At 56.8% G+C, this 115,343-nt stretch carries 101 protein-coding genes (1 of these 101 running past the window's edge); 45 read left to right on the top strand and 56 right to left on the bottom strand.

Going from position 1 to position 115,343, the window contains the following annotated elements; all coding sequences use genetic code 11:
• Window positions 1-831: the 3' portion of an aminoglycoside phosphotransferase family protein gene (locus H5P17_RS08660; protein ID WP_044550686.1), read on the top strand. The gene continues 24 nt to the left of window position 1, outside the view; only the last 831 of its 855 coding nucleotides appear in the window; its start codon lies beyond the left edge, outside the window; the stop codon is at window positions 829-831.
• On the opposite strand, the gene H5P17_RS08655 is transcribed toward H5P17_RS08660, so the two are convergent.
• Window positions 796-1,299 (bottom strand): cupin domain-containing protein, encoded by a 504-nt coding sequence (locus H5P17_RS08655; RefSeq protein WP_044550689.1) that lies wholly within the window; start codon window positions 1,297-1,299, stop codon window positions 796-798. The two genes, H5P17_RS08660 and H5P17_RS08655, sit on opposite strands and share 36 nt — an antisense overlap.
• A gap of 138 nt (window positions 1,300-1,437) precedes the next feature.
• Window positions 1,438-2,631: a benzoate/H(+) symporter BenE family transporter gene (locus tag H5P17_RS08650; protein ID WP_182822385.1), complete on the bottom strand. Its 1,194-nt coding sequence runs from the start codon at window positions 2,629-2,631 to the stop codon at window positions 1,438-1,440.
• 111 nt (window positions 2,632-2,742) lie between these two features.
• Here H5P17_RS08650 and H5P17_RS08645 point away from each other — a divergent pair, with 111 nt between their 5' ends.
• On the top strand, window positions 2,743-3,306 hold the full coding sequence (locus tag H5P17_RS08645) for a helix-turn-helix domain-containing protein (protein WP_182822383.1): 564 nt from the start codon (window positions 2,743-2,745) through the stop codon (window positions 3,304-3,306).
• Between the two features lie 158 nt (window positions 3,307-3,464).
• On the top strand, window positions 3,465-5,555 hold the full coding sequence (locus tag H5P17_RS08640; RefSeq protein ID WP_182822382.1) for a prolyl oligopeptidase family protein: 2,091 nt from the start codon (window positions 3,465-3,467) through the stop codon (window positions 5,553-5,555).
• 80 nt (window positions 5,556-5,635) lie between these two features.
• Here H5P17_RS08640 and dtpA read toward each other — a convergent pair whose 3' ends face one another.
• From dtpA to rsxD, 5 genes are all read right to left on the bottom strand, one after another.
• Window positions 5,636-7,156, bottom strand: a complete 1,521-nt coding sequence (gene dtpA, locus H5P17_RS08635) for a dipeptide/tripeptide permease DtpA (protein WP_044550701.1) — start codon at window positions 7,154-7,156, stop codon at window positions 5,636-5,638.
• Between the two features lie 604 nt (window positions 7,157-7,760).
• Window positions 7,761-8,402, bottom strand: coding sequence for an endonuclease III (gene nth, locus H5P17_RS08630; RefSeq protein ID WP_020826710.1), 642 nt, complete (start codon window positions 8,400-8,402; stop codon window positions 7,761-7,763).
• On the bottom strand, window positions 8,402-9,100 hold the full coding sequence (locus H5P17_RS08625; RefSeq protein ID WP_020826711.1) for an electron transport complex subunit E: 699 nt from the start codon (window positions 9,098-9,100) through the stop codon (window positions 8,402-8,404). The genes nth and H5P17_RS08625 overlap by 1 nt, the downstream gene beginning before the upstream one ends.
• Window positions 9,097-9,726, bottom strand: a complete 630-nt coding sequence (gene rsxG / locus H5P17_RS08620) for an electron transport complex subunit RsxG (protein WP_044550707.1) — start codon at window positions 9,724-9,726, stop codon at window positions 9,097-9,099. Before rsxG ends, H5P17_RS08625 begins: the two co-directional genes overlap by 4 nt.
• A gap of 9 nt (window positions 9,727-9,735) precedes the next feature.
• Window positions 9,736-10,821, bottom strand: a complete 1,086-nt coding sequence (gene rsxD, locus H5P17_RS08615; protein WP_044550710.1) for an electron transport complex subunit RsxD — start codon at window positions 10,819-10,821, stop codon at window positions 9,736-9,738.
• A 380-nt stretch (window positions 10,822-11,201) separates the two neighbouring features.
• Between rsxD and H5P17_RS08610 the strand changes: the two genes are divergently transcribed.
• A complete protein-coding gene (locus H5P17_RS08610) occupies window positions 11,202-12,095 on the top strand; it encodes a helix-turn-helix domain-containing protein (protein WP_182822380.1) in 894 nt (297 codons plus the stop codon).
• A gap of 154 nt (window positions 12,096-12,249) precedes the next feature.
• On the opposite strand, the gene rsxC is transcribed toward H5P17_RS08610, so the two are convergent.
• The 6 genes from rsxC to H5P17_RS08580 form a co-directional block, all read right to left on the bottom strand.
• Entirely contained in the window at window positions 12,250-14,595 is a 2,346-nt protein-coding gene (rsxC, locus tag H5P17_RS08605; RefSeq protein ID WP_182822378.1) for an electron transport complex subunit RsxC, read from the bottom strand.
• Window positions 14,588-15,160 carry an electron transport complex subunit RsxB gene (rsxB, locus tag H5P17_RS08600; protein WP_174574139.1) on the bottom strand — a complete coding sequence of 191 codons (573 nt, stop codon included), beginning with the start codon at window positions 15,158-15,160 and terminating at the stop codon, window positions 14,588-14,590. Before rsxB ends, rsxC begins: the two co-directional genes overlap by 8 nt.
• A complete protein-coding gene (gene rsxA, locus H5P17_RS08595; RefSeq protein ID WP_004938443.1) occupies window positions 15,160-15,741 on the bottom strand; it encodes an electron transport complex subunit RsxA in 582 nt (193 codons plus the stop codon). The genes rsxB and rsxA overlap by 1 nt, the downstream gene beginning before the upstream one ends.
• Before the next feature lie 144 nt (window positions 15,742-15,885).
• Window positions 15,886-16,326 (bottom strand): DUF2569 domain-containing protein, encoded by a 441-nt coding sequence (locus H5P17_RS08590; RefSeq protein WP_182822375.1) that lies wholly within the window; start codon window positions 16,324-16,326, stop codon window positions 15,886-15,888.
• A gap of 159 nt (window positions 16,327-16,485) precedes the next feature.
• Window positions 16,486-17,991 carry an L-arabinose isomerase gene (gene araA, locus H5P17_RS08585; RefSeq protein WP_044550732.1) on the bottom strand — a complete coding sequence of 502 codons (1,506 nt, stop codon included), beginning with the start codon at window positions 17,989-17,991 and terminating at the stop codon, window positions 16,486-16,488.
• A gap of 34 nt (window positions 17,992-18,025) precedes the next feature.
• Complete coding sequence (locus H5P17_RS08580; protein WP_182822373.1) at window positions 18,026-19,711, bottom strand: ribulokinase; 1,686 nt, start codon at window positions 19,709-19,711, stop codon at window positions 18,026-18,028.
• A 361-nt stretch (window positions 19,712-20,072) separates the two neighbouring features.
• Here H5P17_RS08580 and H5P17_RS08575 point away from each other — a divergent pair, with 361 nt between their 5' ends.
• The 6 genes from H5P17_RS08575 (at window position 20,073) to H5P17_RS08550 (ending at window position 27,031) form a co-directional block, all read left to right on the top strand.
• On the top strand, window positions 20,073-21,056 hold the full coding sequence (locus H5P17_RS08575; protein WP_182822371.1) for an arabinose ABC transporter substrate-binding protein: 984 nt from the start codon (window positions 20,073-20,075) through the stop codon (window positions 21,054-21,056).
• 60 nt (window positions 21,057-21,116) lie between these two features.
• Window positions 21,117-22,652, top strand: coding sequence for an L-arabinose ABC transporter ATP-binding protein AraG (gene araG / locus H5P17_RS08570; RefSeq protein WP_182822369.1), 1,536 nt, complete (start codon window positions 21,117-21,119; stop codon window positions 22,650-22,652).
• A gap of 17 nt (window positions 22,653-22,669) precedes the next feature.
• A complete protein-coding gene (gene araH / locus H5P17_RS08565; RefSeq protein ID WP_044550746.1) occupies window positions 22,670-23,653 on the top strand; it encodes an L-arabinose ABC transporter permease AraH in 984 nt (327 codons plus the stop codon).
• 104 nt (window positions 23,654-23,757) lie between these two features.
• Window positions 23,758-24,675, top strand: coding sequence for an arabinose operon transcriptional regulator AraC (gene araC, locus H5P17_RS08560; protein WP_020826722.1), 918 nt, complete (start codon window positions 23,758-23,760; stop codon window positions 24,673-24,675).
• 81 nt (window positions 24,676-24,756) lie between these two features.
• Window positions 24,757-25,797: an oxidoreductase gene (locus H5P17_RS08555; RefSeq protein ID WP_182822367.1), complete on the top strand. Its 1,041-nt coding sequence runs from the start codon at window positions 24,757-24,759 to the stop codon at window positions 25,795-25,797.
• 229 nt (window positions 25,798-26,026) lie between these two features.
• Entirely contained in the window at window positions 26,027-27,031 is a 1,005-nt protein-coding gene (locus H5P17_RS08550) for a bile acid:sodium symporter family protein (RefSeq protein ID WP_182822365.1), read from the top strand.
• Between the two features lie 37 nt (window positions 27,032-27,068).
• Here H5P17_RS08550 and add read toward each other — a convergent pair whose 3' ends face one another.
• The 9 genes from add to H5P17_RS08505 form a co-directional block, all read right to left on the bottom strand.
• Complete coding sequence (gene add / locus H5P17_RS08545) at window positions 27,069-28,067, bottom strand: adenosine deaminase (protein ID WP_182822363.1); 999 nt, start codon at window positions 28,065-28,067, stop codon at window positions 27,069-27,071.
• Window positions 28,068-28,244: 177 nt separating this feature from the next.
• Window positions 28,245-28,841: an AAA family ATPase gene (locus H5P17_RS08540; protein ID WP_182822361.1), complete on the bottom strand. Its 597-nt coding sequence runs from the start codon at window positions 28,839-28,841 to the stop codon at window positions 28,245-28,247.
• Window positions 28,838-29,275 carry a PTS sugar transporter subunit IIA gene (locus tag H5P17_RS08535; RefSeq protein ID WP_182822465.1) on the bottom strand — a complete coding sequence of 146 codons (438 nt, stop codon included), beginning with the start codon at window positions 29,273-29,275 and terminating at the stop codon, window positions 28,838-28,840. The genes H5P17_RS08540 and H5P17_RS08535 overlap by 4 nt, the downstream gene beginning before the upstream one ends.
• Window positions 29,276-29,284: 9 nt before the next feature.
• The gene (locus tag H5P17_RS08530) at window positions 29,285-29,551 is read right to left on the bottom strand and encodes a hypothetical protein (RefSeq protein ID WP_182822359.1); all 267 of its coding nucleotides are present in this window, start codon (window positions 29,549-29,551) and stop codon (window positions 29,285-29,287) included.
• Between the two features lie 95 nt (window positions 29,552-29,646).
• Complete coding sequence (locus H5P17_RS08525; protein WP_182822357.1) at window positions 29,647-30,489, bottom strand: class II fructose-bisphosphate aldolase; 843 nt, start codon at window positions 30,487-30,489, stop codon at window positions 29,647-29,649.
• Entirely contained in the window at window positions 30,476-31,843 is a 1,368-nt protein-coding gene (locus H5P17_RS08520; RefSeq protein WP_182822355.1) for a PTS sugar transporter subunit IIC, read from the bottom strand. The genes H5P17_RS08525 and H5P17_RS08520 overlap by 14 nt, the downstream gene beginning before the upstream one ends.
• The gene (locus H5P17_RS08515; RefSeq protein WP_020826731.1) at window positions 31,836-32,150 is read right to left on the bottom strand and encodes a PTS sugar transporter subunit IIB; all 315 of its coding nucleotides are present in this window, start codon (window positions 32,148-32,150) and stop codon (window positions 31,836-31,838) included. Before H5P17_RS08515 ends, H5P17_RS08520 begins: the two co-directional genes overlap by 8 nt.
• Window positions 32,151-32,160: 10 nt before the next feature.
• On the bottom strand, window positions 32,161-33,141 hold the full coding sequence (locus H5P17_RS08510) for a 6-phosphofructokinase (protein WP_182822353.1): 981 nt from the start codon (window positions 33,139-33,141) through the stop codon (window positions 32,161-32,163).
• A 385-nt stretch (window positions 33,142-33,526) separates the two neighbouring features.
• Entirely contained in the window at window positions 33,527-34,282 is a 756-nt protein-coding gene (locus H5P17_RS08505; protein ID WP_182822351.1) for a DeoR/GlpR family DNA-binding transcription regulator, read from the bottom strand.
• A gap of 100 nt (window positions 34,283-34,382) precedes the next feature.
• Between H5P17_RS08505 and H5P17_RS08500 the strand changes: the two genes are divergently transcribed.
• Both H5P17_RS08500 and H5P17_RS08495 read left to right on the top strand, forming a co-directional pair.
• The gene (locus H5P17_RS08500; RefSeq protein ID WP_182822349.1) at window positions 34,383-34,979 is read left to right on the top strand and encodes an NUDIX domain-containing protein; all 597 of its coding nucleotides are present in this window, start codon (window positions 34,383-34,385) and stop codon (window positions 34,977-34,979) included.
• The gene (locus H5P17_RS08495) at window positions 34,976-35,344 is read left to right on the top strand and encodes an NUDIX hydrolase (RefSeq protein WP_182822347.1); all 369 of its coding nucleotides are present in this window, start codon (window positions 34,976-34,978) and stop codon (window positions 35,342-35,344) included. Before H5P17_RS08500 ends, H5P17_RS08495 begins: the two co-directional genes overlap by 4 nt.
• Before the next feature lie 44 nt (window positions 35,345-35,388).
• Here H5P17_RS08495 and H5P17_RS08490 read toward each other — a convergent pair whose 3' ends face one another.
• Both H5P17_RS08490 and malX read right to left on the bottom strand, forming a co-directional pair.
• Window positions 35,389-36,570, bottom strand: coding sequence for a MalY/PatB family protein (locus H5P17_RS08490; RefSeq protein WP_182822345.1), 1,182 nt, complete (start codon window positions 36,568-36,570; stop codon window positions 35,389-35,391).
• Window positions 36,563-38,182, bottom strand: a complete 1,620-nt coding sequence (gene malX / locus H5P17_RS08485; protein ID WP_182822343.1) for a maltose/glucose-specific PTS transporter subunit IIBC — start codon at window positions 38,180-38,182, stop codon at window positions 36,563-36,565. Before malX ends, H5P17_RS08490 begins: the two co-directional genes overlap by 8 nt.
• A gap of 262 nt (window positions 38,183-38,444) precedes the next feature.
• On the opposite strand from malX, the gene H5P17_RS08480 reads away from it, so the two are divergent.
• The gene (locus H5P17_RS08480) at window positions 38,445-39,476 is read left to right on the top strand and encodes a Mal regulon transcriptional regulator MalI (protein ID WP_182822462.1); all 1,032 of its coding nucleotides are present in this window, start codon (window positions 38,445-38,447) and stop codon (window positions 39,474-39,476) included.
• On the opposite strand, the gene H5P17_RS08475 is transcribed toward H5P17_RS08480, so the two are convergent.
• Complete coding sequence (locus H5P17_RS08475) at window positions 39,457-40,353, bottom strand: LysR family transcriptional regulator (RefSeq protein WP_182822341.1); 897 nt, start codon at window positions 40,351-40,353, stop codon at window positions 39,457-39,459. The two genes, H5P17_RS08480 and H5P17_RS08475, sit on opposite strands and share 20 nt — an antisense overlap.
• Before the next feature lie 204 nt (window positions 40,354-40,557).
• Between H5P17_RS08475 and ampC the strand changes: the two genes are divergently transcribed.
• Window positions 40,558-41,694: a cephalosporin-hydrolyzing class C beta-lactamase gene (gene ampC, locus H5P17_RS08470; RefSeq protein WP_182822339.1), complete on the top strand. Its 1,137-nt coding sequence runs from the start codon at window positions 40,558-40,560 to the stop codon at window positions 41,692-41,694.
• A gap of 45 nt (window positions 41,695-41,739) precedes the next feature.
• On the opposite strand, the gene H5P17_RS08465 is transcribed toward ampC, so the two are convergent.
• The 3 genes from H5P17_RS08465 to H5P17_RS08455 form a co-directional block, all read right to left on the bottom strand.
• Window positions 41,740-42,894 (bottom strand): MFS transporter, encoded by a 1,155-nt coding sequence (locus tag H5P17_RS08465; RefSeq protein WP_182822338.1) that lies wholly within the window; start codon window positions 42,892-42,894, stop codon window positions 41,740-41,742.
• Between the two features lie 77 nt (window positions 42,895-42,971).
• The gene (locus H5P17_RS08460; protein WP_182822336.1) at window positions 42,972-43,574 is read right to left on the bottom strand and encodes a TetR/AcrR family transcriptional regulator; all 603 of its coding nucleotides are present in this window, start codon (window positions 43,572-43,574) and stop codon (window positions 42,972-42,974) included.
• Between the two features lie 163 nt (window positions 43,575-43,737).
• Window positions 43,738-44,667 carry a LysR family transcriptional regulator gene (locus H5P17_RS08455; protein WP_182822334.1) on the bottom strand — a complete coding sequence of 310 codons (930 nt, stop codon included), beginning with the start codon at window positions 44,665-44,667 and terminating at the stop codon, window positions 43,738-43,740.
• A gap of 101 nt (window positions 44,668-44,768) precedes the next feature.
• On the opposite strand from H5P17_RS08455, the gene H5P17_RS08450 reads away from it, so the two are divergent.
• On the top strand, window positions 44,769-45,935 hold the full coding sequence (locus H5P17_RS08450) for a serine hydrolase (RefSeq protein WP_182822332.1): 1,167 nt from the start codon (window positions 44,769-44,771) through the stop codon (window positions 45,933-45,935).
• Here the strand turns inward: H5P17_RS08450 and H5P17_RS08445 are convergent.
• Window positions 45,925-46,833, bottom strand: a complete 909-nt coding sequence (locus H5P17_RS08445; protein ID WP_182822330.1) for a LysR substrate-binding domain-containing protein — start codon at window positions 46,831-46,833, stop codon at window positions 45,925-45,927. The genes H5P17_RS08450 and H5P17_RS08445 overlap by 11 nt on opposite strands.
• Window positions 46,834-46,929: 96 nt before the next feature.
• Between H5P17_RS08445 and H5P17_RS08440 the strand changes: the two genes are divergently transcribed.
• Entirely contained in the window at window positions 46,930-47,913 is a 984-nt protein-coding gene (locus H5P17_RS08440; protein WP_182822328.1) for a DMT family transporter, read from the top strand.
• 43 nt (window positions 47,914-47,956) lie between these two features.
• Here the strand turns inward: H5P17_RS08440 and H5P17_RS08435 are convergent, their stop codons facing one another.
• Window positions 47,957-49,480, bottom strand: a complete 1,524-nt coding sequence (locus tag H5P17_RS08435) for a YdgA family protein (RefSeq protein WP_182822326.1) — start codon at window positions 49,478-49,480, stop codon at window positions 47,957-47,959.
• A gap of 142 nt (window positions 49,481-49,622) precedes the next feature.
• Window positions 49,623-50,801 (bottom strand): mannose-6-phosphate isomerase, encoded by a 1,179-nt coding sequence (gene manA, locus H5P17_RS08430; RefSeq protein ID WP_044552920.1) that lies wholly within the window; start codon window positions 50,799-50,801, stop codon window positions 49,623-49,625.
• A gap of 525 nt (window positions 50,802-51,326) precedes the next feature.
• On the opposite strand from manA, the gene H5P17_RS08425 reads away from it, so the two are divergent.
• The 4 genes from H5P17_RS08425 to H5P17_RS08410 all read left to right on the top strand — a co-directional run bounded on the left by H5P17_RS08425 (window position 51,327) and on the right by H5P17_RS08410 (window position 54,672).
• On the top strand, window positions 51,327-51,659 hold the full coding sequence (locus H5P17_RS08425; protein WP_182822324.1) for a hypothetical protein: 333 nt from the start codon (window positions 51,327-51,329) through the stop codon (window positions 51,657-51,659).
• A 260-nt stretch (window positions 51,660-51,919) separates the two neighbouring features.
• Complete coding sequence (gene fumC / locus H5P17_RS08420; protein WP_182822322.1) at window positions 51,920-53,317, top strand: class II fumarate hydratase; 1,398 nt, start codon at window positions 51,920-51,922, stop codon at window positions 53,315-53,317.
• Between the two features lie 207 nt (window positions 53,318-53,524).
• Entirely contained in the window at window positions 53,525-54,214 is a 690-nt protein-coding gene (locus H5P17_RS08415) for a YafY family protein (protein WP_182822320.1), read from the top strand.
• Window positions 54,215-54,303: 89 nt separating this feature from the next.
• Entirely contained in the window at window positions 54,304-54,672 is a 369-nt protein-coding gene (locus H5P17_RS08410; RefSeq protein ID WP_182822318.1) for a VOC family protein, read from the top strand.
• Here the strand turns inward: H5P17_RS08410 and tus are convergent.
• Together tus and H5P17_RS08400 are read right to left on the bottom strand one after the other, a co-directional pair.
• Window positions 54,662-55,600: a DNA replication terminus site-binding protein gene (tus, locus tag H5P17_RS08405; protein WP_182822316.1), complete on the bottom strand. Its 939-nt coding sequence runs from the start codon at window positions 55,598-55,600 to the stop codon at window positions 54,662-54,664. The genes H5P17_RS08410 and tus overlap by 11 nt on opposite strands.
• A 147-nt stretch (window positions 55,601-55,747) precedes the next feature.
• Window positions 55,748-57,013 (bottom strand): MFS transporter, encoded by a 1,266-nt coding sequence (locus H5P17_RS08400; RefSeq protein WP_182822461.1) that lies wholly within the window; start codon window positions 57,011-57,013, stop codon window positions 55,748-55,750.
• A 129-nt stretch (window positions 57,014-57,142) separates the two neighbouring features.
• Between H5P17_RS08400 and H5P17_RS08395 the strand changes: the two genes are divergently transcribed.
• The 3 genes from H5P17_RS08395 (at window position 57,143) to bioD (ending at window position 60,281) form a co-directional block, all read left to right on the top strand.
• A complete protein-coding gene (locus tag H5P17_RS08395; RefSeq protein WP_182822314.1) occupies window positions 57,143-58,033 on the top strand; it encodes a LysR family transcriptional regulator in 891 nt (296 codons plus the stop codon).
• A 159-nt stretch (window positions 58,034-58,192) separates the two neighbouring features.
• Window positions 58,193-59,410, top strand: coding sequence for an ROK family transcriptional regulator (locus tag H5P17_RS08390; protein WP_044550825.1), 1,218 nt, complete (start codon window positions 58,193-58,195; stop codon window positions 59,408-59,410).
• Window positions 59,411-59,609: 199 nt separating this feature from the next.
• Window positions 59,610-60,281: a dethiobiotin synthase gene (gene bioD, locus H5P17_RS08385; protein WP_020826758.1), complete on the top strand. Its 672-nt coding sequence runs from the start codon at window positions 59,610-59,612 to the stop codon at window positions 60,279-60,281.
• Here bioD and clcB read toward each other — a convergent pair.
• On the bottom strand, window positions 60,278-61,558 hold the full coding sequence (clcB, locus tag H5P17_RS08380; RefSeq protein ID WP_182822312.1) for a voltage-gated ClC-type chloride channel ClcB: 1,281 nt from the start codon (window positions 61,556-61,558) through the stop codon (window positions 60,278-60,280). The genes bioD and clcB overlap by 4 nt on opposite strands.
• A 275-nt stretch (window positions 61,559-61,833) precedes the next feature.
• On the opposite strand from clcB, the gene H5P17_RS08375 reads away from it, so the two are divergent.
• On the top strand, window positions 61,834-63,321 hold the full coding sequence (locus tag H5P17_RS08375; protein WP_182822310.1) for an MDR family MFS transporter: 1,488 nt from the start codon (window positions 61,834-61,836) through the stop codon (window positions 63,319-63,321).
• A 34-nt stretch (window positions 63,322-63,355) separates the two neighbouring features.
• On the opposite strand, the gene H5P17_RS08370 is transcribed toward H5P17_RS08375, so the two are convergent.
• Both H5P17_RS08370 and H5P17_RS08365 read right to left on the bottom strand, forming a co-directional pair.
• Entirely contained in the window at window positions 63,356-63,655 is a 300-nt protein-coding gene (locus H5P17_RS08370) for a DUF1161 domain-containing protein (RefSeq protein WP_182822308.1), read from the bottom strand.
• Between the two features lie 88 nt (window positions 63,656-63,743).
• Complete coding sequence (locus H5P17_RS08365; RefSeq protein ID WP_044550836.1) at window positions 63,744-64,112, bottom strand: DUF1283 family protein; 369 nt, start codon at window positions 64,110-64,112, stop codon at window positions 63,744-63,746.
• A 148-nt stretch (window positions 64,113-64,260) separates the two neighbouring features.
• Between H5P17_RS08365 and H5P17_RS08360 the strand changes: the two genes are divergently transcribed.
• Entirely contained in the window at window positions 64,261-64,587 is a 327-nt protein-coding gene (locus H5P17_RS08360; protein ID WP_044550839.1) for a YnfA family protein, read from the top strand.
• A 35-nt stretch (window positions 64,588-64,622) separates the two neighbouring features.
• On the opposite strand, the gene ydfG is transcribed toward H5P17_RS08360, so the two are convergent.
• The 11 genes from ydfG to H5P17_RS08305 all read right to left on the bottom strand — a co-directional run bounded on the left by ydfG (window position 64,623) and on the right by H5P17_RS08305 (window position 76,843).
• Complete coding sequence (ydfG, locus tag H5P17_RS08355) at window positions 64,623-65,372, bottom strand: bifunctional NADP-dependent 3-hydroxy acid dehydrogenase/3-hydroxypropionate dehydrogenase YdfG (RefSeq protein WP_044550842.1); 750 nt, start codon at window positions 65,370-65,372, stop codon at window positions 64,623-64,625.
• Window positions 65,373-65,549: 177 nt separating this feature from the next.
• On the bottom strand, window positions 65,550-66,071 hold the full coding sequence (locus tag H5P17_RS08350) for a GNAT family N-acetyltransferase (protein ID WP_182822306.1): 522 nt from the start codon (window positions 66,069-66,071) through the stop codon (window positions 65,550-65,552).
• A 97-nt stretch (window positions 66,072-66,168) separates the two neighbouring features.
• A complete protein-coding gene (locus H5P17_RS08345; RefSeq protein WP_182822304.1) occupies window positions 66,169-67,611 on the bottom strand; it encodes an MFS transporter in 1,443 nt (480 codons plus the stop codon).
• Between the two features lie 169 nt (window positions 67,612-67,780).
• Entirely contained in the window at window positions 67,781-70,111 is a 2,331-nt protein-coding gene (gene fecA / locus H5P17_RS08340; RefSeq protein WP_182822302.1) for a TonB-dependent Fe(3+) dicitrate receptor FecA, read from the bottom strand.
• 110 nt (window positions 70,112-70,221) lie between these two features.
• Window positions 70,222-71,178, bottom strand: coding sequence for a ferric citrate uptake sigma factor regulator FecR (gene fecR, locus H5P17_RS08335; protein WP_044550853.1), 957 nt, complete (start codon window positions 71,176-71,178; stop codon window positions 70,222-70,224).
• The gene (fecI, locus tag H5P17_RS08330) at window positions 71,178-71,699 is read right to left on the bottom strand and encodes a ferric citrate uptake sigma factor FecI (RefSeq protein ID WP_044550856.1); all 522 of its coding nucleotides are present in this window, start codon (window positions 71,697-71,699) and stop codon (window positions 71,178-71,180) included. The genes fecR and fecI overlap by 1 nt, the downstream gene beginning before the upstream one ends.
• 93 nt (window positions 71,700-71,792) lie before the next feature.
• The gene (locus tag H5P17_RS08325) at window positions 71,793-72,872 is read right to left on the bottom strand and encodes an ABC transporter ATP-binding protein (protein ID WP_182822301.1); all 1,080 of its coding nucleotides are present in this window, start codon (window positions 72,870-72,872) and stop codon (window positions 71,793-71,795) included.
• On the bottom strand, window positions 72,872-73,825 hold the full coding sequence (locus H5P17_RS08320; protein WP_182822299.1) for a carbohydrate kinase family protein: 954 nt from the start codon (window positions 73,823-73,825) through the stop codon (window positions 72,872-72,874). Before H5P17_RS08320 ends, H5P17_RS08325 begins: the two co-directional genes overlap by 1 nt.
• A gap of 20 nt (window positions 73,826-73,845) precedes the next feature.
• On the bottom strand, window positions 73,846-74,685 hold the full coding sequence (locus H5P17_RS08315; protein ID WP_182822297.1) for a carbohydrate ABC transporter permease: 840 nt from the start codon (window positions 74,683-74,685) through the stop codon (window positions 73,846-73,848).
• Window positions 74,675-75,583, bottom strand: a complete 909-nt coding sequence (locus H5P17_RS08310) for a carbohydrate ABC transporter permease (RefSeq protein WP_182822295.1) — start codon at window positions 75,581-75,583, stop codon at window positions 74,675-74,677. Before H5P17_RS08310 ends, H5P17_RS08315 begins: the two co-directional genes overlap by 11 nt.
• 9 nt (window positions 75,584-75,592) lie before the next feature.
• Window positions 75,593-76,843, bottom strand: coding sequence for an extracellular solute-binding protein (locus H5P17_RS08305; protein WP_182822293.1), 1,251 nt, complete (start codon window positions 76,841-76,843; stop codon window positions 75,593-75,595).
• 100 nt (window positions 76,844-76,943) lie between these two features.
• On the opposite strand from H5P17_RS08305, the gene H5P17_RS08300 reads away from it, so the two are divergent.
• The 7 genes from H5P17_RS08300 (at window position 76,944) to H5P17_RS08270 (ending at window position 88,037) form a co-directional block, all read left to right on the top strand.
• Window positions 76,944-78,119, top strand: coding sequence for an ROK family transcriptional regulator (locus H5P17_RS08300; protein WP_044550875.1), 1,176 nt, complete (start codon window positions 76,944-76,946; stop codon window positions 78,117-78,119).
• Window positions 78,120-78,429: 310 nt separating this feature from the next.
• On the top strand, window positions 78,430-79,761 hold the full coding sequence (guaD, locus tag H5P17_RS08295) for a guanine deaminase (protein ID WP_044550878.1): 1,332 nt from the start codon (window positions 78,430-78,432) through the stop codon (window positions 79,759-79,761).
• Window positions 79,758-81,188 carry a xanthine dehydrogenase small subunit gene (xdhA, locus tag H5P17_RS08290; RefSeq protein WP_182822291.1) on the top strand — a complete coding sequence of 477 codons (1,431 nt, stop codon included), beginning with the start codon at window positions 79,758-79,760 and terminating at the stop codon, window positions 81,186-81,188. Before guaD ends, xdhA begins: the two co-directional genes overlap by 4 nt.
• The gene (gene xdhB, locus H5P17_RS08285) at window positions 81,181-83,583 is read left to right on the top strand and encodes a xanthine dehydrogenase molybdopterin binding subunit (protein ID WP_182822289.1); all 2,403 of its coding nucleotides are present in this window, start codon (window positions 81,181-81,183) and stop codon (window positions 83,581-83,583) included. Before xdhA ends, xdhB begins: the two co-directional genes overlap by 8 nt.
• On the top strand, window positions 83,567-84,340 hold the full coding sequence (xdhC, locus tag H5P17_RS08280; protein ID WP_182822287.1) for a xanthine dehydrogenase accessory protein XdhC: 774 nt from the start codon (window positions 83,567-83,569) through the stop codon (window positions 84,338-84,340). Before xdhB ends, xdhC begins: the two co-directional genes overlap by 17 nt.
• A 167-nt stretch (window positions 84,341-84,507) precedes the next feature.
• The gene (dcp, locus tag H5P17_RS08275; protein WP_182822285.1) at window positions 84,508-86,709 is read left to right on the top strand and encodes a peptidyl-dipeptidase Dcp; all 2,202 of its coding nucleotides are present in this window, start codon (window positions 84,508-84,510) and stop codon (window positions 86,707-86,709) included.
• 122 nt (window positions 86,710-86,831) lie between these two features.
• Entirely contained in the window at window positions 86,832-88,037 is a 1,206-nt protein-coding gene (locus tag H5P17_RS08270; RefSeq protein ID WP_255477875.1) for a serine hydrolase, read from the top strand.
• Between the two features lie 95 nt (window positions 88,038-88,132).
• On the opposite strand, the gene H5P17_RS08265 is transcribed toward H5P17_RS08270, so the two are convergent.
• Window positions 88,133-89,014, bottom strand: coding sequence for a LysR substrate-binding domain-containing protein (locus H5P17_RS08265; RefSeq protein WP_182822283.1), 882 nt, complete (start codon window positions 89,012-89,014; stop codon window positions 88,133-88,135).
• Window positions 89,015-89,125: 111 nt separating this feature from the next.
• Here H5P17_RS08265 and H5P17_RS08260 point away from each other — a divergent pair, with 111 nt between their 5' ends.
• The 3 genes from H5P17_RS08260 to H5P17_RS08250 all read left to right on the top strand — a co-directional run bounded on the left by H5P17_RS08260 (window position 89,126) and on the right by H5P17_RS08250 (window position 93,743).
• Window positions 89,126-89,872 (top strand): sulfite exporter TauE/SafE family protein, encoded by a 747-nt coding sequence (locus H5P17_RS08260; RefSeq protein WP_182822282.1) that lies wholly within the window; start codon window positions 89,126-89,128, stop codon window positions 89,870-89,872.
• A gap of 464 nt (window positions 89,873-90,336) precedes the next feature.
• Complete coding sequence (locus H5P17_RS08255; protein ID WP_182822280.1) at window positions 90,337-91,605, top strand: HlyD family secretion protein; 1,269 nt, start codon at window positions 90,337-90,339, stop codon at window positions 91,603-91,605.
• Window positions 91,606-91,607: 2 nt separating this feature from the next.
• Entirely contained in the window at window positions 91,608-93,743 is a 2,136-nt protein-coding gene (locus tag H5P17_RS08250; protein WP_182822278.1) for a peptidase domain-containing ABC transporter, read from the top strand.
• A 33-nt stretch (window positions 93,744-93,776) separates the two neighbouring features.
• On the opposite strand, the gene hpxO is transcribed toward H5P17_RS08250, so the two are convergent.
• Window positions 93,777-94,934, bottom strand: a complete 1,158-nt coding sequence (hpxO, locus tag H5P17_RS08245; protein ID WP_182822276.1) for an FAD-dependent urate hydroxylase HpxO — start codon at window positions 94,932-94,934, stop codon at window positions 93,777-93,779.
• A gap of 330 nt (window positions 94,935-95,264) precedes the next feature.
• Here hpxO and H5P17_RS08240 point away from each other — a divergent pair, with 330 nt between their 5' ends.
• From H5P17_RS08240 to H5P17_RS08230, 3 genes are read left to right on the top strand one after another with little or no spacing between them, the layout of a single operon-like run.
• Complete coding sequence (locus H5P17_RS08240) at window positions 95,265-97,472, top strand: xanthine dehydrogenase family protein molybdopterin-binding subunit (RefSeq protein ID WP_182822274.1); 2,208 nt, start codon at window positions 95,265-95,267, stop codon at window positions 97,470-97,472.
• A 14-nt stretch (window positions 97,473-97,486) separates the two neighbouring features.
• Window positions 97,487-97,945: a (2Fe-2S)-binding protein gene (locus H5P17_RS08235; RefSeq protein ID WP_020826797.1), complete on the top strand. Its 459-nt coding sequence runs from the start codon at window positions 97,487-97,489 to the stop codon at window positions 97,943-97,945.
• Window positions 97,946-97,956: 11 nt separating this feature from the next.
• Complete coding sequence (locus tag H5P17_RS08230; protein ID WP_182822272.1) at window positions 97,957-99,261, top strand: cytochrome c; 1,305 nt, start codon at window positions 97,957-97,959, stop codon at window positions 99,259-99,261.
• A 33-nt stretch (window positions 99,262-99,294) separates the two neighbouring features.
• Here the strand turns inward: H5P17_RS08230 and H5P17_RS08225 are convergent, their stop codons facing one another.
• Entirely contained in the window at window positions 99,295-100,464 is a 1,170-nt protein-coding gene (locus tag H5P17_RS08225; protein ID WP_182822271.1) for a cupin domain-containing protein, read from the bottom strand.
• Between the two features lie 600 nt (window positions 100,465-101,064).
• Between H5P17_RS08225 and H5P17_RS08220 the strand changes: the two genes are divergently transcribed.
• From H5P17_RS08220 to licT, 3 genes are read left to right on the top strand one after another with little or no spacing between them, the layout of a single operon-like run.
• Complete coding sequence (locus H5P17_RS08220; RefSeq protein WP_182822269.1) at window positions 101,065-102,930, top strand: beta-glucoside-specific PTS transporter subunit IIABC; 1,866 nt, start codon at window positions 101,065-101,067, stop codon at window positions 102,928-102,930.
• Entirely contained in the window at window positions 102,927-104,339 is a 1,413-nt protein-coding gene (locus H5P17_RS08215) for a glycoside hydrolase family 1 protein (protein ID WP_182822267.1), read from the top strand. Before H5P17_RS08220 ends, H5P17_RS08215 begins: the two co-directional genes overlap by 4 nt.
• 26 nt (window positions 104,340-104,365) lie before the next feature.
• Window positions 104,366-105,205, top strand: a complete 840-nt coding sequence (gene licT / locus H5P17_RS08210; RefSeq protein ID WP_182822265.1) for a BglG family transcription antiterminator LicT — start codon at window positions 104,366-104,368, stop codon at window positions 105,203-105,205.
• Here licT and H5P17_RS08205 read toward each other — a convergent pair.
• A complete protein-coding gene (locus H5P17_RS08205; RefSeq protein WP_182822263.1) occupies window positions 105,202-106,122 on the bottom strand; it encodes a LysR family transcriptional regulator in 921 nt (306 codons plus the stop codon). The genes licT and H5P17_RS08205 overlap by 4 nt on opposite strands.
• Before the next feature lie 99 nt (window positions 106,123-106,221).
• Here H5P17_RS08205 and H5P17_RS08200 point away from each other — a divergent pair, with 99 nt between their 5' ends.
• Window positions 106,222-106,794, top strand: coding sequence for a chromate transporter (locus H5P17_RS08200; protein WP_182822261.1), 573 nt, complete (start codon window positions 106,222-106,224; stop codon window positions 106,792-106,794).
• Window positions 106,791-107,312 (top strand): chromate transporter, encoded by a 522-nt coding sequence (locus H5P17_RS08195; protein WP_182822259.1) that lies wholly within the window; start codon window positions 106,791-106,793, stop codon window positions 107,310-107,312. Before H5P17_RS08200 ends, H5P17_RS08195 begins: the two co-directional genes overlap by 4 nt.
• 38 nt (window positions 107,313-107,350) lie before the next feature.
• Here H5P17_RS08195 and H5P17_RS08190 read toward each other — a convergent pair whose 3' ends face one another.
• Entirely contained in the window at window positions 107,351-107,710 is a 360-nt protein-coding gene (locus tag H5P17_RS08190) for an AprI/Inh family metalloprotease inhibitor (protein WP_044550933.1), read from the bottom strand.
• A gap of 418 nt (window positions 107,711-108,128) precedes the next feature.
• Here H5P17_RS08190 and H5P17_RS08185 point away from each other — a divergent pair, with 418 nt between their 5' ends.
• The gene (locus H5P17_RS08185; protein WP_182822257.1) at window positions 108,129-109,739 is read left to right on the top strand and encodes a serralysin family metalloprotease; all 1,611 of its coding nucleotides are present in this window, start codon (window positions 108,129-108,131) and stop codon (window positions 109,737-109,739) included.
• Between the two features lie 56 nt (window positions 109,740-109,795).
• Here H5P17_RS08185 and H5P17_RS08180 read toward each other — a convergent pair whose 3' ends face one another.
• From H5P17_RS08180 to H5P17_RS08170, 3 genes are all read right to left on the bottom strand, one after another.
• Entirely contained in the window at window positions 109,796-110,803 is a 1,008-nt protein-coding gene (locus tag H5P17_RS08180) for an alpha/beta fold hydrolase (RefSeq protein ID WP_182822255.1), read from the bottom strand.
• An 83-nt stretch (window positions 110,804-110,886) separates the two neighbouring features.
• A complete protein-coding gene (locus tag H5P17_RS08175) occupies window positions 110,887-112,044 on the bottom strand; it encodes a phytanoyl-CoA dioxygenase family protein (RefSeq protein WP_182822253.1) in 1,158 nt (385 codons plus the stop codon).
• 10 nt (window positions 112,045-112,054) lie between these two features.
• Window positions 112,055-112,867 (bottom strand): SDR family oxidoreductase, encoded by an 813-nt coding sequence (locus H5P17_RS08170; protein WP_255477874.1) that lies wholly within the window; start codon window positions 112,865-112,867, stop codon window positions 112,055-112,057.
• A gap of 161 nt (window positions 112,868-113,028) precedes the next feature.
• On the opposite strand from H5P17_RS08170, the gene H5P17_RS08165 reads away from it, so the two are divergent.
• On the top strand, window positions 113,029-114,069 hold the full coding sequence (locus H5P17_RS08165; RefSeq protein WP_182822249.1) for a LacI family DNA-binding transcriptional regulator: 1,041 nt from the start codon (window positions 113,029-113,031) through the stop codon (window positions 114,067-114,069).
• 55 nt (window positions 114,070-114,124) lie between these two features.
• On the opposite strand, the gene H5P17_RS08160 is transcribed toward H5P17_RS08165, so the two are convergent.
• Window positions 114,125-115,294, bottom strand: coding sequence for a histidinol-phosphate transaminase (locus H5P17_RS08160; protein ID WP_182822247.1), 1,170 nt, complete (start codon window positions 115,292-115,294; stop codon window positions 114,125-114,127).
• Between the last annotated feature and the right edge of the window lie 49 nt (window positions 115,295-115,343).

Raw genomic sequence — 115,343 nt, 5'->3', positions numbered from 1 at the left:
ATGCAACGCTGGCAGTTACAGCCCGACGGCCAGGCGTTTGAAACTCACAGCAGCCTGCTGATGCCCGTTCGCTATCAGGGGGTCGCTGCCATGTTGAAAATAGCCCGCGAACAGGAAGAAAAGTTCGGCGGTTTATTGATGTGCTGGTGGCAGGGCGAAGGTGCTGCGCGGGTGCTGGCCTGGCACGACGAGGGTATTTTGCTGGAGCGCGCTCAAGGCAGCCGCTCGTTGCCGCAAATGGTGCGCGATGGCGACGATCGTCAGGCGACGGAAATTCTTTGTCAGGTCGTTGCCCGCCTGCATGCGCCACGTGCCGAACCTTTGCCGGAACTCATTCCTCTGCACCAATGGTTTAACTCACTGTGGCCGGCGGCGCAGGCGCACGGTGGCATGCTGCGCCTCAGCGCCAGAGTGGCCGCAGAGTTGCTGACCAGCCCGCGCGAACAGACCGTGTTGCACGGAGATATACACCATGACAACGTGCTGGATTTCGGTGAGCGTGGCTGGCTGGTGATCGACCCTAAACGCCTTTATGGCGAACGCGCCTTCGACTACGCCAATATCTTCTGCAACCCCAACTACGGCATAGCTACTGACCCAGATATTTTTCAACGGCGAGTCGCGCAGATCTGCCAACTGGCCGGACTGGAGCGCCAGCGTCTTCTGCAGTGGATCCTTGCCTGGGCAGGGCTCTCCGCCGCCTGGTTCATGGAGGACGGCGAAGCGGCGGATATCGATTTCCGTGTCGCCGAGCAGGCAGCGCTCGCACTTGGCCTGCCGTTACCGGAAGGAGATTCAGGGTTCATCCTGCCAATAATCGAGCGAGGCTGATGGGCGTTGCAAATAGCGCACCGTTTCACCATTTTGGTCCACGGCCATCGCCTGAAACTTGCCTGAGTCAGGATATTCCACCAGTTCGGGCTGCTCGCGGGTGCTGACAGACAGATATTTCAGCGGCGCATCCGACGTGTTGATGATCTGATGCGGGTATTGCGGCCCTGGCGGAATAAAAATCACGTCCCCACTTTTGATCGGCAGCCGCTCCCCGGCAACCCGTAAGGTGCCGGTCCCCTCCAGCACAATGAACATCTCCTCCTGCGCATAGTGGAAGTGATAGGGGCAGGAACGCATGCCCGGGGCTACCACGTCGATAGAAGCCCCCAGTTTTTTGGCTGCGGTACCTGTGCCCAAACGGGCGCCGATGCTGTCATACAGCGGGGGACGGCTGTCGTGTGATTTCTCGACCTGGTCGAAATTACGAATCAGACGCTGGGCTAACAGCGTGGCATGCTCATTCATAAACATCCTCGTGACAATGTCACTTAGTGATTGACGATGGCAATAGTAAAACCGTCCATGGTTCTCCATCAGTTAAGCAGAAGATCGCTAAAGGGGGAACATTGACGGAGGGGTTAAAGCACCTTTCAACCTGCGGACTTAATTCTCGCTGCGGTTCGCGCGGTGTGGCAGTGAAAGGATGATATGAGCGATGGCCCCCCCAATAATCCCCCAAAATGCCGAGCCAACACCGAGCAACGTCACGCCGGACGCGGTGATCAGAAAGGCGATCAGCGCGGCGTCGCGCTGTTTTTCATCTTGCAGTGCGCGTTGCAGACTCCCGGCAATGGTGCCCAGCAGCGCCAGCCCGGCAATGGTGTGGATCAAGGCGGTGGGCAATGCGCTGAACAATATGCCGATAACGCCGCCGAAGGCACCGGCCAGCAGGTAAAATACCCCGGCGGCAGCGGCGGCCATATAACGGCGCTGCGGATTCGGATGCACGTCAGGCCCCATGCAGATCGCGGCGGTAATGGCGGCGATACAAACCGAAAACCCGCCGAATGGCGCCAGCAACAGTGCGGTCAGCGCCGTCCAGCTGATCAACGGCGAGGTGGGCACGCTGTAGCCGGCGGCCTTGAGGGTAGCGATGCCGGGGGCGTTTTGTGACGCCATAGTGACCACGAAGAAAGGCACACCAATCCCCAACAGCGTAGACGCACTAAAATGGGGCGCAATAAACTCCGGCATGGCGAACGCCAACGGTTGCTGCGCAAGATGGATATTCCCTTGCAGAGCCGCAATCGCCAGGCCGGTCAACAAGGTCAGGACGATCGCATAGCGGGCCAGATAACGGCGGGAGATTAAGTACATCAGCCCCATCCCGGCACTGAGCACGAAATTCACCTGTAGCGAAGCAAAGGCATCCAGGCCAAACCGCAGCAGGATCCCCGCCAGCATCGCCGCCGAAATCGCCTGCGGGATGTAATCCATCAACCGGGCAAACAGCCCGGTCACGCCGCACAGCAGGATCAGCCCGGAGGCAAAGATGAAAACGCCAATCGCTTCGTTGAGCGGGGTTCCTGGCAGACTGGTGACCAGCAGCGCGGCGCCGGGCGTCGACCAGGCGGTCAGGATCGGCGAGCGGTAATACAGGGACAGTCCGAGGGAGGTGATACCCATCCCCAGCCCCAACATGGTCAGCCAGCCGCCAATCTGCATTGGCGTCGCGCCGGCGGCCGCGGCCGCCTGAAAGATAATGGCGGCAGAGCTGGTGTAACCCACCAAAACCGCAACGAACCCGGCCATCACGGCGGGCAGGGACAGATGACGCAAAGAGAGGGCTGGGCGCATGGCGGACTCCGACAACGGTTGTACGTTATAACGCACAGTGAAACGGCAGCATAGCATCGTGCGTTATAGCGCACAAGTGGCTATAATCAGCCGAAATCAAGGGAGAAAAACATGCAGGAACTGTCCGGTCATCTGGCACAAACGCTTCGTTCTTTGCGCGTGCAGCGCGGCTGGAGCCTGAATCAGGCGGCGGAAAACACCGGCGTCAGCAAGGCCATGCTGGGGCAGATCGAACGTGGTGAATCCAGCCCAACGGTGGCAACGCTGTGGAAAATTGCCACCGGGTTTAACGTGGCGTTCTCCGCGTTTCTCGAGATCTCACCGTTGCAACAACAGGCCACGCTACACCGCTATGGCGATGCGCCGGTATTTAATCAATACAACGCCGATATGCGTGTCGTCCCGTTATTTCCATTCGATCGCCAACTGGGGTTCGACATGTTTGTTATCGATCTGGCTCCGGGGGCGCTCAGCGAATCTTCTGCACATGAGCCGGGGGTGATTGAGCATGTGATTGTCATCAACGGCGAGCTGGAGCTGGCGGTCGACGGTCAGTGGTATCACCTGACCAGCGGCGAGGCGATGCGCTTTCAGGCCGATCGGCCACATGCTTACCGCAATGCCAGCCAACAGACGGTACGCATTCACGATCTGATCCATTACCCTAGATTTTGATTCAACGGCGTGGGCGCAGGCTTTGACTCTGCGCCACCAAACGCCTGCCTTGTTGAAAATGAGTCTTATTAACTTTCAAAGGGAGATTGAACTTGCCAGTCACCAATCGACGCCAGTTTATTAAACTCAGCGCACAAACCGCAGGAGCCGTATTCGCGATGACTTCATTACCCAACAGTATCCGCCTGGCGATGGCGGCAGAAGGGGGCACCAGCGCCGCCGACGAATTCTTGTGGCTGGAAGAGCTGCAGGGCAAAGCCGCACAGGCATGGATCAAACAGGAAAACCAGCGCACCACCGCGCGTTTTGCTCAAGGCGAAGGTTTTCGTCAGGTGGAAAAACAGGTGCTGGCCATTCTGAATAAAGAGAGCCAAATTCCGTGGGTCACCAAGCGGGGTGAGTACTATTACAACTTTTGGCAGGATCAAACCAATCCGCGTGGCCTGTGGCGACGGACCACCTTGCAGGAATATCGCAAGGAGCAACCGAGCTGGGAAACGGTGCTGGATATTGACGCGTTGGGCAAGGCCGAAGGCAAGGATTGGGTGTTCCACGGCTCGCAGTCGCTGGCTCCCGAATACCGTTATTGCCTGCTGGAGCTGTCGCCGGACGGTGGTGACGCCACCGAAATCCGCGAATTCGATCTGGTGACCAAGCAGTTTGTTAAAGACGGCTTTGTGCTGCCGGTGGCGAAAAGCCAGGCTTCGTGGATCGATAAGGATACGCTGTTTGTCGCCACAGATTTTGGCGCGGGCTCCATGACCCAGTCAGGTTATGCGCGGATTGCCAAACGCTGGCGACGCGGTACGCCGTTGAGTGCGGCTCAAACGCTGTATGAAGCACAACCGCAGGACATGGTGGTATATGCCTATCATGACCATACGCCAGGCTTTGAGCGAAACTACGTGGGCCGCAGCCTGGATTTCTATCGCCGCGAAACCTATCTGCTGACCGCACAAGATCAGAAAATCAAAATTGATATTCCCGCCGACGCCGAGTTCAGCACCCACCGCGAGTGGCTGTTGGTTAAGCCGAGCAGCGACTGGCAGGTCGGGGAGACGCTCTATCCTTCCGGTGCATTGTTGGCGACCCATTTTGACGATTATCTGGCCGGCAAGCGCGAATTTACGGTGTTATTCACACCGACCGCGCAGGTGGCGTTGAGTGGCTACAGCGCCACGCGCGATCACCTGATCCTCAGCATCATGGACAACGTGGTAAATCGGTTGGAAGTGCTGACGCCGCAGGAGAACGGCTGGCAACGCAAACCGCTGGGCAAACCGGGAGCCATCAGCACCCTGTCTGCCGGCGGTATTGATGAAGAGACCAACGATTACTTCCTGACCCTCAGCGGGTTCCTGCAGCCTACCTCTTTGTATCTGGGCAATCTCGACGGCGGGGAGGCGGAACTGCTCAAGCAAGGGCCGCAGGATTTTGACGCCAGCGGTTATCAGGTCAGCCAGCATTTCGCTAAGTCAAAAGACGGGACGCGCGTGCCGTATTTCCAAATATCGGCCAAGGACATCAAGCTGGACGGCAGCAACCCAACGTTGCTGTACGGCTATGGCGGGTTTGAGGTGTCGCTCACGCCAGGTTACATGGGAGCCAAGGCGCCGGCCTGGCTGGAGCGTGGCGGGGTGTACGTCGTGGCCAATATTCGCGGCGGTGGTGAGTATGGTCCGGCCTGGCACCAGGCGGCGCTTAAGCAAAACCGTCATCGTGCCTATGAGGACTTTGCCGCAGTGGCGGAGGATCTGATTGCGCGAAAAGTGACATCGTCACAACATCTGGGCGCCCGCGGTGGCAGCAACGGCGGCTTACTGGTAGGCAACATGCTGACGCTGTACCCGCAGCTGTTCGGTTGCATCGTCTGTGAAGTGCCGCTGCTGGATATGCAGCGCTATACCCAGCTTTCTGCCGGTGCTTCGTGGATTGCCGAATACGGCGATCCGAGCAAAGCGGAAGAGTGGGCATACATCAAGACTTTCTCGCCGTACCACAACATCAAAGCCAATGTGGCTTATCCGCCGGTGCTGTTTTACACCGCCACCAGTGATGACCGGGTCAACCCGTCGCACGCGCGTAAAATGGCGGCGCGGATGCAGCAGATGGGGTACCAGCAGGCCTATTTCTATGAGAACACCGAGGGTGGGCACAGTGCGGCGGCAGACAAGCAACAAGCCGCTTTCCATGGTGCGCTGGTCAGCGAGTTCATGTGGACTAACCTGAGCGCTAAACCGAAGGTCTGAATCTCGCAGGACGAGAGATAAAAAAAGCCGGGGCAAATGATTGCCCCGGCTTTTTATTGCGATGGAAACCTCGCGGGCGATCAGTTGGCCGCAGCGGCCGCCTGTGCTTTCTTGTTGGTATCTTCAGCGGTGTCCAGCGTCATACGGTACAGCTTCGGCGCGGTCAGCATCATCAGGATGGCGATCACGGCGGTAGCGATACCGATTTGCATAAACACGTGGCTGTAGATAGCCAGCGATGCGTGCGCGTCGTTGACGTCGCTTGGCACGGCGGTCAGACCGGCGACCTTACCGGCAATCAGCGCGGCAGCGGCGGTGGTCAGGAACCACGAGCCCATGATAAAGCCCATCAGGCGTTGTGGTACCAACTGCGCCACCATCGCCAGGCCCAGACCGGAGATCATCAGTTCGCCGATACTCTGCAGCGCATAGCTCAGGATCAGCCAGTTAACCGACACGATACCCTGTTCGTTGGCGAAGCTGGCACCCCACGGCAGTACCAGGAAGGCACCGGAACACAGGATCATACCGAAAGCGAACTTGTGCGGCATCGGCAGACGGTCACCCATCTTGTTATACAGCGCCGCCAGAATAGGGCTGGCCAGCATGATCCAGAACGGGTTCAGCGCCTGATATTGCTCGGGTTCGAAACCAATACCGAGGATGCTGTGTTCCACGTTGTGGATAGCGAAGAAGTTCAGCGAGGTCGGCATCTGGCTGTAGAGCACAAAGAAGACGACCGCTTCCAGCATCAACAGGAAGGCGACGATCATCTTGCGGCGCGCAGCACCGTGCAGCGCAAATGTTTCTTTGGCGAACACAATAACGATACCGATGGAGATAATCGCCAGTGCCCAGCGGGCAATCACCTGGTTGTGCAGCAACCAGCTGGAAATGGCTACCAGAGCGACCACGCCAACCAGCACCATCAGCAGCTTTTTCACCTGCAGGGGTTTGAAGTCAGGCTTGGAACCGTGCTGTTTAACCCACTTGTGGCACACCATAAAGTTGACCAGGGTGATCAGCATACCGACCACGCTCAGTGAGAACGCGACGCTCCAACCGTATTTCGCCGCCAGCCAGGGGGTGGCCAACATGGAAAGGAAAGAACCGATATTGACGGACATGTAGTACATGGTGAATGCACCGTCCAAACGCGGATCGTCTTTCTCATAGCAGGTTGACAGCAGGGAGGATGGGTTAGCCTTGAACAGGCCGCTACCCACGGCGATGGTCGCCATACCCAGGTACACCCAGAAAATTTCATGGCCGGAATAGGCCACCATGGCGTAGCCGACGGCCAGCACCAGCGCACCCAGCACGATCACGCGCTTGGAGCCCAGTACTTTATCTCCGAGCCAGCCACCGATGGCGACAAAGCCGTACACCAGTGCGCTGAAGGAGGAGAACAGGGTAATCGAGTCGGCTTCGCTCAGGCCAAGCATTTTGACCAGATATACCGCCATGATGCCTTGCAGGCCGTAATAGCCAAAACGTTCCCACAGCTCGATAGAGAAGATCAGGTAAAACGCCTTGGGTTGTTTGAAGGCGTTAAGACTCACGCTTTCAGGTTGTTCGCTGTTGTTGTTTGCTGTTGACACTGGTACCTCTGATTTTTCACTGCCCCGTCCCAGAGAGACGAGAAATTGCAAAAGGTGATGCAGGACTGCATCCTTCTGCGTTGTTATAGGATGGGATGACGGCGGTTAATGTTCACTATCTTTGTCAACGAGGCAAGGCGTTTGTCATATCCTGTTACATATAACGCTCGCGGAGTGAAACAACCATGTTGCAAATGTTATGCAGCATTAACGTTCGTCTTTATTTGCTTTGCCGAGTTTTTGTTTTGATTAAAAGCTATACGGAATTTAAACAGTGATATATTCTGCTGAATGGGGTTTTATTAGTCCATATCAATAGGTGGGGTGATTAATCCATTGGATTGTTGTGCATATGACGCATTTTGTAAAATTATAGAAATTTAAGAAAACGGGGCTGGCGCTTGTGACGGTAATGTGATCTTTAAAACGTGAGGTTTACCGCAATTTTTGACTAATTTTTCGCTTGAAAATAAGCGGGAATTGGGTTTTCTACTGAAATCCGCGAGAACACCAAGGTTACTGCTGCTTGATATCACATTTCCGATAAAAAATAGGTCAATGGGGGTGAGGAAGAGACGGGCGCTCGTTGCGCCCGGGGGAGCGATCAGGCGTCGGGATAAACCTTCTCGTTAAACTCACAAAGATCTTCAATGATGCAGGAGCCACAGCGAGGTTTACGCGCGATGCAAGTATAGCGGCCGTGCAGGATAAACCAGTGGTGACAATCGACCTTGAACTCGGCCGGCACCACCTTGAGCAGCTTCTCTTCGACCAGATCGACGTTCTTGCCCGGAGCGAAACGGGTGCGATTGCAAACGCGGAAGATATGGGTATCTACGGCAATGGTCGGCCAGCCAAAGGCGGTATTAAGCACCACGTTGGCGGTCTTGCGACCGACGCCAGGCAGGGCCTCCAGCGCGGCGCGATCTTCCGGCACCTCGCCACCGTGCAGCTCTAACAGCATGCGGCAGGTTTTGATCACGTTCTCGGCTTTGCTGTTAAACAGACCGATAGTCTTGATGTAATCTTTGACGCCGTCGACGCCCAGGGCCAGCAGGGCGGCCGGCGTATTGGCCACCGGATAAAGCTTGGCGGTGGCCTTGTTGACGCTGACGTCGGTCGCCTGTGCGGAGAGCAGCACGGAGATCAGCAGTTCAAACGGCGTGCTGTACACCAGTTCCGTGGTCGGCTGCGGGTTGTTGTCTCGCAGCCGGGTAAGAATTTCCAGCCGTTTTTGCTTGTTCATCAGGCTTTCTCTGTCTGTCCTTGTCCCAGCGTCGGTTCGGCCAGCAAGGCTTTGGCCGTACGCGCTTTCATCCGTTCATCAATCAGGTATTTCAACGCCAGCAGCAGGCCCAGGCCGATAAAGGCCCCCGGTGGCAGCATGGCCAACAGGAATGGGCTGTCAAAGTGAACCACCTCAATGCGCAATACCTTGGCCCAACTGCCCAACAGCATATCGGCACCGTCGAACAGGGTGCCGTTGCCCAGCAACTCACGCATCGCACCTAGCGTCACCATCACGCCGGTTGCCCCCAGACCGATTGCCAGGCCGTCCAGCGCCGACAAACCGATGGGCTTTTTAGAGGCTACCGCTTCGGCGCGGCCAACCACGATACAGTTGGTGACGATCAGGGGAATAAAGATCCCCAGCGATTGATACAGGCCAAAGGCATAGGCATTGATCAACATCTGCACGATGCTGACCGCCGCTGCAATGATCATGACGTAAATGGGAATACGCACTTCATTCGGCACCCAGCGACGCACCGCGGAAATGGAGCCGTTGGTCAGCGTCAAAACCAGGGTGGTCGCCAGCCCAAGCCCGAGGGCGTTGGTCACGGTGGAGGTCACTGCCAGCAGCGGGCACATCCCCAGCAACTGCACCAGTGCGGAGTTGTTCTTCCACAACCCCTGGACAATCAGATCTTTGGCTTCACTCATTCGCTGGCTCCACACACGGGTAAGCTATCAAGTTTAGGCGGCAGCGTTTCCATATACAATGCCGTGCGCCGAACGGCGTTGACCACCGCGCGCGGTGTGATGGTTGCGCCGGTGAATTGATCGAACATACCGCCGTCTTTCTTCACCGCCCAGCGTTTATCGTCCGGGCCTTCAATTTTCTGGCCGCTAAAGAACGAAATCCAGTTCGAGATACGCAGCTCAATTTTATCGCCCAATCCGGGCGTTTCATGGTGTTCGACCACGCGGGTGCCCAGCACGGTGCCGTTGAAATCGGCACCGACCAGCAGCTGAATGGCGCCGGAATAGCCGTCCGGCGCGGTGGTTTCTACCGCGGCTGCCGTAGGTTGACCGTTTTTACGCGCCAGATACAGGCGGTGAGGGGCGCTGTTGCCCAGCGCCGGATCGCTGATCAGGAAGCACTCGGTCTGCATGTCGTTGTCGTAGTGTTCCGGTGGCACCACCTGGTCAAGCAGGGCTTTTTGCTGCAATGCCGCCTGGTGGGCGATGGTTTTTTGCGTCAGGCTATGCACCACCGCGGTCAGACCGGTAGTCACTGCGGCAAACACTGCCAGCGTGGTGCCATGCTTTCTCATTGAATTCAGCATCATGGCTCCTTAGCGATGGCCGTACACGCGAGGCTGCGTGTAGTGGTCGATGAGCGGTACGGTAATGTTGGCCAGCAGAACGGCGAAGGCAACGCCGTCCGGGTAGCCGCCATAAACACGGATAAGCCACACCAGCACGCCAATCAATGCGCCGTAAATCAGGCGGCCTTTTGGCGTGGTGGACGCGCTGACCGGGTCGGTAGCAATAAAGAACGCTCCTAACATGCTGGCCCCGGAAAACAGATGGATCAGCGGCGATGCCTGCTGCAGCGGGTCAAGCCACCAGGCCAGCCCGGAGCACACGGCGATAGCCGCCAGCATGCTGAACGGGATCTGCCAGTGGATCAGGCGGCGAGCCAGCATAAACAGCCCGCCGGCCAGGAAACCGAGGTTGACCCATTGCCAACCGATACCGGCCAAAGCGCCGCCAAACAGCGGCTGCTGCAACACTTGTTCGACGCTATGACCACTGCGCAACCCGGTTTTGAAACCGTCCAGCGGGGTGGCCTGACTGATACCGTCGATGCCCATTTGCAGTTCATGAATGGTGGCGCCCTGCGAGGTATGGCCGCTGAAGATCGCCAGCAGGGTATCCTGGAACGACAGCGCGGTGGCTCGCAGTTCATCCGGCGGCAGCCAACTGGTCATTTGTACCGGGAAGGCGATCAACAGCACCACGTAACCGACCATCGCCGGGTTGAACGGGTTTTGCCCGAGACCACCGTACAGCTGCTTGGCGATGACGATGGCAAAGAAGGTGCCGATGACAATCATCCACCAAGGCGCCAGTGGCGGCAGGCTGATACCCAGCAGCAAGGCGGTCAGCAGGGCAGAATTATCTGCCAGACGCGTGCGAACCGGCAGCTTGCGCAAGGCGAGGATAGCGCCTTCGGCCAGCAGGGCGACCAGCATTGCCAGGGCGGTTTGAATCAGAGTGCCGTAGCCAAAGAACCACACTTGCGCCGCGACACCGGGAATACAAGCCAGCATGACCCACAGCATAATACGGCTGGTGCTCTGCTGGTTATGGGTGAAGGGGGAACTGGCGATGTGCAAGCCTTTGGCGGCTGTGGGTTGTACCGGCCTGAACTTCATAGAATAACTACACCTATCTTTGCCGTACATCGGCAGGTTCAACGCGCCTCTCAGAGGCGTCGCAGGAAAAATTATAGCGCTGCATTCTACCTGAATCACTGCGAGGGTAATACGTCTTAATTGTGCGGGTATTCGGCTTTTAGCACGGGGTGTACGCGAGGGGGAAATTTCTAATGGCGCAATTGGATTTTTTTTGCCGGCAAAAGCGGGGTAGCTTGGTCGGTCAAAAGAAAAATCGTCGGCATCACTGGCCGGCAACAGGCGATAACCACTGGATTTGCAGGGTATTTTGAGGCCATTTTTTCGCACAAAATAACAACTTTTGCATAATCTATGTGGGTTATTATCCCGTGTATTATTAAGTTAGTGAATGTACATTAATGACAAATGAAGATGTATTTTTTATTGAAGAACTGATTGAGTGGGTTGAGATACATCTGGAAAAACGGCCTAATCTGGACGAAGTCGCGCGTATTTCCGGCTATTCCAAGTGGCATCTGCAACGCAAATTTAAACGCATCACCGGTATTCAGCTCGCTACCTATATTCGCTCACGTATTCTGACGCGTGCAGCGGTGGCACTGCGTATCACCCACCGGTCTATCATCGATATTTCAGACGAGCTGGGCTTTGATTCCCAACAAACCTTTACGCGCATGTTCAAACAGCGTTTCGACACTACGCCGAACCGGTATCGTTCGATGGACACGTGGGACGTAAAGAACCTGATGCCGCGCTTTAGTTTCGATGCCAATTTTGCCGCCGATTACTACCCGGAGATCAAACGCCTGACGCTGCCGGATATGCAGCTTGTGGGGGTTTCACGCCAGCTGGATTTCGCCTCGGAAACCGAGATCGAACATTCGTCCTGTATGGCGATGAAAGATGAAATTTTCACCGATTTCTTCCGCGGATTAAGCGTGGATTGCCATCGGGTGTACAGCATCCATTCAGTGCTCAAGCGGGGGGACACCGAATATTCGGCCACCCACATCATGGCGGTGGATCCCGAGAACAAACAGGATATTTTGTCGGGCTACCAGATTGACACCATCCCTATAACCGGCCGTGAATATATTTCTATTAATCATCTGGGCACCGCGAAAGAGTGTTCGCAATTCTTTGCTTATCTGATTACCCACGTGATGCCGGGACTGCGTGATAAAGTGAAAGGAAGCGTGGAGATGGAAATTATTCAACCCAAGGCGTGGAATCAGGACTCCAAAATGCGCCAGATTGACGTTGATTATACCTATCTGATTTCTATTGATTAGGGCGCGACCCGAAGGGCGGGGCCATCTGAACGCGCCCTGTGTTACGAACCGACCGTTTGACCCACTCACACATCACGCGCTGGCGGCGCTCACGCATTCATTATTGAGTGACACAGCCAGGGCCGCCTTGCGTTTTGCAAGGCGCCGCTTTCCGCTACTCTTTATCGGTTTCCGCCGTGGCCAGGTTTTGCTCAGCCTTTTTGGCCTTGACGCGCGCAATAGCTGCCGCAACCGCCGCCTTGCGTGGATCTTCTTTCTGCGCGGCAGTTACCGGTTCTGCCGATGATTGAATGGTTTCGGCCTGCTGCGCGGCTTTCTTGGCTTTAGCGCGCGCAATGGCCGCCGCAACCGCCGCCTTACGTGGATCTTCTTCCTGCGTGGTAGTTGCTGGTTCTGTCGGCGATTGAACGGTTTCGTCCTGCTGCGCGGCTTTCTTGGCTTTAGCGCGCGCAATGGCCGCCGCAACCGCCGCCTTGCGTGGATCTTCTTCCTGCGCGGCAGTTACCGGTTCTGTCGGTGCTTCAACGGTTTCGGCCTGCTGGGCCGCTTTTTTGGCTTTGACCCGTGCCAATGCAGCGGCCACGGCTGCCTTGCGCGGATCTTCTTCCGGTGCCACAGCTATCGATTCAACAGGTGTTCCAACCGATTCGGCTTGCTGAGCAGCTTTCTTAGCTTTGACCCGTGCCAATGCAGCGGCCACGGCTGCCTTGCGTGGATCTTCTTCCTGCGCCACAGCTATTGGTTCAGCAGGCGTTTCAACCGCGCCGGCTTGCTGAGCTTCTTTCTTGGCTTTAACCCGGGCTAACGCAGCAGCAACTGCAGCTTTACGTGGATCTTCGCCCTCTACAGCAGGAGACGTCGCTGGGGCGGCGGCTGCATCTTGCTGAGCACGACGTTCACGCGCCTGGGCTTTACGGGCTTCGCGGGCTGCGATCATCTCGCTATTGTCCGGGGCATCGCCGCTAATTGTTCCGGTTGCCGGCGCAGCATTTTTACTGCGCACGCGGGCCAGGGCGGCTTGTACCGCATCCTGATCGCCGTCGGTCAATTTGACGGCCGCTTTCTTGTGACGCTCTTCGCGCGCCAGTTTTTCACGTTCCAGACGAGCCAATTTGGCTTCGTAACGCGCCTTGGCTTCGGCGGTGCGCGCGGCTTCCTGATCGATGGCTTTGATTTCGGCCTTTTCCTGGCGATAGTACTGCACCAGCGGAATATTGCTGGGGCAGACAAAGGCGCAGGCACCGCACTCAATGCAGTCGAACAGGTTATGCTTGCGGGCTTTTTCGTGTTCTTCGCCACGGCTGAACCAGTAAAGCTGCTGTGGCAACAGGCCTGCCGGGCAGGCATCAACGCATAAACCGCAGCGAATGCAGGACTGTTCAGGTTCCTGAGGCGCCATTTCAGTGACGGAAGGGGCCAGAATACAGTTGCTGATTTTTACGATCGGCACGTTCAGCGCGGGCAGGGTGAAGCCCATCAGCGGGCCGCCCATGACCACCATTTGTTGGGCCTGCGGCTGGAAGCCGGCAAAGTTCAGCAGGTGCTGCACCGGCGTGCCGATGCGCGCCCACAGATTACCCGGTTGGCTGAGCGCTTCACCGGTAAGGGTGACCACGCGTTCGATCAAGGGTTCGCCGTCGACAATGGCGCGCTTGATGGCAAAGGCTGTCCCGACGTTTTGCATCAGCACGCCGATAGCGGAGGAGTGTTTGCCGTGCGGCACTTCCTTGCCGATCAGGATCTTGGTGAGCTGCTTGGCGCCGCCGGAAGGATATTTGGTTGGGATCACCCGCAGCGAGATGCCCGGTTGATCGCGCAACGCCAGTTTTAACGCTGCAATCGCTTCGGGCTTATTGTCCTCGATGCCGATCAGCGTCACTTTCGGCTGCAGCAGGTGACGCAGGATCTGCGTGCCTTCGATCACTTGATCGGCATGCTCCTGCATCAAACGGTCATCGGCAGTGATATAAGGCTCGCATTCCGCGGCATTGAGGATCAGCGTTTCTACCCCGTTCATGCCGCCCTGCAGCTTGCTGGCAGTGGGGAAACCTGCGCCACCCAACCCGGCGATGCCGGCCTGATGAATACGCTGGATCAGTTCGCCGGTAGGCAGTTGACGGTAATCCGCCACGGGTGCGCGTTCGCACCAACGGTCTTCGCCATCCGGCTGAATAATTACGCACAGTTCTGCCAGCCCTGAAGGGTGAGCGGTAATATGCGGTTTAATGGCGCTGATGGTACCGGAGGTCGGTGCGTGCACCGGCACGGTACGGCCGCGGCCGACGGTCAGCGGCTGGCCTTTCAGCACCTGCTCGCCGACTTTGACGCACAGCTCGCCTTCCGGTCCCAAATGCTGTTGCAAGGGGATCACAAAGGTATCGGGCAGCGGGGCGGTACGCAGCGGTACGCCGCTGGACTGGGTTTTCATTTCCGGGGGATGGATCCCGCCGTCGAAATCCCAAATCCGGTCTTTTTTGAAAGCGGCGAACAAATTAAGCATGTTGCTCCACGTGGATCACTTGCACCGGGATCGTCTTCATATCCCACTTCCAGTTGGCGGTAGTGGTGGCGACCGGTTTCATTTCAATACAATCGGTAGGGCACGGTGCGACGCACAGGTCGCAGCCGGTACAAAGATCGGTAATCACGGTGTGCATGGCGCGGGTGGCGCCAACTATCGCGTCCACCGGGCAGGCCTGAATGCACTTGGTGCAGCCGATGCAGTTGGCCTCATCAATATAAGCGACCTGGCGCACCGGCTCGGCGGCGGCTTCGCTGCCCAGCGGCTGAGGCTCGACGTTGAGCAATTCGGCCAATTTCAGCATCACTTGCTCGCCGCCGGGGGCGCATTTGTTGATCATCTCACCGTTGGCCACCGCCTCGGCGTAAGGGCGACACCCTGGGTAACCGCACTGGCCGCATTGGCTCTGCGGCAGGATCTCATCGACCTGCTCGGCCACCGGATCTTCTTCCACTTCAAAGCGGCGCGCGGCGAAGCCCAGCACCAGCCCGAACAACAGGCCGAGGGCGCTGAGCGCAGCAATCGCAATCCATAACGTGGTCATTAGAATTTCACCAGCCCGGTAAAGCCCATAAAGGCCAGAGACATCAACCCGGCAGTGATCAACGCGATGGAAGAACCACGAAATGGCGCAGGCACGTCGGCAACCGCCAGACGCTCACGGATCGCGGCGAACAGCACCATCACCAGCGAGAAGCCGGCGGCGGCGCTGAAGCCATATACCGCAGACTGCAGGAAGTTGTAGCCGAGGTTGACGTTAAGCAACGCCACGCCAAGCACCGCGCAGTTGGTGGTGATCAGCGGCAGGAAGATGCCCAGCAAGCGATACAGTGCCGGGCTGGTTTTGCGTACCACCATCTCGGTAAATTGCACCACGACGGCGATCACCAAAATAAATGACAGGGTGCGCAGATACACCAGATCCAACGGAACCAGGATAAAGGTGTTGATCACCCAGGCGCTGACGGAGGCCAGCGTCATGACAAAGGTGGTGGCCATCCCCATGCCGATGGCGCTTTCCAGTTTTTTGGAAACGCCGAGAAACGGGCACAGGCCGAGGAACTTCACCAGGACGAAGTTGTTCACCAGTACGGTGCCGACAAACAGGAGCAGGTATTCGGTCATTGCGATGCCTAAAAAAATAAAAGCCGCCTATTATCGGGAATTGGCGGCCTGACCACAACACAGTGATAGCAAGGTTATTGCTCTTTTCGCCCTTTTTTGGCGAAAATTTACACAATCATACGCACAAAACGTGCCACAACGCGCCTAGCGTTCGGTAAAGGTCCCTTTGACCCGCTTGGATCGCTTCATATAAGGCACCAACAGTGCCGCCATCAGCAGGGGCCAACCCAGGCTGCGTACGGCCAACTCGTCCGGTACCGGCGCAAAAGCAAAGGCTTTGACCGCCAGTAACACGGTAATCAGCAACCACAGCAGGAAAAACTTGGGGAAGCGTTGCGAACGATGGCAGAACAGCCACAGCAGCCACAGCGTAAAGCACCACATTGCCATCGTGGTCAGCACTGAAAAATACCACTGTAGGCTAAATGCCTGAGCGTTGGTCAACAGGTATTCGCGCGATTCCGGCATGAAAATCGCCATGCAATACAGCAGCAGCATCAGGCTGGCACTCAGCAGGGTGACAATCAGGTAGGACATCGGGGCCAGCAACCAACCGCCAATACGGCTGTAATCAGCTTGAGACATAAACGGCTTCCTGGGTAAGACATGATTCAATGTGACAGCCGCATAGCTTAGCGGGTAATACGGGCTTCGTCATCAATATCAAGCGGATGGTCGGCGCCAGGAGGCCGGTGCAGCACGTTTGGCTACCGACGGCATGATAAGCCGCCGGTAGCAGGCCGATTAACGGCGATTAAGCTGATAGTAGGCTTCGTTCCAGCGCAGCTCGTTTTTGAACGCCGGCAGGCTGGTATTGTGGTCGATCGTCACAAACTCGATATTATGCATCTCTGCGTAAAGTCGCAGCAGGTCGGCATCCAACGCCTGTGAGAACACGGTATGGTGTGCACCACCCGCCAGGATCCAGGCTTCGGCGGCGGTAGCAAGCGTTGGCTGAGCCCGCCAGATGGCGCGCGCCACCGGCAGCTTGGGCAACGGATGCGGTTGTTCCACGGTATCCACCTGATTGACCAGCAGGCGGAATCGGTCGCCCAGGTCGATCAGGCTGGCATTGATCGCCGCACCGGCCGGCGTGGAGAAAATCAGCCGTGCAGGATCCGCCTTGCCGCCGATACCTAGCGGTTGTATATCCAACAGCGGTTTTTGTTCTTTGGCGATCGATGGGCAAACCTCCAGCATGTGCGAACCGACCACCAAATCGTTGCCCGATTGGAAATGGTAGGTGTAATCCTCCATGAATGAGGTACCGCCTTCCAGTCCCTGCGCCATCACTTTCAGGATGCGCAACAGCGCGGCTGTTTTCCAGTCGCCTTCGCCGCCGAAGCCGTAACCCTGCTGCATCAGGCGCTGTACCGCCAGCCCCGGTAACTGCTTCATGCCATGCAAGTCTTCAAAATTGGTGGTGAAGGCCTGGAAGTTACCCTGTTCGAGGAAGCGCTTCATGCCTAATTCGATTCGCGCCGCGTCGAGCAGGTTTTCACGCTTTTCCCCGTTGATTTGCGCCGCATCGCTCAAAACATAGCTGGCTTCGTATTCTTCAATCAGCGTAGCCACATCGCCACGGCTGACTTCATTGATCACGCTGACCAAATCACCGATGCCATAGGCATTCACCGAATAGCCGAATTGGATCTGCGCCCCGACTTTGTCACCTTCGGTCACGGCAACCTCACGCATGTTGTCGCCGAAGCGGGCCACTTTCAACTGCTGACTGGCCTGTTTGGCGGTGGCTGCCCGCATCCACTGAGCAATGCGTCGGTGCGCCTCGGGGTCTTGCCAATGGCCGGCTATCACGCTGTGCTGCTGACGCATGCGCGCGCCGATAAAGCCAAATTCGCGGCCACCGTGTGCGGTCTGATTGAGGTTCATAAAGTCCATGTCCATGCTGTCCCAGGGGACCTGAGCGTTGAACTGGGTATGGAACTGCAACAGCGGCTTGTGAAGGATAGACAGTCCGGCGATCCACATTTTGGCCGGCGAAAAGGTGTGCAGCCAGGCCATGATGCCGATGCACTGTGGCTGATAGTTGGCGTCGCGGCACAGTGCGGTGATTTCATCCGGTGTGGTGACCAGCGGTTTCAGCACCAGTTTTACCGGCAATCCTGCCTCGCGGTTGAGGTTTTCCACCACCTGCTCGGCGTGTGCCTTGACCTGTTGCAAGGTGTGCGGGCCATACAGGTGCTGGCTGCCGATGGCGAACCAGACTTCGCGCTGCTTGAATGCGTCCATGGAGACTCCTGAATTGTCATGTCGAAATGGGGGTTCAGCAGGCTGAACCGGCGTTTGGGGCATAGCGCGGCTCGGCGGCCTGGCACCATTGCTGATAGCGTTGATAAAGCTGTTGGTAACGGGCGACGCGCTGCGGATCCGGCTGGAGAGTGCGTTCGATGCCGCAGGCCATGTGGCGTTGTGCTTCGGGCACGCTGCGGAAATGGCCGGCCGCCACGGCGGCGAAGATAGCCGCGCCCAGCGCGCAACATTGGTCGGAGGCCACGATCTGCAGCGGTCGGTTCATCACGTCGGCGCAGACCTGCATGATCGCCGGTGATTTACGCGCAATCCCCCCCAGCGCAAGTACGTTGTCCACCGGAATAGCCTGCTGCTCAAAGCACTCCATGATGGCGCGGGCGCCGAAGGCGGTAGCAGCGATAAAGCCACCGAACAGCGTCGGCGCATCGGTGCCGAGGTTGAGATCGGCGATCACGCCTTTCAGACGTTGATTGGCATAGGGCGTGCGGCGGCCGTTAAACCAGTCCAGCACCACCGGCAGATGATCCAGTGACGGTTTTTCGGCCCAGGCCTCGGTCAGCGCGGCCAGCATGCCGGCTTCTATCTGTTGCAATTGGGGCTGCAGCTGCGGTTGGCTTTTTGCCGCTTCGCGCAGCGGCCAGCTCAGCAGGCGACCGAACCAGGCGTACATATCGCCAAAGGCGGACTGTCCTGCTTCCATACCGATTAACCCCGGCACCACGCTGCCGTCGACCTGGCCGCAAATGCCTTCGATGGCGCGTCCGTCCACCCGCTGGCGATCGGCGATCAGGATGTCGCAGGTAGAGGTGCCAATCACCTTCACCAGGGTATAAGGCTGGGCACCGGCGCCTACTGCGCCCATATGGCAGTCGAAGGCGCCGCCTGACAGCACCACCGTGGTTGGCAATCCGAGGCGTGCGGCCCATTCGGCACTCAGTGTGCCGACCGGCAGCTCGGCGGTGTGGCAGTCGTCAAACAGCGGGTAGGGCAAATGCTCAATCAGTAAGGGATCGAGTGCGGCAAAAAAAGGTTTTGGCGGCAGGCCGCCCCAGTCGGGGTGCCACAAGGTTTTGTGGCCTACGCTGCAACGCCCGCGTTTCAACTGCTGTGGGGCGGTGGTGCCGGAAAGTAACGCCGGCACCCAATCGCACAGCTCCACCCAGGAGGCTGCCGCCTGACGTACCTCGGCGTCCCGTCGCGTGACGTGCAGAATTTTGGCCCAGAACCATTCGGAGGAGTAAACGCCGCCGATATAGCGGGAATAATCGGGAAATTTGCCGCTGCGGCAGAGCCGATTGATGGCATCCGCTTCTTCGAGCGCCGTGTGATCTTTCCACAGCACAAACATGGCGTTTGGGTTGTCGGCAAATTCTGGCCGCAGCGCCAATACCTGGCCCTGTTGGTCGATCGGTGCAGGGGTGGAGCCGGTTGAGTCGACGCCGATACCCACGACCTGCAGCCGTTGCGCCGGAGTCATGCGCTGCACCAGACTGACGATCGCCTGTTCCATGGCTTCAATATAGTCGAGCGGATGGTGACGAAAGCGATTCTCCGACGCATTGCAAAACTCACCGCGCTGCCAGCGGGGGTAATAAACCACCTCGGTATCCAGCTCTGCACCGTTTTGGCAGTCGACCGCCAACGCCCGCACCGAGTCGCTGCCGAAGTCCAAACCCAGGGCAATAGCACCTGCCGTCATGATGTTGACTCCTGATGTGTTAATACGCTGTGACAACCATAGGAGCCTAAGCGGTGAGCAGGTGAGGAGTCATTGGCTGGAAGTATGCACTTTTCTGCTTCCCCCAGTGGTTTTGTGACGGCGGTCATAAGTTGGCGCTTGGCGAAATTCGCTAAATATATGCACATATCTGCTGTATTCCACGGATGTGATAGCGCTCTACATTTCAGCAACAAATACCCGCTAAAACTTAAGCCGTCTTACCCCGGCTGTAAGGCAATGCCGCGAGATAAGCGCTACACCAACAGCCATTACTCTAATGATAACGTTTTCACCGCGAGCGGGTTTCGTCGCCACAGAGAACAAAATAGCGGAGAGCATCATGCATAAATTCACTAAGGCGCTGGCGACACTGGGACTGGCGGCCGTTATGTCACATTCGGCTATCGCCGAGACCATGAAGCTGGGTTTTTTGGTCAAGCAGCCGGAGGAGCCCTGGTTCCAGACCGAATGGAAATTTGCCGACAAGGCCGGTAAGGATCTCGGGTTTGAGGTGATTAAAATCGCGGTGCCGGACGGCGAGAAGACCCTGAATGCCATCGACAGTCTGGCGGCCAGCGGGGCCAAAGGGTTTGTTATCTGCACGCCGGATCCGAAATTGGGCTCGGCGATCGTCGCCAAGGCGCGCAGTTACAATCTGAAAGTGATCGCGGTGGACGACCAGTTTGTTACCGCCAAAGGCAAGCCTATGGACAGCGTGCCGCTGGTGATGATGGCCGCCACCAAAATCGGCGAACGCCAGGGGGATGAGCTGTGGAAAGAGCTGAACAAGCGCGGCTGGAAGCTGCCGGATACCGCCGTGATGGCCATTACCGCCGATGAGCTGGACACGGCCCGTCGCCGCACCGGCGGTTCCATTGCCGCACTGAAAGCCGCCGGTTTCCCGGAAAAGCAGATTTACCGCGTGCCAACCAAATCCAACGACATCCCGGGGGCGTTCGACGCCGCCAACTCGATGCTGGTGCAGCATCCTGAAGTGAAGAACTGGCTGATTGTCGGCATGAACGACAACACCGTGCTCGGCGGCGTGCGCGCTACCGAAGGCCAGGGATTCAAGGCTCCCAACGTCATTGGCATCGGGATCAACGGGGTGGATGCGGTCAGTGAGCTGTCCAAGGCTCAGGCGACCGGCTTCTACGGTTCGCTGCTGCCAAGTCCGGATATTCACGGCTACAAGAGCATCCAGATGTTGCATGACTGGGTCGAGAAAGGGGCAGAACCGCAAAAATTCACCGAAGTGACAGACGTGGTGCTGATCACGCGTGACAACTTTAAAACCGAACTGCAGAAGAAAGGCCTGATGTAAATACCGAGCCGCCCACAGCACGTTGTCGGGCGGCGTTTTTAACTGCAGGAGGAAAACACTATGACCACCGCGCTGCCGTATTTGGCGTTTAAAGGCATAGGCAAAACCTTCCCGGGCGTGAAGGCGCTGGATGACATCAGCTTTAGCTGTCAGGCCGGGCAGATCCACGCGCTGATGGGGGAAAACGGTGCCGGGAAATCCACGCTGTTGAAAATCCTCAGCGGCAACTATTCGCCTTCTCAGGGAGAAATTCAGCTGCAGGGGCGGCCGGTTACCTTCACCAGCACTACCGACGCGCTGGATGCCGGGGTGGCGATCATCTACCAGGAGCTGCATCTGGTGCCGGAAATGACCGTGGCGGAAAACATTTATCTCGGCCAACTGCCGACCCGGCGTGGGCTGGTGGATCGCAAGCTGCTGCGTTACGAGTCCCGGCTTCAACTGGAGCATCTCGGGCTGGATATCGATCCGGATACGCCATTGAAATACCTGTCGATCGGCCAGTGGCAAATGGTGGAAATCGCCAAAGCGCTGGCGCGCAACGCCAAGGTAATCGCGTTTGACGAGCCCACCAGTTCTTTGTCCGCTCGGGAGATCGAGCAGCTGTTCCGGGTGATCCGCGAGTTGCGCGCTGAAGGGCGCGTGATCCTGTATGTCTCGCACCGCATGGAGGAGATTTTTGCTCTTAGCGACGCCATCACCGTGTTTAAAGATGGCCGCTATGTACGCACCTTTGACGATATGCGTCAGGTCGATAACGCGCAGCTGGTGCAGGCGATGGTGGGGCGCGATCTCGGTGACGTCTACGGCTATCAGCCGCGTGAACTGGGGCCGGTGCGTTTGGATCTCAAGGGGCTGCAAGCGCCCGGCGTGAAAACGCCGATCGATCTGAACGTGCGGGCCGGGGAGATAGTCGGGCTATTTGGCCTGGTCGGCGCCGGCCGCAGCGAGTTGATGAAGGGCATCTTTGGCGCCACACGGGTTACTGCCGGGCAACTGATGCTGGACGGGCAGGCGATTGTCATTCGTTCGCCGATTGACGCGATCCGCGCCGGCATCATGCTGTGTCCGGAAGACCGCAAGGCGGACGGCATCATCCCGGTGCATTCGGTGCGCGACAATATCAACATTAGCGCGCGGCGTAACAGCATCCGTGCAGGTTGCCTGATCAACCCTGGCTGGGAGGTCAGCAACGCCGAGCATCATATACGTGCGTTGAATATCAAAACGCCCAGTGCCGAGCAGTTAATTATGAACCTGTCCGGTGGCAACCAGCAGAAGGCGATTCTGGGCCGTTGGCTGTCGGAAGACATGAAGGTGATCCTGCTGGATGAACCGACACGCGGCATTGACGTTGGCGCCAAACACGAGATTTATAACGTCATTTACCAGCTCGCGCAGCGCGGCATCGCGGTGCTGTTCGCTTCCAGCGATTTGCCCGAAGTTCTGGGGCTGGCGGACCGTATCCTGGTGATGCGGGAAGGGGCCCTGTCCGGTGAATTACTGCATGACGAAGCCAGTGAGGAAAAGGCCCTCAGTCTGGCGATGCTGCGCACCCCCGAGATTGCCCCCGATGCCGCTGCGGCGGTGGCCTGAAAGTGAAGGAGAAAGAGATGTCGACCATAACGACCCATTCTGTGAAAAACCGCAGCGGCCAGGGGCTGGCGCGGATCTGGGACAGCTACGGCATGCTAGTGGTGTTCGCGGTGCTGTTTATCGCCTGCGCGCTGTTTGTGCCTAATTTCGGCTCATTTATCAATATGAAAGGGCTGGGGTTGGCGATATCCATGTCCGGCATGGTGGCCTGCGGCATGCTGTTTTGTTTGGCCTCCGGCGACTTTGATCTGTCAGTCGCGTCGGTGATTGCCTGCGCCGGGGTCACGACCGCGGTGGTGATCAACATGACCGAAAGCCTGTGGATCGGCGTGGGCGCCGGTTTGCTGCTGGGAATGGTCTCCGGGTTGATCAACGGTTTTGTTATCGCCCGGCTGAAAATCAACGCGCTGATCACCACCCTGGCCACCATGCAGATTTTTCGCGGGTTGGCATACATCATTTCCGATGGGAAAGCGGTAGGCATTGAAGACGAGCGCTTCTTTACGTTGGGTTATGCCAATTGGCTGGGGTTGCCTGCGCCAATCTGGATCACCGTAGCCTGTCTGATCCTGTTCGGCTTCCTGCTCAATAAAACCACCTTTGGCCGCAATACGCTGGCGATTGGCGGCAACGAGGAGGCGGCCCGACTGGCCGGGGTACCGGTGGTACGCACCAAGATTGTGATCTTTATGCTGTCCGGGCTGGTTTCCGCCGCTGCCGGCATCATTCTGGCTTCGCGCATGACCAGCGGCCAGCCAATGACCTCGATCGGCTATGAATTGATAGTGATCTCCGCCTGCGTACTGGGTGGGGTTTCGTTAAAAGGCGGTATCGGTAAAATCTCCTACGTCATCGCCGGTATCTTGATCCTCGGCACGGTAGAAAACGCCATGAACCTGCTGAATATCTCACCGTTTTCGCAGTATGTGGTGCGCGGTGTGATCTTGCTGGCGGCGGTGATTTTTGACCGTTACAAGCAGCAGGCCAAGCGTCGGATTTAGAAAATCGGCAACCCCGTTCACAGTTCTGTTATCGGCTCAGGCAGTTCTCTGCCGTGCCGATACACTTGTTCAGGACAGTTCTATCAGCCGTTCCGGGAGGACAGATGTACCATCGCATGGCACAGGAACCGCAGCCGAACCCGCTGTTGCCGGGTTACACCTTTAACGCCTATCTGGTGGCGGGGTTGACGCCCATCATGGCGGACGGCCCGCTGGATTTCTTTATCGACCGCCCCGGCGGCATGAAGGGCTATATTCTCAACCTGACCATCAAGGGCCAGGGCAAGGTGTTTGACGGTGAGGACACCCTTTACTGCAACCCCGGCGATCTGCTGCTGTTTCCTCCCAAGGCGGCGCATTACTATGGGCGTTCGCCGGACAGCGACTGCTGGTATCACCGCTGGGTGTATTTCCGACCGCGGGCCTACTGGGCCGACTGGCTGGAATGGCACAGCAAGACCCACGAAGTCGGGCGCTTGACGCTGCCGAACAACAACTTGCTGCTGGAGTTCGATCGGCTGTTCGCCAATATCGAGCAAACGCAGCGTTCCGGCCGGCGTTTCGCCGAAGAGTTGGGGATGAACCTGCTGGAGCGTTTGCTGCTGCGCGCGATGGAAGAGGACCCGCTCAGCCCGCAGAAAATCATGGATCCCCGGGTGATAGAGGCCTGCCAGTTTATCACCGGCAACCTGGCCGGTGAGTTGCGCATTGACGAAGTGGCGCGCCACGTTTGCCTGTCGCCTTCGCGCCTGGCGCATCTGTTCCGTGAGCAGGTGGGCATCAATATTCTGCGCTGGCGCGAAGATCAGCGGGTGATCCGCGCCAAACTGCTGTTGCAGACCACGCAGGAGTCGATTGCCACCATTGGCCGGGTGGTGGGTTATGACGATCAGCTCTATTTTTCCCGCGTGTTCCGCAAACGGGTTGGGGTCAGCCCGAGCGATTTTCGTCGCCGTAGCCTGGAGATAAACTACCCGGCCAGGAATCAGCGTGAGACGCCTTATGCTGTGGCTACAAATTAACATTACATTTACTTCTTGTTCCCGCCAGCGTCATGGTGTCAAATCTGACTGGTCTATTGCGAGCCAGTAAGAGGAAACACCATGGCAGAAAAAATTCGGGTTGGGCTGGTCGGTTACGGCTATGCCAGCAAAACCTTTCATGCGCCGCTGATTGTCGGCACCCCAGGCGTAGAGCTGGCTGCCGTTTCCAGCAGCGATGCCGGCAAAGTGCACGCAGACTGGCCATCGATGACGGTGGTCAGCGATCCGCAGGCGCTGTTTAACGACCCCTCTATCGATCTGATCGTCATTCCTACTCCCAACGATACCCATTTCCCTCTGGCGCAGCAGGCGATGGCGGCCGGCAAGCACGTGGTGGTGGACAAGCCTTTCACCGTGACGTTGTCACAGGCGCAGCAGCTGGAGCAGCAAGCGCAGCAGAGCGGCAAACTGCTGTCGGTGTTCCACAACCGCCGCTGGGACAGTGATTTTCTGACGCTCAAGGCATTGTTGAAAGAAGGCGCGCTCGGTGAGGTGGTTTATTTCGAGTCTCATTTCGACCGTTTCCGCCCGGAAGTACGTCAGCGCTGGCGTGAGCTGGGCGGTGCCGGTAGCGGCATCTGGTACGATTTGGGGCCGCATCTGATCGATCAGGCACTGCAACTGTTCGGCAAACCGGAAACGCTGTTTGTCGATCTGGGTGAACTGCGTCCGGGCGCACAATCGGTGGACTATTTCCACGCGATATTGAACTACGGCAAACGCCGGGTCGTTCTGCACGGCACGGTGTTGGCCGCGGCGGAAACCGCACGTTATATCGTGCACGGTACTCAAGGCAGCTTTATCAAATTTGGGCTGGATCCGCAGGAAGACCGCCTCAAAGCGGGCGAGCGTTTGCCGCAGGCTGACTGGGGTTACGATATGCGTGACGGCGTAGTGACATTGTCACGTGATGGCGTGCTGGCGGAAAAACCTTTGCTTAGCATTCCAGGCAATTATCCAGCCTATTACGCCGCTATTCGCGATGCCATTAACGGTGAGGGCGAAAACCCGGTCACGGCCAGCGAGGCCATCAAAGTGATGGAAATGATTGAACTGGGCATGGAATCTGCGAAACAACAAAAGGCGCTGCCGGTCGCCTAAGCGCGGCGCTTTATTCTCAGGGTTCGGCGTGCCGAACCCTGAGACGGCTGACAAACATATAATGTTTGGCGGCAGGCGCTAAAGGTTTTGAAAATAAACCAGGAAAATCAATTTATTGATTTTCGGCTAATAACACAAAGGGGGAAAAACCACGCTTTTATCCCCCTTTGTCAATAACCTGAGGGTTCGGCGTGCCGGGCCCGTCTTACTCCTCGAGGGATCCTGACCCATGTCCTGGTTGCAGCGTCTGCGTATTGATAAATTTTTGCTGGTATTGATTCTGGTAGTGATTGTCGCTTCGGTTTTCCCCTGCGAAGGCAGATGGGCAACCTTTTTTGAGCATCTGACCACCGCGGCTATCGCACTGTTGTTCTTTATGCACGGTGCCAAGCTGTCGCGCGAGGCGATTCTCGCCGGTATGGGCCACTGGAAGCTGCATTTAGTGGTCTTTCTCAGCACCTTCGCGCTGTTCCCACTGCTGGGGCTGGCGATGAACCTGATGGTGCCGGGGCTGATGACACCGACGGTTTACCTGGGCTTCCTGTACTTGTGCGCACTGCCCGCTACGGTGCAGTCGGCGATTGCCTTTACTTCTGCGGCGGGCGGTAACGTGGCGGCCGCAGTGTGCAGCGCTTCGGCATCCAGCATCCTCGGCGTTTTCCTTTCGCCGCTGCTGGTAGGGGCGCTGATGCATACCCAGGGCGGCAATACCGATGTGTTGCACGCCATAGGTTCGATCATTTTGAAACTGATGGTGCCCTTTGTGGTTGGGCATTTGGCTCGGCCGTTAATCGGCAAATGGGTCGATCGCCACCGCAAGCTGATCAATCTCACTGACCGTTCATCGATTCTGCTGGTGGTGTATACCGCCTTTAGCGCCGCGGTGGTGGAAGGCATTTGGCACAAGATTGACGGCTGGTCGTTGCTGACCATTTTAGTGATGTCGCTGGTGTTGCTGACGGTGGTGCTGATTATCAACACCTATGCTGCGCGCTGGCTGGGGTTCAATACCGCCGACGAAATCACCATCGTATTCTGCGGTTCGAAAAAGAGCCTGGCGAACGGCATCCCGATGGCCAACGTGCTGTTCCCGGCGGCGGCGGTGGGTGCCATGGTGCTGCCGTTGATGATTTTCCATCAGGTGCAGTTAATGGTGTGTGCCGTACTGGCCCAGCGCTACGCGCGCAAAACGGCCAAACAGCGCGCAGAGGCAGGCGTGTTGACCGCGAAATGAAATAAATAAAAAGGGCGCTTGGCGCGCCCATTTTCACTTAGCCCCGAACTTTATTGCGCAGCGCCTGTTTTTCCTGTTCGCTGAGGAACGCCATTTTCAGGCCGTTTTCCTGGGCGGTACGGATTTCAGCCGGCGTCAGGCCGGCTTGCGGTGCTGCCACGCGGTATTCGTGTTCAATTTCGATGCCCTGTACGGCCGGGTCGTCGGTATTGATCGACGCCATAACGCCGTGACGCAGGAACTTCGCCAGCGGATGCTGTGCCAGAGAAGGCACGGTGCTGGTCTGAATGTTGGACGTCAGGCAAGACTCGATGCCGATGCCGTGTTCGGCCAGGAAATCCATCAAGGCCGGATCTTCAATCGCTTTTACACCATGGCCGATACGCTCGGCACCCAGTTCGCGGATAGCCTGCCAGATGCTTTCCGGGCCGGCGGCTTCACCTGCGTGTACGGTGATGCGCAGGCCGGCGTCACGGGCGCGATTGAAGTGGCTGAGGAACAGGCTGCCAGGGAAGCCCAGTTCGTCGCCGGCCAGATCCAGCGCGGTAATACCGTCGCGGTGTGCCAGCAGACCTTCCAGCTCTTGCAAACAGGCCGCTTCGCCGAAGGTGCGGCTCATAATGCCGATCAGGCGCACATCGATACCCAAATCACGGGAACCGGAACGAATGCCATCAATCACGGCTTCCACCACCCCAGCCACCGGCAGCTGATGCTTCATCGCCATGTAATACGGTGAGAAGCGCAGTTCGGCATAGTGCAGACCGGCGTTGGCAGCATCCTCGACGTTTTCGTAGGCAACCCGGCGGCAGGCGTCCAGGTCGCCCAGCACCGCTACGCCCCAGTCCAGCTTTTGCAGGAAACTGATCAGATCCGGTTCGGCGTGGGTAATTTGCACGTGTGGACGTAGCGCTTCCAGTTCGTTAGCGGGCAGGGCAAGGTTGAACTGGCGGCCGAGGTCGAGAATGGTTTGCGCGCGGATGTTGCCATCGAGGTGACGGTGGATATCGGTCAAGGGGAGGCGTGGGTCAATCATGATGTGCACTCGTTATTTTGTTGTAGGTAAAGTGCAGATCAGTATAAAAACAAAATGATGAAAATTGCCATTGAGTTGCATAAAAAAGTGACGACAATCACACTAATGTTGCTGATTGCTGCCTTTATGCACTAAAGCGGGAGCGCGCCGCTCCCGCATTGATGTCGGTAACAGAGTTTATCCCACCCTCAGTTTTGCGATGTTTTTTTCCTGGTTATCGCCTACGCCGTGCTGCGCCAGCCAGTGGTTAGCCCTGTCGATGTCCAACGGTTGTGCCTGCTCAATACGCAGCACCGGGCCCAGGGCCATCGGCATGGCGCGATCGGCCAGCGCCCGCAGTTCGGGCAAGTATTCCGCACCAGGGTGGCCTTTGGGACGCTGACCGGTGCGTGCCGCGTAGCGTTCGGCGGCCAGGTTACCGGATATCTGATTCCACACTTCCAAAACTTGTGTGACGCCCGCTTCACGCAGGTATTGGCGTAGCTGTTCTCTGGACTGAAAGCCAAACCAGGCGTCGATGACATAGATACAGCGCAACGGCGCCTGCGCCACCATTGACCAGATAGCCTGGTATGCGGCATAGCCCAACTGACGGTTCAGCTCGCGGTCTATGTTATCCAGGCGTGCCATAAAAGGTTCTTTGATACCGTCGAGGGAGAGATAAGGCAGATCAAAATGGTGTGCCAGCGCGCGGGCGACGGTACTTTTCCCTGAAGCCGGAACGCCATTGACCAAAATAACGGTTTTACCGACGTTGTCTGCTGTCGAAGTCATAATATTTCCACTACCTCTTGCCAGAGTTTTGCGGCGCGTAACCGCTCGAGCCGCGGCTTGTTATCCAGCAAATCCACAATCGCGCGGATGCCTTCCTCAATGTGGTTGTTACTGTCGGTCGCCCCGAACAGGATCACGATGTCGGCCTCTTCACTGTCTTCGAAGGCGATCGGTTGCTCCAGTAGCACCATGCTGAAACAGTTTTTGATCACGCCGCATTCCGGGCGCGCATGGGGGATGGCAATGCCTTCGTCGAATACGTAATAAGCCCCATGGGCCAAGGTGTTGCTGATCACCGCCTGATAATAGGATGCGTGAATATAGCCGTTTTCGACCAGGGGCCGGGCTGCCAGCTCAATCACCTTCTTCCAGTCGGTTTCCTGCACGCCGACCTGTATTGCACCGGCTTCTATCAGCAGTTGTTTAATCGTCATCATATTCCCTCAAAGAGACTTCCTGATAATATTGCGCAGCTCATCCATTTTAATAAAAATGCCGTCGATCCGCTGGCGATGGTTTTTATTTTTGGCATAAACCTTTAATGCGCGATTATAAGACAGCATTAAAGCCTTATGAATTTCGCCATCCGCCGGCGCTGTGGCCAACTGCTGTTCCAATAGATCAATTTCGGCCGATATTTCATTGGCTTCGGCATTCTGCTGGCCGTGATCAAGTGCTTTATTTCGCGTGCTTTTCATAAAATTAAACATGACCTTCTCCACAAATTAAGCGTGAACTTTCCAGCCCCGACGGGCGCCGGGGCACCAGGGTTGTGAGTTTTATAAAAAAGAAAATAGGGCAGTGATTATTTAAACAGGCCGATCTTTTCCGTTAATACCTGGGTAACGGCATTGTTGGCGGGGATCAGGAATTTGCGCACGCTGTCATTGACCTTGCCCTTTTCAAAGGTTTGTTTGCATCGGTCGACCCATTGCACGTTCATCTCGGTGCCCACGTTCACTTTCTCGATGCCACCGGCTACCGCGAGCCGCATATCCTCATCGCTGACGCCGGTACCGCCATGCAGCACCAGCGGGGTACCTGTGGCGGCGGTGATTTCCGCCAGACGCTGGTGTTGGATATGCGCCTTGCCGGTATAGAGTCCGTGGACGGTGCCTACCGAGACCGCGAGCATATCGACTCCGGTTTCATCGACAAAGCGTTTGGCATCTTCCACCGTGGTAAAGCAGATATCCTCTTCCGCCACCGCCTTACCGTCTTCGGAGCCGCCGATGGCACCCAATTCGGCTTCCACCGACACGTTGCGCTGGCGTGCAATGTCGATGACCCGCCGGGTGTTGGCGATGTTCTCGTCCATTTCCAGGTGCGAACCGTCATACATTACCGAACTGAAGCCGGCCTCAATCGCCGTCTCGATGGAGGCAATGTCAGAGCAGTGATCCAAATGCAGGCAGGTGGGAACATCCTCGCTTTGGGCCAGAGAACGCACCGAATCAACCAGCAGCCTGTAACCCAAATATTCGGCGGTCCCGGTCGAAATCTGGATCATCAGCGGGCTGTGCATGTTTTTGGCCGCTTTGAAAAAGGCCGGTAACATCTCCAGACAGTGGAGATTAAATGAGCCTATGGCTTTGAAATCACGAGCTTTGGCCACGGACAACAGCTCGTTGAAATTATAGAGTTTCATGGACTTTTTCCTCATGGTGCTTGGTTGATTTACCGTTAACAAACCACGCAATCAGCGTGACGAAGACGATGAACAAGGCGATGAACAGCCAGTTGCCCTGGAAAGCATGTCCCATCACCAGCCCGCTGCTGATGACGTCGGAGTCGCTGAAAGTCACCCCGACAAAGCCGTAGCTTTCCAGCATTGGCACCAGAATGGCCGGCAGGAAGGTGATAAACAGGCCGTGAACCACGCCGCCTATCATTGCGCCGCGACGGCCGCCCAGCGCATTGCCGAAGATGCCTGCGGTGCCGCCGGCAAAGAAGTTGGTCAGCAAACCGGGCAGGATCATCGCCAATCCGAACATGGGGAAAACGATCATGCCGATGATTGAGCCGAGGGTGGTGGCGAGGAAGCCGACGATCACCGCGTTAGGGGCGTAGGGGAACAGCACCGGGCAATCCAGCGCCGGTTTGGCATCCGGCACCACGCGCAGGGCGATACCGCGGAATGCGGGTACCAGCTCATTGAGCAGCAGGCGTACGCCGCTGTAGAGGATAAATACGCCGGCGACAAACTGGATGGCCTGCATAAAGGAATACATCAGGTAGTTCATGCCGCCGGCATACTGGGCGATGTACTGCGGACCGGCAGCCAGCGCCGGGATCAGATACATCGGGATCATCACCACCGCCATCGACAGGTAGGTGTCCTGCAGGAACTTGAAGTTATCGGGCAGCTCCAGGTCTTCGGTGGAGCGGGAGCCCTTACCGACTACCTTGGCGACGGCAGCCTGTACCAGATAGCCAATGGTGCAGAAGTGCCCCAGGGCCACATCGTCCGAACCGGTGATTTTGCGCACCACCGGCTGGGCCAGGGCAGGCATCAAGACCGCCATCACGCCGCCGAATATGCCGCCGGTCAGAATCAGCGGCATGCCGGTGAGCCCGGCCTTGTAGCCGATCACCGCCCCTATGGTGGCCATCCACAGCAATGCCTGACCGGTCAGGAAGATATATTTGAATGGAGTAATGCGCGCAATGATGATATTCACCGCGAAAATCACCATCAGGGTCAACGCCACCTCTGAACCCAATTCACGGTTGGCCAGGCCGGCAATGGCGGCGACGTCGGTGATATAACCGGTCATGCCGAAGCCCTGGGTGAAAATGCTGTTCAGATAGGTCAGGGCGCCGACAATAATGTTGATGCCGGCCATCATGATCAGGAAGCCCAGCAGGGTTTTGAAGGTGCCTTCGGCCATTTTGCCGATGGATTTCTTCTGCAGCAATAGCCCCAGCATGGCGATAAATGCGACCAGAATGGAAGCCTGGCCCAACAGGTCTTTGACGATAAAGTCAATCAGGCTATTCATGGCGGGTTTCCTTCATGTCACGTTCTTTCAGGAAGGCCACGATCTTTTGCTCAATTTCCACTTTATCGGTAAGCCGATGCAGAATAATCACCCGCTTTTTTTCCTCTTCGCTGGCGTCGGCATTTAAAATATCGGCGAAGGTTTTTTGGGTAAGAATAATATCTGATTTAAAGGCGCTGGCCTCAGAGATAGTGGTGTGATCAATATCTGCCTCAATCTCCAATTTCTTCAGCACCGCTCTTGCGCTCATTTCGATGGCAAAGCTGGAGCCGAGGCCACAGCCACATACGCACAGTATTTTAAGCATGGGTATCTCCTCAGATTATATTTAATTGCCTGGCGAGTTTGTAATGGTGTCCTTCGGTATCAACCAAACGTTTCTGCATGCTGATTAAATCGATGGGAATAGGTTGGTTGCCGGCATTAATAATAATTGCCTTGTTCTTCATTCCTGAATGAATACAGCGAACGACTTCGCTGGCCATAATGGTCCCCTGATAAATCTCTTCGCCGGTCGGTTCACCATTACGCAGACCGTAACCCATAATCGTTTTACGAATACGCACGCCAATTTTGGGCTCCAATTGTTTAATCATGGTGTCGATGGCGCCTTGAAAACCGGGCGAGTACTCTTTGGTATAGCCTTCTGAGCACAAAATAATCACGCTGTTTTGTTGCTCCAGCCGCTGGGTTATTTTTTCCGCCAACTGAGTCAAGGCATATTGGCACTCCGGGATCAGGGCAAAGTCCGCATTGGATTTGATCGCCGATTGCAGCGTCAACTCACCGCAGTAGCCGCCCAGCAGCTCAATCATAAACACGCGTCCGGGCAGGGCGCGTCCGGTGTTTCTCAGTTTTGAGACTTCTTTTATCACCTGTTCGCAGGCGGTGGAAAAGCCAATGCTGTAATGGCTGCCGAAAACGTCATTGTCGATAGTCATCCCCACGCCAAAACAATTAATGCCAAATTCGCTGAGCGTATTTAAAAACTGCAGCGACCCATCACCGCCGGCCATAATAAGCACGTCTATATGCAAAGCCTTAAGCTGTTTGCTGATGATTTCATATTCTCCAACCGTCAATTTCCTGGCCGTGCGGCCGGAAGACATTATCGGCATTGATGAAATAGAAAAATCAACCAAATCGCGTTGGGCAATAGGACTGTGTTGATTAGCCAATAATCCGGGAATACCACCGTTAAACAGAATGATATCTGCCTGCGCCAACCTGGCGACCTGGAAAATAAAGTTATTGATCCCGGTGACATCGCCGCCGCTTATTACTACGCCAATCTTCATATACCTGTCTCCAGCCAGTTCCGTGGAGCTCATTGTCATTTTTGGCATCGGTAAAATTTGCAGGCGATATCACAAAACAATCACAAATATTTTTATGGTTGACCTTGACAGGCTTGTCGGTGAGGTTAATTTTGCGAAGGAGATCTCATTTTATTTTAGGGGGGTTTTGAGATATTTCCGATGATATTTTTAATAATCAATGTGTTGCGTTAACGTCGCGTTAAGGCCGGTTTTATCGCCATCAATGATGAGGCGGGGAGAAATAACTTTAATGAAGTGTGATAACTCTCGCATTTTTATTGGATACGCTGAGTGCGACGTTAATAAATACGCGGATAAAAGAAATAGCCGCGTATTAATTAAGTTATTTAATGATTCAGGTTATTCAGGCTCTGACCACGGTCAAACCGGCCTGCTCCAGCGGGCCGGTCAGTGCGGCGTCGGTGGAACGCTCGACGATAATACTTTGCGCCATGGAAATATCGCCAATGGCATATTGTGAGGCGGCATTGAGCTTGGCGGCCGAGGCCAATACCACGGTTTCTGCCGCCCGTGCTGCCAGTGCACGCTTGATGTAAGCCTCTTCGAGATCGCCGGTGCTCAGGCCGGCAGTAGGGTGCACGCCAGTCACGCCCATAAAATAGATATCGGCGCGAATATGAGACATGGCTTCCACTGCGGCTGCGCCAACGCTGACGATCGAATGTTTATATAAACGCCCGCCGATCAGGATCACCTCGACCTTCGGGTGGTCTACCAGACCCACGGCCACGCTGGGGCTGTGGGTGACGACGGTGGCTTCCAGCGTGGGCGGCAGCTGTTTCACCAACTCGGCGGAGGTGGTGCCACCGTCCAGGATCACCACTTGACCGGGGGCGATCATCGCCGCTGCGGCTTTGGCAATCGCCCGTTTGGCGGCTGATTCCTGCCCGTTTCTTTCGGCAAAGGTGGCAATGGCCGGGGAAACCGGCAGCGCACCGCCGTGCACTCGTTGCAATAGGCCTTCACTGTCCAATTCGCGCAGATCGCGCCGCAGGGTATCTTCGGACAACCCGAACATCTCGCTGAGCTGTTTGGCCAGAACCTGTCCGTCCTGAGCCAGTTTTTCCAGAATGATTTTTTTACGTTGGCTGGTGAGCATGACGTTTTCCCGTTAAATTTACATTGCACGAAATATCTTGATCATACACGAAAATGCACGATAGTATCAATTTCCTTTCCTGCTTGCGGAGTTGAACACCATGATCGCTACCCAAGATCGGGTTCGCATTGTCGAAACCCGGGTGCTGTCTGATGACTGGTATGTGCTGAAAAAAACCACCTTTGATTTTTTGCGTCGTGATGGCGTATGGCAACGACAAAGCCGTGAAACCTACGACCGCGGCGACGGAGCCACCATCTTGCTGTTTAACCGGCAAAGGCAAAAGGTAGTGCTGACGCGTCAGTTCCGCTTCCCGGTGTTCGTTAACGGGCACGACGGCATGTTGATAGAGGCTGCGGCCGGGTTGCTGGACAATGCGTCGCCGGAAGAACGCATCCGGGCCGAGGCAGAGGAAGAAACCGGCTATATCGTGCAAAACGTGCAAAAGGTGTTTGAAGCTTACATGAGCCCCGGTTCGGTGACCGAGAAACTGCACTTTTTTATCGGCGAATACCAGGCCGATGAGCGGATCAGCAACGGCGGCGGGGTGGAAGCGGAAGGCGAAGACCTTGAAGTGATAGAGCTGCCGTTGGTGGACGCTTTGCGTGCTGTCAGCCAGGGCACCATTGTCGATGCCAAAACCATCATGTTGTTGCAGTTTGTCGCCCTTAACCACACTCTGGAGAAGCCACTATGAACGCCCAATTGATCCTGATCGCCGGCCCGTACCGCAGCGGCACCGGGGGCGATGCGCAGCGTATTGCCGACAATTTGCATCGGCTGGAGCAGGCAGCGCTTGCGGTCTACCAACGCGGGCATGTGCCGGTGATCGGCGAATGGCTGGCGTTGCCCTTGGCCGCAGCGGCCGGCTCGACCCAGCTGGGGGATGCGGTAAGTGAAGCCTTTCTCTATCCTGTAGCCCACCGACTGATAGCCCAGTGTCAGGCTATTTACCGCCTGGAAGGGACGTCGGCCGGTGCGGATAACGATGTACGCCTGGCTAATGAGCGGGGAATACCGGTGTATTATCGTCTGGATGATATCCCGCAGTTGACACCGTAAGAGTGAAAAAAGGCAGGCTTTCGCCTGCCTTCCAGCCCATCAGATCAAACCTCGTCCAGCACAAACTTCAACCCATTTATCAGCTTGTCCATACCCGCTTCGACTTTGCTGCGCGGGCAGCCGACGTTCAGACGCAGGAAGCCACGGCCTTCTTCGCCGTAGGTGAAACCGGGCATAATCGCCACCTTCTCGCGTTCGATCAGCACCTGCTGTAACTGGCGATCGTCAATGCCCAACGGGCGCAGATCGATCCAGGCCAGATAGGTGGACTGCGGCGGCTGCCAGGCCAGGGCAGGAAAGGCCTGGTTCAGCCGCTCGGCAACGTACGTCAGGTTGTCCTGCAGGTAATCACGCAGCGCATCCAGCCAGGGTTCGCCGTGGCGATAAGCGGCAATATGTGCCACCACCGCCAGTACCGCCGGTGAAGATAAGCCGTCGCGCGCCTTCAACTGCTGGAAGTAAGCCTCGCGGCTGGCATCATCGCTGATAAAACCGTAGGCGCCGGTTAAGGCCGGGATATTGAAGGTTTTAGAGCCTGAGGTCAGCAATGCCCAGGGCGTGGTGGCGACCTGGCTCCACGGCGTGTGGCGGTTTTCCCCCCAGACCATGTCCATGTGGATTTCATCGCTGATCACCCGTACGTCGTGACGTTCACACAGTTCGGCCATCTGCTGCAATTCTTCCGCGCGCCATACCTTGCCTGTCGGGTTCTGCGGGCTGCACAGCAGCAGAATTTTGGTCTGCGGCCGTGCCAGCAAGGCTTCCAGGTGCGCCATATCGCACTGCCAGTCGTTACCCTGCTTATGCAGCGGGCAGGCCAACAGTTGGCGCTGATTTCCGAGGATCACCTTATAAAAGGCGTCATAGGCCGGCGTGTGGGTGACTACGTATTCACCCGGTGCCGACCACAGGCGAATCAATTGCGCCACCATATAAATCACCGACGGGCCATACACGGCGGTGTTGGTGTCAACAGGAGCCGCAAAGCGCTGTTGATACCAATGACGTACCGCCCCGAGAAAATCTTCATGCTGCCAGCGGCTGTAACCCAGCACGCCATGCTGCAGGCGCTGTTGCAGCGCTTCGATAATGCAGGGGGCCGTGGCGAAATCCATATCGGAAATGGTGAAGGGCAACAAATCGTCGCGGCCAAAGCGATCGGCGATGTAATCCCATTGCGTGCACCAGGTGCCGTGCCGATCAACCGGGGTAGAAAAATCAAACATGGGATGCTCCCTGCAGGGCCGCGGCAGGGGATGCGGCGGCTATCAGTGAGTCTAATTCATCTTTCACCGATTGCACCTGCGGGCCGATCACCACCTGCAGGTTATGCTCGTTAAGGTGCACCACGCCAATCGTGCGGTTAGCTTTCAGCGCGGCATCGTCCACCTTGCTCATATCATCGACCGACAGTCGCAGACGGGTGATGCAGTTATCCAGGGAAACGATGTTATCGCTGCCACCCAGCGCCGCCAGGATCGCCGGCACGTTATAGCCGGATTTGCCGACGGCCCCTAACGGTGCGCTCTGGCTGCCGGCGGTTTCGCTCTCGCGACCGGGAGTTTTGATGTTAAAGCGCTGAATGGAGAAACGGAAAATGGCGTAGTAGGCAGCGAACCAGATGGCGGCCACGATCGGCACCAGATACCACTTGGTGGCGGTACCGTGCAGGATGCCGAACACCACGAAGTCGATGATATTGCCGTCGGTATTGCCGATGGTCACCCCCAGCAGCGCCATCACGGTAAAGCCCAACCCGGTCAGGATGGCGTGAATGAAGTACAGGAAAGGCGCGACGAACAGGAACAGGAATTCGATCGGTTCGGTAGTCCCGCCGACCACGCAGGCCACCACGCCGGAGATAAGCAGCCCCTTAATCTTATGGCGGTTTTCCGGCTTGGCGCAGTGATACATCGCCAACGCTGCCCCCGGCAGACCGCCGAGGAATGCCGGCATTTTACCCTGTGACAGGAAGCGGGTGGCGCTTTCGGCAAAGCCGGTGGTGGTTGGGCAAGAGAGCTGAGCCTGGAAGATGGTCAGTGCGCCGCTGACGCTATGGCCGCAAACGTCCAGCGTGCCGCCCGCTTCGGTAAAGCGGATTAACGCCACCAGAATGTGGTGCAGGCCGAACGGCAACAGCAGGCGTTCGCCGGTACCGAAAATCATCGGCCCAAAGGCACCGGCCCCGTTAATCACCCAACCCAACCCGTTGATGCCGGCGGCAAACCACGGCCAGATCAGCGGGATCACCAGCCCACACAGGCCCAGTACCAGGGTGGTAACGATCGGCACGAAACGGGTGCCGCCAAAGAACGCCAGCGCATCCGGCAGGCGAATGGTATTAAAACGCTCATGCAGCAGGTAAACGATAATGCCGACGATCACCGCCCCCAGAATGCCGGTATCGATCGACTGAATGCCGAGGATGTTCTGGATGTTATTGGCTTTCAGCACCAGCGGATCGGTGGTGGGCAAAATGCCGGCGGTGGTCAGATAGAAGTTGGTGGCCAGGTTCAGCACCGCAAAGCCGACAAAACCGGAGAACGCGGCAACCCCCTTGTTTTCACGTGCCATGCCCAGTGGAATAGCGATGGCGAACATCACCGGCAGGAAGCTGAAGGCGAATGAGCCAATCTTGCTCATCCAGGTGAACAACAACTGGAAGGCAGGGTGGCCGATAAACGGCATCAGGGTGATGACGTCGCGACTGCTCAGCGAACTGCCGATCCCCAGCATGATGCCGCAGAACGACAGCAAGGCGACGGGCAACATAAATGTTTTGCCCAGGCTCTGGAAAAACTCCCAGAGCGTAATTTTTTGTTTTTTAGGTGCTGGCATAACCGGCGGCTCCTGGCGAAAAAGCGTGCAAAAGTGGTGTGTACCCCTGTTAGGTAAAAATAAGATAAAACGTTTTACCTAGCAAAAATGCGCCGCTAATCACAATTTCAGAGCCTGCATTGCGGTGAGAATGGAGGAGCCAGTAAAACGTTTTACTGATCAAACAGATTCGGTATACCATTTGCTTCAAGAGACATCCCCCTGGTTTGCTGCCCTTGAGTGGCCAGGGGACAGAATGCCCAGGATCGGGCTCGCCGAGGTCATGACCATCAAAAAAATCACCATCACTGATGTTGCGCAGCAGGCCGGCGTCTCCGTCACCACGGTTTCTCTGGTGCTGAGCGGCAAAGGGCGCATCTCATCGACCACCGTCACGCGGGTGAATCAGGCGATTGAAAGCCTGGGCTATGTGCGTAACCGTCAGGCGGCGACGCTGCGCGGCGGAGAGTCGGGCGTGATTGGGCTGATCCTGCGTGATATTTGCGAGCCGTTTTATGCGGAAATGACCGCGGGGCTGAGCGAAGTGCTGGAGGAGCACGGCAAAGTGCTGTTCCTGACCCAAAGCGGTCGCGATGGCAAAGGGCTGATGCGTTGTTTTGATACGCTGCTGGAGCACGGCGTCGACGGCATGGTGCTGGCGGGCGGCGTGCGTATGGCCGAGGGGCTGAAGGAAAAGGCCGCAGAACAGGGGGTTCCGCTGGTTTGCGCCGCACGTTCCAATGGGCTGGAAGGCGTGGATGTGGTTCGGCCGGACAATATGCAGGCCGCCAAAATGGCCACTGAATTTTTGATCAAACGCGGCCACAGCCAAATTGCCTATCTCGGTGGGCAAAGCAATTCACTGACCCGTGCGGAACGCCTCGGGGGCTTTTGTGCCACGCTGGTGCAGTATGGGCTGCCTTTTCGATCTGAATGGATTGTCGAGTGCGACTGCCAGCAGCGGGCGGCGGCGGAAGCGGCTGAAAATCTGCTGCGCCAGTATCCGAACATCAGCGCACTGGTGTGCCACAAGGCGTCGGTGGCCCTGGGAGCTTATTTTGGCATCGTGCGTAGCGGGCGCAGTATTGGCTCGGAAGGGGTGGATACCTATTACGGGCAGCAGGTGGCGCTGATTGGTTTTGGCGACGTCCCCGAGGCCGAACTGACTGAACCACCATTGACGCTGGTTTCCAGTTCGGCGCGGGAGGTGGGCCGCAGCGCAGCCTCACGTTTGTTACAGCGGATCGCCGCCGCCGATTTGCCGCCGCAGAACGTTATTTTGCCACCGATGTTGATCAAACGTGGCTCTGCCTGATTTGCGCCGATTCTTCGTTGGCCTGTTGCCGTAGCCAACCGACAAAGACTTTCATCGCAGGCGTCATATCCCGCGACTTCAGGTAAGTGAGCCAGTAAGCGCCGAGGTTCGCTTCGGCGGCGAAGGGGCGCTGCAACACTCCCTCCTGCAATTCACGAGCAAACATGCGTGCCGGGGCCAGGGCCACGCCGCCGCTGTGAATGGCACCTTCGACCATCAGCCGTGAAGAGTCGAAGACCGGGCCATTGATCCGCCATGGTGTGACCTGCGCCGCCGTGAACCAACGTTCCCATTCGTCTTTGCGGTAGCTGCGCATCAGCAGTTCGTGTTGCAGATCCTGTGGCGTGCGCAGGCGTTTGGCGATTTCTGGCGGGCACAGTACCGTCAGCGGCGCGTCAAACAATTTAAGGTTGTGGGTAGCGGGCCAGCGTCCTTCGCCGAAACGGATAGCAAAATCCATTCCGTCAGCGGACAGGTTGACCAGATTATTGTTGGTCAGCACCCGCAGATCGATAAACGGGTGTGATGCTCTGAAGGCCGCCAGACGGGGCATCAGCCAGCCCACGGCAAAGGTACCCACCACCGCGACCGTCAGCACCTCATGGAAATGCCCGCCCTCAAACTGCTGCAGTACCGATTCAATGCGATCGAAGGCATCGCTGAGTACCGGCAGCAACGCCTGTCCTTCTTCGGTCAGGTCCAGACCACGCGGTAGGCGACGGAACAGTTGAATACCCAGCTGCTGTTCGAGCGTTCGCACCTGTTGGCTGACGGCAGCCTGGGTGACGCTCAGTTCCAGCCCGGCGCGGGTAAAATTCAGGTGGCGGGCAGAGGATTCAAACGCCCGCAGGGCATTGAGGGGAAGTCGGTTGCGCATAAGCTAAGCCATAAGTTTTTCTTTATGCTGGCTGAAATTATTATCGCTTGTCAATCCCCGGCTAAACCCCGATATTTTGCGCATCTGTTGCGGAGATAACGCAGTCAGTAAAGGAATACCTTCATCAACCAGGGATGTCGTTGTGTCGAATGACAATAAAATCTTTTAGCATCGGCCGATACCCTATAACTCAAGAGCTTCATTATGACCAAAATAAATCGCCTCGCTGCCGCGTTGTTCGCCGCATTGATCCTGCCGGCCGGTCATGCCGCCGAGAAAGCCGACATTGACGCCATTATTCAGCCGCTGATGCAAAAATATGCCGTGCCGGGCATGGCAATTGCGGTGTCGGTCGACGGTAAACAACAGTTTTATCACTATGGCGTAGCGTCCAAACAGACCGGTAAACCGATCACCAACCAGACGCTGTTTGAAATTGGCTCCCTGAGCAAGACCTTCACCGCTACCCTGGCGGCCTATGCGCAAAATGAGGGCAAAATGTCGTTTGCCGATCCGGCCAGTCGTTATTTGCCGACGCTGCGCGGTAGCGCGTTTGACCACGTTACCTTGCTGAACCTGGCGACCCATACTTCCGGCTTGCCGCTGTTTGTCCCGGACGACGTGACCAACGATGCACAACTGATGGCCTATTACCGGCAGTGGCAGCCGGCGCATGCGGTAGGCAGCTACCGCGTTTATTCCAATCTGGGCATCGGCATGCTGGGGATGATCACCGCCAAGAGCCTGAACCAGCCTTTTACCCAGGCAATGGAAAAAACGCTGCTGCCGGCACTGGGCATGGATCACACCTTCATTAAGGTACCCGCCGAAGAAATGGAGAATTACGCGCAGGGTTACAACAAAAAAGACCAGCCGGTACGGGTCACGCCGGGTCCGCTGGATGCCGAAGCCTACGGCATCAAATCCAACGCTCAGGATCTGATCCGCTACCTCGACGCCAATATGCAGGTGGTCAAGGTAGGGGAGCCGTGGCGCAAGGCGCTGGCATCCACCCATACCGGGTATTACCGGACCGGGGTATTCACGCAAGATTTGATGTGGGAAAGCTACCCGTACCCAGAGAAGTTAGCGACGCTGACGGAAGGCAACAATGCCGGTATGATCATGAACGGAGCACCGGCCACGGCGATAACGCCACCGCAGCAGGATCAGGGCGCGGCCTGGTACAATAAAACCGGCTCGACCGGCGGCTTCTCCACCTATGCGGTGTTTATCCCTTCGCAAAAAATTGCGGTGGTGATGCTGGCCAACAAGTGGTTCCCAAACGATGATCGGGTGGCGGCCACTTACCAAATTGTGCAGGCGCTGGATAAACGCTGATACTAATAGGGGCGCTTCGGCGCCCCTGATCTCACTCGTTCTAAATTAACTCCAGCCCTGCTGACCGCGGCGCAAATAGGGTAAAATTGACAACAGTGCCAATATTGCCAATGCCATCCCAATCCACAAGGCCGAACGCAAGCCATAGCCGGAGGCGATCGCCATTCCTCCCAAATAAGAACCGCCACCTAAACCAATATTAATCACTGAAGTATGAACAGCATTAACCATGGGCCCTGGATGAGCCACGCTAACAATTCTCGCCATCATGGCAGGATTCATTGGCACACCGGACAGGCCAATCAGTATTACTGCACAAATGGCGATTAACGGGTATTCGGCAAATAACGCCATGCCGAACAACGACAGGCTGAGAATAGTCAGTCCCACCACCATAATCGCCAGGCTGTGGCGATAGGCCAGACGCCCGGTGATCATGTTACCGACAATATTGGCCAGGCCGTAAAGCATCAAAATAAAGGGGACGGCCTGCATGCTAAAGCCGCTGACGTCGACCAAAACGGGAACGAAATAACTGAAGGCCGCGAAGCTGGCGCCCAGAATTAAGCAGCTGGTGGTGCAGGCTTTCCAATAGGCCTTGTTTTTAAAAGCCTTGATTTCCTCTGCCATTTTAAGCGTCCTGCCTGCGGCAATAGCGGGTAACAGGCGCACCAGCGCCAACAAACAGATAAAGACCAACACGGCGACCAGGCCGAAGGTGATGCGCCATCCCCAGTGTTGATCGATGATGGTGGCAAGAGGCACCCCAAACACGTTAGAGACCATAAAACCGCCGATGACTATCGAGGCGGCTCGCGGGCGATGTTGTATCGGAACCAACGCCATGCTGGTCGCCAGCGAAAGGCTCAAACACCCAGCGCACAAAATGCCCGTCACAATTCGGATAGCAACCAGAATAGAGTAATCGGAAATAAAGGCACTCAAACCCTGCACCACGACATACAGAGCTAATAGCCACAATAAGGTGGTTCGGTAGGGAGCTTTAAATTTCAAGAAGAAATAGGTTAATACCGGGCCACCCAACATCACGCCAAAGGCATAATAAGAGATTAAATGACCGACTTCCCCAACGGTGATACTAAAGGCTTCGGACAAAGTAGACATCATGCCCGCCACCATTAATTCTGCTGTGCCAATTGAAAAAATGGCCAACCCCAATATATATACTGCTAACGGCATAGCTTTACTGCTCTCCTGGATTTTGAATGATCGTTACAAAAATATTTAATACTCTTTATGAGATTTTTTTCTTTGTTTTATAAGTTGATTAACAGACCTGCGACGACGTCTTCGAGGGTATTTCTATCTGAAATGTTTTTGTTCAGCACGCGCAAACCGTAATAACCGGCCAAAAAGCCTCTGGCCATTTCAATCGCGGATGCTTTGCTACCGAGTTCTCCTGTTCGTTGGCCTTCGGTAAACACCGCGACCAGGGTTTGTTCTAAACGTTGCCGATATTCTTGATTCAGACTGGCGACCGCCTGGTCTTTGCTGCCTCGCTCCAGTGCCGAGAACAAGACCATGGCATCATGTTGCTCAGGTTGCGAGAGATCTTCGGCAATACCCCATAGCAGCAGGGTACGTAGTCGTTCCTTCACCAGGCCAGGCTGTGTGAGAATGGCTAATTGCGCCGACATGGTGTGTTCATGGCTGCGCAACAATGCTTGCTCGTACAGAGCTTGCTTGCTACCAAAGGCATTATATAGGCTTCCTCTCCCCAATCCGGTTCCGTTGCATAAATCTTGCGCAGAGGTGCCTGCATAGCCATTGACGCTAAAAACGGCCACGGCGGCATCAATGACATCCTCATCTTCGAACTGTCTCGGACGACCTGGATAGATAGGTTTTTCAGCACTCATGGCGGATTGGGGGGCTTTAAATGAGTTGAGGCCGTATAGTATTGATTGTGGAACGATCAGTCAAATAATTTCCCCTCCTATTATTTCTCGAGTTATTTAAATGGTATATCTCTATTTATCATTAAGTTATGTGTAATTCCCGCACTGTGCCGCCCAAAAAAACTCAGGGCGCGCTAATGCGGTTTTCGAAAGGTGACTGTTGCGCTCGTTTTTCGCGCATAAAATCAATAAATACGCGCAGCTTGAGCGGCATATGTCGACTGGCGGGAAAATAGAGGAAAAACCCGGGGGCATCACTGCCGTAATCGGCCAGAACTTCCACCAGTTGCCCACTGCTCAGTTCAGGGTGTACCGTGCCGCTAAACCGCTGGGTGATACCCAATCCCGCCAGCGCGGCATCTTTAATCAACCTGTCTTCGTTAAATATCAGGCTACCGCCGACCTCCAGCGTCAGCTGCGCGCCATCCTGCCTGAAATACCAGGGTTCGAATTTACCACTGCCGGGAAAACGGTAACGCAGGCAGTCGTGATCGCTCAGCGCTTGCGGTGTTTGCGGCGTGCCGTGCTGCGCCAAATAGCCGGGGGCGGCGATCACCACCCGTTTCTGACCGTTGTCGATTGGGATCGCAATCATGTCTTTTTGCAGCATGGCGTGCATGCGGATACCGGCATCGAAGCTGTCCAGCACCAGATCGGAGAAATGGTCGTCGGTAAACAGCTCAAGCTGGATCTCGGGGAAACGTGCCTGAAACTCGGCCAGATGAGGCATAACCAGCAGCGAAGCCGCCAGCTGTGGCAGAGTGATGCGTAACAGCCCGGAAGGGCGGCCGCGCAAAGTTCGCAGGTCTTCCGCCGCGACGTCAATCTGACCCATAGCCGGTGCGACCCGTTGATAAAACAGACGGCCTTCATCACTTAGCCGCACGGAGCGGCTGGTCCGGTTGAACAGCCGTACGCCCAGGCGGGTTTCCAACGCCTGAATATTTTGCGAGACAGCCGGAGGCGTGACGCCCAATTGATTGGCCGCCTGAGTAAAACTGCCCAATCGGGCGACGGCTTCGAAAAACGGCAGCAGCTGCAACAGTGAGCTCATCTATCAGTAATTCCTGCTTAATGATCCGTTAAGAAATGCGGCATTTAATTTTATAATAATCGCTATAGACTGATTTTATTATCCTCAGAGAGCAACAAAACATGTCTACATCGGATCAGTCATTAGCAAAAAGAGTGCAGGCCGTCAGCCAACAGGCGATTGATGAAGGGCGTATTGTTGGCAGCGTGGTGCTGGTCGCGCGGCATGGTCGCGTGGTTTACGCCAATGCCAGCGGTTATGCCGATCGTGAACAGCGGCGGCCCATGCGGCGTGAGACCCAATTTCGGCTGTCGTCGGTGTCCAAGCCTTACATTACGCTGGCGGCCATGCGCATGATCGAACAGCAAAAGCTGGGGCTGGATGATACCGTCAGCCGTTGGCTGCCGTGGTTCACCCCGGCGCTGGCCAATGGGGCTCGTTCGCAGATTAAAATCCGTCATTTGCTGAGCCACACTGCCGGGCTGGATTACCGCCTGAGCCAGCCTGCGGAGGGACCGTATCATCGACTCGGCATTCAAGATGGTATGGAGTTGTCTTCGTTGACGCTGGAGCAGAATTTGCGTCTGTTGGCGCAGGCCGACCTGTTGGCGGTGCCGGGCAGCGAGTTTCGCTATTCACTGGCAATCGATGTGCTGGGGGCGGTGCTGGAACAGGTGGCGGGCGAGCCCTTGCCGCAGGTGTTCAAGCACTGGGTTGCCCAACCTTTGGGGTTGCGTAATACCGGTTTTTACACCGCCGATGCCGATAATCTGGCAACGGCGTATCACGACACCGCTTCGCCGCCGGAACCTATACAAGATGGCATGTTGCTGACCCTGCCGGAAGGGTTCGGCTTCGAGATTGAACTGGCCCCCTCGCGAGCACTGGACGCTCAGGCCTATCCTTCTGGCGGCGCTGGCATGGTCGGTGATGCAGACGATGTGTTGCAGTTGGTGGAAACTTTGCGCAGTGGCAAGGAAGGCATTTTACAGCCGGCCACCGCAGCGCTGATGCGTCAAGCTCATGTCGGGTCGCACGCCGAAACTCAGGGGCCTGGCTGGGGGTTTGGTTTCGGCGGTGCGGTACTGGAAGATGCGCAGTTGGCGGCGACGCCTCAGCACAACGGCACCTTGCAGTGGGGCGGTGTCTATGGCCACAGTTGGTTTTACGATCCGCAAGCGGCGATTAGCGTGGTAGCCTTGACCAATACGGCCTTTGAAGGCATGAGCGGGCTTTACCCGCAACAAATCCGCGATGCCGTCTACGGGGTAAGCGAACCTACTCGCTAAGCATCTCCTGCTGAAGCCAATGAAGTAAAGCGGCGGTTTCGGCGCGTTCTGCCAGCGCTGATCGCGTATAAACCGATATGGCCTGCGGCAGCGGCACGCTTTCGACACAGGGCCTGACCAATGCGCCACTGTCGATCAGCTTGCCGGCGGTTCTGCGCCAGCCGAGGGCAATGCCGTGGCCTTCGACCGCCGCTTGCAGCATCATCGGGTAGCTATTGAAATTGCTGGCCTGAGTGTGGCTGCTGAGCGTCATGCCGAATACCGCGAGCCAGTTTTCCCATTCCATCTGATGGGCAGGCGTGGTGCGATAGTGCAGCAGCGTATGTTGCGCTAAATCCTCCAGACGGCTTATCGCCTGATGCGTGCCCAGATACCCGGGGCTGCAGACGGGGAAAACCTCGTCGGCGGCGGTAAAAACCAGTGGGCTGGCGCCGCTGGCGCGACCGGTACTTTGCAGCGCCACGTCGAAATGGCTATCAAAATCGGTCAGCGGCTGCGTGGTGGTCACGACGTTAATTTCGATTTCAGGATGGCGTTGATGAAACGTCGATAGCCGCGGCATCAGCCAATAAAAAGCTTCACAGAGCTGCGCCAATAACACCACCTGATGCCGACCCGTAGGGCCCCGTAGCTGCTCGGCATGGTTGCCGATGCCGGTAAGTGCGCTGCTTACCACCTGCCACAGTTCCCGTCCTTCCTGCGTTAAATACACCGCGCGATTGCGACGGTCAAACAGCCTGGTCGCCAGGTTCTCTTCTAACAGGCGAATTTGTCTGCTGACCGCCGCCTGCGTCAGGTGCAATTCTTCCGCTGCCCGTGAAAAACTTTCCAGACGCGCAGCGGCCTCAAAAGGCAGCAGGCTGGCGAGCGGTGGTAGTGACTTACCCAGTCTATTCATAACTACAGATTATGCATTGGTGGCTGATAACTCGTTTGTAGCACAGTTACGAACTCATTAAAAATGGGGGTCTCCCTTTTTCGTACAGACTGAGCTATGCACACTTCAGGTTATCAATTAGTTAGCGGGATCTTTTTTGCCGTCGTCGCCACCTTAAGCTGGGCGCTGAATTTCATCGCACCTTTGGTCACCGGCGCGTACAGCATTTTTGATCTGCTGGCGTTGCGTTTTGTGATTGCCGGCCTGTTGGGCCTGGCGCTGATGATTGCACACTGGCCAGCCGTGCTCGGTTTGTCCTGGCGGGCGCGCATGACGGCATTGGCGTTGGGCAATATCGGCTACCTTGGCTACAGCGCCACTATTGCCGGTGGCGTAACCTTCGGTGGCCCGGTGTTGACGCCGGCTTTTATCGGCACGGTACCGGTACTGCTTGCGTTGCTGGGAAATGCGAAGGCTAAAATAGTGCCCTGGCGGCGGCTGTGGCTGCCGCTGGTGTTGCTCAGCGCAGGGCTATTATTGATCAACGTCAGCGGTGGCCTGGGTTCCTCTGCCGCCCCCTCGCTGAGGCTCGGGTTGATTTTCTCGGTGATCGCCGTGGGGTTATGGTTGGCATTCAGCCTGCTCAACCAGTTCTCACTGGATAAGGTAGCTACAAATGCGACCGCCGCCTGGACCGGTTTGATGATGCTCGGTAGTGCGCTGGGAACCTTGCTGATGTTGCCGTGGGGGTTACAACTTGGGCTTTTTGAACTGCCGAAACAGGGGTTTGGCTTCAGACAAGCTGGATCACTGTACGCCTGGGCACTGCTGATCGCGGTATTTTCTTCGGTGGTGGGGGCCTGGGCGTGGAACCAGGCCTCCCGCAGCTTACCGATGGTGCTGTCGGGGCAGTTAATCGCATTGGAATCGCTTTTCGCCACGTTGCTGGGATTGTTTATTCATCGACGCTTTCCTTCCTTGCCGGAAGCTGCCGGTTTGCTGGCGGTGTTAGCCGGTGCCACCGTCGCGGTGCATATTATTTTGACGATTAACGCCAGGCAGGAAAGAAAGGCAAAGCAGGAAATAGGCTGCGGGGAATAAAAAAGAGGCCCGATCTTCGGGCCCCTTGAGCGTGAATCAGCTTTTACTGTGCAGGGGCGGGTACCGCGTCCTGTGCCGGTGCGCCTTCATCCGCCGGTGCGCCCAACAGGCCAAACATACCGATGAATTCCTGCAGCGACATTTTGTTGCCGTTCAGATCAACCTGGTTATCGGCGTAGTGGAAGCTGCTGCCGATCACGTCATCTTTCAGGGTGGTCAGTTTGAACATCTGGCCCATTGCCGCCAGCCCCTGCACCTGCTGTTGCGCCAGTTTCTGCGCTTCTTCAGCGCTGTAACCTTGCAACAATGCGGTTTGCGAAGTGGTTTCGGTGGCCATCGCCACTGGAATACTCAGAGTGGCATCCAGTTTTTTCACCGAGCGGGCTAGCTGTTGATCCGGTGACTCGGCAGGAGACCCAGCTTGAGCCGGATCGGTCAGATCCAGATTCAGGGTAAAGGTACTTTCACCCTTGCTGTTTTTCCAGCTCAGCGGCGCGATGCTGATGGACGGATTGCCTTTCAACAACAGCGGCAGGTTTTGCAACAGAATGTCGGTGGTTTGCTGCTGGTATGCGACAGGATCCATCGTTTGCGCCTGTTGCAGCATGGTCATCGCCTGTTGGTTGTAACGGTCGGCAAACTCTTTCAGCGATTTGGCGTCCAGCTGGTCGATTTTCAGCGACAGTTTGCCGGAACCGAAGTCGCTGTTTTGGACCTTCAGCGAATCAATGGTGTAATCAAGCTGACCGTTCAGGTTGGTGCCTTTCTCACCGAATTGGCTTGCCAGCTTGAAGCCGTCCAGCAACAGGGTGTCTTTGCCGTCAACGGCGACCTTGATTTGCTTGAGCACCAGATCCTGGTTGCCCAGGCTGAGATCAAACTGGCCGGCATGGGTCTGGCTTTTGAGCGAGGTGCCCAGCAACTGGACCTGCTCGGTCTGACCGAACTGATTAGGGCCGCTGATCACGGCGCTGTCGCTGCTGGCATCCAGGGTGATGGCTTTCATGTCGCGTGACACATCGGCATTGATGGTGGCACCGCTAAACTTCAGCGCCGACTTGTCTTTTTGGTAATCCAGCGGGATCACGTCAATGGCGGACGAGGTGTCACCGCTGTAGGAAATGCGAGATTCTGCGGTAAACAGCGACTTGCCCTTGGTGATGTCAAACAGGCCTTTGGTCGCCGGGGTGTTTTCCAGTTCGGTGTGCACCGATGCCATGCTTGGCAGCAGGTTGAATTTTTTCAATTGAGCTAACGGGAAGGGGCCATGATCGATGGTTTCCTGGAACGCCACTTCGTCACCCGGCTTCAGCGGAGCATCGTCGGTAGTGATGCTGCCGTCGGCGCGCAGCACATAGCGAATTTTACTGCTGAAAATACCGCGCTGATAATTTTCATAACCCAGTTTAACGCCGGCTTTCGGCAGATAGGCTTTCAGCTGGCTGTTGGCGTTATCAACCACTTCACCCATCCGTTGTTCGATCAGTTTGCCGGTGTACCAGGAAGCCCCGGTCCATGCCGCGCCAAGAACCACAATGACGCTAACAGCGACTAACGATTTTTTCATAGTTCTGTTCATCCTTAATTAAGCCATCTGTCTCTCGCAGATGGATGGGCAAATTTGGGCCAACAAAAAAACGCCCGCAGGCGTTTAATTGTGAAGGTAAGCCACTCTTTCAGCAACTAATTTGCGGAAATTTACCGAGCGTTTACGCCAACAGATTATAAACACGCGCGATTCGACCGGTGCCACTGACGCTGACCGGCGATTCGAAAGCACCGATAAAGCAGGATTCACCGGGCTTAAGCACCAGTTGCTGGTCCTGTTTGCTCAGCAGAGCTTCACCTTCAACGCAGAAAACAATGGCCGCGCTATCTTGCGCCAACGCCTGTGGGGCGGCGGAAAGATCGTGCAGCGAGAAGGCGAAATCCTCTACCGGGATCGGGAAGAACAGCTCGTCACCCCGTTTTTGCGGCTGGGTCAGCAGCCCCGAAGCCGGTTGCGGGCGGAACTGTAGGTTGGCCAACAGTTCCGGGATGTCGATGAATTTTGGCGTAAGACCGGCGCGCAGCACGTTGTCCGAGTTGGCCATCACTTCCAGCGCCACGCCTTTCAGGTAAGCATGTGGCGTTTCGGCATACAGGAACATCGCTTCGCCAGGTTGCAACTTCACCACGTTCAGCAGCAGCGGTGAGAACAGGCCGCTGTCATCCGGATAGAAACCGGCAATGAAGCGCACCGTGTCCCAGGTTTCACCCTGTTGGTTATTCAGCGCGGCTTTCAACACCCCCAGCGCCAGCGATTTCTGCTCGCCGCTCATCGCCAACAGGCTGGCAAACAGAGCCGACAGATGGCTGACATCCGGTTGTTGCAGAAACGCTGCGATATCATGGTGCGCACCGGCAATCGGCTGCAGCAGGGAAACAATGTCGGACAGTTCGCGGAAGCCATTCATCGCCAGGAAAGGCGTCAGGGCAAATACCAGCTCCGGCTTGTGATTGGGATCCTTGTAATTGCGCTCGGCCGCATCCAACGGAATGCCGGCCGCGTTTTCTTTGGCGAAGCCCGCTACGGCGGCGGATTTGCTTGGATGCACCTGAATCGACAACGGCTGATCGGCGCACAGCACTTTGAACAAGAACGGCAACTCGCCGAAACGACGCGCTACTTCGGCACCCAGCTGCTTAGGCTGGTCTTCATCAATAACATCGCGCAGCGAGCGCAAATTACCGTCGGTACCGGCCACGCGAGAGCTGCTCTTCGGGTGAGCCCCCATCCACAGTTCCGCCATCGGCAGCCCTTGTGGGTTGGCAATGCCATACAGCTGGGTTAACGCGTCGTGGCTGCCCCATGCATAGTTTTGCACTGCGTTGGTCATTTTTTGCATTTTGATAAACATCCTTTGCATTCGCCGCCAGGTGACGGTAATTGGCTGACTGTAAAACAAATAAATTTTGTGCGTCTTATCCTACACCCGAAAGAGGGTGAAAAAATGGTGCGCGATCAAACAAGTGGCGCAGTTGTCGGCGGTAAAGGTATTCGCGCCGGGCTGCAGCTCAGGGTGGGTAAAGTATAACGAGATAACGACCTCTGTCACCCTCCAGATATCGCTGAGCATCGGCCTGAACGGCTCAAAAAACACCATTTTCGTTTGCGGGCGAGTCGGCTGTGGCAATAACAAATTTTTATATGGCCTGAGTTCACAAATAAATGTCATTTCTTGGCTTTATTTATACCTAATATTTCAAGCTGTGTTTTTTGACGCAAATTATTACCTGCTGAATATCTCTATCACCATAATGATTTGGTTTAAATTGCCAACCACACAAATGGCTTAAATTAACGGGTGGCACCGCTATACAGTGCAGGCCAACAAAATGGTTCTCCGATTATTCCTAACGCCGAGGCGCTAATGAAAAAAATTTTGCTGGTTCTGCTGATGTGTACTTCCGGTGCCAATGCGGCCGTGGTGGTGACCCATGCTTACGGTTACGGTGTCCGCCCGGTTGTTGTCGCCCCTCGTCCGGTGGTGGTGGTACCGCGCCCCGTGGTGCTCGCACCGGCTCCGGTGGTGGTGACATCGGCACCTGTGGTGGCTGCCGCGCCAGTAGCCCACCCGGTTGCCGCCGTGGTCGGAGCGGTAGGGGCGGGAGTCTACCGTCATAATGAACGCCAGGATGCTTACGACGAAATCAATCATCTGCAAGACCAAAGAATTAATGCCTATAATCAACATCACCCTTAATTCCCGCGTGAGAAATTAATAAAGAGAGCGCCAGACGGCGCTTTTTCTATTGTTGGCAATCAGCGAGTTCATGAAAAGGCTGGGGTGATCCGTCAGAAAATAATATCCGTACAACAATCCTGACAATGGAAGAAAAATGCTGTGAGGCAACTCTCTTAATGCGAATAGTTATTATGTCACTATACTGGATGGGTGTGTTGGCGGGCTCGCGCGCGCTGGCGTAATCGTACATTTTTAGGAATTGTACTAAGGAGATTGTGATGGCAGCCGTTCGTATTGAAAAAGACTCTATGGGACCCATTGAAGTGCCGGCCGATCGGCTATGGGGGGCACAAACGCAGCGTTCCCTGGAGCACTTCCGCATTTCTTCCGAAAAGATGCCGACCGCGTTGATTCATGCGCTGGCACTGACTAAACGCGCCGCTGCCAGTGTGAACATGGACCTGGGGCTGCTGCCTGCGGAGCGGGCCAACGCCATTATCAGCGCCGCCGATGAAGTGCTGGCTGATCGGCATACGAACGAGTTCCCGCTGTCGATCTGGCAAACCGGCTCCGGTACCCAGACCAACATGAACATGAATGAAGTGCTGGCCAACCGCGCCAGCGAGCTGTTGGGGGGCGTGCGTGGGGAAGAGCGGCGGGTCCATCCGAACGACGATGTGAACAAGAGCCAAAGCTCCAATGACGTGTTCCCGACGGCGATGCACGTGGCGGCGGTGATCGCCGTGCGCGAACATCTGATCCCCGAGCTGAAAGTGCTGCATAAAACCCTGAGCGACAAAGCGGAAGCCTATCGCGATATCGTCAAAATTGGCCGCACCCATTTACAGGATGCCACACCGCTGACCCTGGGGCAGGAGATTTCCGGCTGGGCGGCGATGCTGGCGCATAACCTGCAGCATATTGAAGCCAGCATTCCACATATTTGCGAACTGGCGCTGGGCGGCACCGCCGTGGGCACCGGTTTGAACACGCATCCGGAATACGCGGTTCGCGTAGCCAAGGCCCTGGCCGATCTGACCCGGCAGCCGTTTGTCACCGCTCCTAACAAATTTGAAGCGCTGGCCACCTGCGACGCACTGGTGCACGGCCATGGCGCATTGAAAGGGCTGGCGGCTTCGCTGATGAAAATTGCCAATGACGTGCGCTGGCTCTCTTCCGGCCCACGTTGCGGCATTGGCGAGATCTCGATCCCGGAAAACGAGCCGGGCAGCTCCATTATGCCGGGCAAGGTCAACCCAACCCAGTGTGAAGCGATGACCATGCTGTGTGCTCAGGTGCTGGGCAATGATGTGGCCGTCAATATTGGCGGTGCCTCCGGTAACTTTGAGCTAAACGTGTTCCGGCCTATGGTGATCCACAACTATCTGCAGTCGATCCGCCTGCTGGCTGACGGCATGCAGGGCTTTAATGAGCATTGTGCTGTGGGCATTGAACCGAATCGCGATCGCATCAGCCAGTTGCTGAATGAGTCGCTGATGCTGGTTACCGCGCTGAACACGCATATCGGCTATGACAAAGCGGCCGAAATTGCCAAGAAAGCGCATAAGGAAGGCCTGACGCTGAAAGCCTCCGCGCTGAAGCTGGGCTACCTGACCGAAGAGCAGTTCGACCTGTGGGTACGTCCGGAAGACATGGTTGGCAGCATGAAGAAATAATTGATTGCCCGGCTTGTAAAGGGCTTACTGAGGTAAGCCTTAGTTTGATGACAAACGCCCGAAAAGCGTGGTTTTCGGATGTTTGGGGTAAACCTGAAGACATAATTCTTTATTTTTGTTAGTAGATAAAAAATAACTTTTAAGTGCTGAGGACTTTGTCAGCAGTCTGGGGCTTACTGAGGTAAGCCTTTTTTATGGAGAAAATGCATGTCACGCACCGAGCGTCTACTCGATCTGATGCAGATCCTGCGACGGCATCGCTACCCGGTTGCCGGCCACGCGTTGGCGCAGGAAATGAATATCAGCATGCGCACGCTGTACCGCGATATCGCCACCTTGCAACAGCAGGGCGCCGAGATTGTTGGGGAGGCGGGAGTGGGGTATGTGCTGCGACCGGGGTTTATGCTGCCGCCGATGATGTTCTCACAGCAGGAAATTGAAGCGCTGGTGTTGGGCATGCGCTGGGTAGGCCGCCGGGGCGACAGTCAGTTGGCCGCAGCGGCAAGTAATGCCCTGGTGAAAATTGCCGACGTGCTGCCGGCAGCATTACGCGACGAGCTAGAGGCCAGCACGTTGTTGATTGGCCCATTGGATCTGATCAAGGTAGCGGACGAAACCCTGGTGCTGGTCCGCGAAGTCATTCGCCAGGAACGCAAGCTCGAGGTGCATTACTGCGATAACGACGGAAATGAAAGCGAGCGTATCCTCTGGCCTTTCGCCCTCGGTTATTTTGAACAGGCGAGGATGCTGGTGGCCTGGTGTGAACTGCGTCAGTCATTCCGCCATTTTCGTCTCGATCGTATCCGGCTGGCTACGCCGCTGACGCAACGCTATCCACGAGGTCGCCGCCTGCTGATGAAAGAGTGGCATCAATCACAGGGCATCCCTCCGCAGTAATCCCACACTGCTGCCAAAAACTGTCAGTAGGGGCGATTAGCCTTAAGGTCTCGGGAGCCAACCGGTTCCCTCACCCAAAGGTTAATGCGATGACAACCCCAAATATGACTCTTCTCTATGTCGATAACCCGGAACAAAGCGCCTTTTTCTACCGTCAGTTACTGGGGCAGGAGCCGGTGGAGCTTTCACCCACTTTTGCGCTGTTTGTATTGAGTAACGGCCTCAAGCTGGCGATGTGGTCGAAACATACCGTCCAACCGAGTGCGACAGCGGCCGGCGGCGGTGGTGAGCTCGGTTTTCTGTGCGAATTGCCGCAGCAGGTGGATGCGCTTTATCAGCAGTGGCGCGATCGGGGGCTGAACATTATTCAGCCGCCGGTAACGCTGGACTTCGGCCATAGCTTCGTCGCCACCGATCCTGACGGCCACCGTCTGCGGGTTTACAGCCTCAGCGAGTAGGGGCGTCGGTATACAGGTGGAGCCGTTTGACCAGCAACCTCAACGGCTTGGCGTCCGGTTTGTATTTGTGTTTGACCGTCGCCGCGTCGTAATTGAGCAATTCGCCAATCTTCGGCACCTGGGCGCCATTTTCCACCTGGCATAGCGCAATCAGCGGCAGCGGGCAGGGGTGCTGCACCTGTTTTTGCTGCGGCTGATACCATACCCGGGCAATGGGTTGAACCTTCACGGGGCGCTTGATTTTCAGCGCCGCATGCTGGGGCAGGCGGCTGACATCATCGATCTCACGGGTGACCAGTTCTGCCCACTGTTCACGGTTATGCGGCGGTACGGCACGACCGGCTTTCAGGCTCTTTTCCAGCTGCGCCAGAATATCGTCGCGCTTTACGTTCTTGATAATGTGCTTGTTGGCCCAGCCGAAACGCACCGAGTCCGGATCCGTCAGAAGGGTCAGGCTGCGGTAGGCACTGAGCGTGATCAAACCATGCAGATGGGTATGGACGAAGTCAAAGCGTTGTTCCGGCGCCAGGCCGGAATCGACGGTAATAATCTGTTCCAGCTCGGCCTTCAGCCGGTTTATCAGACTAATTTGCGTCTGGATCTGCAGATATTCCGGCTGCTCTACCGCCAGGCAAATAACGCCGGGCAGGCGTACCGCCGCCTTGCTGCTGACGTTGTGTTTATTGTGATGGATAAACAACCGCTGATAATGCTCCAGCGCCAGGTCGCGTGCGGCCTGGCCGACATGCTGCTCGACGGCAATCTGTTCTACCGTCGCATGCTCTTTGCCTTTCTCGATTTCCGGCAGGCTGAACACCCTGCCGGCTAACAAACGTAACGGTAAAACCTGCTGGTGGAGGGCTGTCAGCGCCTGTTCCAGTTGGTTAAAACAACCATTCATCCTGCCAATTAAATCGTATTTATCCATCTGGTACCTCTTATTTTAGTTACAACATACATTAAGGGAACGACAAACGGAAGGGCAACATCGGCTAAGGTGAAGAATGAGACGCCGAGTGGTCCAGGCTAACCAGAGGGGTTAAGGCCCCCGCACCCGTGGGTACAGGGGGGAGGGTTAAACGCGAGCCGCTTCCGGCAGTTTTTTCAGGTAATGCACGACTAGCAGGGCGAGTAACAACATCACGCTGATAAATGCCACGACGCCATTCCAACCGAAGCTGTGCCAGAAAACACCGCCGAGGGTCCCGGCGACGCTGGAGCCAACGTAATAGCAGAATAAATAAAGCGAGGATGCCTGCCCCTTGGCGCGGCGTGCGCGACGTCCGATCCAACTGCTGGCAACCGAATGGGCGGCAAAGAAACCGGCGGTGAACAGCATCATGCCGATAAAAATCACCGCGACCGGGGCCAGGGCGGTAATCAGGATGCCGATCAGCATAATCAGGGTCGAAGCCAATAGCACAGGCCCACGGCCGAAGCGGGACGTCATGGCACCGGCCTTTGGCGAACTGTATGAACCGGTCAGATAGACCACCGACAACAGGCCGACAATCGCCTGGCTCAGGTGGTAAGGATCAGCCAGCAGGCGGTAGCCAATATAGTTGAACATGGTGACAAAGCTGCCCATCAGCAGAAAGCCTTCGGCAAACAGCAGCGGCAGGCCTTTATCGTGCCAGTGCAGACGGAAGTTGATCAGCAGGGTGCGCGGGCGCAACGAACTGGCGCGAAAATGTTTTGAAGCGGGCAAAATACGCCAGAACATGCAGGCGGCGGCCAGAGCGAACAGCCCGATCACCGCCAGTGACACACGCCAGGAGAAGAAGTCGGTCAGCACCCCGGTCACCAATCGGCCGCTCATGCCGCCGATGGAATTCCCGCTGATATACAGCCCCATCGAAAAGGCGACAAAGCTGGGGTGGATCTCTTCGCTCAGATAGGTCATGCCAACGGCGGCGACGCCGCTCAGGGAAAGCCCGATCAGCGCACGCATTAGCAGGATGCCTTGCCAACTGGTCATGAAGGCGCAAATCAGGGTACAGATTGCCGCCAGCAGCAGCGCCACAACCATCACCGGTTTTCGGCCGATAGCGTCAGAGAGCGGGCCGGTAAACATCAGGCCCAGGGCCAGCAACCCGGTAGATACCGACAGCGACAGGCTGCTTTCCGCCGGGGATATGCCAAAGTCTTGCGACAAAACGGGCAGAATCGGTTGTACGCAATACAGCAAGGCGAAGGTAGCCAGCCCGGCGGAAAACAACGCCAGGGTGACGCGCATAAACTGCGGCGTACCGCGCTCGATGTAGGGAAGTTTGCTAAGGGTGGAACGTCGGGTTTTTGGCGCAGCAGCCGCATCGTCGTTGGCGGCCAGCGTCGACGGCATACCGGCCGCAGAACGCACAGGGGTTGTCACAGTCTTTCCTTACACAGCTCTTGATGAATTAACAAAATGATAGGGAGAGGGCAGTTTTTTGTCTAATATATTAATAATTCAAATTAAGACGTTTAAAGTATGAATATCGAGTTGAGGCACCTGCGCTATTTTATCGCCGTGGCGGAAGAGTTGCATTTTGGTCGTGCAGCGGAACGGCTGCGCATTTCACAACCGCCGCTCAGCCAACAAATCCAGGCGCTGGAAGATATGGTCGGAGCGCGGTTATTGGCGCGCAACAACCGCAATGTCAGCCTGACTCAGGCGGGGGAGATGTTCCTGAAAGAAGCCTATCAGGTGCTCGATCAGGTCGGTCGTGCCGCGGAAAAAGCGGCGCGGCTGGAGCGTGGCGAACTGGGGGAGTTGACCATTGGCTTCACCTCTTCGGCCCCTTTCATCAGCGTAGTGTCGCGCAGCCTGCGGGCTTTCCGTCAGCAGCACCCGCAGGTGCACATCAAGATGCGAGAAGTGAACACCAAGCAGCAGATCGAACCCTTGCTCAATGGCGATCTCGATCTGGGCGTGATGCGTAACACGCGCTTGCCGGACGTGCTGAAACATCAGCTTCTGCTGTGCGAGCCCCTGGTGGCAGTGGTGCCGGAAGGGCATCCGCTAACCCAGGTGGCTTCTGGTACCTTGCGTTTCCAGCATCTGGCGGAAGAACCCTTTGTGTTTTTCTCGCGTGAGGTGGGAACCGCGTTGCATGACGAAATTTTGTCGCTGCTGGCCAAGGCGGAGATCACGCCCTATATCACTCAGGAAGTTGGCGAGGCGATGACCATCATTGGTCTGGTGTCTTCCGGACTGGGCATCTCTATTCTTCCGGCGTCTTTCGTCCGGGTCAAAATCGACGGCGTACAATATTTGCCGCTGGCGGAGCCGGAGGCGATGACTGAAGTTTGGTTGGTGCACCATCGTCAACGGCCGTTGACGGCGGCGGCAAAATCCTTGATGGCGTTACTGTTGCCCTGAGGGCTCCACTGGGTAAATAAAACACAATCCGTAGCGAAAGCAGGGTGAATTTGTGCAGCAAATCACATAACGAATCAAATAGTTGACGCTGTATTCCAAAAGCCCCACCATAGCCGATAGTCTTTATTTAGAAGCGCGAAAAATAGTAGGAGCAGGTTTGTGATTGCTGTTGGGCAGCCTGGGCATATTGATCAAATCAAGCAAACAAATGCAGGGGCAGTTTATCGGTTAATCGATCAACTGGGCCCAATTTCGCGTATTGAACTGTCAAAACGGGCACAGCTGGCGCCCGCCAGCATCACCAAAATCGTGCGGGAGCTGTTGGAAGCCCATCTGGTTAAAGAAACCGAATATCAGGAAGTGGGCAGCCGAGGCCGCCCGGCGGTGGGCCTGGTGCTGGACACCGAAGCCTGGCATTACCTTTCTGCCCGCATCAGCCGTGGCACCATTACGCTGGCGCTGCGAGATATCAGCAGCAAGCTGGTAGTAGAAGAACTGCTCCCCCTGGCCGCCGAACATCCCGATCCCCTGCTGAAACGAATTCTCGCGGAAGTCGATCAGTTCTTTATCCGCCATCAAAGCAAACTTGAGCGGTTGACGGCCATTGCCATTACCCTGCCGGGGATGGTGGATGCGATTTCCGGCGTGGTGCATCGCATGCCGTTTTACGACGTGGAAGATATGCCTTTGGGGCCGGCGTTGGAAACGCGCACCGGCCTGCCGGTTTATCTGCAGCACGACATCAGCGCCTGGACCATGGCCGAAGCCTTATACGGCGCTTCACGCGGCAGTCAAAACGTCATTCAGGTAGTGATCGACCATAACGTTGGCGCCGGCGTCATCACCGGGGGGCGGGTGCTGCATGCCGGTAGCCGCAGCGTGGTAGAGATTGGCCATACTCAGGTCGATCCCTACGGCAAACGCTGTTACTGCGGCAACCACGGCTGTCTGGAAACCGTGGCCAGTATCGAAAATATGTTGGAAATCGCCCGCACGCGCCTCGGGACCTCGATGAGTTCCAGCCTGCACGGCATGCCGCTGACGGTCGAATCGCTTTGTGACGCAGCGCTGGCGGGCGACCAACTGGCCAAAGATATCATCCTTGGCGTGGGCCACAGCGTAGGCCGTATCCTGGCTATCATGGTCAACTTGTTCAACCCGGAAAAAATCCTGGTCGGTTCCCCCCTAAACCGCGCGGCGGAAATTCTGCACCCGGCCATTGCCTCCTGCATTCGCCAGCAATCGCTGCCGGCCTATAGCGAACATATGCAGGTGGAGTCCACCCAGTTCTTCAATAAGGGCACCATGCCCGGCGCGGCTTTGGTGAAAGAGGCGCTATACAACGGTTCATTGCTGGTTCAGTTGTTGCAAGGCTAGGTTGCGCCATCCGCGGTACTCAAGCGCCGCCATGGGGACCCGCCTTTCACCAATCAGGAATACTTATCGTTTAACGACAAAATGTTGCGCTACCTCAAGCCTGTGCCTGTCGGCATCCTCTAGACTTTTCCCCGTTCTACTCTTTCGCCGTAAACCCGGCGATATTTTGGTTAACGGTGTATCTCGGGGCAATTAAGTCATGTTAACGCGTTTATTTGTAACAGGAACGGATACCGATGTCGGTAAAACCGTGGTTTCTCGCGCTTTGTTGCAGGCCTTTGCCGCACAGGGCCGCTCAGTGGCCGGCTACAAGCCGGTTGCCGCACGCTGTCAGGAAACCAGTGAAGGCCTTCGCAATAAAGACGCTTTGGTTCTGCAGGCCTCTTCAACTCTGCCGCTGTCATATCAGGAAATTAATCCCATCACCTGTCTGGAAGAAGTGTTTCACGCGCAACCTACCGACGATATCAACTATGGTGTGATGAGCAGCGGACTGCAGCATTTATCCGCCAAGGCCGATACCGTGGTGGTCGAGGGCAGTGGCGGCTGGCGCGTGCTGATGAACGACATGCGGCCTTATGCCGAATGGGTGGTGCAGGAGCAGCTGCCGGTAGTTTTAGTGGTGGGGATTAAATTGGGCTGTGTCAGCCATGCGTTGTTAACGGCTCAGTCGATCATTAATGACGGCTTACCTTTGCTGGGTTGGGTGGCAAACCGCATCAATCCGGGGCTGGCGCACTATGCCGAAACCATCGACGCGTTGCAGCAGCGCATTCCTGCGCCGTTGCTGGGTGAAATTCCTTATCTGCCGCGTGCCGAGCAGCGAGAATTGGCGCATTACCTGGATATCTCACCGCTGCTGAACCGCTAGGCGTTGTGATAGACCGACACCGAGCGCAAACCGCGCGAAACGGTAGTGGCGATCACGCAGGCCAGCAAAATTCCCGGCAGCAGGGTGTATTCACCGGTCATTTCGAACACCATCAACGCAGCCATGATCGGCGCGTGGGTGGTTGCGGCCAGCAGCGTGGCCATACCGGTCAGAGCCATTAGCAGCGGCACCGCGCTGCCCAGTTCCGGCCAGGTGGCGCACAGTTGCCCAACCACCGAACCCAGTGCGGCACCGACAAACAGCGTCGGCGTGAATACGCCGCCGGGTGCGCCGGAACCGCTGCTGGCGAGCACCGCCAACAGCTTGCAGATCAGAATGGCGCCAACCAGCAATACGCCGGGCGGCGTACTGAGCAGTGACTGCACCACGCTGTAGCCATTGCCCCACACCTCAGGAAACAGCAGCGAAAGCAACCCCACGATCAACCCGCCGAGCGCCAATTGCAAAGGGGGCTTCAGGCGTAGCGAACGGAAAGCATGGCCGGTGGCGTTCATCGCCCATAAAAATAGCGGGCCGCAAATGCCGGCCAATACGCCCAGTAGCGCCATCAGCAGATATTGCACCGGCCAGGGCGCGGGCAGGGGTTCAACCAGATACAGCGGCGCCTGACCACCGTTAAGCAAATTGGTCACCAGCAGCGCGCAAACGGCGGCAATCACCACCGGGCCCAGCGAGGCCAGCATCAGCGTGCCAAACAGGATTTCCGCAATAAACAGGCTGCCTGCCAACGGGGCGTGGTAGGCGCTGGCCATCCCGGCAGCCGCGGCGCAGGCGACCCACAGTTTCCATTCTTTCTCGTGGGTGAAGCGTTGTGCAAACACGGACCCCACCAGCGCCGCCAGCAGGATCATCGCACCTTCGCGCCCGATGGCGCTGCCGCTGGAGACCACCAGCAGCGAAGCCAGACATTTCACCAGGCTGGCACTGACGTCCAGCCGCCCGTCGCCGGTTTCGATCGCTTCCATATAATCGGTTGGCGCTACCTGTCGTTGATGCTGATAGCGTTGGTAAACCCACAGCAGCGTGCCTGCCGCCAGGCCGCCTAACGCCGGGGTCAGCGCTCTGCGCCAGGCCGGTAACGCGGAGGCGGCTGCAACAAGGCTGCCGCTTTCATGGTCGAGCAACAGCCATTCCAGGCCCAGCATCGCACGGTGAAACAGCCAAACCACCAACGCAGCGGCGATACCAAGAAAGATGGCAATAAACAGGCGGCGCAGCAGGGCGCGATAGTGGTGCAGGTGGACCCATCGTTTCATGCGTCAGTAAAATCAGGAGAAAAATGAAAGGTTCAGCTGAGTATTGTGCTTGGCGTGTCAGCCGAAGGCCAGTGAATCTTTGCAGAATTGGCGGAGGCTTCATGGTTTGGCAGGGCGGCAGGGATAGATCTTGGTTTTTTGTGACGATGTCACTTGAAGTTCAAATGGTGCGTTTTTCGCCAGCAAAAACAGCTAAGTAGACAGAGGTAACGGCAGCGACTCATCGGGCTGATATAATGGGATGAAAATGAGAATTCAAGGTTTGTAACCACGCTATGACAAATAACGAAGCGCCAGCGCCACTCCCTCATCGCCCGTTGATCCTGATTGCCTGCATGCTGGCGATGTTTATGTCAGCCATTGAGGCGACGATTGTCGCCACGGCGATGCCCACAATTATCGGCGATCTGGGCGGGTTTTCTCTGTTGGGCTGGGTGTTTGCGGTGTATTTGTTGGCCCAGGCCATTACCATTCCGATTTATGGCCGGCTGGCGGATTTTCTGGGGCGCAAGCGAGTATTTTTCTTTGGCGCAACGCTATTTTTGCTGGGATCGGTACTGTGCGGCTTCTCACCCAATATGTACTGGCTGATAGGTTTTCGGCTGCTGCAGGGGCTGGGGGCCGGGGCGATTATGCCGATAGCCACCACCATCATCGGCGACGTTTACAGCGCCACCGAACGGCCGAAGGTGATGGGCTATCTGTCCAGCGTCTGGGGTGTTTCGGCGATCGTTGGCCCGCTGTTGGGCGCGTTTATTGTTCAGCATCTGCCTTGGGCGTTGGTGTTCTGGGTTAATTTACCCATTGGCCTGTTGGCGATGTTTTTCCTTGGCCGCTATTTGCCTTCCCACCAGCAGCTACGCAAGCATGCGTTGGATCTGGCGGGCACGGCCTGGCTGACGCTGTTTGTTTCGGCGCTGTTGTTGTCGCTGCTGCAGGCCGAAAACCTTGGATGGTGGGTGCTGCCGCTGTTGGGATTGGCGGCCGTTGCGTTGATGCTGTTGGTTCGTCAGGAGCGACGTGCGCCTGAGCCATTGTTCCCGTTGGCGCTGTGGCAAAGCCGGGTGATTGTGGCGGGCAATATTGGCGGTCTGGTGATTGGTGCGGCGATGATGGGGATCAGCGCTTTCCTGCCAACCTTTATTCAGGGCGTGATGGGCGGGACACCGCTGGAAGCCGGTACCACGCTGGCGCTGATGTCGATTGGCTGGCCGCTGGCCAGCACCTTCAGCGGGCGGCTGATGCTGATGACCTCTTATCGCACGACGGCGCTGCTTGGCGCGCTGCTATTGGTGGTCGGGGGGCTGATCTTATTGCTGATGCAACCGAGCGGCGGTTTGCTATGGGGCAGAGTGGCAGCCTTTATGATCGGTGCCGGTATGGGGTTGTGCAACACCACGTTTCTGGTTTCGGTCCAGAACGCTGCGCACCACAGCATCCGTGGTATCGCCACTGCTTGCACGGTGTTTACCCGAATGATGGGCTCGGCGATCGGCACCGCCATTTTGGGTGCGACGCTGAACATTAACCTTCAGGTTCGCTTGCCGCAAACGGCCGATCCGGTACAGCAACTGATGGAGCCGGCTACGCGGGGCGCCATGGCGCCGGAGATGCTTGCAGACATGACGCAGCAGGTTGCTGCCTCACTGCATTGGGTATTTTTGGTCTCCGCCATCATCTCACTGTTGGCACTGGCGGCCGCGATGTTGATCCCCGCGCGGCATCGGCCGCAGGGTGAAGGAGAAGAGGCGGAACAGGCATAAAAGGAAAGGGCGCGGATAGCGCCCTGAATCAGAATTACTGTGCGTTTTTGGTGTCTTGACTGGTGCCGGTCTGGGCCGCGTCACCGCCGTCATCGCCGTTGCTCAGGCGAGTATAGACAATCTTCTGGGTGTCGTTTTCGCAGTGGCCCACCACCAGCCCGCCGGCCTGTTGGACCTGATCGTTAGGCACGATATCCAGCTTGAAGCCGGATTCCGGCACGCCGTTGTTGATAATTTTCTGCGAAATATCCGCCTTCACGCTCTCGCACGAGGCCAGGGCGGCCAGGGGGGCAGCGGCCATCAGCAGTGCACCCAAGATAAGCGCTTTTTTCATCAATTCGTCCTTTTTGAGAATGGGCTTCCTTTGTCAGGATAGCAGCAACGACGCCAGAGGGTAATCGCCGGCGCTTGCTGCGACCAGATTAAGGATTAATCTGACGACCGGTCTGGCGATCGAGACACTTACGGGTATTAGGCTCCCAGTAAGCGTTAACGTTCAGGCTGTCGTTGCAGCGGTCTTCGTTATCAATCGCCTTGTCTACCTTGTCGAACTCCTTCTCTACGCGGGTGTTAACCTTATGGCGCAGGGACTTGGTGTCGTTAAATTGCTCTTTGCTCTGGCGGGCCGCTTCGGTGCCCATGGCGCCGCTGTTGCTGCCGTCGACGGTCACGCAGGTGCTGCCCTGTGTGCAGGTGGCAGCCAGCGCCGGTGCCTGCCAGGCGCCCATCAGCATCAGCATGGCGACCGGTAGCATCCCGCGCAGCAGTCGTTGGGTCGAAAGTGTCTTCATCGTTTCATCCTTATGAGTTAGTGTGGCCTGAAAACGGCAACACTGGCTTTACCGCGCCCGCAGGCGTGTTGATAAATATACCACCGCGCCATTAGACTGCACCAGTTAAGCACTGCATCGTTTACTTTACAGAGAGAAAGCCTTTTCCATGTTAAAGACCACCCTGTTATTTTTCGCCACGGCGCTGGCCGAGATCATCGGTTGTTTCTTGCCTTACCTGTGGCTGAAGAAGAGCGCCAGCGCCTGGCTTTTGCTGCCGGCGGCGGCCAGCCTGATGCTGTTTGTTTGGTTATTGACGCTGCATCCGGCGGCAAGTGGACGCGTATATGCGGCATATGGCGGGGTCTACGTTGCGACGGCACTGCTGTGGCTGCGAGTGGTTGACGGGGTGAAACTGTCGGCGTTGGACTGGCTGGGCGCCGGGGTGGCGTTGACCGGCATGCTGATTATTGTTGCCGGCTGGAGAGCGGCCTGACAAGCGGCGGCAGGGGCTGGCCCTGCCGCATAAAATCAGGCTTCGCGGTGGATATTCAATCCGGCGAAGGATTGGCTGACTGGCATGATCTCCAGTGAGTTGATGTTAACGTGGGCCGGCAGGGTCGCCACCCAGAACACCGACTCGGCAATGTCTTCCGGCGTTAACGCATTGGCGCCGTCGTAGACCTTATCCACCTTGCCGTCGTCACCTTTGAAACGCACGTTAGAAAATTCTGTTCCGCCCACCAGGCCTGGCTCAATGTCGGTTACGCGGATGCGCGTGCCGTGCAAGTCGGCGCGCAGACCGAGGCTGAACTGCTTGACGAAGGCCTTGGTCGCCCCGTAGACGTTGCCGCCGGCATAGGGCCAGTTGGCCGCCACGGAGCCGATATTGATCACATGGCCGACGTTGCGTTCAACCATTGCCGGCAGCAGGGCACGGGTCATGTTCACCAGGCCTTTGGCATTGGTGTCGATCATGGTTTCCCAATCATCGGCGTTGGCTTTGTGCGCGGGTTCCAAACCCAACGCCAGCCCGGCATTATTCACCAGAACGTCAATCTGGCGCAGTGCCGCAGGCAGTTCATCAATCACCTGCTGAATTGCCGCACGGTTTCGCACGTCCAGACGGACGATGTGCAGCGCCTCGCCCAACTCGTCTTTCAATTCTTCCAGACGTTCAATACGGCGGCCGGAGGCGATCACCTGATGGCCTTCGCGGATAAAACGTCGTGTGATGGACTCACCAAACCCTGAGGTGGCGCCCGTGACAAAAATGATCATGCTACTGTTCCTCAACTGTTTTTAACCACATGCTAATAGCATTAGCATAATCCCGGTTTAAGTGGCAGTGGTTATCGGCGTCCACATAAAAAAACCGCCATCGCTGCTGCCAGACGGGCGGTTTTTTGGTCAGAGGGTTATGCAAGCCGGGCTGAAAGTGCCCGTTCTGCAATGCAGCTACAGCTGAGGCGGTACGTGATACACCACGCAGTCGTATTTGGTGTTTTCCCGCCGGCCAACCACTATGCCGCCCAGGGATTCGGCGATGCGACGGCTGGGGACATTTTGTTCTGCCACCGGATAGATAAAGTGGCGTGGCCGGTAGCGCTCGCTGGCCCACACCGCCATGGCATGAACGATTTCGCGGCCGTAGCCGTTACCGTGCAGGCTCTCTTTTACCCAGATACCCAGCTCCGGGGTAGTGTTGTGCAAGTCATGCAGGCCACCCATGCCGACAAACTCTTTACTGTCGCGCAGGCGGGCGACGAAAATCAGCTCCTCACCTTCGCGGATCAGCGGCAGCCAGGTTTGCCAAACGTTGGCGAAGGCCTCCGGCGACTCTTCAGGCTCAAAATTCATAAAGCGCGTGAGTGTAGGGGTAATCGCCTGGTAAACATCGTCGGCATCTGCTGCGGTAAAGGGGGCAATCAACAACCGGTCGGTGTTCACGCGGCACTGAGAAAGGTCACTGTGGATCATTATTATTACCTCGCTTTTCAGGCCAAAACGGCAAAAAATCCGCACCAGTGAAACGGGGCGGATCATCGATATTACGTTGATTGGCGACAGATGCGACTTATTTCTGCAATCGCTGAGGCGAGAGCGGCAAGGGTTCGGCCGCCGGTTTTCGTTGACGGACTTCACTGCCGGCATTGGGATCCAGTGTAAAACTGTCAATCACCGCCAACAGCGCGATAACGCCGATGACCACAAACGCCAGTTGGAAATCGACCAATGGGATGCGCTCTGTGGGCTGCGGCGTCAGCATTTCCGCCAGTCGCAGTGCCAGCGCACCGATGGCAATACCCAGCCCGCTGCCCATTTGCTGCGACACATTAAACAACGTATTGGCGCCGTTCATCTGAGGCTGTGGCACTTCGGAAAACGCCAGCGTGTTGAGCGCGGTGAATTGCATGGAGCGCGTCAATCCACTGACGAACAGCAGCCCCAGAATCAGCCAGGTCGGCGTCTGCGGCGTCAGCAACGCGCAGGCGAAAATGGTGGCGGCATTCAGCAAACCATTCACCACCAGCGTAGTACGGAAGCGAAAACGGTACAGCACCGCCGAGGTAAAGGGCTTCATCACCAGATTGCCGGCGAACACCGCCAGCACCAACAGCCCGGCATCGAAGGCGTTAAGGCCAAACCCAATCTGGAACAGCAGTGGCAGCAGGAAGGGCACGGCCCCGATGGCGATGCGGAACAGCGTTCCACCCCAAATGGTGACGGCGTAACTTTTTATCCGCATCGCCCACAGGTTGATTAAAGGGTGTGCCGTCCGCTTGGCATGGCGAACCGCCAGCGCCCCCAGTGCCAGGCTGCCAAGAATGCACAGCGCGGGCACCAGCCAGGACAGCTGCGGGTGATTAATCAGATCCAAACCGAACATCAGGCCGAAGCAGGCAATGCCGGTCAGCACGAAGCCGAGGGCGTCAAAGGGAACGCCTTTCTGCGGCGTTTCCTGAGGGATCAGTCGCCAGGCAAGCCACAGCGCGGCGATGCCCAGCGGCACGTTCAGAATAAAAATCCAGTGCCACGAGGCATAAGTAGTAATAAATCCCCCGACCGGTGGCCCGAGGATCGGGGCCACCAGCCCCGGCCAGGTAATGGTGGCGATGGCTTTGATCAAATCGGGTTTGGCGGTATTGCGCAGCACCACCAGCCGCCCGACCGGCACCATCAACGCTCCGCCGAAGCCCTGCAAAATTCGGGCGGCAGTAAACGTCGGCAGGTTAACGCTGGCGGCACAGAGTACCGATGCCAGGGTAAAAATCAGCACTGCCGCCGCGAAGATATTGCGCGCGCCAAAGCGGTTGGCAATCCAGCCGCTGGCAGGAATAAAGACCGTCAGCGTCAGAATATAGGCCGAAATACCAATGTTCATGTCCACCGGTCGCACGCCGAAAGCTGCCGCCATCTGCGGCATCGCGGTGACGATCACTGTCCCGTCGAGGTTTTCCATAAAAAAGGCGCCGGCCACCAGCAGTGGCAGCGCACTGGCGCGTGAGAAGAAACTCATGGCAAAGCACGCTGGGCAAAGCGCGGACAGGATGCGGACATGACAGAAACCCCGTTTCAAAAATGTTAACGCCGGAAGAGTTTTTGAGGATAACGCATTGCGCTGAGGTTAAAAAGAGGTTGAGCGGGTGATAATTAGCGGGCGCAGCGCTTGCGCCCGCAGAGGGAAATCAGAACTTCACCGAACCTTGCAGATACAGGGTTCGTGGCTGACCGATGTAAAGCCCCTTGTTGTTATCGTCGTAAGCGCAGGTGAAATATTCGTGGTTAAACAGGTTTTTAACCCCCAGGCCCAGATTCAGTCCGGCCATTTCCGGTCCAAAATCATAGGCGGCGCGCAGGCCCCACAGCATATAGCCAGGAATGCGACCGGTACTGCCGTCGGCGCTTTCCGCCACGGTATTGGCATTGTCGGCGAACTGGCTGGACTGGAATTCACTGTTGAGGTTAAACGTCCAACTGCCCGGCGTGTAATCCAGTCCCAGCGTACCTTTATGCTTCGGCGAGAACGGCACCTGGTTGCCTTTGTAGGCGCCTTCCTCGCGGATAGTGGCGTCGACATAGGCATAGCTGGCGTAAACCGTCACGTCGTCCAGCTTGGGTGTCAACTGCGACAGATCGTAACGCAGGTTGCCTTCCAGCCCGGCGTGTCGCGTTTTGCCACGTGCGGTAACGCTGTCGGTGACCTGGTTTGAGTCATATTGATTATTGAAGTTGATCAGGAACAGGCCAACTTCGCCTTGCAGCGCGTCGCCTTCGTAACGGGTTCCCAGTTCCCAGGTTCGCGCTTTTTCCGGTTCGATATTGCCGCTGTCGACCGCTTTACCCATCTGGCTGTATTGCACCGTGCCGAACGAGCCTTCGGTATTGGCGTACAGGTTCCAGTATTCGTTCAGATGGTACATGACATTCAGCGCCGGCAGCGGGGCGTTGTAACTGACGTCGAGGCGGTTATTCTTGATGTAGTTGTTCTGATAGGAAGAGATATGCTCATAGCGCATGCCCGGCGTGATGGTCCAGTCGCCGATATCTATGCGGTCGTCAATGTAAAAGGCGTGGGCGTCGGTGCCGGACTGAGTATCGCGATCGTAAGGGCTGCTGGTTGAAGGCAATACGCCGCTGCTGGCCTTGCTGTAGTAGCGTAACTCATGGGTCGATTCGCTGACGTAGCGATAACCTACGCCGACTTCATGTGCCGACTGGCCCCAGCGGAAGCTTTGGCTGTAGCGTGGCTCCACGCCGCGGACCCAATACTCGCGCGGCGAAAGCGTCAGGTTCTTGCCCTGATCGAGATAGCCGCTGCGCAGGGTATAGGTGTAGAAACTCTGCACGTCGAATTTGTGCTGCTGATCCGGCTGATATTGATAGCCAAAGTTGGCCAACTGGCGACGGCCCCAGAATTTGTCATAAGGACGCGTGGACTGGAAAGGATTGGCGTTGTAATCCGCCCGGCTTAATCCCCCCGGCATATCGGCCTGGCCTTCGTAATATTGCAATAAGCTATTAAAGGTGTGCACCTCGTTTGGCGCATAGCGGCTTTTCAACATCACGTCGTCGATTTTGGTCGAACTGTGTTCGCGCCAGTCGCTGCCGCGGGTGCCGGAATAAAGCAACGCGCTGCCAAAGCCGTTGTCGGCGGTGCCACCGATCATCAGGTTGCCGGTGCCTTTGGGGTGATCCTGCCGGGAGGTCGGGCTAAGCTGGCCCTGCATGCCGGCTTCCATACCGAAGGTTTTCGGGATGGCCCTGGTGACAAAGTTCACTACGCCGCCGACGCTTTGCGGCCCATAACGTACGGCACCGCCGCCGCGGACCACGTCTACCGCATCCATATTGCCGAGGGATACCGGTGCCAGCGACAGCTGCGGTTGACCGTAAGGGGCGAAGGGCACCGGAATGCCGTCCATCAGCACCGTCGAACGGCTGGCCAGCCGTGGGTTTAAACCACGAATGCCAAAATTGAGTGCCATATCGTGGCTGCCGGTGCCGTTATTTTCCGGGGCAACCACGCCCGGCACGCGGTTCAGCGCTTCTCGCAAGGTGGTAGCACCGGTTTTGGCAAACTCCTCTCGGCGCACCACGTCGCGCGCGCCGGCGTGCTCGAACACGTCAATCTGACGGCCTTCTGCCAGCCAGTCGCCGACCACGGTGATGTCTTGTTCTTGCTGCACTGTCGGCTGTTTGACCAGCGTAAAGCCATTAGCCCCCAACGCCTTGGCCTGCAAGCCGCTGCCCGCCAGCAGTGCGTTCAGTCCCTGATTAACGTCGTAGTTGCCTTTCAGCCCTGGTGAACGCTTGCCGGCGGTCAAACTTCCGTCAACGGACAGTGCAATGCCGGTATGGGCGGCAAAGGCATTTAACGCGCCATCCAGATCGCCTGCGGGGATCTGATAAGCGGTCGCGGTGACCGGTGTTGTCTGCGCTGCCATCAAGGGTGAAGCGAATGCCAGACCCACGGCGACCGCCAGCGGTTGAAGCGGTTTTCCCCAAAAATTGTTCATACCTTCTCCTGATTATTCTATTTTTTGCTGCAGTGTTTTAACTGGAGTCGGATGAAAACGGAAAAGGGACAATCAAGAATGCGATTTTTTATCATTTTCATTTAAATAAATCAGGCGGGGACCACTTTTAACCAATAACGGGTAAAACTTTGCAGCCGGATCGGCAGAGTTTGGCTGAGCAGCAAGAGTGCGCGATCGGGCTCCCGCAGTGGGAAGCTGCCGCTAACGCGCAACCCGGCGATGGCCGGATCGCATTCCAAACGGCCGTGACGGTAACGCGCCAGTTCGGCAAGCACCTGATCCAGCCGCCATTGGCTGACGCTCAGCACGCCGCGGGTCCAGCTGCCGCCGTTGCCGGCTGCCTGTCGTTGGCCGAATGCCACGTCGCTGAAGCTGATTTGTTCTCCGGCGTTAATCCGCCGTTTTTCCTGAGGGAACTGAGCCAGTTGGGCTTCCACGGCATGTTCAAGCACCGTCAGTTGCGTTTGACCGTCGTTTTCTCGCACCAGAAAATGGGTGCCGAGCGCGCGCATGGCACCTTGTCGGCTTTCGACCCAAAATGGCCGGGCGTCGCGACCGGTAATCAAACTGATTTCTCCGCTGTGCAGCAGGATCAGCCGTTTTTCGGCGCTGTAGCGAACATCGACTGCGCTGGCGGTATTGAGGACCAACTGGCTGCCGTCGCTGAGGACGATGGGTTTTATTTCACCGGTGGCGGTGCGGTAGTCGGCGCGCAGCTCGCGGCCCAACGGGGACTGATAGCCCAACCAACTGCCGCCGACGCCCAGCAACAGCAACAGACTTTTCAGCAGGGTGCGGCGATCCAGCGTCGACTGACGGCCGGCCTGATCGAGCGTGCGGTAGCTGAATTTGCCCGGTACGCCCTGCAGCTGGCTTTGCAGCGCTTCAACGCGTTGCCAGGCCCAGCGGTGATCATCGTTTTGTTGATGCCAGGCCTGCCACTGTTGTTGCTGACGCTCGGTGACGTTTTCATCGCACAGCAGGGCAAACCATTGGGCGGCCATTTTCAGCGCCTGGCGCTGTTCGGGGGTAAGGGTGTGACTCATTACGGGTATTCGGTTTCCAGACTGAACAACAGGCAGTGCTCGGCGGCTTTGGCCATGTATTTTTTTACCGAACTGATCGAGACGCCGAGGCGCAGTGCGATCTCGGCATAACCCAGCCCTTCGAGCTGCGACAGCAAAAAGGCCTGTTTGATCTTCGGCCCCAGCCCGTCGAGCATGCTGTCGATGTGTTGCAGACTTTCAAGCAGGCTGTGACGCTGTTCGGGTGAGGGCGCCAGCGCCTCCGGCATCAGCGCCAGCATATCCAGATAAGCGCGTTCCAGCGTTTTACGGCGGAAGAAATCGACCATCACCCGTTTGGCGAGGGTGACCAGAAAATCTTTGGGTTCGCGGATAGTGGCGGCGGAGTCGTTCTTCATGACACGCATGAACGTGTCCTGCGCCAGATCGTCGGCGTCAAAAGCGCAACCGAGTCGACGTTGCAGCCAGCCCCGCAGCCAACCGTGGTGGGTTGCGTAGAGGCGTGTAAGCGCATCGGAGGAAGTAGGGGCTGTGGCTGACATGGGTTCCGCGCTGCCGGTCAAAAAAGATGCGCGGATGATAATTGAGAATGGTTATCGTTTCAAGTTTGGCGCCGTCCCTGGCCAGACGATCTTTCAACTTTCACTCAAGCGCCGTCCCGTCGCGGCGTCGAACAGGTGGATCGCCTCGCGGTTGGGAGCCAACCACAGCGGCTGGCCGCTCTGTGCGTTGACCCGTCCGCTGAACTGCACGTGCAGCCGATAACCGCCCCAGGTGAGATGCAGCAGGCTGACGTCGCCGGTGATCTCCATCAGCCGCAGTTGGGCGGCAGGTTGCTCGCTGTGATCGACCAGATGAAAATCGTGCGGACGAAGCCCAAGGATCACTTTGTTGCCTGTCGCCACATGTCGCCATTTTGCGGGCAATGGCAACCAGAGTTCACCGCAGGCGACGCCAGGGCGATCGTCGCGCGGCGTGACGACCCCCTCCAACAGGTTCATCGGCGGGGAACCGATAAAACGCGCCACAAAGGTATCGGCGGGGGCGTCGTAGATCTCCAGCGGTTTGCCTTGCTGCACGATATTGCCGTCTTTCATCACCACGATTTGATCGGCCAGCGTCATGGCTTCAATCTGATCGTGGGTGACATACACCGTGGTGGTTTTGAACTGCTGATGCAGGGCTTTGATCTCGGCACGCAGCTCCATGCGCAGTTGGGCGTCGAGATTGGACAGCGGTTCGTCGAACAAAAACACCTTGGGGTTACGCACCATGGCACGGCCCATCGCCACCCGCTGGCGCTGGCCGCCGGAAAGTTCTTTGGGGTAGCGCTGCAGCAGCGGGTCGATCCCCAGAATGCGAGCCGCTTGTTGTACCTTGGTTTGCTGCTCGCTTTTGCTTACCTTCATCACCTGCATGTGAAAAGCCATGTTTTCCGCCACCGTCAGGTGCGGATAGAGCGCATAGCTCTGGAACACCATGGCGATGTCGCGTTCGGCAGGATCCAAATCGTTGATCTTCTTTTTATCCAGCAGGATTGTGCCTTCCGTCAGGCTGTCCAGCCCGGCCAGCAGGCGCAGCAGCGTGGACTTACCGCAGCCTGAAGGGCCGACCAGCACGGTAAAGCTGCCGTCGGGGATCTTCAGATCCAGCGGGTTCAACACCCGCTGTTTGCCGTAGTATTTAGCCACTTTTACCAGTTCTACACTTGCCATCAGACCATTTCTCCGGCGCAGGTTTTCAGGGTATTCCAGTCCAGATACTGGCGTGGCGAGCTGCTGATGGCGTGGCTGGCGGCGCGAATGCCCCAGCGCAGCGCCACTGCCGACGAGTGGCCATGCAGGCAGGCGGTCAGGAAACCGGCGTTAAAGCTGTCCCCGGCGCCAATGGTGTCGACTACCTTGATCGGATGTGCCGCCGCCTGCAATAACCGTTCGCCGCACCACATGCGCGCACCGTCCGGGCCACATTTCACCACGCAGGCGGCGTCGGCAGGCTGTTGGCGATTCAGGGTGCGAGCGGCGGTGTACAGATCTTCGCTGCCCGCCATGCCGCAGGTTTCTACTTCATTGAGCAGCAAAATATCGCAGAACGGCAGCCAGTCGGCGATTTGCGTGCGTAACGAATCGCTCCAGCCCTGTGGGGGCCAGCCGGTATCAACCGCAATGCGATAGCCGCGCTGGCGCAGGGTCTTCAGCAACGCCGGGTAATCGGCTAACAAGGTGGTGCACAGGAAGGTGCCGCACATCAAAACGGTGTCACCGCTGCCGGCCAACACCGGGATCTGATGCAGCACATCGTCCTGGCTGAGGCGGGTAATATGCCCCTGATTGCTAAAAAACGTGCGTTCATTGTCGGGGTGGGTGACGCCGAAAGTCAGCGAAGTTTCGCAGCTGTAGGTCGGCCAATACGGCGAACTGTCCGGAAACAGCTGCGCCAGCCAGGGGCTGAAATAGTCATTGCCCAGGTTGGCCACCAGCCGGTAAGGGGTTTCCAGCGCCGCCAGCGCCAGTGCGCAGTTGCCTGCTGAGCCGCCGGGGCGCAGCTCGCTGTGATCGAGCATCGCTTCGGTCCCTTGCTGTGGCCATTGCTGCAAGGTGCTCATGATCACGTCGACGTTGATATTGCCCACCACGTAAAGTGTGGGTTTGGTGTTGGTCTTCATCATGTCTCTTGTCCCTGAATAAATTAGCCCTTGCTGCCGCCGCTGGTTAAGCCGCTAACCAGGGTTTTTTGCAGCCAGAGGGCAATGAACAGCGGTGGAATTGCGGCCAGAATGCCGACGGCGGCGATCAGCCCGTCATCGGTGGCCCGCCCGGCGGTGAAACCGGCAATGGTCACCGGCAACGTCTGCGCCTGAATATTGCTGGTAAACAGCAGCGCGTAGAAAAATTCGTCCCAGGCCAGCAACCAGCCGAACAGCGCCGAGGCCCCCAATGCCGGTTTGGCCAGCGGCAGGGTAATGCGCACCAGCACTTGCCACTGGCGCAGCCCGTCCAGCCGGGCCGCCTGCTCGATGTCGTTCGGCAGGGCATCAAAGTGGTTTTTCAGCATCCAGGTGAGAAACGGCAGGATCAGCGAGCAGTAGACCAGCACCAGACCGATATGGGTGTTCAACAGCGCCAACTGCTGCAGGATAAAGTACAGCGGCAGCACGAAAGCCACCGGCGGCACCATGTAGATCGCCAGGCTGGCGAACAGCCAACCGTCGCGGCCGGGATAGCGGGAAAAGCTGAACGCCGCGGGAATGGCCAGCAGTAACGAAATCAGCGTCGCGCCACAGGCTACCAGCAGGCTGTTGAACAACGCGTGCAGAAACAACGCGCCGGGTTGGCCGGGTTGCAACGACAGCAGGCTGGCGTAACGCGAAAAATCCCAGTGACGCGGCAGCCATTCCAGCGGCACGCGGGTCAGATCGGCCGAAGAGCTGACGCTCATCAGAAACAGCCATAGCATGGGTGCGAGAATCGACACCGCCAGCAGCAGCGCGGCGCCGTAGCGCAAGAGCAGGCGGATCTTAGGCTTCATCGGCGAGGCTCCTTCTGCGCTGGCGGAACAGCATCAGCATGTACAGCGCAATCAGCACGCCGCACAGCAAGGTCATCAGCACGGCGTAGGCGGCACCGCTACCGGCGCGCAGATAGCTGAACGATTCCTGGTAGACAAAGAAACTCAGGGTTTTGGTACTGTCCATCGGCCCGCCGCGTGTCATCACGTAAATGATGTCGAACACTTTGAACGCGTCAATGGTACGCAGCACCAACGCCACGGCCAGCGGCGCCAGAATGGCGGGCAGGGTGATGGCGCGGAATCGTCGCCAGGCAGAAGCACCGTCCAGCCGCGCCGCCTCGTACAAATCGTCCGGGATGGTTTGTAACGCCGCCAGCGTCAGCAGGGTGATCAGCGGATAGTTCTTCCAAATGTCCGCCAGCATTACCGCGTTGAGTGCCGAAGCCGGGTCTCCCAGCCAACTGCGATAGTGGCCGATCACGCCGAGCTGAGTCAGCAGCGCGTTGATGCTGCCGTAATCCGGGTTGAAATTCAGTCGCCACATCGTGGCGTTGACGATGGTCGGTAGCGCCCAGGGTAAAATCACCAACACCCGTAGCAGATTGCGACCGTGGAATTTTTGATTCAGCAACAGCGCCACCAGCACGCCAATCACCCCTTCAAACGCCACCGAAACCAGGGTGAAATATAGCGTACGCCCCAGCGCGGCCTGAAAGTCCGGATCGGACAGGGCATAAAGAAAGTTATCCGCACCGACCCAGGCCGGGGCAACGCCGTCGCCGACCAGCGCTGCATCGGTAAAACTCAGCCACAGGGTGCGGCCCAGCGGCCAGGCGGTGAGCAGCAGCATCATCAGCAGCATGGGTGCCAGCAGCACCCATGCCTGACGACGCTCACGTTGGGGCAAAGTGAGCATCGTCATCGCTTAACGCAACCGTGCAGCGCTTTGGGTCGCGGCATCCAGCCCGGCCTGCGGCGTGACTTTGCCTTGCAGGATTTGCTGCAGGTCCTGCTGCAATCCGTTGGACAGCCGTGAGTAATCCGCGGTTTCAGGGCGAGAAAGCATCACGTTCAACGACTGTTTGGCCGCGGCGATCAGCGGTTCCTGACCCTTCTGCACCGCGGGATCCTCATAGGAGGATTTCCAGATCGGCAGGCTAAGCTTGGCGTACTTGTCCTGCACCGGCTGCGAGGTCATGTAACTGATGTACTGCCAGGCCTGATCGGGGTGGGCGCTGGCCTTGGCGATGCCGAGGCCCATGGAGCCATTCACCGCAGAAACCTGACCGGCCTCGGAGCCCGGCGCAGGCACGATATCGACGTCGCCGGCCACCTTGCTTTGCTTGGGATCGTTGGCCATGTTGTACATATAGGTCCAGTTCAGTGCGAAGGCTGCATCCCCATTGGAGAAGGCTTTGCGCACGTCCTCCTCCAGATATTCGCGGGAATTCGGGTTGGTCAGCCCCTTGTCCAGTGACGCTTTCATGTAGCTGGCGGCCTGCAGCGACCCCGGGCTGGAGAACGTAATTTTACCCTGCTGGATGAACTGGCCTTTAAAGGCCGACACCAGCGTGGTGTAGTCGCAAACCAGCGCTTCGGCCTGTGACCAGCTCCACACCAGCGGGTATTTGACCACGTTTTTCTGCTTCAGAATTTCCGCCTGCTGAGCCAGTTCCTGCCAGGTTTTCGGCGGGGCGGCAATCCCGGCCTTGGCCAGCATGGCCTTGTTGTAATACAGGTATTTGGTGTCGAGGATCCACGGCATGCCCCAGCGCTTGTCTTTGTAGGTGACGGTGGTCATGGCGCCGGCAAAGATTTTGGCGCTGTCGTCGGCGCTGATGCGCGCGGTGACGTCTTGCAGCAGGCCGAACTTGGTGAACTCCGCCGGCCAGATGGCGTCGAACAGCACCACGTCGTAACCCTTGCTGCCGGCACCGCGCGCTGCGACGATTTTATCGTGCAGCGCCTCGTAAGGGACAAATTCCAGATTAACGGTGATATCCGGGTGTTGTTTGCTGAAGTCCGCGGTCATGGCGCGGATATCGTTTTCACTGTAGGCCGCCTGGGTCATAAACAACGCGCTAATTTGCGTGGGAGCGGCATAGGCGGATGAGAGACTGAGCGCCAGGGCAGACAAAGTACAGACTGCCGTAGCGGCAAGGGTATGGCTTTTCATTGTGTGTTCTCCGGTGTTAAAAAGATTTTTAAATCAATTTGATTGCTTTATTGGAGGGCACCATACTGCAAAGACGATTTCCCTTTCTGCATAGGCAGTTATGACGACGTCCGGCACTAACCTTGAACATGCTCGCGCACACAACCGGCGCGTAGTGATAGAGGCTATCCGTCTGCACGGAGAACTGACCCGTGCCGAAATTGCCCGGCTGACCTCACTGACGCCGCAAACCGTTTCAAACATCGCAACCGAGCTGGAACAAGCCGGCATTCTCTCCTCGCACCTGCCGCGTCGTGCCGGCGGGCGAGGTCAGCCGGCGACGCCGTTGACCCTTAACCCAGACAGTGCGTATTCCATCGGCATTCATCTGGATCACCAGTCCCTGCTGATGATCGTGGTTGATCTGTCAGGCAGCGTACGTTTCCACCGGCTGATTATGGTGCAAAAGCCGCAACCTGCTGCGACCTTGAAACTGATTTGTGATGTACTGCAAGAAATGCGCCAGCAGCCGGATCTGGCCTGGGGAAAAATGCTGGGGATCGGCGTGGTGATGCCGGGGCCGTTTGGCGTGGAAGGGATTTCGTCGGTGGGGCCAACCACGCTCAACGGTTGGGAAAATATCGATGTGGTGGCTGAACTTAACGCGCAAAGCGGCCTGCCGGTGACGCTGGAGAACGATGCCACCGTCGCCGCCATCGGCGAGCGTTTGCACGGCGTAGCCAGACAGCTGAATTCGTTTATTTATTTGTATCTCGGTACCGGGCTTGGCGCGGGGATTTTCACCGATGGCCGAATTTATACCGGCCATGCGCACAATGCTGGTGAAGTCGGCCACATGATTGTGCAACCGGGCGGGCGCACCTGCTACTGCGGTAACCAGGGATGCCTGGAGCGTTATGTCTCGCTGCAGGCGGCCTACGAGAGCTGCGGGCTGGATCCGATGAGTGCCAGGCCGCAAGACTTGCTGGCGTTGCCGCAGGCGCAGATTGACGCCTGGCTGGATTCAGCGGTGCCTGCGTTACGGCAGGCGATCAACATCGTCGAATGCATGTTCGACGCTGAAGCCGTGATTATCGGCGGCCTGATGCCGGAAAGCCTCGTGGCGCAACTGATCAAACGGTTGGCGCCGCTGCATCGCTCGGTGCGCAGCAAATACCTCGATGGCCTGCGGGTGCGGTTGGGCACCACCGGTGCGGATACCGCCGCATTGGGGGCGGCGGCACTGCCGTTGTTTGATGAATTCAACCCCCGTTATGAAGTGTTATTGAAGTCATAAAATCCCTCCTTCGATTTATATTCTTGCCCAATAATGGTGCAGGCTAATCATTAATCCAATATAAGCAAACGGTTGCTATTTCAGAGCAACCGTTTGCTTATATTCTGCTTATTTTTTGTTGGCTCGGAATATTGTTCGATGAATTTTATCTTTCTGTTTTTAAAGATAAATACCCAATAAAAAACCGACTGGCACGCGGCTTGCTATTCTTAAATCAACATCTGCGATCGATAAAAAGACCGCCATCGCTCTCCAGGCTGAATTGACTCAGCCGGATGCTGTGCGCTGGTCGGTAGAGAAGGAAAGCAAAATGAACGTGCCATTCACCACGGCGATCCGTGGCAATTTTTTCGACATCGCGGCCTGCGTGGATCATCCGCAGCAATTAGGTCAACAACTGCGACATATTGCTGACGGGTTAATGCTGCTCAATGAAGGCGCGATTGTCTGGTTCGGCAGCTGGCAGCAGGGCGAGTCGCTGTTGCCGCCGGGGTTTGAGGTAGACCACTACCCGGACAAGCTGATCGTGCCGGGCTTTATCGACACCCATATTCACTACCCGCAAACCGAAATGATCGGCGCCTATGGCGAGCAACTGCTGACGTGGCTGAAAAACTATACCTTCCCGACTGAAAGCCAATTCTGCTGCGAACAGCACTCAGACAAAATGTCGGCATTCTTTCTGCAGCAGCTGTTAAGCAACGGCACCACTACGGCGCTGGTGTTTGGCACCGTGCATCCTCAGTCGGTCGAAGCGCTGTTCCGCCAGGCGGCGGCGCTGAATATGCGCTTGATTGCCGGTAAGGTGATGATGGATCGCCATGCGCCGGAAGCCTTGCTGGAAAGCCCGGAACAGAGCTACCGGCAAACGCGTGCGCTGATTGAACGCTGGCACGGCAAACGGCGGCTGAGTTACGCCATTACGCCGCGCTTTGCGCCCACCAGCACCCCGGCGCTGCTTGAGCAGGTGCAGCGTCTGCGCCAGGAATTTCCGGACGCCTACCTGCACACCCATCTGAGCGAAAATCTTGATGAAGTGGCCTGGGTGAAAGAGTTATTCCCCGACAGCCGCAGCTACCTGGACGTCTACCACCAGTACGGGCTGACCGGAGAGAAAAGCGTGTTTGCCCACTGTTTGCATCTGGAAGAACAGGAGTGGGATTGCCTGTGCCAAACCCGCTCGGCGATCGCCTTTTGCCCAACCTCCAATCTGTTTCTGGGCAGCGGTTTGTTCAACCTGCAAAAGGCCTGGCAGAAGCAGGTCCGGCTGGGCATCGGTACCGACGTGGGGGCCGGAACCACCTTTAACATGCTGGAAACGCTGGGTGAGGCTTACAAGGTCGCTCAGCTGCAGCGCTATCAGCTTTCCGCCTGTGAAGCCTTCTACCACGCGACGCTGGGCGGAGCTCGAGCCCTGTCGCTCGACGACAAAATCGGCAACTTCGACGTGGGCAAAGAGGCGGATTTTGTGGTGCTGGATCCGGCCGTGTCGCCGCTGCAAAAGCTGCGACATGAAAACAGCCGCGAACTGGCGGAGCAGCTGTTTGTGCTGATGACGCTGGGTGACGATCGCAATGTTTATCGTACTTACGTCGACGGCAAAGTGGTGTACCGGCCGGCCAAGTGCCAGGAGGCGGCATGATCCAGTTTCTGCTTAATCAAACCCTGAAAAGTGAAACCGCGCTCGATCCCAACACCACGGTGCTGAACTACCTGCGGCGTGACCTTGGCCGCTGCGGCACCAAAGAGGGCTGTGCGTCCGGTGATTGCGGCGCTTGCACCGTGGTGTTGGCCGAGCCGGAAGGCGATCGGCTGCGTTATCGCAGCGTTAATGCCTGTCTGACCTTCGTCAGCGCGTTGCACGGCAAACAGTTGATCACCGTAGAGGATCTGAAACAGCAGGGGGAATTGCACGGCGTGCAGCAGGCTATGGTCGACTGCCACGGCTCACAGTGCGGTTTTTGTACACCGGGTTTCGTGATGTCGATGTTCTGCCTGCAGAAAAACACAGCGTCCTATCAACGCGAACAGGCGCAGCAGGCACTGGCCGGCAACCTGTGCCGCTGTACCGGCTATCGCCCGATTTTGGCGGCGGCGCAGCAGGCGTGCGATAACCCTAAGCCAGACAGCTTCGACCACCACCAGCCACAAACGTTGCAACGGCTGCAGGCCATCCGTGCCGCAACGCCGCTAGAGGCTGAGGGCAAGCGCTGTTTGCTGCCGCAGAGCCTCGATGAGCTGGCGCAGCTCTATCAACAGCACCCGCAGGCCAAACTGCTGGCCGGTGGGACCGATCTGGCGCTGGAAATCACCCAGCGGCATCAGGATATCCCGCTGATCATCGCTATTGGCCAAATTGAGGCGCTCAGGCAGGTAAGCTGGCAGGGCGATCGTCTGGTGATTGGCGCCGGCGCCGCGTTGAGCGATTTGTATCCCATATTGGCCAATTATCATCCGGCCTTTGGTGAACTGCTGGCGCGTTTTGCTTCCCAGCAGATCCGCAATCAGGGCACGCTGGGAGGGAATATTGCCAATGCTTCACCGATTGGCGACGGTGCGCCCTTATTGCTGGCGCTGGACGCACTGCTGATCCTGCGCTGTGGTGCTACCCAGCGTGAACTGCCGTTGAACGACTTCTTCCTTGGCTACCGCCAAACCGCACTGCAGCCGGGGGAATTTATTGAAAGTATCGTACTGCCTGCCAGCGCACCGGCGGACTTTCGTGCTTGGAAAGTATCCAAACGTCTGGAAGACGATATTTCGGCGGTATGCGGCGCTTTCAATTTGACCTTTGAGCAGGGCGTTATCCGCAGTGCCCGCGTGGCGTTCGGCGGCATGGCCGCTACCCCGAAACGCGCCGTACTCTGCGAGCAGCAACTGGTGGGGCAGCCCTGGCGGCGAGAAACCCTTGAGCAAGCGGCACGGGCGTTGGCGCAGGACTTTACGCCGTTGAGCGATTTCCGCGCCAGCAGCGCTTACCGTTTGCTGGTGGCGCAAAACCTGCTGCGACGCTACTTCATTGCGCTGACAGCGCCGCAACTGGCGATTGAGGTGACCGCTCATGAGTAATCGCAAAGGTACCGAACCCACTCAGGAACACCTGGCCGAACGTTTTCGCCAGTCGTTAACCAGCGGCGTAGGCCGCAGCCGCAAGCACGAGAGCGCCGACAAGCACGTCAGCGGGGAGGCGCAATACATAGACGACAGGCTTGAGTTTCCAAACCAATTGCATCTGGCGGCCAGGCTGAGCGAACGGGCGCATGCGCAGATCGAAAAGCTGGACCTGTCGGCCTGTTCCGACTTTCCCGGCGTGGTGCGGGTGATCACCTGGCAGGACGTACCGGGCGAACTGGATATTGCCCCTTTAACGCATGGCGATCCGCTGCTGGCGAAAGATAAGGTGGAATACGTCGGACAGGTCATTGCGGTCGTGGCGGCGGAAGAGCCGGAGATTGCCTGGCGTGCCGCTCAGGCGATTAAAGTGACCTATCAGGATTTACCGGCACGGTTGGACGTCACTCAATCTTTACGGGAAGGTTTTTTGGTGCAGGAGGCGCATCGTCATCAACGGGGTGACGCCGACCGCGCGTTAGCGCAGGCGAAACACCGCATTCAGGGGGAGCTGCATGTCGGCGGTCAGGAACACTTTTATCTGGAAACCCAGATTGCCTCGGTGATGCCGGCCGAGGACGGCGGCATGCTGGTGTATTCCTCAACCCAGAACCCGACCGAGATCCAAAAGTTGGTGGCCTCGGTGCTCAACCTGCCAATGCACAGAGTGACAATCGATACGCGGCGCATGGGCGGCGGCTTTGGCGGTAAGGAAACTCAGGCTGCCGGTCCTGCGTGTTTGTGCGCCGTGGTGGCGCATCTCACCGGAAGACCGGCCAAAATGCGCCTTAACCGCCGCGATGATATGTTGATCACCGGCAAGCGCCACCCGTTTTATATTCAATATGACGTAGGTTTCGACGACAGCGGGCTGCTGCACGGGGTGAAAATCAGCCTGGCGGGCAACTGCGGCTATTCGCTCGACCTCTCGGGTTCTATTGTCGATCGCGCCATGTTCCACGCCGATAACGCCTATTTTCTGGAAGATGTGCTGATTACCGGCCACCGCTGTAAAACGCACACCGCTTCCAATACCGCTTACCGGGGCTTTGGCGGGCCGCAGGGCATGATGGCGATTGAGCAGGTCATGGATCATATTGCACGCTACCTGGCGCTCGATCCGCTGGCGGTGCGAAAAACCAACTATTACGGCAAGGATCAACGCAACGTCACGCATTACCACCAGCCGGTGGAACAGAACCTGCTGCAGGAAATCACCGCAGAGCTGGAGCACAGTGCCGATTATCAGGCACGCCGTAAGGCTGTCCGTCAGTTCAACGCGCAAAATCCGATCCTGAAAAAAGGGCTGGCGCTGACGCCGGTGAAGTTTGGCATTTCCTTCACCGCCGGCTTCCTTAACCAGGCCGGTGCGTTGGTGCTGGTGTACACCGACGGCAGCATTCAACTTAACCACGGCGGCACCGAAATGGGCCAGGGGCTAAACACCAAAGTGGCGCAGATTGTCGCCGAAGTGTTCCAGGTGGACATCGAACGTATTCAAATCACCGCTACCGATACCGGCAAGGTGCCGAATACCTCGCCGACGGCGGCGTCATCCGGCACGGATCTCAACGGCAAGGCGGCGGAGAATGCCGCGCTGATCATTAAACAGCGGCTGATCGAGATGCTGAGCAAACAGCATCAGGTGAGTGCGGAGCAGATTATTTTCAAAAACGGTCAGGTCAAAGTGGCCGAGCGTTATTTCAGCTTTGAACAGGTGGTCGAACAGGCCTATTTCAATCAGGTTTCGCTCGCCAGCACCGGCTATTACCGCACGCCGAAAATTTTTTACGATCGCGACCAGGCTCGCGGTCATCCGTTCTATTACTTCGCCTACGGTGCGGCCTGCGCGGAGGTGGTGATCGACACCCTGACCGGCGAGTACAAACTGCTGCGCGCCGACATCCTGCACGACGTGGGCGACTCGTTGAACCCGGCAATCGACGTCGGCCAGGTCGAGGGGGGCTTTGTGCAGGGCATGGGCTGGCTGACCAGCGAAGAGCTGGTGTGGGACGAACAAGGGAAGTTGCTGACTAACGGGCCTGCCAGCTACAAAATCCCGGCTATCGGCGATGTGCCTGCCGATCTGCGCGTCAGGCTGCTGGAAAACCGCAAAAACCCGGAGGACACGGTATTTCACTCCAAGGCGGTGGGCGAGCCGCCGTTTATGCTGGGCATTTCGGTCTGGTGCGCAATCAAAGACGCGGTCGCCAGCCTGGCGGATTATCAACGGCAACCGACCATCGACGCACCGGCCACACCGGAAAGGGTGTTGTGGGGTGTGCAGCAGATGTTACATGGTGACGTTGTCACAGATAGGGTGCAGGAGAACGGCGATGGACGAGTGGATTGAGGTACTGGCCGAGCTGCGGCGATGCGGTGAGCCTTGCGTACTGGTGACGCTGGTCGATGAACGAGGCTCTACGCCACGCAATCGCGGTAGTAAAATGCTGGTAACCGCCGGACGTGCGGTGAATACCATCGGCGGCGGCCATCTGGAGTTTCAGGCATTGGCGATTGCCCGCGAAATGCTGCAACAGGCCGCGCCGCAGTTACGGCTGGAACGTTTTCCGCTGGCGGCGCGACTGGGCCAGTGCTGCGGCGGCACCACCAGCGTGCTGTTCGAGCCGATGATCTCGCCGCGCCCGCAAATCGCTTTGTTTGGTGCCGGCCACGTCGGGCGCGCACTGGTGAATATCCTCGCCACGCTACCGTGCCGGGTGCGCTGGGTGGACGGCCGCGCTGCGGAATTTCCGCTGGTTACTCCCGCCGGGGTACAGCAAGAAATCTGCGATGAGCCGCTGGAGATCGTCGACGCCATGCCGCCGGGCAGTTTCTTCATCGTCATGACCCACGATCACGCGCTGGACCTGGCGCTGGCGGAGCGAATTTTACGTCGCGGCGACGCAGGGTACTTTGGCCTGATCGGATCGCTGACCAAACGCAAACGCTTCGAATACAAGCTCGGCCAACGCGGTATTAGCGAAACGGCAATCGCCGCCATGCGCTGCCCCCTGGGCCTGCCAGACGTGAAGGGCAAACTGCCGGCGGAGATCGCGGTGGCGGTAGCCGGGGAGGTTATTGCCTGCTATGGGCAAGGTTTACGCTGAAAAGGTTTTCATTAAACCGAAGGCCAAAAAGCCTGATGCTTAGGCCAACTCAACATTCTAATCACTTGTTTTTGCTCAAACTGCCAACTGCGCCTAAGCTAGGATGTGGCCTGGGAACTGGGGTTCCCGCGCAATTTATTCTGTGAACATGGAGGAGTTTCGATTTGATGCGTTTATCTACATTGGTGTTGGCGATCGGCATGGCGCTGAGCTCGCAGGCACAGGCAGCAGAAACTAACCCGCACGCCGACCATAGCGCGTTGCCGAGTGGTCAGGCGAAGGAGGCTAACGTGACCGGTGAAGCCAACCAGCACGACAATAAAAAGAACCAGAACCCGTTCTTCTACCAAAGTCGCCTGCCGTTCCAGGCGCCGCCATTCAATTTGATCAAAGAAAGCGATTACGCTCCGGCGATTGATGCCGGCATCAAGCAAAAGCTGGAGGAAGTGGAGAAGATTGCCAACAACCCGGCCAAGCCTGATTTTAACAATACCTTCGTGGCGCTGGAACAGTCTGGGGCGTTGCTGTCGCGAGTGATGAACGTGTTTGGTGCCATGACGTCGGCCAATACCAGCGACGCGTTGCAAAAGCTGGATGAGGAAAGTTCACCCAAGCTGGCGGCGCTGGACGACGCCATCATGCTCAACAGCAAACTGTTCGCGCGCATCAAGGCTATATATCAGCAGCGCGATGCGCTGAAGCTGGATGCGGAATCACGTCGCCTGGTGGAAGTGACTTACAAAAACTTCGAGCTGGCGGGGGCCAATCTGTCCGATGCCGATAAAACCAAGCTGAAGGCGCTGAACCAGGAAGCGGCGACGCTGAGCACCCAGTTCTCCAACAAGCTGTTGGCGGCGACCAAAGACGGTGCGCTGGCTATCGCCGACAAAGGCAAACTGGGCGGGCTATCCGAAAGCGAACTTGCCGCTGCCGCTCAGGCCGCCGGCGAGCGTAAACTCGACAAGCAGTGGTTGCTGGTATTGCAAAACACCACCCAGCAGCCGGACTTGCAAAGCCTGAAAAATCGAGATACCCGCAAGGCGCTGTTTGACGCTTCGTGGAACCGGGCAGAAAAGGGTGACGGCAACGACACCCGCCAGACGATTGCCCGCCTGGCCAAAGTCCGTGCCGAACAGGCCAAACTCTTGGGCTTCCCGAACTATGCGGCCTGGAAGCTGCAAAACCAAATGGCCAAAACGCCGGATGCGGCGCTGAGCTTCATGCGTAATATCGTCCCGGCAGCCACTGCGCGTGCCGAACGCGAAGCCAAAGACATTCAGGCGGTGATCGACCAGCAGAAAGGCGATTTCAAGGTTGCCGCCTGGGATTGGCAGTTCTATGCCGAACAGGTGCGCAAGGCGAAGTACGATCTGGATGAATCGCAGATCAAACCTTACTTCGAATTGGATAATGTGCTGCACAACGGCGTGTTCTATGCCGCCAACCTGTTGTACGGCATCAGCTTCAAAGAACGTAAGGATATCCCGGTTTACCAGCCGGACGTGCGTGTGTATGAGGTGTTCGATAAAGACGGCAAATCGATGGCGCTGTTCTATACCGACTTCTTTAAACGCGACAACAAAGGCGGCGGCGCCTGGATGAGCAACTTCGTCGAACAGTCGAAGTTGAAAGGCACCAAACCGGTGATTTACAACGTTGCCAACTTTACCAAACCGGCAGCAGGCCAGCCGGCGCTGCTGTCTTACGACGACGTGATCACCATGTTCCACGAATTTGGTCATGCGTTGCACGGTATGTTTGCCGATCAGGAATTCCCAAGCCTTTCCGGTACCAATACCGCTCGTGATTTTGTCGAATTCCCATCGCAGTTCAACGAGCACTGGGCCAGCGATCCTAAAGTCTTTGCGCATTACGCCAAACACTACAAAACCGGTGAAGCCATGCCGCAGGAACTGGTCGATAAAATCAAAAAAGCCGACAAGTTCAACAAGGGCTACGACATGACCGAGCTGCTGTCTGCGGCACTGTTGGACATGCACTGGCATATGCTGAGCGCCGATCAGCCGCAGCAGGACGTGGATAAATTCGAAGCCGAATCGCTGATGAAGGACAAGATCGATCTCAGCTACGTGCCGCCACGCTATCGCTCAAGCTACTTCAAACATATCTGGGGTAACGGCTATGCCGCCGGCTACTACGCCTATCTGTGGACTGAAATGCTGGCGGATGACGCCTTCCAGTGGTTCAGCGAGCACGGCGGCCTGACGGCGGAGAACGGCCAGCGTTTCCGCGACATGGTTCTTTCGCGCGGTAACAGTCAGGATCTGGAGAAACTCTACGTCGAGTGGCGCGGCAAGGAACCCAGCATCGAGCCGATGTTGATCAACCGCGGGCTGAAAGACGAATAACAGCTCGCGGGATTAGCCCAAAAGCCCCTGAAGGACGCAAGTTATCTTGTGTCCTTTTTTTTCGTGGGGACATTGCCGAAACGATGGTTTATCATGCGCCGGATATTTTTGGCCCGTGAGCAATGAAGATAAATATTCCCCTAAAACGGTTTGTCGCTCTCGCTACGCCTTTGCTGCTCTGCGCCTGTGGCACGCTTTCGCGCATGCCGACGGATGCCTCGGCGCTGGACAGTCAGCGTCTGGCCTGCAGCGGAGATCTGAAGGCTGAAGTCGACAGCCTGGCGCAGCCCATGATCGAAGAACGTCAAACGCCCGGATTGGTGGTGGGGATCCTGACGGCAGATGGGCAAGCGAAAACCTTTGGCTATGGCGTAACGGATACGCGTTATCGCTACCCGGTGAACGGTAAGACTTTGTTTGCCGTAGGCTCGGTCAGCAAGGGGTTTATTGCAGAAGTGACGGTGGTGCTGGTCAACAAAGGGATACTGCATTGGAATGATACGCTGGCGATGCTGCTGCCTGCCGGAACACCGCTCAGTGCGGACGCGAAGAACATCACTTTGCTGCAGTTGGTAACTCACACCTCGGGCTTGCCACGCCAGATGATGACGCCGGACATGCTGGGCGCTTTTGTCCGCTATTTATTCACCGGTGATAATTTTTATCACTCGCTCGATACCCCCGAATTTCTCGATTATCTGGCGACTTTCGACGCGCCAGGTACCGAAGAACCTCGCTATTCCAACCTAGGCTACGCACTGTTGGATTACATCTTGCAACGGCGAACCGGCAAAACGGTCGACAGCCTGACCACCGAAAATATCCTCCAGCCCTTGGGGCTGACCCACACCAGCTATGCTGCGCAGAGTTTGCCTGGCTATGCTCAACGTGCCATTGGCCATGCCGGCGATCAGCCGAAATTTATTCGGCGTGGGCAGCCGGTGCCTGACTGGCAGTTTTCTTCTTATATGATGGGGGCGGCGGGGCTCTATACCGATGCCGACGATCTGCTGCGCTATGCTCGAGCGCATTTTGAACCTACGGGGTCGGCGGCGCTGGATCAGGCGCTGAAGGATTCATTGACGGTACATTTTGCTCGCAGTAAAGAGGCGGCAGCCATTGCCTGGGTTGCGGATGACATAGGCGCACAGCAGATTACCTATCAGGTAGGATTTATCGGCGGCTATTCCAGCTATATCGGCCTGGACTTGCGCCACAGGACGGCGGTGGTGGTACTGCAAAACAGCTTCAACTGGAGTAACAATATCGGTCATCGCTTGCTGCAACGCATGGGCGAGGCGGCGGACAGGCATTGCACCTTCCAATAAGTTGGACTCCGAGAACGGAGCAACGGTTAACTACCTTGGCCAGCCACCGCCATCGCGCCGACAATAAATAAAGGGCACAGGTTATGACAGAGCAGCTATTGCGGTTGCAGGAAAGCAATAAGCCGCTGCGCCGGTAGCGGTAATTCGGCCAACTGACGCACCACAATCGACAGCTGGCGTGTGGCCCAGGCATCGTCCAGCGCCATAATCCTGACTGGCATGCCCGGCGATTGCCGGGCAATCTCCTCCGGTACCACGGCGATACCGGCACCACGCGATACCATTCGACATACCACTTCAAAGCTTCCTGCCCGGGCGCGTAAATGCATTGGGCAGCCGCTGCGTAGGGCGTGTTGCGCCAAATGTTTTTGCAGCGCGCTGTCGTCGCTCAAGCCAATAAAGTCATATGCCAGCGTTTTGCTAAAACTGACGCTGGCGCGGCCGGCTAACGGATGATCGACCGGTAGCGCCAGCACCAGGCGATCCTGGCGGAAGGGATAGTTTTCCAGCCCGCGCAGGTCGGCGTGGTTGGCGACAATGCCGATATCCGCCGTCTGATCGAGGATCGACTGGCAGATCGCCGTGCTGGGCAATTCTTCCAACGCAATGTCCGTCTGTGGGTTAAGCAGTAGATAGTCGGCCAGCAGCTCCGGGAGAAAAGCGCTGGCAGCGACGGTATTGGCCAGAATACGCAAATGGCAGGCGTTGCCTGGGGAAAACTCTGCCATATCCCCCCGTAGCCGTTCGCTTTGCTGTAACAACAGACGAGCATGGCCCAGCAAGCATTCACCGGCCTGGGTGGTTTGTACTCCCCGTGCACCCCGGGCCAAAAGCTGAACGCCGGCCTGTTGTTCCAGCCCGCGAATGCGGGCACTGGCCGATGCCAGCGACAGGCAGGCACGATCGGCCCCGGCGGTGATACTGCCCGCCTCTGTCACGGCGATAAACAACCGCAGGTCGGTAAAATCAAAATGCATCGGCTTCTCCTACGTATTTGCCTCAGGCTGGCTCAGCGAATGCCGCATTGTGCGGCAGGCAAGGGCTGAGGACAATCCATGCACTAAGGGATAATGAGGAAGGATAGACCTATGACGTTGACGCTACCCGAAATTTTAGCCCTGTTGGGCATCTTTATGCTGGCGGGCACGGTAAAGGGAGTGATTGGACTGGGGCTGCCGACGGTTTCTATGGGGTTACTCAGCCTGCTGATGCCCCCGGCACAGGCTGCGGCGCTGTTGTTGGTGCCGTCGCTGGTGACCAACTTCTGGCAGCTGTTCACCGGGCCGGACGTCCGTGCACTTTGCCGCAGATTGTGGCCGATGATGGTCTGTGTCGCCATGGGGACAATGCTGACCACGGGCACTTTGACCGCCGGTCATAATCGGTTGGCACCGATAGCGTTGGGAGCCTGTCTGGTCGTTTACGCGCTGTTGGGTTTTAGCCGTTTTCAGTGGCAGCTATCATCGACGGCTGAACGCAGGTTGGGGCCTTTATGTGGTGTACTTACCGGGCTGATTACCGGGGCTACCGGGGTATTCGTGATCCCGGCGGTTCCTTATTTAAACGCATTGGGATTGGCGCGTGACGATCTGGTGCAGGCGTTGGGACTGTCATTCACCGTTTCAACGTTGGCATTAGCCGCCGGACTGGCGTGGCAACAGGCATTGCCGGGGGCGTTGCTAGGCACCTCATTATTGGCATTGCTTCCTGCGCTGGTGGGGATGTGGTTGGGTGGCGTACTGCGCCGGCATTGTCGCCCTGCGGTATTTCGTCGCTGTTTCTTTGTGGGGCTGTTGGCTTTGGGAATTGAAATATTGTGGAATGGCGTTAATTAAATCTGAATAAATAATACTTTATGCGATTGCAAAATGGTCGGTATATATTGGCGATGTAATTAAGTGTTTCGAGTAATTTATTCTTTTTAGTTCGCTTTTTCTATCGACGGAAATGGTTTTATATATTGACATGTCGGCGGTGTGTATTTATATCTATATCTCCTTTTCGCTCTTCAGAGAGGGAGTGTGAAAACATGTCTGGCAGGTTTTATTATTATACTCTTTGCCATTACGTTATCCCATAATCTTTTTTATATTGTGGGGCTTAGCCAATATAGCGGTATATTTAGATTTGATATCCCTTGTGAAATGGCTAAGTGGATGATTTATTTTCTTGTGCTGCTAGGGACAATGACTTTTATGAGGTTAATATATACTTCGGCGCGAAGATTTGTCCGTAAATGGAAACGTCGCGGTCAGTAAGATAATTATCGACCCAAGATCCCGATAAAGGTGTAACCCCCATGTCAGAACGTTCTCCCCAGATTTATCGTGAGGGTTATTTTGCTGCGCAGGTCAACAAAGCTGAGGGTGAGGTGATTATTCCTGCCAGCCTCAGTCTGACCGCCTATGCCTGGGCCAGCATCTTGCTGGTGTTGGCTATCGGGCTATTTCTGATCCTGGGTGAATATACCCGTAAAGCGCGTTTGGACGGAGTGGTGATGCCATCCAGCGGCTTGATCAAGGTGGTTGCCCGCAGCTCCGGACAGGTTACAGAACGTTTGGCGAAGGAGGGGGCGACAGTCAAAGCCGGCCAGGCACTTTATCGGCTCAGCGGCGAATATTTCAATGGTCAGGGTACCGCGACGCTGGCGTCGGTTTCCGACTCGTTAAAACGTCAATATCACATGCTGGAGCGCCAACGCGCACAGGAACTGGCAACCCGGATTTTACAGCAAGTCGGTGTGCGCCAGCGCATGACGCAACTGAAGGATGAACTGGCCAGCGCAGAAGCGGCAATGGTGCAGGTGAAGCAACAGGCGGAATTATCGCATTCGCTGATGGCACGCTACCGCAAGCTGATTGGCAAAGGTTACGTTTCCGAACTTGAGTTTCAGCAGCAGAAAATGACGTTATCGACGGCGCGGGAAAAAGTAGAAATACAGCGTCAGGTGCAGCTGCGGTTAAAGCGCGAGCTTGCCGCGGCGGCCTCAGAACTGCGGACGCTGGCGCAACAGCAACAAGGGCGTGACGCCGAACTTGAACGACAGTTGCAGGGCATCAGGCAACAGGAAATAGAACTGGTTGCCCAGCGTGAGCACACGCTCACTGCGCCGGTGAATGGCCACATCGCCGTGGTGCTGGCCCGGGCGGGGCAGACGGTCAAGCAAAACGATCCTTTGCTGATGATGGTCGCTGACGGTGCCGAGCTGCAGGTTGAACTCTTCGCGCCCAGCAAAGCGGTGGGTTTTATCAAACCTCACCAACGGGTCGGGCTGCGCTTTGCCTCCTTCCCCTATGAAAAGTTTGGCGTGCAGTATGGCGCCACCCGTGCCATCACCGATGCCAGCCTGAGCGCCAATGACGTCATGCAGCAAAATCCGATGACCTGGAAGGAAAACGAAGGGCATTACCGCGTCATCGTGGCGCTGGAAAAAACCACCATCACCGCCTATGGCCGCCAGGAACCATTGCGCATCGGGATGACCGTCTCCGCAGACGTGGAGTTGGATCGCCGCCGCCTTTACGAGTGGCTGCTGGAACCGTTATGGAGTCTGCAAGGAAGAATCTAAACATGGACGTTACACAAGAGCTTAACTGGGGCTGGCGAAAGCGCCTGCCGCTGATACGCCAAACGGAGTCCGCAGAATGCGGCGTGGCGTGCCTGGCGATGATTGCCGGTTGGTATGGGCATCGCATAGATCTGCCTACGCTGCGTGCGCAGTGTAAAGTTTCGCAGCTCGGCATGACCTTCTCGCAGCTGATTGCCTGCGCCGAACGGCTGCACCTGAGCGGCAGAGCGGTGCAGTTGGAGCTTGAAGAACTGCACCTGTTGTCGCTGCCCTGCATTTTGTACTGGGACATGAATCATTTTACCGTGCTCAAGCGGGTGCGAGGGCAAACTCTGGAGTTGCATGATCCTGCTCGCGGCCTGGTGAAAATGAGTCTGCAGGAGGCCAATCGTCACTTTACCGGCGTGGCGATGGAACTGACGCCAACCCATCAGTTTGTGGTCGAAGATCGGCGAAAAAAGATCCGCCTGAGGGAGCTGATCGGCAAAACCCAGGGGCTGAAGGCGGCATTGGCCCGGATCTTCTGTTTCGCGCTGGCGCTGGAAGTGTTTGCGCTGCTCGGCCCATTAATCAACCAACTGGTGATTGATGAGGTGCTGGTGGCGTTGGACGCCAGCTTATTGACGTTGATCGTCATTGCCATGCTGCTGATGGCCGCCACCCAGACGCTGCTGGAGCTGGCCCGCCAGTGGGCGACGCTCACCATGGCGGTCAACTTCAATATGCAGTGGACGGCGAATGTTTTTCACCACCTGTTGCGGCTGCCTATCAACTGGTTTGAATCGCGCAACATGGGCGACATCAGCGCGAAATTTGATGCTGTCGACACCATTCAGGACACCCTGACCACCACGCTGCTCGAAGCCTTTTTGGATGTGCTTTTGGTCCTTGGTACCTTGAGCATGATGTTTTTCTACAGCGTGAAGTTGACCCTGGTCGCCTTGGCCGCCGCGATGGTGTATGGGCTGCTGCGCCTGTTCTGGTTCAGTACGTTGCGTAAAGCGGCGGATGATACCTGGGTTGCCGGCACCCAGGAATCCAGCCATTTTCTCGAAAGCCTGCGCGGCGTGCTGAGCCTGCGGGTCAACGGAGCGCTCACGCCGCGGGAGACGGTTTGGCGTAACCTCAATGTCGCGCGGCGCAATGCCCAACTGCGCGAAAGCAAGCTGATGATGGTTTACGGCATTATGCAAACCGTCATTGGCAGCCTGGTAGGGGCGGCGGTACTGTGGCTGGGGGCCGGGGCGGTGTTGGCCGGGCAGTTTTCAGTCGGCATGCTGGTGGCCTACATGTCTTTTCAGGGGCGGTTTTCCGCCAGTATCAGCGGCCTGATCGACAAGGCCGTTGCCTACAAAATGCTGGATGTTTACAACCAACGGCTGGCGGATATCGTACTGACGGCGCGTGAAGACGCAGCGGCGCAGGCGGAGGGCAACTCAACGCTGTTATTGTCCGCCAGCGCCTGGCCCCGAGATCGGCCCGCGCTGAGTTTGGAACAGGTCAGTTTTCACTATGCCGGCACCGAATCTGAAATCCTGTCGCAGGTCTCGCTGGACATTATGCCCGGTGAGGTCGTGGCGCTGGTGGGGGCGTCCGGCAGCGGTAAAACCACGCTGGCCAAACTGGTGTTAGGGCTGTATTCGCCCACGGCCGGCGTGATACGTACGCTGGGCATTGAGCATCGTCAGGGGGATTATTCGCAGGTACGTCAGCATATCGGCGTAGTCTTGCAGGAAGATCAGCTGTTTCGCGGCTCTATCGCCGAGAACCTGACATTTTTTACGCCAGGGGTTGATCAGGAAAAGCTCGTTGAATGCGCGCGGCTGGCGCAGTTGGAGCAGGATATCGCCAACCTGCCGATGGGCTACCAGACGTTAATCGGTGAAATGGGAGGCACCCTGTCAGCCGGGCAAAAACAGCGCTTGCTGTTGGCGCGGGCGCTTTATAAAAAACCACGGCTGTTGATCCTGGATGAGGCTACCAGCCATTTGGACGTGAATAATGAAATGTTGATTAGCCATACCCTGCGCCAGCTTGGCCTGCCGATTTTGCTGATTGCCCATCGCCCGGAAACCATTGCCTCGGCGGATCGGGTGGTCGAACTGGCAGCGGGGCGCCTTCACCGGCGCAAAGGGTGAATTGCCCCTCTTCGACTCGAAAAGGGGGGCGGATCAGGCCAGCGGCCCGCCCAGAATCGTTTCTTTCATGCCTGAAAGAATGCGTTCACCGGTTTCGGTTTTCAGCTCTTCGTACCAACTGCGGGTGACTTCCATCTCTTTACCGTGCGTAACATCGCAGCGTTTGCGCGCCTTCAGCACCAAATCCTTCACCCGATAGCTGCGTTTTTCCTGATAGCGCAGCAGCGCATCCTCAATGCCCAGCGAATTGGTCTGCAAGGCAATCGCCAACACCACCGCGTCTTCCATTGCTGCGCAACCGCCCTGGCCGATGTCCGGTGTGGTGCTGTGTCCGGCATCGCCCAGTAAGGCTACGCGGCCCCGCACCAATTGTTCGAAAGGTTCGATATCGTGGATCTCAATGCGATTGACGCTGTCGGCATCGATGGCGGCAATCAGTTTTTGCACCGGGTCGGCCCAGCCGGCAAAGTAACGTTGCAGATCGGCTCGCGCGGTGCTGCGATCTTCCGCCAGTCCGGTCGGCAAGGGAACGTCGAAGAAAAAGTAGAAGCGGTTACCGGAGACCGGCATCAGCGACACGCGCTTACCTTCACCGACAAAGGTGGTCCATTGGTCGGCCGGCGCGATGGACTCATCAATGGTGACCAGCCCGTTCCAGTTGACGTATCCGGCATAGCGCCGATCCACCCCATGGCCCAGCACATAGGGCCGAATAGCGGAATGGGTGCCGTCGGCGGCGATCAGAAAATCTCCGCTGGCCTGGCTGCCGTCTTCAAACCAGGCGGTGACGCTCTGCGGGGTTTCTTCAATACCGCTGACGCGTTTACCGAAGCGCACCAGGTTGCGGCCGTAGCTGTCCAGCAACATGGCCTGCAGCTCGGCACGTGCCACCGGGTAAGGGCGTTCGCCGACGCTGGTGATTAACGGATCCAGACTAAAACGCGTCAGCGTTTGTCCGTGCAGGTATTCCTGATAGGCCATGAAATGCATCGGTCCCCCGAGCGCCCGCAGTTGTTCTTTCATCCCCAGATAGTTGAGGCATTTGACGCCGTTAGGCCAGATGGAGATTGCCGCGCCAACCGGTTTGATCTCCTTGACCGCTTCAAAGACTTCGGTATCGATCCCGCAACGCTGCAATGCGATGGCGGTACACAGCCCGCCAATACCACCACCGATGATGATTGCTTTCATGTTTTTCTCCTCCATAGCCACGATGGGGAGAAGCAATTTCCGTACCAGTCCGCCGATCTGCTGCCGCCAATGCGGTCGTAGCACCATCAGGCGCGTTTCTGATGCAATTTGGTGCAATCCATGGGCCATGACGGAGCAGGGTTCCGAGGACTATTGAGATCTCGCAGAGCACGAATCAGCAACGGAAAACGGCGACTGAATGTTAAACAGACAGAATAATAGACTACGCTAACTATTAGCCCGTCGCGTCAGTGCAGGCAGACGGCGCAGATAAAAAGAACGATATCGCCGCATTGATTAAGGTTGATCGGCATTTTGGAGCGATGAGCAATGAAACTACCCCAAGTCCCGCTTACCCGGCGGCGGTTTATCGTCGGCGCCAGTGCACTGGTGATCGGCGCCTATCTGCCGTCCACTGGCGCACTGGCTCGTACAACGACGACCAAGGCGCCAGAAAACACCGCTTATGAAGCCAATGCTTTCGTGCAGATCGATGAAAATGGCATTGTCACCGTCCTCAGTAAACACACCGAAGTGGGCCAGGGGGTTTATACCGGTATGGCAACGCTGGTTGCCGAAGAGCTGGATGCCGATTGGTCGCAGGTGCGGGTGGTTGCCGCACCGGTAGATACCAACGTTTATAAGAATCTGGCATTCGGTTTTCAGGGCACCGGCGGCTCCAGCTCGGTGGCCAACGCCTACGAGCAGATGCGCCGGATGGGCGCGATGGCGCGCGCCATGCTGGTTCAGGCCGCCGCCCAAAGCTGGAAAACCTCAGCGGAAGAAATTACCGTGCAGGCGGGCAAGATCCGCCATGCAGCCAGTGGTCGCGAAGCGGGGTTTGGTGAGTTTGCCGCGTTGGCCAGCCAACTGCCGCCACCCGATCCTGCCAGCCTGACCCTGAAAGATCCGAGCCATTTCACCCTGATCGGTAAGGTCAGTGGCTTGCACCGCGTAGACTCGTTGGCGAAGACCAACGGCTCGGCGCAGTTCACTCAGGATATTCATGAGCCGGACATGCTGACCGTCACCATCAAAAAACCGCCGCGTTTTGGCGGCAAGGTGGCTTCGTTCGACGCCAGCCGGGCGCTGAAGGTGCCGGGCGTGGTGGATGTGAAACAGACCGACACCGGCGTGGCGGTATATGCCAAAAATACCTGGGCGGCGATCCAGGGCCGTGAAAAATTACAGGTGGAGTGGGACGACTCGCAGGCAGAGCGGCGCGACACCGAGCAGATATTTGCCGAATTCCGCCAGGTGGCGCAAAAGCCCGGCGTAGTGGCGAAAAGCCTGGGCAAGCCGGACGAGATTTTCGATAAGGCAGATAAGGTGATCGAAGCGGAATACACCTTCCCTTATGTGGCCCATGCGCCGATGGAGCCACTGGATGGCTATCTGTTTTGGGATGGCGAGAGCGTCAAGGTGCGCTATGGCTGCCAAATCCAAACCCTCGACCATAAACAGCTGTGCGATCTGTTCCAACTGCCGCCGGAAAAAGTGCAAATCGACACCATTTTGGCCGGCGGCAGCTTTGGCCGCCGCATCGATCTGGGCAACCCGAAACTCGGGCCCGACCTGGCAGCGGATATGGCCGCCGCGGCCAAAGCCATTGGTCCCGGTCACGGGGTAAAGGTGGTATGGACGCGTGAAGATGATATTCGCAACGGCTGGTATCGGCCGATGATCCTTCACCGGCTACGCGGGGCGATCCGCGACGGTAAAGTCGTGGGCTGGAGCGATACCGTCGTCGGTCACTCCTGGACGCTTAACAGCGCGATGACGGCGCTGGTGGTTAACGGTCTCGATCAGATGATGGTCGAAGGTGCCAGCGAAGTGCCGTACACCTTCGAAAACTTCCTCTGCGACGCGCACATCGTCGCGGGTAAAGTGCCTACCACCTCATTAAGATCGGTCGCCAGTACCCATACCGGTCACGCCGTGGAAAGTTTTATCGATCAACTGCTGCAGGAGACCGGGCAGGATCCGGTCGAGGGGCGTCTGGCATTGATGGGAGATGCGCCGCGTGAGGCCGGCGTGTTGCGGGCGGTGGCCAAAGCCGCCAACTGGCAGGGCGCTAAGGTGATTGATGGGCGAGCACGCGGTGTAGGTGTCGCCAAGGCGTTTAATACTCGGGTGGCACAGATTGCCGAGGTGTCTATCGGCGAAGGCGGCATTCCGCGCGTGCACAAGGTGTGGTGCGCAGTGGATTGTGGTGTGGCGGTCAATCCGGATGTGATCCGCGCGCAGATTGAGGGCGGCATAGGGTATGGCCTGAGTATGGCGCTGTACGGCAACATAACGCTGAAAGACGGGGTGGTTGAGCAGTCCAACTTCAATAATTTCCGCCCGCTGCGCATCGACGAAATGCCGGAGATAGAGGTGATTATCGTGCCTTCAACCGAAGCGCCAACCGGCGTTGGCGAGTTGGGGGTGCCGACCATCGCCCCGGCAGTCGGCAATGCACTGGCACTGCTGGGCAGACCCCGCAGCTCACTTAGCCTGCCTTTACACCGTCCCAACCGTGACGCCAGCGTCTGAGCAAGGAGAACAGCATGATAACTTTAACCGTAAACGACCAACCGCTGACGTTTGATGGCGATCCTCATATGCCGCTGCTGTGGTTCTTGCGTGATGAGGCCGGATTGACCGGCACCAAATTCGGCTGCGGCATAGCGATGTGCGGTGCCTGTACCGTCCACCTGGATGGGGTGCCGGTGCGTTCTTGCATGACGCCGGTCTCCGCCGCCGAAGGCAAAAAAATCACCACCATTGAAGCGATCGGCGAAACGCCGGCGGGCAAAGCGGTGCAGGCGGCCTGGGTTAATCTGGACGTGGTGCAATGTGGCTACTGCCAGTCCGGTCAGATCATGAGTGCCAGTGCACTGCTGGCCCAGAGTAAAAATCCGAGCGATGCGGATATCGATGCGGCAATGAGCGGCAACGTTTGTCGTTGCGCCACCTATGTGCGCATTCGCGCTGCCATCCACCAGGCCGCCAAGGCGTTGGATTAAGGGAGAAACTCATGAGCAACGCCCTGAGATGGCTATTATGGTTGATCGTGGCAATCGTGGTGCTGGCCGGTGGTTATGCGATCTATACGCTGCTGCGACCGGTCGGCCCGGAGCCTGCGGCGCCGATCGCCGGTGCCCCTGCTGGGATCAGCGATAAATTGGCGCGTGGCGAATATCTGGCGCGGGCTGCCGACTGCGTGGCCTGCCACACTGCGCCCGGCGGTAAACCTTTCGCCGGCGGTTTTGCCTTTAAACTGCCTTTCGGCACCATTTACGGCACCAATATTACCGCCGATCCCGACACCGGCATCGGTAATTGGAGTGACGAACAGTTTGTGCGTGCGGTGCGTGAAGGCGTTGGGCCGCAGGGTAATCTTTACCCGGCAATGCCGTACACCTCATACACGGCCATGAGTCGTGACGACGTGTTGGCGATCAAAGAGTATCTGTTCAGCCTGCCGCCGGTGAAGCAGGCCAATCCGGAAAATGGGCTGTCGTTCCCGTTTAACCAGCGCTGGGGCATGAAGTTTTGGAACCTGGCGTTCTTCAACGAAAAACGCTTCGAGCCGAACCTGAATCAGGATGAGCAATGGAACCGAGGCGCATATCTGGCTACCGCACTGGGACACTGCAGCGAATGTCATACGCCGCGCAATTTGGGCTTTGGCATTAATCAGAGTAAAAACCTCAGCGGTGAGCTGATCCAGGGGTGGTTTGCGGCCAACATTACTCCCGACCCGCAGACCGGCATCGGTGCCTGGAGCGAACAGCAACTGTCGCAGTATCTGGCGACCGGCCATGCGGAAGGGCGCAGCAGTGCCGCCGGTCCGATGGCAGAGGCGGTGGAAAACAGCTTGCAGTACCTGACGCCAGAGGATAATCAGGCGCTGGTGAAATACCTGCGCAATATCGAGCCTATCGCTACGGACAGTGCCAGCGCGGTCAATCTGCAGCCGAAAGGGGCAACCTCGTCCAGTGCGATATTGCCGGGCGGGCAGGAAGACTCGTTGGGACGGCGACTGTTCGCCGGAGACTGCAGTGGTTGCCACCAGTGGAACGGGACAGGGCGCCAAAGCAAATATGCTTCATTGGTCGGCAGCACGGCGGTTAACGATCCGCAGGGCCGTAGCGTAGTGCAGGCGATCCTCAAGGGTACGCGCATCAGCATCGGTGAACAGCATGAATTCATGCCGGAATTCGGTGCTCAATACTCGGACGAGGAAGTGGCGGCTGTGGCGAACTATGTTGTCGGCCAATTTGGCGAAAAACAGGGCAAGGTAACGGCCAAACAGGTCGCGGAGCAGCGTAAACAATAACGGGTGGCGAGGGGGGATCCCCCCTCGCTACTTTCACGTTCTGCGCCGGGACATCACCAGTTTGTCTTTGGGGCGATCCAGCCAATCGGCAACCTCGTTATTGAAGTTATCCGCCAACAGATAGGCCGGGGTTTTCGCCAACCAGTCAGACAGCGAAATGTCCTGATAGATGCCATTATCCAACACGATTAATACCTTAAGATCGTCATCTCCCCTATTTTCGATATAGTGACCAAAACCCTGTGGAACATAGCCAACGTCGGTAGGAGAATATTCTTCGGTCTGTACATGGCCGTGCGAACTGAACACCGTCATGCGCCCCTTGCCGGAAATATAGTATTGCCACTCATTGGCATTGGGGTGCCAGTGTAATTCCCGCACCGCCCCAGGCTTAACGATTTCTATAATTCCGGTCATGGTAGTGGAAATAGGGAATTCTTTTGAAGAGACCAAGTGCACGCTGCCGGCATCATTTTCGAAGAAAGGTTTTTGCTTCATTAATTCATAGCGATGAGCCAAAGGTGCGTTATTTAAACCGCCGTCGTGGGCTGGTAAGGGCAGCGCGGGCGGAATGGCACCGCCGACAATATAAGCCTCACCTTGTTTTGCCTTGGAAAATACCGCCGCCGGCATATTCACGCTTTTTTCCAACACTTCTTTGGGCATATGGGCTACCCAGTCGGTAATGCTGAAGGTGCCGAACTCGGAAAAGTGACCATTATCAAAGGTTAGGACAAAATGCGCGCCCTCCGCCAGTGCCTGAATCGAGTGGCCGTAACCCTTGGGGAAATACCAGACGTCGCCGGGGCCGAAATCTGCCACCTCACATTTTCCTTCAGGATCAATGATGGTGATGCGGGCGTGCCCCTCCAGCATAAATGCCCATTCCGCAGCGATGGCGTGCCAGTGCAGTTCGCGTACGCCACCGGGCTCCAGCGCCATATCCACCCCGGCAACGCCTTCGGAAATCGGAAACTGTTCGACGGTGGCTTCTCTGGCCCAGCCGTTGGGCAAGCTGCGTTTTTTACTGTGGCTAAAGATGTATTTATAAAGACTTTGCGCATCTGCAGCGGGTTGAAAGCTGCTGGGGGGAACAATATTTCGGTGTTCGTCGGCGCTGGCAGATTTAATCATAGCGCCCATAACGCCGGCCGCTGCCGCGCTGACCGCGGAAACTTTCAATATATCACGACGCGATAACATAGGACTTCCTCCAAATAAATATGACCCACAGCGCGAACGGCCGATTGGGTTTATTTTTTTGTTTTATTGGGTGCAGGTGTTTTATTGCTGAAGTACAAGTGTTCGGCAACGGTTAAAGCATAGTGGGTTAAAAGTAGGAAGCTGCGAATAATATATTAATTTATGTTACTAATTGAGTGTGGCTGTAATTATTAAATCTTATCTTAAATAGTCATCCACCGGTATCAAATGAATGCCATCAATTATTAAATAAAGGGTAAACGAAGCCGGTTTAGTTAAAGTGGATAAAGTGTTTCAGGTGTTATTTTATGCGGTTGAGTAAATAGGTATCAGCAAAAAAAGCCTCTCAAGGCTCTGCGGGCAACGTTGAAGCGCGATTTCGATAAAGGGTGATGTTAATCACAAAGCGCAACCAAGACGGTTGCCGAAAAATGGTAACTATGGCGATACTTTTGCCGCGATCTTAGCGATCGCCAGACATTTTTATTACGGCGTGTTACTGCTCAGGCAGGCAAGACCAAAATAGGAATGCACCTCTCCTTGTGATGAGGCGCATTTTGATTTTGGTCTTTTTTTTTGCTTTTTTACCGGGGATATTCGATGGATTACAAACAGTTGGGTCTGGATATTTTGGTGCAGGTCGGGGGCAAGAGCAACGTCAGCAAACTGACGCACTGTGCCACCCGTTTGCGCATGGAGTTTAACGATGACAGCAAGGTACAAGCGAAAGCGATCGAGGCCTTGCCTGGGGTGATCAGCGTGGTGGAGCGTGGTGGTCAGTTTCAGATCGTGGTCGGCAACAACGTGCAGCAAACCTTCCGTGCGATGCAAAAAGAAATTGGCGATCTCAGTGGCCGTCAGAGCGAGAAAAACTCCCCTGCTCGGGGAGGGATGATTTCACAGATTATCAGCGTTATTTCAACCACTTTCACGCCGGTGATCCCCGCTATCACCGGTGCGGGGATGATTAAGGCGCTGCTGGCGATCCTGAAACTGACCGGGGTGATAGATGCCGCCAGTCCGACCTACCATCTGCTGGACACCATTGCCGATGCGGCCTTTTTCTTCCTGCCGGTGCTGCTGGCCTACGGCGCGGCAATTAAATTCGAATGTAACCCGATTCTGGCAATGACCATTGCCGGCGCCTTGTTGCACCCCAATTTGGCGCAAATGCTGGCGGCGGGCACGGTGATTGATTTCGTCGGGATACCGGTGCGCCTGGCGGATTACGCCGGCTCGGTGTTACCGATCATTTTCACCGTCTGGTTAATGTCCTACATCGAGCGTTTTGCCGAGAAAGTGTCGCCGACGATGATCAAGTTCTTCACCAAGCCTATGATTATCCTGTTGGTGACCGCCCCGTTGGCGTTGGTGGTGGTGGGGCCGTTCGGCATCTTCCTCAACGATCTGGTGGCTGCCGGTGCTGCTATCGTCGACGGTAAAGCCAGTTGGCTGATCCCTATGCTGATGGGCGGCCTCCAGCCGTTCCTGGTGATCACTGGTACGGCCTGGGCTATGACGCCGATCGCTACCGGTCAGTTGAGTAAAAACGGTTTCGAAATGATTAACGGCCCAGGCATGTTGGCTTCCAACATTGCACAGGGCGCTGCGACGCTGTGCGTGGCTTTTCGCACCAAAAACAAAAATCTGCGCCAGCTGGCGTCCTCTGCGGGTTTCACCGCGCTGCTGGGCATCACTGAGCCTTCGTTGTACGGCGTGACGCTCAAACTGCGTAAACCGCTGATTGCAGCTATGATCGGCGGCGGCTGTGCCGGTATTTACGCCGGGCTGAGTGGGTTGGTGCGCTATGCCTTCGTTTCTCCCGGATTAGCGGCGCTGCCGGCGTTTATCGGCGAAAACCCAATGAACATTGTCCATGCGCTGATCACCTGCGCCATTGCCATTGTGGTGACTTTTGCACTGACCTGGATGCTGGGGTTCGACGATCCGGTTGAAGAAACGGGATCCGGGGTTTCGGAGGCCGTCGGTGGCGGCGAACAGCAAATTTTCAGTCCGCTCAAGGGTCAACTGGTGGCATTGGAACAGGTTAACGACGACGTGTTCTCACAGGGGCTCTTGGGCCAGGGTATCGCGATACGGCCTCAGGAAGGGGTTTTGCGTGCACCGTTGGCGGGGGAAGTCGTGACTTTCCTGCCTTCCATGCATGCGGTCGGTATCAAGGGGGACAACGGCGTCGAACTGCTGGTGCATATTGGCATCGATACCGTCAATCTGGCGGGGCAATATTTCACTTCGGATCTTAAAATTGGCGATCGCGTCCAGGTGGGAGAAGAACTGGTGCGCTTTGATCTGGCGGCTATCATCGGGCTGGGTTACGACATCACCACGCCGGTGCTGGTGGTTAACAGCGAAGCTTTTCCTCAGCTGAATTGCCGCCAACCGGGGGCCGTAGATTTTGGGCAGCCCATCATCACCCTTAATAATGCGCAGCAGGAGCAGGCATGATTTACCAACAACTGAACGATTTCCCCGCAGATTTTCTGTGGGGGGCTTCCACCTCTGCCTATCAGGTGGAGGGGGCCTGGAACGAAGACGGCAAAAGTCCATCGATTGTCGATATGCTTGATCACCCGGCAGAAACCGCTGACTTTAAGGTCGCCAGCGATCACTATCATCGCTTCCGGGAAGATGTGCAGCTGTTTGCCGAACTGGGGTTAAAGGCCTACCGTTTCTCGATTGCCTGGACGCGAGTACTGCCGCAGGGAACCGGCGAGGTCAATGCCGCAGGGCTGGATTTTTACCGCCAGTTGATTGATGAACTGCTGAGCCATGGTATAGAACCTGTCGTAACGCTCTATCACTTTGATCTGCCTTATGTGCTTGAGCAACAGGGCGGTTGGTCGAACCGCGCCACCATCGATGCCTTTGTCGATTATGCCGAAGTGTTGTTTGATGCTTTTGGTGACCGGGTAAAATATTGGCTGACCATCAACGAGCAGAACACCATGATCCTGCATCCGGGCGCCATTGGCACGCCGAAGGGCGGTGAGCTGCCGTCCAGGCGAGTGCTGTATCAGCAAAGCCACCATATGTTGGTGGCTCAGGCCCGGGTGATGGCGTTGTGTCATCAGCGCTGCCCGGCCGGGAAGATCGGCCCGGCGATTAATACCACCTCGATGTATCAGGAAACCTGCAATCCGCTGGATGCCATTGCCGCCCATAACTGGGAAACGCTGCGCTGCTGGAGCTTCCTCGACGTGGCCGTGCAGGGTCGTTATAACCCGCTGGCCTGGCGTTACCTGCTGGATCGTCAGTTGGCGCCACGGACGGAACCCGGTGACGCGACGCTGTTGCTGCAGGGCAAACCGGACTTCGTGGCGATAAATTATTACTCGACCGCCACCATTGCCGCCAGCCGAGGCGATGCGTCGGACATCAGTGCACGGGCTGGCGATCAGCAAATCATGCTGGGGGAACCGGGAGTCTACCGCGCGGCGGAGAACCCGTTTGTCGGCAAAACCCGCTACGGCTGGGTGATCGATCCGGTCGGATTACGGCTGACGCTGCGCAAAACCGCGGAACGTTACCATTTACCGATATTAATTACTGAAAACGGCATTGGCGCCCCGGACCAGCTGCAGGCCGATGATACAATCAACGACGATTACCGCATCGAGTTTATGCGTCAGCACGTCGAACAGATGCAGTTGGCCATCAATGATGGCGTCGAACTGATGGGGTATTGCCCCTGGGCGGCAATAGACGTGGTCAGCACCCATCAGGGCTATGCCAAGCGCTACGGGTTTATCTATGTAAACCGGGGTGAGCAGGATCTGAAGGATCTGCGGCGGATCAAAAAGCGCAGTTTTGACTGGTACCAACGGCTGATTGTCTCCAATGGCCGGCAACGATAATAAAAACAGAGGGTGTGGCCGCGACGATGAAAGTCATTAAGGTACTCAATAATAGCCTGGTGCTATCGGCGGATGACGATAACCATGAAGCTATCGTGATGGGCAAGGGTATTGGCTTTAACAGCAAAGTGGGTGACGTTCTCGACCCGGCCGCGATAGAGAAAGTGTATGTGGTGCAGAACAGTCAAAAGGGTCGCGATTACCTGCGGCTGATCGAAACCACGCCGGAAGAGCACATCGAGATTGTGCAGATGATCCTGGCGGAGGCCAACCGGCAACTTAACGGGCGGATTAACGAGCAGATTTTCTTTACGCTGGCAGACCATATCAGTTTCGCCATTGAGCGCTATCACAAGGGGATCGCGATCCAGAACCGCCTGCTGTTCGAGGTGAAGCGTTTTTACCCGCAGGAGTTCGCGGTGGCGGCCCAGGCACTGGCACACATTAACCGGCGGCTGAACATTACGCTGCCGGAAGAGGAAGCGGGCAACATTGCTTTTCATCTGGTTAATGGTCAAACCGACGTGCAGAACATGGAACATACGCTGCTGTCGGTGAAGATGCTGAAAGACATTTTCAATATCATCAAATATCACTTTCGCATCAATATCGACACCGACTCTCTCAACTACTCGCGTTTTTTAGTGCATATGCAGTTTTTCATACAGCGAATGATCGAGGGGCAGCAAATGGCGTCGAAAGACGACTTTATTTTTGCGCAGGTGACCAAGGAGTATCCGCATGCCTATCGCGGCGCGCTGCTGATCCGCGACTACGTGAAGAATCTGCTGCAGATGGAGATGTCGAACGATGAACTGCTGTATCTGGTGATCCATCTGACGCGTATCGCCGACCGGTCTGATTAGCCGGGCGACTGCTCGCTGACGGCTTCGGCCACCAGATCGCGAAAGCGTTGGATGATGGCCGAAGTCCGGTTGCTGCGCAGCGCCAGATAAAGCGGCGCGCTGAGCTGAGCCTGTTCGGCAATGGTTCGGTAAACGATGCCGTCGCCGCCTAATCTTCGCATCGAAGCCGGTACGATCGACAAGCCCAACCCGGCGGCCACCAGACTTAGCGTGGCGGGCAGGCGCGGGGCTTCCTGAATAACGCGAGGGCTGAACCCGGCGCGGTGGCAGGCAGCCAGAATGGCGTCATACAAACCCTGACCCGCCGGCCGGCGGTAGAGAATAAAAGCTTCTTGAATCAGCGCCGTCAGCGGCAGCGGTTGATCGTCATGGGTGGCCAGCGGGTGACCGATGGGCAGGGCGATCAGCATCGGCTCGCGCAGCACCGGCTCAATTGTCAAACCAGGAATACCGCCAACCGGCGAACGGACAAAGGCCACGTCGAGCCGCTCATCCACCAGGGCATCCAACAGTTCGCCGCTGCCGGCCTCTTCCAACTGAGTGGTAATGCCAGGCAGGATCTCACGGTAGCGACGCAGCAGATTGGGCACGAAGGGATGCAATGCGGCCGAGCTGGTAAAACCGATGGCGATATGACCTTGTTCGCCCCGTGCGGCGCGGTGTACCGCTTCGGTCAGATGTTCTGCCCGCGTCAGTAGCGCCCGCGCTTCATTGAACAACACGCTGCCGGCCTCGGTAACGCGTACGCCGCGGGGCAGACGTTGCAGCAGTTTTACCCCCAATTCCTCTTCCAGCCCCTGTAACAGGCGGGTCAACGGCGGTTGTTGAATAAACAGTCGTTCGGCGGCGCGGGTGATATTGCCTTCCTCTACCACAGTAACGAAAGCCCGCAGGCGGCGAAGTTCGATCATTGACATACCCTGTAGGTATCCTTGTTGCTTCCGAAATGCATTAGACATCATGGCATGGCGACGCGCATCATACCAGCCATCAAAATAAGCGATGTGGAACGAACAATGTCCGAATCTGATGCGGTAAAAAATCACCCGCTGGCAACACCGCCGGGTAACGGCGAGTTGTTTTTGGGCTTTCTGATGCTGGGGTTGATTGGCTTTGGCGGGGTGTTGCCCCTGGCGCGAAATATGCTGGTAGAAGATCGTCGTTGGCTCAGTGGCCAGCAGTTTACCGAGCTGCTGGGGCTGTGCCAGTTTCTGCCGGGCGGCAACGTGATCAACCTTTCGGTCGCGGTTGGCATGGAGTTTCGTGGCCTGCGGGGCGCCTTTTGCGCACTGCTGGGGCTGATCAGCGCACCGACGGCTATCGTGGTCGGTTTGGGGATGGTTTATGCCCGCTTCCAAAATGACGCCCACGTGCAACACGTGTTTGCCGGGCTGGCGGCGGCGGCGGCCGGTTTGCTGCTGTCTACCGGGGTGAAAATGCTGTTGCCACTGCGCGGTAAATGGCTGGCGCTGGGCATTGTGGCGCTGTGTCTGATCGCCATCGCCTGGCTGCGCTTGCCCTTGCTGCCGACCATGCTGACATTGGCGCCGCTGAGCATCTTGCTGATGTGGTGGAGGGATCCCTCATGATGGCCATATTGATCTCGCTGGCGATCATATTCACCGAGCTGTCACTGCTGGCGTTTGGCGGCGGCATGACCATTCTGCCGGAAATGCAGCGTCAGGTGGTGGAGGTTCACCAATGGATGAGTGCGCAGGAGTTCAGCGCGCTGTTCGCCATGGCGCAGGCCGCGCCGGGGCCGAACATGATGATTGTGCCGCTGGTAGGGTGGCACGTGGCCGGTTGGGCCGGGCTGTTGGTGTCTTCCGTCGCCAAGTTCGGCCCGTCGTCGATGGTTACCCTGTTGGTGATGGGCGTCTGGCGACGCTTCAAGGATAAGCCATGGCGGCGTAGGGTGCAGAGCGGTTTGGTGCCGGTGACCGTCGGCCTGGTGGCGGCCAGTGGCGTGCTGATTGCCGAAGCTTCCGCACCGAATTGGCCGTTGGCGATGATTATCCTGCTGGCAACGGTGCTGAGTATGAGCAAACGCATTCACCCATTATGGGTGTTGGCGGGCGGGGCGATACTGGGGCTGTTGGTGGCGTAATCGATATTGGCGGCAGGGGTTGCTGCCGCCAGAGTGAGTTACTGGCGCGGCGTCAGAGAAAAGCGGGGCTTGCCGTTATGGTTCATCACTTCATAGCGTTTGGGGGCCGTCAGCGCCAGAAACGCTACCATGCTGCCATCGGCATTGGTCAGCGTCATGCCGTCCGGCGTCGGGCGCCAGGCCACCGGCAGTTCGGTGAGCGACAAGGGTTGCAGACACTGCTCTGAAGCGGTGAAACGGTAGGCATTAGTCCCCTCAATCAGTTCATCGCTTAATTCAACGTGGCAGGCTGGGGCTTTGCCTTCGGCATCGTTCAACTGCCAGTGCCCCTTCAGCGCAGAGGGGGCCAGCAGGGGCAGTGAACTGGCAAAGGTAGTGCTGCTTAACATAAGGCTCATAACAACTCCTGTCAGGGCAACGCGCCTGAGTGCGCGCAAAGAGAGAAATCTCGACATCGGCCACTCCTTACTGAAATCCGTTAATACCATAGCACGATCCTTGTTGCTGGGTGATCCAAGGATAAGTGATTTTAATACTCGTTTATTCTGAATCAATGAATAACCCGCAGTATAAATGACGAGCAATTAAAGCCAGTAGTCTTCTTTTTATTGTGGTCTATATTTTTCAATCAATTGTTTTTAATTGTTTTAATGATTTTATTTGACTTGGAATGCCTGCTTATTATTGCACTCTTGTATGGTTGCGCCGTCAGACTAATTCCCTATGCTGGGTTGCGGAACTGGAATGTTCCCATTAGTTATTTTGATTGAATGCCTCACCAATTGAGTAAATTCCTATTGTGTAAAGGAGAATGCGATGAACCGCAATCACAATGAAATTTTGCAAGATGACGAAGCGTTTACCGGCCTGGCGGCCACATCCCCTCATGATCCCAACTATCAATTCTACTATCACCAAACCGGCAGCATCTACAATGGGCTGGGCTATGGCGCTTATCTGACGTTGGATAATGCCAATCTCTACAGCAACCAGCGAGGCACCGGCCCGCTTACCACCTGGGGCAAGACCCGTGAAAACTACAGCTCCGAGCGCGCAGCCGATCAGCTGACTCGCAGTGGGTATACGCACAACGGCGACAACGTTTTCCATCAGCCGGCAGATCTGACCTTTTCCTTTCTGACGCAGGATGTGTTGGATGTTATCGGCAGAACAGGGACGGAGAACAACGCCAATAAAGGGTTGGAGCCGCTGACTGAGGCGGCTAAAAGCCAGGCGTTAAAATCGATGCAGGCCTGGGCGGATGTGGCGAATGTCACCTTTACCGAAGCGCAGTCCACGGATCTGAGCCACCGGGCGGATATCACCTTCGCTTATTACACCCAGAAAGCCGATGGTAGCGCAGCGGATGACAATGCCTTTGGCTATTATCCGGCGAATTCTGATTCCACGAATGGAAACATTTACGCCAGTACGGTCTGGTTCAACAAGGGATTCCAGACTCATCAAGCGCCGGTGCCGGGGGATTTCAGCAGCCAGACCTTCACCCATGAAATTGGCCATGCGTTGGGGTTGCTGCACCCTGGCGATTATGACGCTTCCGACGACAGGGATCCCACTTATATCGATGACGCCGTGTATTATCAGGATTCGGTACAATACTCGATAATGAGCTACTTCAACGGCAATAACACCGGCTCCGATACCAAAGGGGTCAACGGTTATGGCCCGATGATCGACGACATCGCCGCGATGCAGAAACTGTACGGTGCCAATATGGAGACGCGCACCGGGGATTCGGTTTACGGCTTTAATTCCAATACCGGGCGCGACTTCTTGACCGCAACGGCAGATAACGGCAAGCCGGTGAACTTTGCGGTGTGGGACGCGGGCGGTAATGACACGCTGGATTTTTCCGGCTACAGCCAGCAGCAGCTGATTAATCTTAATGACGGCGCATTTTCCAGCGTGGGCGGTGGCACGCAGAACGTGGCGATCGCCAATAATGCGGTGATCGAGAACGCCATTGGCGGCAGCGGTCGCGACGTGATCATCGGCAACGAACAGGCCAACCTGCTGGCCGGCAATGCCGGTTCGGACATGTTGTATGGCGGGTTGGGGGCGGACCACCTGTGGGGCGGCAAAGACGCCAATAACTTCGCCGACTATTTCGTTTACCTCAATGCCAATGAGTCCACCACTACGGCATTCGATGTGATCGAGGATTTCGAGCACGGGATCGACAAGATCGACCTCTCGGGGCTGCGTTTCAACAACAGCCTGAGTGAACTGCGATTGATCGACAGTGCCGACAGTTTCAGCGGCCAGAAAGGCGAGTTTAAACTTAACTTCGATACCTTTAACGGTACGACGGATTTACTGCTGAATACCCATAACGACAGCTATGCGGCGGACTTCAAAATCCACGTTGTCGGCCAGGTGGAACAAAGCGACATTCTGTTTGCCTGAGTGCCACGCTTGATAAGGGCCTTACGGCCCTTTTACTAAAGCGCCATCCCCGGCCTTTAAGGGTTCAGAGCCTTGATCAGCGCCTGATTGAACCGTTCGGGCTCCTCCATTTGTGGCGCATGACCCAGGCCAGGGAATTCGATCAGGGTGGCGTGCGGGATCATTTTCTCCACCTGTTTGCCCAGCAGATTATAGTGACCGAGCCTGGCCTTGACCGCAGGTGGAGCGATGTCGCTGCCGATGGCGGTGGTGTCGGCGGTGCCGATCATCAAAGTGGTCGGCGTTTGCAGATCCTTAAACTCGTAGTACACCGGCTGGGTAAAAATCATGTCGTAAATCAGCGCCGAATTCCAGGCCACCAGGCGATGACCAGGCCCGTTGTTCAACCCGGCCAGCATATCGACCCAGCGATCATATTCCGGCTTCCAGTGGCCAGCATAATAGGTCTGCAGTTCGTATTGTCGAATACCGGCAGCAGAGGTTTTCAATTCACGCTCGAACCACTGATCGACGCTGCGCCACGGCACGCCTTTGGCTTTCCAGTCTTCCAGCCCAATCGGATTGACCATCACCAGCCGCTCCACCGCCTGCGGGTACATCAGGCTATAGCGGGTTGCCAGCATGCCGCCGGTAGAATGGCCGACGATCACCGCTTTACCGATTTTCAGGTTATTTAACAGCGCGTGGGTATTGCTCGCCAATTGCTGAAAGCTGTATTGGTAGTGCTGCGGTTTGGTGGAGCTGCAAAAGCCGATTTGATCGGGCGCGATCACCCGATAACCCGCCTTGCTCAGTGCCTTGATGGTCTCCTGCCAGGTGGCCGCGCAGAAGTTTTTGCCGTGCATCAGCACCGCAGTACGGCCGTTGGCGTCTCCCTCTGGCGGAACATCCATATAGCCCATACTTAACTGCTGCCCCTGCGAGGGGAAGCTGAATTGTTGCAGTGGGTAAGGATAGTGAAAGCCCTGCAGTTCCTGACCGTATTTTGGCGTTTCGGCAGCCACGCTGGCAGAAAAGGCGGCCAGAGCAGCGGCTAGCGCCACTCGACGGGTCAATCTCAGCATCCTGATGTCCTTATGAAAATCGGCAAGAGTCTGAGTATAGCCGTAAAGGTCATGCCTCCCCGATGAAAAGGAGGCATGAAACGCTAGGCACTGCGCAACTGTTGTTGGCGTTCAAGCTGTTGGTTGAAGTGCGCGGGGGCCCAATCCGCCTGCAGCGCCTGCATCAGCAACTGTTGCTGGGTTTGCGGAGCCAGTCCGGCCAGCGGCGGATCGCTGTCCAGATTGGTGGGGAAAGAGTAGCCGTCTGCCGCCGCCGCGACGGTCGCCGCCAACTCCGCACCCAGCAGCTCTCCTGCTTGATAGCGCCGCAGTAACGCCGGATAGATCTGCTGCAGCAGATTCAAGCGGTTCACGGTTTCCATCGGCTTGCCGAATGCCGATGAGACCTGCAACAGATTGGCGATGCGCACATGGTCGCGGGTGACATTGTTGCCCGCAGCATGGAACAGCGCCGGGTTAAAGAACAGTGCGTCTCCCAGCTCCAGCGGCAGCTGTACGGCATGTTGCTGGAAATAGTCGATAAAATCCGGACGTCGCCAGGCCAGGTAGCCGCCAGGATACTGTTGCGAGAACGGCAGTAATTGAGTTGGGCCGGACTCCAGCGGCATCGCAGAATGCGCTACAGCACCTTGCAACGTCAGATACTGCGATAGCAGTTGCAACGGCAACGGAAAACGTTGTACGTCCTGATTTTCCTGAAAGCCCAGATGGTAGTCACGGTGCGGTTGCTGCGCCTTTCCCCCAGGACGCACTACGTTGACCTGCGCCGTCATTTGATACCAGGGGCCGAGCCAGGCTTCGCTGACCAACGCCAGTACAGGGTTGGCGTAGTAGTCAATAAAGGCGTCGGGATCGTGCTGGGCGGCCTTTTGCAGCGAATTCCAGATGCGGCCGTTATTGCCGGCGGTAGAAAAGTGATCGCCCGCGTTCCCTCTGGCGGCTTCTTCCTGGAAAATGGCCTCGAAAACCCGGTTATGGCGCTCTATGATGCTCTTGTCGGGATAGGTGTTTTTAATCACCAGCACGCCGGGGCCGGTGGAAAGTGCCCGGTGCAGCTCACTCAATACCGAGGTTTTATCGGTTTGCGCACGCTCAATCAGCGTGTCAGCGTGATAAATCAGCACGTTTTTTTGCGCGTCGGCCGCCAGTGGATATTCACTCAATGTGAGCGACTGCTCACATGTGTGGCCAAAGTCATCAACCGAAAGCCGGTCAGGCTGTAAAAAAAGAGTTTCAGTCATGATGTGCTCCCTAGTTCAGGCTCAGTGGGTGGTCCGGTTTGGGTGAACCGCCGTCGCCGCAGCCAATCACCCCCTGATCGAAGTCGACAACCGCGCCGGTCATCATTCCCGACTCCTCAGACAGTAAGAACGCCACCGCACGCGCCACTTCCCGTGGTTTCAATAAACGCCCAAACGGCTGTTTCCGTTCCGCCTGTGCTAACCAATTCTCATCGGCGTCGTGATACTGGCGCTGAATTTCATGCTCATGTGGCGTGTCCATCCAACCGATATTCAGGCCGTTTACCCGGATGCGGTTGCGCATGGCGCTAAAGGCGACGTTTTTGGTCAGGGTGATCAGTGCGCCTTTTGAGGCGGCATAAGGAGCGAGAAACGACTGACCGCCGTGCGCGGTAATGGTAATGATGTTAACGATGGAGCCAGCGACCTGATGCTTGATCATCACTTTGATGGCTTCCTGCATCAGGAAGAAGGGCGCGCGAATATTGACGGCGAAAATCGCGTCAAACAGCTCTGGCGTGGTATCGATTATGGTACCGCGGTCGGACATGCCGGCGCAGTTAACCAACCCATGCAGGGTACCGAAAGCGTTTTCCGCTTCGGCAATGACGTCGTGGCAGGCTGCCGGGTCGGCAATGTCAGCGGTGACGAATCGGGCATCGCAGCCGGTAGCGCGCAACTTCTCTGCCTGGGCGGCACCCGCTTTCTGATTGCGGCCGCAAAGCATCAGCCCGGCGGCCCCGCGCTCGGCCAGCAGTTGTGCCACCGCAGCGCCCAGCCCCTGGGTTGCCCCCGTCACCACGTAATAGTTTCCGGAAAACATTGTGTTTACATTCTCATGCATTGCGTCAGCCTCAGATAATTTTTGATATTAAAAATCAATCGGTTGTTTTTATCTTCATCTTGCTATTGCTAACCCTAGCATCTACATTTTGTTAACAAAACCTCACTGAAACCTCAAAAAGACCTCAATTTGGCGGCGGTATGAAATTCTCTATCAAACAAATTGCTGCGCAGGCGGGTGTCAGCAAGGCAACGGTCGATCGCGCGCTGCATCAGCGCGGCAAGGTGCATCAACAAACGCTGCGGCGCATTGAACAGGCGCTGCAGGATTTGGAGAATCAGCAGCGCAGCGGGCTTGCCAGCGGCCGTACGCTGCCGATCGACGTGGTGATGCACACGCCGCAGCGTTTCAGTCAGTTGGTTACAGATGCACTGTGTAGCCAGTTAAGTACCTTCGTGCCGTTTCGCATTACGCTGCGCTTTCATATTTTTGAACAGATCGGCACCGCTGAACTGCAGCAGGTGCTGGAGCGTTGCCGTAGTCAGGGCTCCTATGGGGTGATCCTGAAGGTGAGCGATGAGCAATTGCTCAATGACAGCGTCGGTTTGTTACAGCAGCAGGGCATACCGGTGGTGACCATAGTGACCGATCTGCCGCAAAGTCGGCGCATCAGCTATATCGGCATGGATAACCGAGCGGCGGGCCGTACGGCAGCTTATCTGATGGCTCGCTGGTTGCCGCCGCAGCCACAGCGGGTGGCCGTGGTGATCAGCAGCCAGGGTTTTCGCGGCGAAGAAGAAAGAGAGGGGGGATTCCGTCAATGGCTGCGGGAAAGGGCACCGCACCTTAGCGTGGTGGACATTAGCGGTGGTCTGGGGGTCCATGCACCGACGCTGGCGCGGGTAACGGAAACGTTGCGCAGCCATCCGGATATTCACGCGGTGTACAGCGTTGGAGGGGGGAATTCTGCGATTGTCGAAGCGTTCAACCGGCAACAGCGGCCGCTGGCGGCATTTATCGGCCACGATTTGGATCAGGAAAATCGGCAACTGTTGGCGCAAGAGCGGATTGATGCGGTGATCGACCACGATTTACAACGTGATGCGCGCAACGCTTTCCAGGCTATTTTGCAATACCACGGGTTTGTTCCCGGCAATATCGTCACGCACGCCTTTTCAAGGATAAGCGTGGTGACGCCGTTTAATCTCGGGAGGGTCGAAGACCCTTTCGCCGGCGCTTAATGCAGGGATTGTAGCCACCGGCGAACCGGTGGCAAGGGCGTGCGTAACAAGGTAATTACACCCAACCTTTGGCGCGAAATTCATGCAGCGTTTTAGCGACAAACGTCATTTCCTGCGGGGTGCCCAGCGAGATGCGACACCAGGCATCAGCCGGTGGGAAAGCGCGACCAATCAATATGCCGGCTTCCTTCATATGCTGCTGATACCCTTTTAGCGGCACGCTGAGCTGGTGAAACACGAAGTTTCCCTCTGAGGGGAGATAGGGAATGTTCAGTGCCTTCAGCGCATCCAGCAGGATTTGGCGTGACGTATCGTTGCTTTTTTTGCTATAGGCAATAAATGCCCGATCGTCCAGCGAGGCCAGGGCGGCATCGACGCCGCAGAAATTGATTTTCTCGCCGGCAACGTGGTTCGTCAGGCGGGCGATAATCGCCGGTTGCGCGACTGCATAACCAACGCGCATGCCAGCCATGGCGAAAATTTTCGAAAAGGTTTTCAGCAGGATAATGTTATCCGCGCCTTGCTTAAACAACGGGCCGACCGAACGAAAGCGTGGATCGTTGACGAATTCGGCATAGGCCTCGTCGACAATAAACAGGGTATTTGGCGGTTTGGTGGCGATCCAGGGTTCGATCAAATCTGCCGGAGTGATAGTGGCGGTGGGGTTATTCGGGTTGACCAGATACACCAGCGAGGGGCCATCGTAGTTTGCTACCGCTTGTTTTAGCCCGTTGATGTCGAACTGCCATCCGTCGAGCATCGGCACTTTGGTGATTTTCATGCCGGCAATTTTGGCGAAATGCTCGCCGTCACCATAGGTCAGTTCAGGGATCACCAGTTGGGTATCGAGCGTGGCGTAAGCCTCTACCGCCGCGCGTATCCCTTCGGAGGAACCGGCAGTCAGGAGAATGGCCGTATCCGGCACCTGATATTGACTGGCCAATTTGTTGCGCAAGGCGATAATTTCATCTTTGGCATAACGGTTGGCTTTCACTACAGCATCCCGCGCGGCGGCCTGTGCTTTGGGCGACATGCCAAGAGGGTTTTCGTTAAAGTTGATGCGGATTGGATGATCTGCCGTGGGCGTGACGAAAGGCGCTTCTCCAGGTGCCACCTCCGCCAATGCGCTGCGGTTCAGTCCCACCAGCGCAATACCGCCGGCCAGGGCCCCAGAGAGCTTCAGTAACTGCCTACGTTTCACGTTTAAGGTATCGCTTTCTTGCATGTGTTTGTTCTCCTTGTTGATTAAGCTGCGCAGAGAACAAGGCAGAAAA

This window comes from Serratia sp. OS31 (genome assembly GCF_014164835.1).
GTDB lineage: Bacteria > Pseudomonadota > Gammaproteobacteria > Enterobacterales > Enterobacteriaceae > Serratia > Serratia liquefaciens_A.
This window is presented reverse-complemented; position numbering and strand designations above follow the sequence as displayed.

Excerpts from the sequence above, each read along its gene's own strand:
- H5P17_RS08305 (WP_182822293.1), bottom strand. The coding sequence starts at position 76,843 with ATGAAAAGCCATACCCTTGCCGCTACGGCAGTCTGTACTTTGTCTGCC.
- H5P17_RS08530 (WP_182822359.1), bottom strand. The coding sequence starts at position 29,551 with ATGTTTAATTTTATGAAAAGCACGCGAAATAAAGCACTTGATCACGGC.
- H5P17_RS08650 (WP_182822385.1), bottom strand. The coding sequence starts at position 2,631 with ATGCGCCCAGCCCTCTCTTTGCGTCATCTGTCCCTGCCCGCCGTGATG.
- H5P17_RS08610 (WP_182822380.1), top strand. The coding sequence starts at position 11,202 with ATGACAAATGAAGATGTATTTTTTATTGAAGAACTGATTGAGTGGGTT.
- H5P17_RS08205 (WP_182822263.1), bottom strand. The coding sequence starts at position 106,122 with ATGTCAATGATCGAACTTCGCCGCCTGCGGGCTTTCGTTACTGTGGTA.
- H5P17_RS08410 (WP_182822318.1), top strand. The coding sequence starts at position 54,304 with ATGACAACCCCAAATATGACTCTTCTCTATGTCGATAACCCGGAACAA.
- H5P17_RS08480 (WP_182822462.1), top strand. The coding sequence starts at position 38,445 with ATGACCATCAAAAAAATCACCATCACTGATGTTGCGCAGCAGGCCGGC.
- fecA (WP_182822302.1), bottom strand. The coding sequence starts at position 70,111 with ATGAACAATTTTTGGGGAAAACCGCTTCAACCGCTGGCGGTCGCCGTG.
- araH (WP_044550746.1), top strand. The coding sequence starts at position 22,670 with ATGTCGACCATAACGACCCATTCTGTGAAAAACCGCAGCGGCCAGGGG.
- araC (WP_020826722.1), top strand. The coding sequence starts at position 23,758 with ATGTACCATCGCATGGCACAGGAACCGCAGCCGAACCCGCTGTTGCCG.
- add (WP_182822363.1), bottom strand. The coding sequence starts at position 28,067 with ATGATTGACCCACGCCTCCCCTTGACCGATATCCACCGTCACCTCGAT.
- H5P17_RS08160 (WP_182822247.1), bottom strand. The coding sequence starts at position 115,294 with ATGCAAGAAAGCGATACCTTAAACGTGAAACGTAGGCAGTTACTGAAG.
- H5P17_RS08505 (WP_182822351.1), bottom strand. The coding sequence starts at position 34,282 with ATGCTCACCAGCCAACGTAAAAAAATCATTCTGGAAAAACTGGCTCAG.
- H5P17_RS08310 (WP_182822295.1), bottom strand. The coding sequence starts at position 75,583 with ATGCTCACTTTGCCCCAACGTGAGCGTCGTCAGGCATGGGTGCTGCTG.
- H5P17_RS08260 (WP_182822282.1), top strand. The coding sequence starts at position 89,126 with ATGACGTTGACGCTACCCGAAATTTTAGCCCTGTTGGGCATCTTTATG.
- H5P17_RS08375 (WP_182822310.1), top strand. The coding sequence starts at position 61,834 with ATGACAAATAACGAAGCGCCAGCGCCACTCCCTCATCGCCCGTTGATC.
- H5P17_RS08465 (WP_182822338.1), bottom strand. The coding sequence starts at position 42,894 with ATGCCGTTAGCAGTATATATATTGGGGTTGGCCATTTTTTCAATTGGC.
- H5P17_RS08300 (WP_044550875.1), top strand. The coding sequence starts at position 76,944 with ATGACGACGTCCGGCACTAACCTTGAACATGCTCGCGCACACAACCGG.
- H5P17_RS08350 (WP_182822306.1), bottom strand. The coding sequence starts at position 66,071 with ATGATCCACAGTGACCTTTCTCAGTGCCGCGTGAACACCGACCGGTTG.
- ampC (WP_182822339.1), top strand. The coding sequence starts at position 40,558 with ATGACCAAAATAAATCGCCTCGCTGCCGCGTTGTTCGCCGCATTGATC.
- H5P17_RS08450 (WP_182822332.1), top strand. The coding sequence starts at position 44,769 with ATGTCTACATCGGATCAGTCATTAGCAAAAAGAGTGCAGGCCGTCAGC.
- H5P17_RS08230 (WP_182822272.1), top strand. The coding sequence starts at position 97,957 with ATGAGCAACGCCCTGAGATGGCTATTATGGTTGATCGTGGCAATCGTG.
- fumC (WP_182822322.1), top strand. The coding sequence starts at position 51,920 with ATGGCAGCCGTTCGTATTGAAAAAGACTCTATGGGACCCATTGAAGTG.
- H5P17_RS08320 (WP_182822299.1), bottom strand. The coding sequence starts at position 73,825 with ATGATGAAGACCAACACCAAACCCACACTTTACGTGGTGGGCAATATC.
- H5P17_RS08510 (WP_182822353.1), bottom strand. The coding sequence starts at position 33,141 with ATGAAGATTGGCGTAGTAATAAGCGGCGGCGATGTCACCGGGATCAAT.
- H5P17_RS08360 (WP_044550839.1), top strand. The coding sequence starts at position 64,261 with ATGTTAAAGACCACCCTGTTATTTTTCGCCACGGCGCTGGCCGAGATC.
- H5P17_RS08370 (WP_182822308.1), bottom strand. The coding sequence starts at position 63,655 with ATGAAAAAAGCGCTTATCTTGGGTGCACTGCTGATGGCCGCTGCCCCC.
- xdhA (WP_182822291.1), top strand. The coding sequence starts at position 79,758 with ATGATCCAGTTTCTGCTTAATCAAACCCTGAAAAGTGAAACCGCGCTC.
- H5P17_RS08525 (WP_182822357.1), bottom strand. The coding sequence starts at position 30,489 with ATGAAACTCTATAATTTCAACGAGCTGTTGTCCGTGGCCAAAGCTCGT.
- rsxG (WP_044550707.1), bottom strand. The coding sequence starts at position 9,726 with ATGCTGAATTCAATGAGAAAGCATGGCACCACGCTGGCAGTGTTTGCC.
- H5P17_RS08235 (WP_020826797.1), top strand. The coding sequence starts at position 97,487 with ATGATAACTTTAACCGTAAACGACCAACCGCTGACGTTTGATGGCGAT.
- H5P17_RS08645 (WP_182822383.1), top strand. The coding sequence starts at position 2,743 with ATGCAGGAACTGTCCGGTCATCTGGCACAAACGCTTCGTTCTTTGCGC.
- dcp (WP_182822285.1), top strand. The coding sequence starts at position 84,508 with ATGCGTTTATCTACATTGGTGTTGGCGATCGGCATGGCGCTGAGCTCG.
- H5P17_RS08255 (WP_182822280.1), top strand. The coding sequence starts at position 90,337 with ATGTCAGAACGTTCTCCCCAGATTTATCGTGAGGGTTATTTTGCTGCG.
- H5P17_RS08365 (WP_044550836.1), bottom strand. The coding sequence starts at position 64,112 with ATGAAGACACTTTCGACCCAACGACTGCTGCGCGGGATGCTACCGGTC.
- H5P17_RS08240 (WP_182822274.1), top strand. The coding sequence starts at position 95,265 with ATGAAACTACCCCAAGTCCCGCTTACCCGGCGGCGGTTTATCGTCGGC.
- manA (WP_044552920.1), bottom strand. The coding sequence starts at position 50,801 with ATGCAAAAAATGACCAACGCAGTGCAAAACTATGCATGGGGCAGCCAC.
- H5P17_RS08345 (WP_182822304.1), bottom strand. The coding sequence starts at position 67,611 with ATGAGTTTCTTCTCACGCGCCAGTGCGCTGCCACTGCTGGTGGCCGGC.
- H5P17_RS08520 (WP_182822355.1), bottom strand. The coding sequence starts at position 31,843 with ATGAATAGCCTGATTGACTTTATCGTCAAAGACCTGTTGGGCCAGGCT.
- H5P17_RS08425 (WP_182822324.1), top strand. The coding sequence starts at position 51,327 with ATGAAAAAAATTTTGCTGGTTCTGCTGATGTGTACTTCCGGTGCCAAT.
- H5P17_RS08580 (WP_182822373.1), bottom strand. The coding sequence starts at position 19,711 with ATGACGGCAGGTGCTATTGCCCTGGGTTTGGACTTCGGCAGCGACTCG.
- araA (WP_044550732.1), bottom strand. The coding sequence starts at position 17,991 with ATGGACGCATTCAAGCAGCGCGAAGTCTGGTTCGCCATCGGCAGCCAG.
- fecI (WP_044550856.1), bottom strand. The coding sequence starts at position 71,699 with ATGTCAGCCACAGCCCCTACTTCCTCCGATGCGCTTACACGCCTCTAC.
- xdhC (WP_182822287.1), top strand. The coding sequence starts at position 83,567 with ATGGACGAGTGGATTGAGGTACTGGCCGAGCTGCGGCGATGCGGTGAG.
- H5P17_RS08555 (WP_182822367.1), top strand. The coding sequence starts at position 24,757 with ATGGCAGAAAAAATTCGGGTTGGGCTGGTCGGTTACGGCTATGCCAGC.
- H5P17_RS08400 (WP_182822461.1), bottom strand. The coding sequence starts at position 57,013 with ATGCCGTCGACGCTGGCCGCCAACGACGATGCGGCTGCTGCGCCAAAA.
- H5P17_RS08515 (WP_020826731.1), bottom strand. The coding sequence starts at position 32,150 with ATGCTTAAAATACTGTGCGTATGTGGCTGTGGCCTCGGCTCCAGCTTT.
- H5P17_RS08315 (WP_182822297.1), bottom strand. The coding sequence starts at position 74,685 with ATGAAGCCTAAGATCCGCCTGCTCTTGCGCTACGGCGCCGCGCTGCTG.
- H5P17_RS08475 (WP_182822341.1), bottom strand. The coding sequence starts at position 40,353 with ATGCGCAACCGACTTCCCCTCAATGCCCTGCGGGCGTTTGAATCCTCT.
- rsxD (WP_044550710.1), bottom strand. The coding sequence starts at position 10,821 with ATGAAGTTCAGGCCGGTACAACCCACAGCCGCCAAAGGCTTGCACATC.
- malX (WP_182822343.1), bottom strand. The coding sequence starts at position 38,182 with ATGCCAGCACCTAAAAAACAAAAAATTACGCTCTGGGAGTTTTTCCAG.
- H5P17_RS08540 (WP_182822361.1), bottom strand. The coding sequence starts at position 28,841 with ATGACTTCGACAGCAGACAACGTCGGTAAAACCGTTATTTTGGTCAAT.
- rsxA (WP_004938443.1), bottom strand. The coding sequence starts at position 15,741 with ATGACCGAATACCTGCTCCTGTTTGTCGGCACCGTACTGGTGAACAAC.
- H5P17_RS08490 (WP_182822345.1), bottom strand. The coding sequence starts at position 36,570 with ATGTTTGATTTTTCTACCCCGGTTGATCGGCACGGCACCTGGTGCACG.
- H5P17_RS08495 (WP_182822347.1), top strand. The coding sequence starts at position 34,976 with ATGAACGCCCAATTGATCCTGATCGCCGGCCCGTACCGCAGCGGCACC.
- H5P17_RS08220 (WP_182822269.1), top strand. The coding sequence starts at position 101,065 with ATGGATTACAAACAGTTGGGTCTGGATATTTTGGTGCAGGTCGGGGGC.
- H5P17_RS08270 (WP_255477875.1), top strand. The coding sequence starts at position 86,832 with ATGAAGATAAATATTCCCCTAAAACGGTTTGTCGCTCTCGCTACGCCT.
- H5P17_RS08435 (WP_182822326.1), bottom strand. The coding sequence starts at position 49,480 with ATGAAAAAATCGTTAGTCGCTGTTAGCGTCATTGTGGTTCTTGGCGCG.
- H5P17_RS08535 (WP_182822465.1), bottom strand. The coding sequence starts at position 29,275 with ATGACGATTAAACAACTGCTGATAGAAGCCGGTGCAATACAGGTCGGC.
- fecR (WP_044550853.1), bottom strand. The coding sequence starts at position 71,178 with ATGAGTCACACCCTTACCCCCGAACAGCGCCAGGCGCTGAAAATGGCC.
- H5P17_RS08455 (WP_182822334.1), bottom strand. The coding sequence starts at position 44,667 with ATGAGCTCACTGTTGCAGCTGCTGCCGTTTTTCGAAGCCGTCGCCCGA.
- licT (WP_182822265.1), top strand. The coding sequence starts at position 104,366 with ATGAAAGTCATTAAGGTACTCAATAATAGCCTGGTGCTATCGGCGGAT.
- H5P17_RS08175 (WP_182822253.1), bottom strand. The coding sequence starts at position 112,044 with ATGACTGAAACTCTTTTTTTACAGCCTGACCGGCTTTCGGTTGATGAC.
- H5P17_RS08575 (WP_182822371.1), top strand. The coding sequence starts at position 20,073 with ATGCATAAATTCACTAAGGCGCTGGCGACACTGGGACTGGCGGCCGTT.
- H5P17_RS08195 (WP_182822259.1), top strand. The coding sequence starts at position 106,791 with ATGATGGCCATATTGATCTCGCTGGCGATCATATTCACCGAGCTGTCA.
- H5P17_RS08460 (WP_182822336.1), bottom strand. The coding sequence starts at position 43,574 with ATGAGTGCTGAAAAACCTATCTATCCAGGTCGTCCGAGACAGTTCGAA.
- xdhB (WP_182822289.1), top strand. The coding sequence starts at position 81,181 with ATGAGTAATCGCAAAGGTACCGAACCCACTCAGGAACACCTGGCCGAA.
- araG (WP_182822369.1), top strand. The coding sequence starts at position 21,117 with ATGACCACCGCGCTGCCGTATTTGGCGTTTAAAGGCATAGGCAAAACC.
- H5P17_RS08265 (WP_182822283.1), bottom strand. The coding sequence starts at position 89,014 with ATGCATTTTGATTTTACCGACCTGCGGTTGTTTATCGCCGTGACAGAG.
- tus (WP_182822316.1), bottom strand. The coding sequence starts at position 55,600 with ATGGATAAATACGATTTAATTGGCAGGATGAATGGTTGTTTTAACCAA.
- H5P17_RS08185 (WP_182822257.1), top strand. The coding sequence starts at position 108,129 with ATGAACCGCAATCACAATGAAATTTTGCAAGATGACGAAGCGTTTACC.
- hpxO (WP_182822276.1), bottom strand. The coding sequence starts at position 94,934 with ATGAAAGCAATCATCATCGGTGGTGGTATTGGCGGGCTGTGTACCGCC.
- H5P17_RS08625 (WP_020826711.1), bottom strand. The coding sequence starts at position 9,100 with ATGAGTGAAGCCAAAGATCTGATTGTCCAGGGGTTGTGGAAGAACAAC.
- H5P17_RS08200 (WP_182822261.1), top strand. The coding sequence starts at position 106,222 with ATGTCCGAATCTGATGCGGTAAAAAATCACCCGCTGGCAACACCGCCG.
- bioD (WP_020826758.1), top strand. The coding sequence starts at position 59,610 with ATGTTAACGCGTTTATTTGTAACAGGAACGGATACCGATGTCGGTAAA.
- H5P17_RS08170 (WP_255477874.1), bottom strand. The coding sequence starts at position 112,867 with ATGTTTTCCGGAAACTATTACGTGGTGACGGGGGCAACCCAGGGGCTG.
- H5P17_RS08190 (WP_044550933.1), bottom strand. The coding sequence starts at position 107,710 with ATGAGCCTTATGTTAAGCAGCACTACCTTTGCCAGTTCACTGCCCCTG.
- H5P17_RS08590 (WP_182822375.1), bottom strand. The coding sequence starts at position 16,326 with ATGTCTCAAGCTGATTACAGCCGTATTGGCGGTTGGTTGCTGGCCCCG.
- H5P17_RS08655 (WP_044550689.1), bottom strand. The coding sequence starts at position 1,299 with ATGAATGAGCATGCCACGCTGTTAGCCCAGCGTCTGATTCGTAATTTC.
- nth (WP_020826710.1), bottom strand. The coding sequence starts at position 8,402 with ATGAACAAGCAAAAACGGCTGGAAATTCTTACCCGGCTGCGAGACAAC.
- H5P17_RS08180 (WP_182822255.1), bottom strand. The coding sequence starts at position 110,803 with ATGCTGAGATTGACCCGTCGAGTGGCGCTAGCCGCTGCTCTGGCCGCC.
- ydfG (WP_044550842.1), bottom strand. The coding sequence starts at position 65,372 with ATGATCATTTTTGTCACGGGCGCCACCTCAGGGTTTGGTGAGTCCATC.
- guaD (WP_044550878.1), top strand. The coding sequence starts at position 78,430 with ATGAACGTGCCATTCACCACGGCGATCCGTGGCAATTTTTTCGACATC.
- H5P17_RS08440 (WP_182822328.1), top strand. The coding sequence starts at position 46,930 with ATGCACACTTCAGGTTATCAATTAGTTAGCGGGATCTTTTTTGCCGTC.
- clcB (WP_182822312.1), bottom strand. The coding sequence starts at position 61,558 with ATGAAACGATGGGTCCACCTGCACCACTATCGCGCCCTGCTGCGCCGC.
- H5P17_RS08640 (WP_182822382.1), top strand. The coding sequence starts at position 3,465 with ATGACTTCATTACCCAACAGTATCCGCCTGGCGATGGCGGCAGAAGGG.
- H5P17_RS08550 (WP_182822365.1), top strand. The coding sequence starts at position 26,027 with ATGTCCTGGTTGCAGCGTCTGCGTATTGATAAATTTTTGCTGGTATTG.
- H5P17_RS08225 (WP_182822271.1), bottom strand. The coding sequence starts at position 100,464 with ATGTTATCGCGTCGTGATATATTGAAAGTTTCCGCGGTCAGCGCGGCA.
- H5P17_RS08215 (WP_182822267.1), top strand. The coding sequence starts at position 102,927 with ATGATTTACCAACAACTGAACGATTTCCCCGCAGATTTTCTGTGGGGG.
- H5P17_RS08500 (WP_182822349.1), top strand. The coding sequence starts at position 34,383 with ATGATCGCTACCCAAGATCGGGTTCGCATTGTCGAAACCCGGGTGCTG.
- H5P17_RS08250 (WP_182822278.1), top strand. The coding sequence starts at position 91,608 with ATGGACGTTACACAAGAGCTTAACTGGGGCTGGCGAAAGCGCCTGCCG.
- H5P17_RS08325 (WP_182822301.1), bottom strand. The coding sequence starts at position 72,872 with ATGGCAAGTGTAGAACTGGTAAAAGTGGCTAAATACTACGGCAAACAG.
- H5P17_RS08415 (WP_182822320.1), top strand. The coding sequence starts at position 53,525 with ATGTCACGCACCGAGCGTCTACTCGATCTGATGCAGATCCTGCGACGG.
- rsxB (WP_174574139.1), bottom strand. The coding sequence starts at position 15,160 with ATGACCACGTTATGGATTGCGATTGCTGCGCTCAGCGCCCTCGGCCTG.
- H5P17_RS08445 (WP_182822330.1), bottom strand. The coding sequence starts at position 46,833 with ATGAATAGACTGGGTAAGTCACTACCACCGCTCGCCAGCCTGCTGCCT.
- rsxC (WP_182822378.1), bottom strand. The coding sequence starts at position 14,595 with ATGCTTAATTTGTTCGCCGCTTTCAAAAAAGACCGGATTTGGGATTTC.
- H5P17_RS08165 (WP_182822249.1), top strand. The coding sequence starts at position 113,029 with ATGAAATTCTCTATCAAACAAATTGCTGCGCAGGCGGGTGTCAGCAAG.
- H5P17_RS08395 (WP_182822314.1), top strand. The coding sequence starts at position 57,143 with ATGAATATCGAGTTGAGGCACCTGCGCTATTTTATCGCCGTGGCGGAA.